Origin of the sequence: Streptomyces sp. NPDC001843 (assembly GCF_042891955.1) — a bacterium.
GTDB lineage: Bacteria > Actinomycetota > Actinomycetes > Streptomycetales > Streptomycetaceae > Streptomyces.
In genome coordinates, this window is the sequence record NZ_JBIATQ010000007.1 from 225,634 (window position 1) to 340,976 (window position 115,343).

Consider the following 115,343-nt stretch of genomic DNA (forward strand, 5'->3'; position numbering starts at 1 on the left):
CATCGACCGGCCCGTGGTGCTGCCCTGGCGGACCCTCGCCGCGGAGGCCCTGCTGCAGCTCGGCGAGGTCCGCCAGGCCTCCCGGCTGGTCGCCGACCAGCTCGCCTCGCGGGACATCGCCCATCCCTGGGTGAACGGCCTCACCCTGCGGCTCAAGGCGGCCCTCGCCGAGCCCGCCGAACGGCCCGCGCTGCTCTCCCGCGCCGTCGACGACCTGCGCCGGGCCGGCGACCGGCTCGAACTGGCCCGCACCATGGCCGACCTGGGCGAGGCGTTCAAGGAGTACGGCGACCCGGCCCGGGCCAACATGGTGAACCGCCGCGCCTGGCAACTGGCCAAGGAGTGCGGCGCCCAGTCCCTGCGCGAGCGGATCCTGCCCGGCCGGGCCGTGGCCGCGGACGTCCCCGACGCGGTCCGGCACGCCGAACTCGACGCCAAACTCAGCGAGTCGGAGAAACGGGTGGCCCTGCTGGCCGTGCACGGCCACACCAACCGCGAGATCGCGATGAAGCTGTACATCACCGTCAGCACGGTCGAGCAGCATCTCACCCGCGTCTACCGGAAGCTGAACATCACCCGCCGCCAGGACCTGCCCGCCGACCTGCCGTTCAGCGAGGCACTGGACCTGGCCTGAGACCCGCCCCGGCCGGGCCGGGGACGCGGCAGACAAGGAGAGACGACCATGAGCGGTACGCCGTTCGAGAACGCCGGCGCCGAGTACCTGGCGCTGGTCAACGACGAGGGCCAGTACTCGGTGTGGCCCGCGGCGGCCGAGGTGCCCGCGGGCTGGCGGATCGCCCTGCCCGCCGCGCCCCGGCAGGCCGTGCTCGACCACATCGACCGCCACTGGGGCGACCCGCGGCCGGCGTCACTGAGGGCCCTGGACGGGCAGCCGGGCCAGTGACGCACGCGCGTACACCGCCTGGGAGCCCGGGACGATGAACAGGGACTCGCGCAGTGCCGAGGCGGACTCGGTCGTCAACTCCTCGACCTTGTCCGCCTCGTCGTACATCAGGGCGCGTTCCAACTCGAAGTAGTACAGGTTGAAGGCGTCGACCTGCCGCTGGTACAGCCACCAGCGGTGGCCCTCCTCGGGTGTGCCGTGCTCCCTGAGGTAGGCAGCCGTCAACTGCTCCTCCAGGCGGTGTGCGAGGCGCTCGGAGGCCAGCCGGGCGCGGATCCCGGTGCCCGGGCGGACCCGCTCGTACAGGCAGTGGCCCAGTTCGTGGGCGACGCCCGCCAGCGCGCCGAGGGTCGGCCCGTCGGCGCCGAGGATGACGGCCGCGTGCGGGGGCCCGACCGTACGGAACGGGGTGCCGCGTTCGGCCAGGGAGGACTCGGCGAGGATCCGTAGCACCCGCGCCCGCCACGGCCGCAGATCGGGCAGCTCGGGGAGGATCTCGGCGGCCGGGGCGTGCGTGGGGTGGCTCAGGATCAGGTCGTCGGCCGGGAGCGGCAGGGGGAGCTCGGCCAGGTGCACCAGCATCTCGCGGCGCAGCGGCAGGACGGCCGCGTAGCGGGGGGCCGCGAGGGTCTGGCGCACCTGCCGGTGCGTGACGTCGAACAAGCGCCGAACCCAGGGCTGTTGCCGCAGTGCGGTCAGCCGGGCGCGGCGCTCGGTGAGCAGTCTCCCGATCAGGTCGCCGGTGCCGAGGACGGCCTCGCGCTGCAGGCGCCGGCGTTCGTCCCGGTAGGCGGCGACGGCCTGCGGGTCTCCGGTGAGGTCGTGCTGCGGGGCGGGCCGGTGCGCCCCGCCCCGCGGGGGTGCCACGTCAGTTGTTGATGCTGTCGTTCGAGTTGTCGTTGTTGCTGTTGTTGTTGCTGTTGTTGGCGTTGCTGTTGCCGTTGTTCTCGTTGGCGACGATCGACAGGTCCTCCGCGAGGGCGTTGATGTCCGTGGCGGTCACGCTCTGCAGACGCGGGGCGTCGGCGTTGTTGCTGTTGTTGTTGAAGTCGTTGTCGCTGTTGTTCGACATGGAGTTGTTCGCCGGGGAGTTGTTCATCATGAGCTCCTGAGGACGAGCGTGGGGCCGGGCCGGTGCCCGGTCTGCGTGTCGAGCAGCGACTCCATCTACCGCCATGGCGCTAAAGCGGCGGATGGCTGTGGCAAGCGCATGGCAAGGCCGCGTGCGGCGGCCTCCGGGCATGGCAGGAAGCAGTGGTGAGCCCCCGGGAACCGGCGGGAACGACACGGAACTTCCGCTTCCCGCATTGTGGTCGCGTCACCCGTGCGTCAGGGTCGGTCGCAGTCCGTAACCCCCCCCGCAGGAGGCCCCCCATGCTTACGGATCAGGACCACAGGACGCCGTCCCCGGCACGTCGGCGCGAGCAGATGCTGGAGCGTGTCGAGGTCAGACTGCGCTCCCTGCTGAACGACGAGTACCGCCGCCACACCGCGCACGCGCGTGCCGCGATCCTCGTCGAGTCGCTTGCCGAGCTGGTCGCGGCGGGCGGCGAACGGGTGCGTCCCGTCGTCCTGTTCACCGGGTACCTCGCCGCGGGCGGCGCCCCCGACGACCCGGGTGCCGTCGACGTGGCCGCAGCCCTGGAGCTCCTGGACACCGCGATGGTGCTGCGGACCGACGTGCACGAAAACGTGGCCGTGCGCCGCGGCATGCCCTCCCTGCACGTCGCCCACACCGCCGAGCACGAACGCGGCGGCTGGGGCGGCGACGCCGGCCGGCACGGCGCGTACGCCGCCACGCTCGCGGCCGACCTCGCCCTCGCCTGCGCCGACCGGCTCGCCGGTGAGCTGACCGGCAGCGCGCGGGCCCTGTGGGACGAACTGCGTGCCGACCGCTGCGTCGGCATGTACGCCCGCGAGTCGATGACCGCCGCCTACCTCGCCGACCCGTGGCCGGGCCGCTGCGTCTCCGGCTGCGACAGCGGCTGCCGCGCCGGCTGGTACGCCCTGCGCGCCCCCCTGCTCATCGGCGCCGCCCTGGCGGGCCGCGACGACCTCGCACCGGCCTACGAGGCCTACGCGGCCGCCCTGCACGCCGCCTGGCGCCTCCGCGGCTTCCTGGACGGCGGCCCCGAGTACGCCTGGGAGGCCGACCTCCTGCGCGACATCCTCCTCGACGGCGAGGAACGGGACGTTGCGGAGCGCATGATCCGCGACCTGGTGACCCGGGCATCCCGCACCGTCGGCAACGCGCCACTGCCGGGGGAGTGGCGAACCGAACTGGTGGCGTTCGGTGAGCGGGTGGCTTCGGTGTGAGACCGCCGAACACTGCGGCCGGACATGCGGTGCGTCAGCCGGTTTCCGGCATGGTGCAGTGGCGGCCTGCGAGGTGCTCGAAGTATCCCTCCAGCAGGGCGAAGAGCCTGTCGACAGCCTGACGGTGCTCGTCTTCCGACCACGGATGAGCCGGACGGCCCTCAGGAAAGACCACCTGGACCACCTGGGCCGACCATATGAGGTTCTCTCCGGCCTGGTATGTGTCCGCCAGCCACTGCTCGAGCCCCTTCAGCAGCACTCCGCCGCAGGCATGGTCGTAACCGTCGAGGTAGGCCGTCACACCTTCGTACGTGACGCGGCCGACGAACATGCCCGTCCGCTTGCTGAAGTTCTCCCAGAACCTCTGGTGCGACTCCGCCGGCCTGACCCTCCTCCGGCCCCAGGCAGCAGGCACCTGGGAGAGGTCGGTACCCATGCCCACGGTGGAATACAAGACTGCGTCCGGGCTCACGCCAAGTGCCGTGAGGAGAACGGTCATGCGCCCGGCGGGATGGTCAATCAGGTGTCAGCGGCCCGGTTGGGGGCGTGGTGTGCCCGGGCGGAGGCGGGTGAGCCAGGTGCGCAGGGCCTCCTTGCGGAGTTCGCCGTGCGGGTCCCTCGGCAGGGAGCCGACCAGTTCCAGGCGGGTCGGCAGGAACGCCTCCGTCAGGCCGGTGCGGGCCAGGTGCTCGCGGAGCTCCACCAGGCCCGGTGGCTCCTCCTGGAGCGCGGGGACGACCACCGCGCACGGCATCTCCCCGTAGGTCGCGTCCGTGTACTCCACGACGGCCGCCTCCCGTACCCGCGGATGCGCCCGCAGGCCCTCCTCCAGCGCGTCGACCGGTACGACGAACAGGCCGCCGGTCCGTTCGTCGGCGCGGCCCACCACCGTCACCTCGCCCGGCGGCCCCGGCAGCGCGGTGTCCCCGGTGTCCAGCCAGCCGTCCGTCCGGTCCCAGGCCGCCTCGACGGGTTCCCCGTGCCGCCAGGCGGCGAGGGCCACCGAGGGACCGCGCACCCGCAACGTGCCGTCCGCCAAGGTGAGTTCCAGACCCGGCAGGGGACGCTCCCCGGAGTCGTACGACAGCGCGCCGAGCCCCGCCTCGGGGGAGCCCCACACGCCGCGCACCCGGACGCCGAGTTCCTCCCGCAGTTCGCCGAGGAGCGGTTCCGGCGTGTCGACGCGGCCACCGGTCAGCGCGAGCCGCAGCCCGGACACGTCACGGTGCTCCTGCCGCTGCGCGGTCAGCAGTTCTGCCCAGAGCGCGGGCGTGGCGTACACCCGGTCGACCCGCGCGGACTCGACGAGTTCCAGCAGGACCCGCGGGTCCCACACGTCCTGGAAAACCCCGGTGCCACCGGACGCGAGCGGCCAGCACACCGTGTAGAGGAGGCCGGCGAGGGAGGTGAGGGGGAGCGGGGTCGAGAAGACCCCCGTCCCGCCGCCCTGCGCCGCGAGGCCCGCGTACAGCGTGTTACCCGTGTGCAGCACCGCCCCGTGGTCCTCGCCCATGCCCATGACCGTCAGCAGCATCGCCGGCCGGTCAGGGGCGGCCAGGGAGAGGGGCAACTCGCGGGCGAGCGGGCCGCGTTCGTGCGCGGTGCGCAGGAAGTGGGTGCCGAAGTCCACCGCCCCCGTCGCCGCCGCGTCCCCGACGACCACCCGGCGCCGCAGCCACGGCAGCCGGGGCGCGAGGTCCGCCAGGACCTCGGCGTTGCCGTACTCCTCCCAGCGGTCCGGTACGACGCACACCCGGGCCCGGGTGGTGGCCAGGACGCGCTCCAGGTCGGGCGCGCGCACACCCGGCAGCACCGGTACCACCACCGCGCCGATCCGCCAGCACGCCAGCACCAGCGCCGCGGTCTCCCACCAGTTGGGCAGCTGCAACGCCACCGGATCGCCCGCACCCACCCCGAGCGACCGCAAGGCCGCCGCGAACCGGTCGACGTACACCGCCAGTTGACCGTACGACACGGTCACCGAGCGCCGGCCGGGCGGACGGTGGGCGCGGTGACCGACGAACGCCGGTCGGTCGGGGTGCGCGGCGGCGGTGCGCAGCACGTCGTGCACAAAGCCCTCGGCACGCCACAGCCCGGCCGCCCGCCAGCGCCCGGCGACCTCCGGCGGGACCCCGGAACCGTCCGGCAGCGGGGTCACCGGGCCGGCCGTCACGTCCATCGGCCCACCGACCAGGCCACCTGGAGCCGGGACGTGGCGCCCAGCCTGCGCATGATCTGGCGTACGTGGTTCACGACCGTCCACTCCGATATGTCCAGACGGGAAGCTATCTGGCGGTTCGTCATCCCCTCCGCGACCAGCATCGCCACCTGCACCTGGCGCGGGGTGAGCGGCTGCGCCTCCGGGGTGGGGGCGGCCGGGCCCGCTTGCGGTTCGGGGGCCGCCAGTGCCTCCTCGACGGCCGTGGCGGGCGGCATCCGTGTGCCCTCGGCCCAGGCCGCCGCGTACCCGGTGGCGTGCAGCCGGGACCGCAGCGTGTCCAGGGCCGCGTCGACGGCGGTACGGCGATCCGGGGCCCGCGTACTGCCCAGCGCCCCGCGCACCGCCTCGGCGGCCGCCAGGACACGGATCGTGCGGGGGCCCGCCGCCGGGTCGGTGCGCAGCCACAGCAGGGCGAGCTCCTCCAGCGCGCCGGGCAGTTCCGTGCGCTCGCCGAGCGAGCGGTACAGCTCCAGGCTCTCGCGCAGCGCGCCGTCCGCGCTCCGGGTGTCGTCGCGTTCCACGGCGACGGCCGCGGCCTCGCGCAGCGCCGCCGCGAGGCCGCGCGCGTCCGCGATCCTGCGGTGCGCGTCGAGCCCCTTGTCCAGCGTGTCCCGCGCCTTGCGGTCGTCGCCCTGTGCGCGCAGCGCCGCCGCCAGCGCCACCGCCGCGTCCGCCGCCGGGGCGGCCGCACCCAGCGACTCCAGCGCGGTCAGGGCGGGGCCGAGCGCCGCGACCGCGCCCGCGGGGTCGCCGAGGCGCTGCAGCGCGAGCCCCATGTGGGCCGACACCAGTGCCGTCTGGCGCCGGTCACCGAGCCGCTTGCACAGGGCGAGGGCCCGCCGGTGGCGCCGTACGGCGAGGTCGGCGTCGCCGAGGGCCAGCGTGAACGTCGCCGACAGGTCGACGAGGCGGGCGCGCAACGGCTCGGGCAGCGCAGGCCGGGAACCGGTGGCGTCCGGACCCGGACCGGTCCCCCGGCCGGTCGACGGCACCGGACCCGCCCCCGGGCCGGTCGCCGTCCCCGCTCCCGGCTCCTCCTGGCCGAGCGCGTCGCACCACTCCACGCCCGTGCTCAGATGCCCCTGCACCAGCCAGGGCAGGCGCAGGGCGAGCACCAGGGAGGCGACGTCCTCGACGGCGCCGCACTGCCGCAAACGGTGCAGCGCGGCCACGACGTTGGGGTGTTCGGCGGCCAGCACGCGCAGCCAGTGGCCCTGCCGGGGACCGGTCAGCCGGGCCTCGGCACCGGTGACCAGCTGCCGGTACGCGGCGGCGTGCCGGTCGAGCGCCGCCTCCAGCAGGCCGTCGGCGGCGAGTTCCTCGCCCATGTGCGAGCGCACCGGCTCCGGCACCGCGAAGCGCGGCTCGCCCTGCTCCTGGTCGAGGACGACGACGAGGCTGCGGTCCAGGAGCGCGTCGAGGACGGCGTCGGTGCCGGCGCGGGGAAGCGGCGACATCCGTTCCAGCATCGACTGTCCGAACCCGGGCTCGCACACCGACAACTGGCCCAGCAGGGTGAGCTGGTCGCGGTTCAGGCCCGCCACCGCGGACTCCGCCAGCGCGGCCAGCGAACGGTGCCGGGCCGGGGCACCGGTGGGCCCGCCGGACAGCGCCGTCAGCGCTCCGCCGCGGTGCCGCAGCCGGGCCAGCAGCACCTGCGGCGTGAACAGCCGCAGCCGGCCGGCCGCCAGCTCCAGGGCCAGCGGCAGGCCTTCGAGCAGGTCGCACAGCGCGGCGACCGCGGACGCGTTCGCCTCGGTGAGCGCGAACCCGGGCACGGCGTCACGCGCGGCGCGCGTGAACAGGGCCGCCGACGCGTTGGAGGACAGCACGCCGGGCTCCTCGGCCTCCCGCGCGGGCACCGGCAGCCGGCGCACCGGGAGCAGCCGCTCGCCGACGATGCGCAGCGGCTCACGGGAGGTGGCCAGAACCCGCAGCCGGCCCGCGGGGGTGAGCAGCTCGGTGAGCATGGTGGTGAGCGGCTCGCCGTGGTGGTCGCAGCCGTCGAGCACCAGCAGGGCGTCCGCGTCCCCCGGGATCCGGCGCAGCTCGGCCGCCAGCCGCAGCACGGTGGCCGCCGCCTCGTCCGCCGAGGCGGCCGGCGACAGGTCAGCGCGGCGCGCACCCCGGAACTGCCCCGGCGCCGGAGCGAACGCCCTGGCCAGCGCGCTCTTTCCGACGCCGCCGGGCCCGGTGAGCGTCACCAGCCGGGCGTCCGGGTCGGTGAGCCTGCCGCCCAGTACGAGCAGCTCGGTGTCCCGGCCGACGAGAGGACGCCCGCTGTCCGCCGGCGCCGTACGTGTCCCAGCCGGGCTCGGAACCTGCTGTGTCACGGTCATGGCTTCCCCCTGAAGACGGCTGCCGACAGCGTGCCCCGGGCGGGCAAAGGGTGGCTTAAACAAGGCGGTCGGGACGGGGCCGGAGCGCACCGGCCGCGCTACGCGGCCTCCCGCAGCCGCCACACCCCCGGCCGTACCTCCACCGCCGGCCCCGCACCCTGGGCGGTGTCGGTGAGGCGGCGCAGGCAGCGCCGGGCATAGGCCTCCAGACGGCGGTCGCGCAGATCCGTGGCCAGGTCGCGGCAGGCCGTGAAACGGGCCGTCGCCGTCGCCGCGTCACCGAGGTCCAGGGCGAGCAGCGCGCCGGCGCGTAGCGCGTCGAAGCGGGCCGGTGACCGGTCCGGCAGGGAACCGAGCGCCGTGTCGAGGAGGGCGCCCGCCTCGTCGTACGCCCCCGCGTCCAGCCGTACGTCGACCAGCCCCACCAGCGCGCGCCCGTGCTCCTGGTCGTCCGCACAGCCGCGCGCGGCCCGCGCGGCGGCCTCGTACAGCTCCTCACATCGCGTCAACTCCCGCTGCTGCCAGGCGAGATCACCCAGCGAGCGCAGCATCCGCGCCTCGCCCACCCGGTCCCGGGCCCGGCGGGCCGCGTCCAGGCCGAGCGTGTGCGCGGTCCGCCACAGGGACCACGCGGCGTGCGACTCCAGGCCGCCGGACAGGGCGTCGGCCAGCCGCAGCGCCGCCGCCCAGGCGCCATGGGCGTGCGCGGTGCGCACCACCCCGACGAGGACCGCGAGGTCGGCTTGCCCGGTGGCGGAACCGCCGGCCCCCGCCGAGTCCGCGCAGGCCTCGGCGAGGCGGCCCGCGGCGTCCCGCGCCGAGTCCTCCGGTTCGTGCCGGGCGAGCAGTTCGGCGGCCAGCAGCCGCGGCAGCGGATGGAACCGGAAGCGGCCCGTGTCGTCGGCCTCCAGCAGACGCGCGTCGACGAGGCCCTCCACGCTGCGGCCGGCCGCGTCGGCCCCGAGACCGAGCACGGCGGCGGCCGGGCCGGTCTCGAACGGCGCGTCCGGCAGCAGGGCCAGCAGCCGGAACGACCGCTGCTGCTGGGCCGTGGCCGCCGCGTACGCCGTCAACAGCACCGTCCGCACGTCGAGTTCGCCGACGCGCAGGGCGTCGAGCCGGTCCCGCGGGTCCCGCAGCCGGGCGGCCAGGGTGTGCGGAGTCCAGTGCGGCCGGGCGGCGAGCTGGGCCGCCGCGCTGCGCAACGCCAGCGGCAGACCGCCGCAGAGCGCGGCCACCTCGGCCAGTGCCGCGGGGTCGGCCACGTGTCCGGGGTCCGTGCCGCCCGCGGGGCCGGACACCGTCGTGAGGACGGTACGCGCGCCGGAGTGCTGTGCGTGGCGCCGCGCGGCGCTCGCTCCGACCGCCGGCACGTGCCGGGACAGCGCGGCCGGGCGAAGGGTGCCCGGGCCGTCGGTGCGGGCCCGCGCGGAGGCGTGACCGTTCGCGGCCGGACGCCATGCCCCGTCCGTGTCGCCCGCCGGACCGCGGCCGGACGCCGTCGCCAGCAGGGCCCGGGCGGCTTCCGGGCGCAGCGGCGCCAGCGACACCGTGCGGACGGCGGCCAGGGACGCCGGGGTACGGCGGATGGTGACCAGGGCGCGGCAGCCCTCGGTGGCCGGCAGCAGCGGACGCAGTTGCGCCTCGGAGCCGGCGTGGTCGAGGACGAGCAGCAGGCGCCGCCCCGCCAGCAGGGTGTGCAGGGTGTCCCGCAGGTCCTCCACCGTCTCCGGCAGCGGGCCCGTCTCCCCTGCCCGCCGCAGCAGCCGGGTCAGCGCCTGGGCCGGGCCGAGCGGCCGGCCCGGCTCGGGTTCCAGATCGAGGAACAGCCGGCCGTCCGGGAACGCGTCCGCGCAGCGGTGCGCGGCCTCCACGGCCAGCGCCGTCTTGCCCACGCCCGGCATCCCGGCCACGGCGACGCACGTACCCGCCGGGGACGACGTCAACAGGTCGACCACCCGCGCCAGTTCGTCCTCCCGGCCGGTGAACGCCGGGTCGGCGGTGGGCAGTGCGACGGGCCGGCCGCGGGTCTGCGTCACCGTCACCGGGCCGGCCGGCGCGGCCTCGTCGACCAGCAGCCCGGCGTCACCCGCCAGGATCCGCCCGTGCAGCCGCTGCAACGCCGGGCCCGGCTCGATCGCCAGTTCCTCGACGAGCGTGTGGCGCAACTGCCCGAACGCCCGCAGCGCCTCCGCCTGCCGGCCCGCCCGGAACAGCGCCAGCATCAGATGACCGTGGAACTCCTCCCGCAGCGGGTACCGCGTCGTCACCGACTGCAGCTCGGCGATCAGATCCCGGTGCCGGCCCAGCTCCAGATCGGCGCGGATCCGCTGGTCCAGCGCCGCCACGCCCGCCTCCTCCAGCCGGACCGCCGCCGCGTCGAGGGCGGGTCCGTGCGGGGTGTCCGACAGCAGTGGGCCGCGCCACAGGTCGATCGCCTGCCGCTGCAACGCCGCCGCCTGCGCGAAGTCACCCGACTCCAGCGCCCGGCGGCCGCTCGCGTGCAGCGCCTCGAACCGGGTCAGGTCCAGCTCGTCCGGAGCCACCCGCAGCACATAACCGGGTTGCCGGGTCACCAGGAACTCCCGGCCGAACCCGGCCTCCGCGGAGCCCAGTTGCTTGCGCAGCTGCGAGATGTACACCTGCAGCGTGGTGGTCGCCGTACGCGGCGGATGGTCCTGCCACAGCTCGTCCGTCAGCGCCTGCACGGACACCACCTCGCCGCTGCGCACCAGCAGCGCGCCGAGGACGACGCGGAGCTTCGCGGCCCGGGGCGTGTACGACACGCCGGGACCGGCGCTGCCCTCGATCTCCATGGGCCCGAGGATGCGGAACTTCATGAGAGCACCCGGGTCACAGGTCCTGCACGACCCTGGTGCGGGCCTCGGCCACCGCGCGCCGGTGCTGGGTCACCGTGAGCGTCACCGGCACCGAGGGCCGTCCCTCGGCGTCCCGCTCCAGCGGGCCCGGCACCGCCACGCAGCGCAGCGGCAGGCCCGCCTGCGCGTAGCCGCGGAAGTGCACGTCCCAGCCGGCCACCACGGCCCGGTCGGCGTCGACACCGCTGGCCCGGCCCGCCGTCAGGATCGAGGTCTGGCGCAGCGCCTCCAGCAGCAGCAGACCGGACACCTGGCCGTCGTCGGACGGCGCCAGCGCCGGATTGTCGCCCCGGGTGAGCACCCACGTCGTCAGCCGGCCCTGCGCGGACCCGCTCGGCTCGCACACCACCACGTTCCCGGGGGCACGTCGGCCGATCTCGGCCGGGGCCACGGGCCAGCCCGCACCGTCCGGGGCGTCGTCCAGCTCCGGCGCCGCGCGCAGGGCGCGGCGGCTGTGCTCGACGTGGTTGCGGTGCAGCGCCGGCGTCAGGAAGACCAGGCCCGCGCTGCCCGTGCAGCACGGGACGTCGTCGATGCGGACCTCGATGCCGAACGTCAGACCGCGCGGCACCCCGCTGATCATGTGGTCGGGGCGGGCGGTCAGCCGCGTCGTCATCCGCGGCGGCTCCCCGTCACCGGCGCGCCAGGCCCGCAGGTCGGTCAGATCGAGCGCGAACCGGTAGAACAGGCCCGGCCGTTCGCGCGGCACACCGAAGTAGCGGTGACCCACGAACTCGCCGACCTCGCGAACCTCCTCGGTGACGGACTGCGCGTCGTGGAAGTGGCCGGGACCGTCGTTGAACAGCGGGTGCCCCAGGGGCACGGAGCCGGCCAGGACGAAGTTCTCCTCGCCGCTGCTGGGCGCGTCCAGGAGGTAGTGCTCCCAGGACGTCGGGCAGTGGATCAGATGCCGGGTGGCGTACTTGGGTCCCGCGACGGTGGTGCTGGACGTGTCGACAGTCATGGTCTCTCCTCGGCGCGATGGGAGCGCTCCCTGCTCGCAGAGCGTGGGGAGGGCCCGTCGTGCGGCGCGCACTGTCCCCGTGGCCGTCACAGGGACGGCCCGCGCCCACCAGGGTGCGAAAACGTCGGTACCGGGCGCCAGTTGGGGACGGTGGCAGCAAGTTGCACGGCAGCTAGTTGTGGTGTCCGCCCTGCTCGCACGCCAGGCCGGCTTTAGCCGCGCGCAGGTGCCCGGTGGCAGGATCGAGGCGACGGCACGGACACACCGATTCCCCCGTCACCGCTGCCCGTGCCGTTCGCCGGACCCGTCCGGGACGTCGTCCCTGCCGTCCCGGACGAGGCCCGCTCCCTGCCCGACCCAGTGCGCCACCTGGGCGCGCGAGGTGATGCCGAGCTTCTTGAAGATGCGGCTGAGATGGGTCTCCACGGTCTTCGGGCTGACCTGGAGCCGCGCCGCGATCTGCTGGTTCGTGCAACCCTCGCTGACCAGGACCGCCACCTGCGCCTCCCGTCTGCTCAAGCCCTCCGGCGACAGCCGCCCCACGTCCCGTGGAGCCGCCTCGGGCGGTGGCGGGGCGGGCAGTTCGTGCTCCCGGACCAGCCGTACCTCCCGCAGCCGGGCCCCCGCCCGGTCCCGCCACACCCCGCCGAGCGGCCGTGCCGCCCGCACCGCCCCGCGGGCCGCCTCCAGGGCGGCGGTGCTGTCGTCCGCCGCGAGCCGCACCCGCGCCAGCAACAGCGCCGCCTCCACGGCGAGCGGCACCCCGCCCGTGCGATGCGCCGACCCGGCGGCCCGCTCGGCCCACCGGCCGGCGGCCATGACGTCCTCGGCGGCGAGCCGGGCCCGGGCGAGCCCCAGCTCCAGCCGGCCCGCCACCTGTTCCTGACCCGCGTCGCGCGCCAGTACCAGTGCCTCCTCCAGCCGCCGCTCCGCCGCGTGCCGGCGCCCGGTGTGGAACAACGCGTCGGCCAGCAGCGGCACCGCGTCCAGACGCCGCAGCAGCGCGTCCTCCCCGAGCCCGTCGAGATCCCGCGCCGCGGCGTCGGCGGCGTCGAGCGCGGCCCCGAACAGCCCCGCGGCGGCGTGGGCGGCCGCCAGCAGACAGCGGGCGTGGGCGGCGGCGACGACGGACGCGGCGGTGCGCGACGCCTCCTGCGCCCAGCGCTGGGCCGTGCGGCGCAGCACCGGCTCGCCGCGGTCCAGGGCGAGGGCGGCGCATTCCGCGGCCCACTCGTGTACGGCCTCGGGGGCGGCCCGGGCCCGTACGGGCGGGGCGCACCTCTCCAGGCAGCGCTCGGCCCGCTCCCAGTTCCCTAGCAGCCGCAGGGCCGCCGCCCTGACCGGCGTGTCCCGCACCACCGTCGGCAGCGAGGCGTACGCCCGCAGCGCGGCCTCCGGACGGCCCGCCAGCACCAGCGCCCGCGCCCGCAGCAGCGTCGCCTCCACGTCGTCGGGAGGCAGCAGCCGCAGCAGCGACGCGGCCACGGCGGCCTCCCGGTGCAACCCGTCCCCGGCCACCCGCACCAACTCACCCCCGAACCGCACGGCGCCGTGCGCCGGGGTGCCGGCGGTGCCTTCGGACGCCGGGGACACCCCGGTCCGCTCGGGGCGGTCGGTGTTTCCGGGGGTGCCGGGCGCTGTGGTCCGTGCGGGCCGGCCGGTGTTTCCGGGTTCTCCGGACTCTTCCGTCCGGTGGGACTCACTGGTGCTTCCGGGGTCGTCGGTCTGCTGGGGCCGGTCGGTCGATTCGGGCTGTGCGGGACCTGCGGGCCGGTCGGGCCGGGTGGTCTTTCGTGGACGGCCCGTCGCTTCGGGACGTTCCGTCTCCCCGGGCTCCTCGGTCCGTTCGGCCCATGCCGTTCCGTCGGCCTGTGCGGTCAGCATCCGCCGTTCCCCCTCCGCCTCGGTCCAGCCGACCCTCTCCCACCCGGCACCCCGGCTCCAAGGGGCCCGCCCTGTCCGGTAGTTGCACGACAGGAAGTCACCCGGACGTGGGGTGAATCCCTGACTACTGCCGTGGTCGGGACGGGATCAGGCTCGAACCATGGCTGTCGACTCCACACCCGTCACCCGCCCGGGGGCGGCTCCCCCGGTGCCCGGCGTCCGCCGCGGGCTGCGGGCGGGCTACGCCTCCGGGGCCCTGGTCACCGGGGCGTTCAGCACCCTGCCCGGCCTCCTGCTGCTGCCGTACCTCACCGACACACTCGGCGCCGGAGCGGCACTGGCCGGGACGGTGGTGCTCGTGCCCAAGGTGTGGAACGCCCTGCTCGGTCCGCTCGTGGGCCACGCCGGGGACCGCGTGCCCCGTCGCCGTGCGCATCTGGCCGCCGGAGGCGTCGGCCTGGCGGCCGCGTTCGCCCTGATGTTCTCGGCGCCCGGCTCCCGCTCCGCCGGGATCTGGTGGGCCGCCGCCGGCTTCCTCCTCGCCGCCACGGCCTACGCCTTCTTCCAGGTGCCCTACTCCGCGCTCCCGGCCGAGCTGACCGACCGGGCCGCCGACCGGGTCGCCCTAGTGGCCGGACGCGTCGCCGTGATCGCCGTCTCCGCGCTGCTCATCGGAGCGGTGGGGCCGGCGCTGGCGGACGCGGGCGGCGGAGGAGTGCCGGGGCACCGCCTGGTGGGTCTGTTCGGTGCGCTGTGCGTGCTCGCCGGTACGGCGGGCGTGGTGCTCGGCGCCAGGGGCGCGCGCCGGGCCGGCGGGGGCGACACGACGCCCGGGGAACCCGCCGCCGAGCCGTCCGGTCTGCTGCCCCGGCTCCGTCTCGCCCGCCGGGTTCCCGGCTTCGCCGCGCTCCTCGCCGCCATCGCCGTGCAGTCCGTCGCCACCGGGGGACTGACCGCCGGAGCGCCCTACTTCAGCGAGCACATCCTGGGCGACAAGAACGCCACGGGGCTGCTCGTCGCCGCGTTCGTCGCCCCGAACCTCCTCACCGTGCGCGCCTGGACGCGGCTCGGAGCCCGTGTCGGTCACCGAGCCGGATACCGGTGGGCCTGCGCGGTCTTCGGCGTCGGCTGCCTGCTGCTGTGCGCCGCGCCCGTACTGCCGCTGCCCGTCGTGCTGCTCTTCATGGTCGTCGCCGGCGCCGGACATGCCGGTCAACTGCTGTTCCTGTACGCCTTGCTGCAGGATCGCATCGCGGGCGAGGGCCTGCGCGGGGCGGGCGTGTCGTCCGGGCTGTTCACCACCTGCGAGACCCTCGGCCTGGCGGTCGGACCCTTCCTCTACGGCCTGACGCTCGCCGTCTTCGGCTACGCATCGTCCGGCACCGGGCACGCCGTCGCCCAGTCGCACACGGCACGGGTGGGGATCCTCGTCGGCATCGGCCTGCTTCCCGCGCTGGCGGCACTCGCCGCGACGGCCGTACTGGGCACTGGGCGGCGCACGAAGCGGGGCTGAGACGACCAGCACGGGGGCGACCCGCCCCGAGCAGCACGGGGGCGACCCAGCCGGCCCTCACAGCAGGCGGGTAGGCCCGTCACCGTCCTCGGAGTCGTCCCGCAGCGGGGTCAGGGCGCCGTCCAGCGAGCTGACCTCGACCGCTGCGTCCGGTCCGTCCGTGACCCAGCCGACCGCCGTGGCCAGGCGGCCGCCGCGGTGCCCGCGCAGAGCGGCCAGGGCCTCGGCCTCCGCGTCCGCGGCGACCACCAGGCAGAGACAGCCTGCCCCGGCGGCGTACAACGGGTCCAGGCCGAGCACGTCGAAGGCCTCCCGGGCGCCGTACGGCACCGGCAGCGCGGCCTCGTCGACCCGCACCGTCCACCCCGAGAGCGCCGCGAACTCCCGCAGCACCGCCGCCAGTCCGCCGTCACCGACCACACCGGCCGCCCGTACCGCGTCCGCCGGCAGCGCCGCCCGGACCGTCTCGACCAGACCGCCCAGCGGGGCGGCGTCACTGGGCACGTGGTACTCGTAACCGAGCCCGGCGCGCAGGGACAGGACGTGCACCGCATGACTGCCCAGCGGTGCGGTGAGCAGGATCCGGTCACCGGGGCGCAGCGCGGCCGCGTCCAGGGGCGGGCGCGTGAACACCCCGAACCCGGTGACCGAGAGCGCGAGCCGGTCGATCTCGCCGGCCCGGACCACGGTCGCGTCGACCGCCGCGACCCGCACCCCGGCCTCCCGTACGGCCTCCCGTACGGAGTCGGCGGCGCGATGCAGCAGCGCGGTCGGCAACCCGGCCTCCACGACGGCGGCGACGGCCAGCCGGCGCGGCAGGGCACCGGCGACCGCAAGCGCGTTGACGGCCGCGCACACCGCGAGCCGCCCTATGTCGCCGTTGCCGTAGAACGGCGGGTCGACGACGGACGTGGTGGTGCGCACGGCCAACGGGCCCGGTTCCGGGGCCGGTTCGGCGTCGTAGAGGCCCCCCAGCGCAGCGACGAGGACACGCGCCGGGGACGCGGCGCCGGCGTTGTCGCGCAGCGCCACCTGCCCGACAGGCAGCGGCAGTTCGTCCCGCAGCAAGGAAATCCCCCCTTTCCGTCACCCGGGAACGCGGCGGCCCGTGGCCGCCCTGCGCGCCAGTCTGCTCCCGGCGGCCCCATAACCGTAGCCCGGGAAACCACGGACAACGGGCAGGCAGGGGTGGGAATTCAGGGGTGCACAGGGGTCCGACAAGGGGGACTGCGGAGGCGGTCGCCCTTCCTAGGGTCGAAGACCCGGAACACCCGGGCAGCCAACGGATCCAGGGGAGAGCGGCCATGGTGGACGTCAGCACGCGCGGGCAGCGGCGGCACGCCGCCGCCGACCGCATCGACGAGCGTCTCGGGGTGTTCGCGCACCGCTTCGAGGACGAAGGCGCGGAAACGGCCGGAAACGGTCCGCTGCACGGCGTCACCCTCGGCGTCAAGGACGTCTTCGCCACCCGCGAGGCGGTCCCCACCGCGCACAGCAAGGTGCACGACCCCGACTGGCACCGGGGCCGCGACGCCGTGGCCGTCCGGCGGCTGCGCGCCGCCGGGGCCGTACCGGTCGGCCTGACCACCGCGGGTGAGCACGCCCTCGGCCGCCCCGACCCCGCCCTGCCGTTCCCGGTGCCCCGCAACCCCTGGGACCTCGACCGCTACCCGGGCGGTTCCAGCAGCGGCAGCGCAGCCGGGCTCGTGCACGGCCTGTTCGACGTCGGACTCGGCACCGACACCGGCGGCAGCATCCGCATCCCCGCCGCGCTGTGCGGCGTCACCGGCGTCAAACCCACCCACGGGCTGGTCCCCACCGCCGGCAGCCGGCCCCTCGCGCCCAGCCTGGACACCGTCGGCACCCTCGCCCGGACCGTCCGCGAGGCGGCCCGCGCGCTCGGCGTCGCCGCCGGCCGGCCCACCCTCGAGCCCGAGTGGCGCACCGGCCTGGACGGCGTACGCATCGGGGTTCCCGACCGCGCGCTGGAGGAGGCAGGGCAGCTCTCCCCGGACTGCCGGGACGCCTTCGATACCGCCCTGGAACGGCTCCGCGACCAGGGCGCCAAGGTCGTCAGCGTCGAACTGCCCGAGCTGTACCCCCTGTTCGCCGCCCAGCTCATCACCCTGCTCGCCGAGGGCTTCCACACCCACGCCGCCGGGCTGCGCGGCCGCTGGGACCAGTACGGGCGGCCCTTCCGACGCACGCTCGTCCTCGGCGGCCTGATCCCCGCCTCCGCCTACGTCCACGCCCAGCGGGTACGCACCTGGGGCGCGGCGGAGCTGCGAAGCCGCCTCGACACGTGCGACGCGCTGGCCACCCCCACCTGGCCCGGTGTCGCCCCCCGCTACGACGACCCCGCGGGCCTCGCCGCCGTGTCGTGGCTGCCCAGCCTGTGGAGCGCCGTGGGCTTCCCCGCCGTCGCCCTGCCCATGGGCTTCGACCCGGCCGGCCTGCCGCTGTCCCTGCAACTGGCCGGCGCGCCCGGCACCGACGGCGCCCTGCTCGCCGTCGCCGACGCCTACCAGCGGCACACCGACTGGCATCTGCGCAGCCCCGGCCCGTTCCCGGCGACCCGCCCCGCCCCCGTCGTCCTGCCGCAGGCCGCGCCCTCCGAGAACGAGACCCAGCGGCAGCTCGGTGCGGCACTGCACCGGGCGGGGGTGCCCGTACCCGAGGCCGAACTCGCCGAGTTCGCCGGACAGTGGCAACTCACCGAAATGCTCTTCGGATTCCTGCCGGAACTCCCCGAAGCCGAGCCTGCATCCGACACCGAAGACGACAACTGAAGCGAATCCGAGGGGACTTTCATGACCACACGACAGGACTCCACGCGCACCACCACCGGCGACCTCCTGGAAAGCGACTGGATTCGCCGCTACCACCCCGCCGTCGCCGACGCACCACGCCTCATCTGCTTTCCGCACGCGGGCGGTTCGGCGAGCTTCTACTTTCCCGTAGCGAAGGAACTCACCCCGGCGATCGACGTCCTGGTCGTGCAATATCCGGGCCGCCAGGAACGCCGGCGCGAACCCCTGATCGACAACGTTCCCGAACTCGCCGACCGCGTCTTCGAAGAGGTACGGCACCACGCCGACCGGCCGCTGTACCTGTTCGGGCACAGCATGGGAGCCACCGTCGCCTTCGAGATCGCCCGCCGCTTCCAGGACGCCGGACTCCCCGCCCCGGCCCGGGTGTTCGCCTCCGCACGCCGGGCCCCCTCCCGGACCCGCCCCGACCGGGTCCACACCCGCGACGACGAGGGTGTCATCCGGGAACTGCGCAAACTCAGCGGCACCGACGACCGGGTGCTGGGCAACGAGGAGATCATGCGGCTGGCGCTGCCCGTACTGCGCAACGACTACAAGGCGGTGGAAACCTACCGCGCCGACCACGGGGCGCGCATCGACAGCCCGGTCACCGTGCTGACCGGGGACAGCGACCCCAACACCACCCTCGACGAGGCCCGCGCCTGGGCCGAACACACCACCGCCGACTGCGAGGTGCGGGTCTTTCCCGGCGGCCATTTCTATCTCGTCGACCGGCAGCGCGAGGTCCTCGACGCCATCACCGCCCGCATAAGCGCCCCGACCCGCAACCGAGGTTAGGGGGTCCCCGGCCCCCGGTAGGGGTCCGCACCGCGCCCACCCGCATCTAGCGTGAACTCCACCGCTGCCACGAATTCTCCATTTGTGGCCCGAGGACAGAAACAGGGAATCGCCGTGAGCCGAATAGCGTGGAAGACGCTGAGCAGCGGGGAGAACGACCATCTCCTGCTGGCGGTCGACTTCGCCGCGGGAAGCCGCGGGCCGGCCCAATTCGCCGACCTCGCCCCGCTCCTGGATCCGCCGCGCACACTGTGGACGAGCCGGCCCCCGGGCCCCGACGACCAGGTCCCGCCCACCGGCAACGCCTACCTCGACTGGTGGCTCGGCGAGCTCCGCGCCTCGGGCACCCCCGTGGAGGCCGTCCTCGGCTACTGCGCCGGCGGTGTCTTCGCCGCCGCCCTCGCCGACCGCATCGCCGACTGGCAGCCCGCCCCGCGGCTCATCCTCCTCGATCCCGAACTCCCCGCCACGAGCGGCCTGTACGAGGACTTCCACACGGCAGGCGACTCCCTCGCCGCCCTGCTCACCCCCGCCGAACTCGACGCTTTCCACGCCCGCGGCGAGGCCCTGAGAGCCCGGTATGGCGACGACCAGCTGCCGGTGGCCGGCCGCGAACTGGCCGACACCTTCACGGCCGCCGTGGCCGCCGCCGCCGACCGGCTCGACCTCGACGAGGACATCCGCGACGAACTCTCCGGCGCCTTCGTCTCCCTGGTCTCCTACCTCACCGCGGCCACCACTCTCAGCCCGCTGCCCGCCTGGTCCACCGCCACGGCCGTCACCACGACCACCCCCGAGCAGCCGGTCGGCCACGACCACCGTGTCCCGGTCGCCCACGACGACCTGCTGCGCTCACCGCAGACCGCCCGCGCACTCCAGCGGCTGCTGGCCGGCGACCGTGTCCCGGCGGCCGGGAAGGCCGGGTGAGCGCGATGACGGCGACGACGGGGGACACCGCCACCACCCTGACACCACCGGCGGGCGCACCGGCACCCGCCGGGAACGGCGCCCGCCCCACCCTCCTCCCGGCCCTCTTCGCCGAGCAGGCACACCGCACCCCCGACGCCACCGCCCTCGTCGACGGCGACGTCAGCCTCACCTACCGCGAACTCGCCGAGCGCTCCGCCAAGCTCGCCCACCACCTGATCTCCCTGGGCCTCGGCCCGGAGGACATCGTCGCCGTCGGCATGCGACGCGGCGCGGAACTCGTCACCGCCTTCCTCGCCGTCCTCACGGCCGGGGCCGCCTATCTGCCGCTCGACCTGCAGAACCCGGCGCAGCGCCTGGCACTGATGACCGAGGACGCCTGCCCGGCCGCCCTCCTCACCCACACCGGCAGCGCCGCCCCGGCCGGCGCCGCGGTCACCGTCCTCCTCGACGACGAGACCACCCGCGCGGCCATCGCCGCCGCCCCGGCCACCACCCCCCAGGACACCGACCGGGTACGGCCACTGCGCCCCGACCACGCCGCCTACGTCATCTACACCTCCGGCTCCACGGGCCGCCCCAAGGGCGTCGTCGTCACCCACCGCCCGCTCGCCGCCTACCTCGCCTACGCGCGCGGCACCTACCCGAGCGCCGCCCGCAGCACCCTGCTGCACTCCTCCGTCGCCTTCGACATGACGGTCACCACCCTGTACGCACCGCTCACCAGCGGCGGCACCATCCGCATCGGCGCGCTGGACGACCCGGGCCCCGGCCCCGCCCTGCTCAAGGTCACCCCGTCCCACATGGCGCTGCTCGCCACCCTGCCCCCGCAGGCCGCGCCGACCGAGCAGCTCGTCGTCGGCGGGGAACTCCTGCTCGCCGAGACCGTCGAGGCCTTCCGCGCCCGCCACCCCCGGGTCACCGTCCTCAACGAGTACGGTCCCACCGAGGCCACCGTCGGCTGCTGCGTGCACACCGTCCACCCCGGGGACACCCTGCCACCCGGCGCCGTGGCCATCGGCCGGCCCACCTGGACCAGCGACCTACGCGTCCTCGACGAGCAGTTGCGGCCCACCGACGACGGCGAGCTGTACATCGCCGGCGGTCAGCTGGCCCGCGGCTACCTGCGCCGCCCGGCACTCACCGCGGAACGCTTCGTCGCCGACCCCTACGGGCCGCCCGGCAGCCGTATGTACCGCACCGGGGACCGGGTGCGCCGCACCGCCGACGGCACCCTGTTCTTCCTCGGCCGCCTCGACGGACAGATCAAGATCCGCGGCTACCGCGTCGAACTCGGCGAGATCGAGTCGGCCCTGCTGCGCCACCCGACGGTCTCCCGCACCGCCGTCACCGTCCACCGCACCCCCATGGGCGACACCCACCTCGTCGCCTACGTCGTCCCCGAAGCCGGACACCGCGCGGACGCCGGCGAGCTGAAGACGCACCTGGTCGACACCCTGCCCGACTACATGGTCCCCAGCGCCTTCCTGACCCTCGACACCCTGCCCCTGAACGCCAACGGAAAGCTGGAGACGGACCGCCTCCCGGCGCCCGACTTCGCCGCCGTCACCCGCTACACGGCACCCGTCACCCCCGAACAGACGCTGCTGTGCGAACTGTTCGCCCGGTTCTCCGGCGCCCCCAAGGCCGGTCTCGACGACGACTTCTTCGCCCTGGGAGGCACCAGTCTGGGCGCCGCCCAGGTCGCCGGCAAGGCCCGCAGGCAGGGCCTGGGCCTCCGCCTCCAGGACATCACCGACCACCGCACGGTACGGCGCCTGTGCGAGGCGCTCACCACCGAGTAACAGGAATTGGAGACACGATGGAGCTGCTGCAGCTCGCAGGCATGGGCTGGATCTCCCGGTCCCTCAGCGTGGCCGCCCGGCTGGGCATCGCCGACCACCTCGCCGACGGCCCCAAGTCACCGTCCCAGCTCGCCGAGTTGACCGACGCCGACCCCGACGGCGTGCTCTACCTGCTGCGCGTCCTCGGCATCGTCGGCGTCTTCCGCGAACGCGAGGACGGCACCTTCGAACAGACCGACACCTCGGAGCGCATGCGCGACGACCACCCGCAGTCCATGCGCTACTGGTGCGTTCTCGGCGGCGAGATGTACTACGACGTGTGGCGCGACCTGCTGACCACCGTCAAGACCGGAAAGCCCGCCTCCCGCTCCGAGTACGGCGAGTCCATCTACGCCTACATGGACAAGGACACCGACGCCGGCGAGGTCTACGACAAGGCCATGGCCGACATCACCCGGCCCGCCGCCGCAGAACTCGCCCGCGACTTCGACTTCTCCCGCATCTCCACCGTGATCGACGTCGGCGGCGGCACCGGCCACCTCCTCAAGGGCATCCTCTCCGCCCACCGCGACATCCGCGGCACCGTCGCCGAGCGCGCCGACGTCGCCAAGCGCGGCGCCCAGCTCCTCGACGAGTCCGGCGACCAGGACCTGATCCGACGGCTCTCCTTCACCGAGGCCGACTTCTTCGAGAAGGTCCCGAGCGGCGCCGACGCCTACTTCCTCAAGAACGTCCTGCACAACTGGAGCCCCGAGAGCAGTGCCCGCATCCTCAGGACCGTCCAGCAGGCCATGACCCGCACCGTCGAGGAGTCCGACGGCCTCGCCGCCGAGCCCGTCCTCTTCGTCATCGAGCCGCTGCTCGGCCACGACAACGCCTCCGCGATCCGCTCGCTCTTCCAGATGGTCGTCTGCGAGGAGGGCACCCGCATCCGCTCCGTCGAGGACATGCGCGAGCAGGCCGAGGCCGCCGGCCTCCAGGTGCGGTCGATCCGCAATCTCTCCACGGAGCACAGCGTCGTCGAGTGCGTGCTCGCTCCCCGCGACTGACCAGCCATGACCGACCGGCTCCGGCCGACCGGCTTCGACCGACCACCTCCGACCGACGAGCTCCCTTCCCTCAGAGAGGACCAACCGCCCATGTGGGACGACCAGTTCGAGGGCATCGTCCGCCCTCACCTCGGCTTCCTCCCCGAGGAGGCCCCCTTCACCGAGAACCTCGACCTGCGCGACGCCGGCCTCGACTCCCTCGGCATCGTCGACCTCCTCATCGAGCTCGAGAACGCGTACGAGGTCAAGTTCACCGACGACGCCCTCGCCATGGAGACGTTCAGCACCCCCGGCGCGCTCTGGCGCACCCTCGCCGGTCTGCGCACCGCGGCCGTGAGCTGACGGCCCACTCACCCCCAGCCCTCCTCCCTCCCTCCCGCTCCTCTCCCACAGGTGGACGAACCGCATGTCGAATGAGTCGAACGAACAGAAGCTCCTCGACTACCTCAAGAGGGCGACGACCGAACTGCGCGACACCCGCAGGAGGTTGCGCGAGGAGGAGGAGAAGAGCCACGAGCCCATCGCCATCGTCGGCATGGCGTGCCGCTACCCCGGCGGAGTGACCTCCCCGGAGGACCTGTGGAGCCTGCTCGCCGCCGACGGCGACGCCATCACCCCCTTCCCCACGGACCGCGGCTGGGACGTCGCCGGTCTCTACGACCCGGACCCGGACGCCCCCGGCAAGACGTACTCCGTCGAGGGCGGCTTCCTCGACGGAGCCGCCGACTTCGACGCGGACTTCTTCGGCATCAGCCCCCGCGAGGCCCTCGCGACCGACCCGCAGCAGCGGCTGCTGCTTGAGACGTCCTGGGAGGCGTTCGAGCGGGCCGGCATCGACCCCGCATCCCTGCGAGGCAGCGCCACCGGCGTCTTCGCCGGCGTCATGTACCACGACTACGGCGCGCACCTCCAGCATGTCCCCCAGGACATCTCCGCCTTCCTCGGCAACGGCAGCGCCGCGAGCGTCGTCTCCGGGCGGGTGTCGTATGCGCTGGGTCTGGAGGGTCCGGCGGTGACGGTGGACACGGCGTGTTCGTCGTCGCTGGTGGCGGTGCATCTGGCGGCGCAGGCGCTGCGGGGTGGTGAGTGCTCGCTGGCGTTGGCGGGTGGTGTGACGGTGATGTCGACGCCGGACACGTTCGTGGACTTCAGCCGGCAGCGGGGTCTTGCGGCGGACGGGCGGTGCAAGCCGTTCGCCGAGGCTGCGGACGGTACCGGTTGGGGTGAGGGTGTCGGTGTGCTGGTGCTGGAGCGTCTGTCGGACGCGCGGCGCAACGGGCACCGGGTGCTGGCGGTCGTGCGGGGCTCGGCGGTCAACCAGGACGGCGCGAGCAGTCAGCTGACCGCGCCGAACGGCCCGTCCCAGCAAAGGGTCATCCGGCAGGCGCTCGCCTCGGCCCGCCTCACCGCCCAGCAGATCGACGTGGTGGAGGCCCACGGCACCGGGACCCGGCTCGGGGACCCGATCGAGGCGCAGGCGCTGCTCGCGACGTATGGGCAGGACCGGTCCTCGGACGCGCCGCTGTGGCTCGGTTCGATCAAGTCCAACCTGGGGCACACGCAGGCCGCCGCGGGCGTGGCCGGGATCATCAAGATGGTGCTGGCTCTGCGGAATGAGGAGCTTCCCCGGACCCTGCACGTCGATGCGCCGTCTTCCCACGTGGACTGGTCGGCGGGTGCGGTCGAGCTGCTGACCGAGGCCCGGCCTTGGAGGGGCGGGGAGCGGACCCGGCGTGCCGGTGTGTCCTCGTTCGGGATCAGCGGGACGAACGCGCACGTGATCGTGGAGGAGGCGCCGGCCGAGGAGCCCGCCGAGGCCTTGGAGGCTACAGGGCTGCCGGTGGTGCCCTGGATCGTCTCCGGCAAGTCCACCGAGGCGGTACGCGGACAGGCGGCGCGGCTGCTCGGGCACGCGGTGGCACACCCGGAACTCGACCTGGCGGACGTGGGCTCGTCTCTGGTGACCCGGCGGTCGTCGTTCGTGTACCGGGCAGGTGTGGTGGCCGGTGACCGTGAGGGGTTGCTGGCCGGGCTGGAGGCGGTGGCGAGCGGTTCCGTGGTGCCGTCGGTGGCCGGGGGTTCGCTGGCGTTCCTGTTCACGGGGCAGGGGAGTCAGCGGGCGGGGATGGGCCGGGAGTTGTATGAGGTCTTCCCGGTGTTCGCCGCGGCGCTGGACGAGGTGTGCGCGGCGCTGGATGTGCATCTGGAGCGTCCGCTGAAGGACGTGATGTTCGGCGGGGAAGGGCTGGACGAGACCGGGTACACGCAGCCTGCGCTGTTCGCCCTGGAGGTGGCGCTGTTCCGGCTTCTCGAAGCATGGGGTGTGCGGCCGGATGTGCTGGCCGGGCATTCGATCGGTGAGCTGGCCGCCGCGTATGTGGCGGGGCTGTGGTCGCTGGAGGACGCGGCGAGGCTGGTGGCCGCTCGTGGGCGGCTGATGCAGCGGCTTCCGGCGGGCGGTGCGATGGCTGCCGTACAGGCCACCGAGGCGGACGTACGTGCCGTGCTGCCGGAAGGTACGGGGATCGCGGCCGTGAACGGGCCGGTGTCCGTGGTCGTTTCCGGTCCGGAGGCGGGTGTGGACGAGGTCGTCGCGCACTTCTCGGCGGCCGGCCGCAAGACGAAGAAGCTGACCGTCAGCCATGCCTTCCACTCGCCGCTGATGGAGCCGATGCTCGCGGAGTTCGAGCAGATCGCCGCGCAACTGACCTACGTCCAGCTGGCGTTGCCGATCGTGTCGACGCTGACCGGCCAGGCGGTGTCGTACGACGAGCTCTCGCAGCCGTCCTACTGGGTCCGGCACGTCCGCGAGGCGGTCCGCTTCGCCGACGCGGTCACCACGCTGGACGGGCGGGGCGTCGGTACGTTCCTGGAGCTGGGTCCGGATGCCGTGCTGACCGCGATGGCGGCCGACACCGGCACGGAGGCCACGCTCGTCGCGGGGCTGCGTCGCGACCGCACCGAGCCCCAAGCCCTCGTCGAGGCACTCACCCGCCTGCCCTCCGTCGACTGGACCGCCTACTTCGGCCCCGGCCGGCGGGCCGTCGACCTGCCCACCTACGCCTTCCAGCACCAGCCGTACTGGCTGGACGCCTACGCGGGTGCGGCGCGCGGCGATGTCGTAGGCGCCGGGCAGACGGACGCCGAGCACGCGCTGCTGAGCGCGGCGGTGGAACTGCCGGACTCCGGCGGGGTGTTGTTCACCGGCCGGCTGTCCCCGGCCGTCCAGTCGTGGCTGCCCGAGCACACGGTGCACGGGACTGTCGTGCTGCCGGGCGCGGCCCTGGTGGAGATCGCCCTGCGGGCCGGTGACGAGGTCGGACGCGGGACCGTCCGTGATCTGACGCTGCACGCCCCGCTGGTCCTGCCCACCGACCGCGCCGTGTCTCTTCGTGTCCGTGTGGGCGAGGGCGAGGAGCCTGCGCTCACCGTGCACTCCCGCCCGGAGGGCGAGGAGGGCTGGACGCTGCACGCCGAGGGCGTTCTGGCGGCCGAGTCCGTCGAGCCGGCCGCCGATCTGGGTGATGTCTGGCCGCCGGCGGGCGCGGAGCCGGTGGACACCGCGAACCTGTACGAGGAACTGGCCGCGGCCGGACTGGAGTACGGCCCGCTGTTCCAGGGTGTCACCGCCGCCTGGCGAGCCGCGGACGGCGGCTCGGTGTACGCCGAGGTCGCCCTGCCCGAGGGCACCGACACCGAGGGCTTCGGCATCCACCCGGCGCTGCTCGACGCCTCCCTGCACGCCATCGGACTGGCGCAGCAGGAAGGTTCCGAGGCTCAACTGCCGTTCTCGTGGTCGGACGTCACCCTGCACGCCTCCGGCGCCTCGGTGCTGCGGGTGCGGATCGCGGGCGTGGGTTCGGGCCACCGGCTCGACCTCGCCGACGCGGCCGGCTCCCCGGTGGCGACCATCGGCACGCTGGCCCTGCGCGCAGCGGTGCCGGCCGTGGAGGAGACGGGCGCCGTCCGTGACCTCTACCGGGTCGACCGGGTCCCGGTCGTGTCGGAGGCGACCGAGTCCACGGCCTCGTACACCGTCCTCGAGGCGGCCACCGCCGCCGATCTGCTGCCGCGGCTCCAGGCCCACCTGGAGGGCGAGGACGACCTGCTGCTCGTGATCACCCGCGGCGCGGCCACCGAACCCGAGCAGTCCGCGATCCGTGGTCTCGTCCGGGCGGCGCAGGCCGAGTATCCGGACCGGATCGTCCTGCTCGACTCCGATCAGGAGATCCCCGAGCGGCTGCCTGTCGGGGAGCCGGAACTCGCTTACGCGGAAGGCATCTTCAGCGCTCCGCGGCTCGCCCGCGAGACGGCGTCCGTGGGCGGTTCCTGGTCCACGTCCGGCACGGTTCTGGTGACCGGTGGCACGGGCGGGCTCGGTGCGCTGACCGCGCGCCACCTCGTCGCCGCCCACGGTGTGCGCAGTCTGCTGCTCACCAGCCGACGCGGCGCCGACGCGCCGGGAGCCGCCGAACTCACCGCAGAACTAAGCGCGTCGGGCGCGGACGTGACGATCCAGGCATGCGACGTCTCCGACCGGGAAGCGCTGGCACGGCTGTTCGCGTCCCACGCGGACATCACGGCGGTCGTGCACACCGCGGGCGTGGTCGACGACGCGACCGTCGAGCACCTGAGCTCGGAGCGCCTGGAGTCGGTGTGGGCGCCGAAGGCGGCGGCCGCCCGGCATCTGCACGAGCTGACGGCCGGGCGGGACCTCGACGCGTTCGTGCTCTACTCCTCGACCGCGGCCACCTTCGACGGCACCGGCCAGGCCAACTACGCCGCCGCCAACGCCTACCTGGACGCCCTCGCCGCCCAGCGGCAGGCACAGGGCCTGCCCGGGGTCTCGCTGGCCTGGGGCCTGTGGGACCCGGAGGTCGGCGGCATGGGCGCCGGGCTCACCGCGGCCGACATCGACCGCATGGCCCGAGTGGGCGTCCTGCCGCTCGACGCGGAGCGGGGCCTGGCCCTTCTGGACGCGGCCCTCGCCGGCTCCTCGCACGCCCATCTGCTCCCCGTCGCCATGGACGGCCGAGCCCTTGAGCAGCGTGCCAGGCGCGGGGAACTGCCCCGGGTGCTGCACGGGCTCGTCCGCCCCTCCGCCGTGCGCAGGACCGTCGCGGCCGGCGGGTCGGCCCCGGCCGGAGACCTGGCCGCCCGCCTGGAGCGTCTTCCGGTCGCCGAACGCACCCGCGTCCTGCTCGATCTCGTACGCCGTCATGTCGCGGCCGTCCTCGGCTTCGGCGGGGCGGGCGAGGTCGCACCCGAGAAGCCGTTCAAGGAGTTCGGTTTCGACTCCCTCACGGCGGTCGAGTTCCGCAACCGGCTCGGCGCCGAGGCAGGCCTCCGGCTGCCCGCGACCCTCGTCTTCGACCATCCGACACCGAGCGCGGTCGCGGGCTTCCTCGCCGCCGAACTCCTCGGAGAGGAGGGCGAGTCCGACGCGGCGCCGGTGCCGGCCGGTGCGGTGTCGGCCTCCGCTGCCGACCCCGTCGTCATCGTGGGCATGGCGTGCCGGTACCCCGGCGGTGTGAGCTCGCCGGAGGAGCTGTGGGCACTGCTGGCGGCGGGCGGCGACGCGGTCTCCGAGTTCCCGTCCGACCGGGGGCCGCTGTGGCAGGAGTCGTACGACCCCGATCCGGAGGCCGTCGGCAAGACCTACACACGGTACGGAGGGTTCCTCGCCGAGGCCGCCGAGTTCGACCCAGGCTTCTTCGGGATCAGCCCGCGCGAGGCGCTTGCGATGGACCCGCAGCACCGATTGCTGCTGGAGACGTCCTGGGAGGCGTTCGAGCGGGCCGGGATCGATCCGGCCGCCGCGCGCGGCAGCGCCACCGGCGTCTTCACCGGCGTCATGTACCACGACTACGCCACCGTCCTGGAACGCTCCGCCCACCACGACACCGAGGGCTTCATGGGCGTCGGCGGCAGCATCGCCTCCGGGCGGGTGTCGTATGCGCTGGGTCTGGAGGGTCCGGCGGTGACGGTGGACACGGCGTGTTCGTCGTCGCTGGTGGCGGTGCATCTGGCGGCGCAGGCGCTGCGGGGTGGTGAGTGCTCGCTGGCGTTGGCGGGTGGTGTGACGGTGATGTCGACGCCGGACACGTTCGTGGACTTCAGCCGGCAGCGGGGTCTTGCGGCGGACGGGCGGTGCAAGCCCTTCGCGCAGGCCGCGGACGGTACGGGCTGGGGTGAGGGTGTCGGTGTGCTGGTGCTGGAGCGTCTGTCGGACGCGCGGCGCAACGGGCACCGGGTGCTGGCGGTCGTGCGGGGCTCGGCGGTCAACCAGGACGGCGCGAGCAACGGCCTCACCGCCCCCAACGGCCCCGCTCAGCAGCGCGTCATCAAGCAGGCCCTCGCGGCGGCCGGACTCTCCTCCACCGATGTGGACGCGGTGGAGGCCCACGGCACCGGCACCAAGCTGGGCGACCCGATCGAGGCGCAGGCGCTACTCGCCACCTACGGCCAGGACCGCTCCCCGGATGCGCCGCTGTGGCTGGGCTCGGTGAAGTCGAACCTGGGGCACACCCAGGCCGCCGCGGGTGTCGCCGGGATCATCAAGATGGTCCTGGCCCTGCGCAACGAGGAACTGCCGCGCACCCTGCACGTCGACACCCCGTCCTCGCACGTGGACTGGTCGGCAGGTGAGGTGGAGCTGCTGACCGAGGCCCGGCCCTGGCAGGCGGGGGAGCGGACCCGGCGCGCGGGCGTCTCCTCCTTCGGCATCAGCGGCACCAACGCCCACGTCATCGTGGAGGAGGCGCCGGCCGAGGAGCCCGCTGCGGAGACCTTGGAGCCGGCCGTGCTTCCGGTCGTGCCGTGGGTCGTCTCCGGCAGAACCGCCGCAGCCGCGCGCGAGCAGGCGATACGTCTCCTGCGCTTCCTCGGCGACGGAGCGGGGACCGACCCGGTCGGCATCGCCTACTCGTTGACGACTCAGCGGTCGTCGTTCGTGTACCGGGCGGGTGTGGTGGCCGGTGACCGTGAGGGGTTGCTGGCCGGGCTGGAGGCGGTGGCGAGCGGTTCCGTGGTGCCGTCGGTGGCCGGGGGTTCGCTGGCGTTCCTGTTCACGGGGCAGGGGAGTCAGCGGGCGGGGATGGGCCGGGAGTTGTATGAGGCCTTCCCGGTGTTCGCCGCGGCGCTGGACGAGGTGTGCGCGGCGCTGGATGTGCATCTGGAGCGTCCGCTGAAGGACGTGATGTTCGGTGGGGAGGGCCTGGACGAGACGGGCTACACCCAGCCCGCGCTGTTCGCGTTGGAAGTCGCCCTGTTCCGGCTGTTGGAAGCGTGGGGGGTTAGGCCGGATGTGCTGGCCGGGCATTCGATCGGTGAGCTGGCCGCCGCGCATGTGGCGGGGCTGTGGTCGCTGGAGGACGCGGCGAGGCTGGTGGCCGCTCGTGGCCGGCTGATGCAGCAGCTCCCGGCGGGCGGCGCGATGGCCGCCGTACAGGCCACCGAGGCGGACGTACGTGCCGTGCTGCCGGAAGGTACGGGGATCGCGGCCGTGAACGGGCCGGTGTCCGTGGTCGTGTCCGGTCCGGAGACGGGCGTGGACGAGGTCGTCGCGCACTTCTCGGCGGCCGGCCGCAAGACGAAGAAGCTGACCGTCAGCCACGCCTTCCACTCCCCGCTGATGGAGCCGATGCTCGCCGAGTTCGAGCAGATCGCCGCCCAACTCGCGTACGACGAGCCGACGCTGCCGATCGTGTCGACGCTCACCGGAGACCCGGTCTCCTTCGAGGAGCTGGCCGACCCGTCCTACTGGGTCCGGCACGTCCGCGAGGCCGTCCGCTTCGCCGACGCCGTCACCGCACTCGGCGCCCAGGGCGCCGGCACCTTCCTGGAGCTGGGCCCGGATGCCGTGCTGACCGCCATGGCGGCCGACACCGGCACGGAGGCCACGCTCGTCGCAACCCTCCGCCGCGACCGCACCGAGCCGCAGGCTCTCGTCGAGGCCCTCACCCGGGTGCCGTCCGTCGACTGGGCCGCGTACTTCGGCCCTGGCCGACAGGCCGTCGACCTGCCCACCTACGCCTTCCAGCACGAGAGCTACTGGCCCACGCCGTCCTCGGGCAACGTGGGTGACGTGGAGGGCGCCGGTGTCGCCGCGGCGGGGCACCCGCTGCTCGGCGCGATGGTCGAACTGCCGGACGCCGAAGGGATGTTGTTCACCGGCCGGTTGTCCCTGGCCACGCAGCCGTGGTTGGCCGAGCACGCGGTGAACGGCACGGTCGTCGTGCCCGGTGCCGCGCTCGTCGAGATCGCGGTGCGGGCCGGTGACGAGGTCGGACGCGGGACCGTCCGTGATCTGACGCTGCGCGCCCCCCTCGTCGTACCCGCCGACCGCGCCGTGTCTCTTCGTGTCCGTGTGGGCGAGGGCGAGGAGCCTGCGCTCACCGTGCACTCCCGCCCGGAGGGCGAGGAGAGCTGGACGCTGCACGCCGAGGGCGTTCTGGCGGCCGGGGCCGTCGAGCCGGCCGCCGATCTGGGTGATGTCTGGCCGCCGGCGGGCGCGGAGCCGGTGGACACCGCGAACCTGTACGACGAACTGGCCGCGGCCGGACTGGAGTACGGCCCGCTGTTCCAGGGTGTCACCGCCGCCTGGCGTGCCACGGACGGCGACTCGGTGTACGCCGAGGTCGCCCTGCCCGAGGGCACCGACACCGAGGGCTTCGGCATCCACCCGGCGCTGCTCGACGCCTCCCTGCACGCCATCGGACTGTGGCCGTCCGCCGACGCCTCACGGGCGGAGCTGCCGTTCTCGTGGTCGGACGTCACCCTGCACGCCTCCGGGGCCCCGGCCCTGCGCGTGCGCATCACCAGGGAAGGGGCCGGTCAGCGACTGGAACTTGCCGACCCCACCGGTACCCCGGTCGCCACCGTGGGCACGCTGGTGCTGCGCCCCCTGGCGGTCGCGGACGGCGGCGCGGTTCGTGACCTGTACCGGGTGGAGTGGACGCCGGTCGGTGGACAGGCGACCGAGGCCACTGACGCGTACACGGTCCTCCGGGCCGACACCGCGGCCGGTCTGCTCCCGCGGCTCCAGGCCGCCCTGGCGGGAGAGGAGCCCGTGCTGGTCGTCACCCGGGACGCACTCACCGATCCCGAGCAGGCCGCCGTACGCGGTCTGGCCCGGGCCGCGCAGGCCGAACACCCCGACCGGATCGTGCTCCTCGACACCACCGGAGAACTGCCGGCACACATCCCTCCGGACGAGCCCGAACTCGCCTACTCCGGCGGCCGGTTCCAGGCCCCTCGCCTGGCCCGGGAGGCGGCCTCGACCGGCGCCGCCTGGCCCACCACCGGCACCACCCTCATCACCGGCGGCACCGGCGGGCTCGGCGCCCTCACCGCACGCCACCTGGTCACCGGCCATGGTGTGCGCAGCCTGCTGCTCACCAGCCGACGCGGACCCGACGCACCCGGAGCCACGGAACTCGCCGCAGAACTGCGCGCGTCGGGCGCGGACGTGACGATCGAGACCTGCGACGTCTCCGACCGGGACGCCGTCGCGGAGCTGCTGGACGCGCACCCGGGCATCACCGCCGTCGTGCACACCGCGGGTGTCCTCGACGACACGACCGTCGAACACCTCACCCCGGAGCGACTGGACGCCGTCTGGGCACCGAAGGCCGGGGCCGCCCGGCACCTGCACGAACTGACCACCGGCCACGACATCGAAGCCTTCGTCCTGTTCTCCTCCGCCGCCGGCTGCTTCGACGGCATAGGCCAGGCCAACTACGCCGCCGCCAACGCCTATCTGGACGCCCTCGCCGCCCAGCGGCAGGCACAGGGCCTGCCCGGGGTCTCGCTCGGCTGGGGCCTGTGGGCACCCGGCGCCGGCGGCATGGGCGCCGGACTCACCGCCACCGACCTCGAGCGCATGGCGCGCGCCGGAGTCGGAGCCATCGGGGCCGAGGAGGGCACGGCCCTCTTCGACGCGGCGCTGGCAGCGGCACAGCGCAGCCCGCACCTCGTCCCCGTCAAGCTCGAACTGGCCTCGTGGGACACGGAGAACACCCCGGCCCTCCTGCGCGACCTGGTCCGGCCCCGGACCCGCCGTACCGCACGGGCGTCACTCGCGGCGGACGCCGGGCGGCCGTCCGGCAACACCCTCCAGGACCGGCTGACGGCCCTGCCCGACACCGCCGCCCGCCGTGAGCTGCTGCTCGACCTGGCCCGCAAGCACGCGGCAGCCGTGCTCGGCTTCTCCGGGGCGCACGCCGTGCCCACCGACGCGGCCTTCACCGAACTGGGCTTCGACTCGCTCACCGCGGTCGAGTTCCGCAACGCCCTCGCCGCCGACACCGGCGTACGGCTGCCCGCGACGCTCGTCTTCGACTACCCGAGCCCGGGCGCGGTCGCCGACTACCTGCTGACCGAACTGGTCGGCCCCGAGACGGGGACGGACCCGGCTCAGGGCACGGCCGTCGCCGTCACGGCCACCACCGACGAGCCGATCGCGATCGTCGGCATGGCCTGCCGCTACCCCGGAGGCGTCAACTCGCCCGAGGAACTGTGGCAGTTGCTCGCCGCGGGCGGAGACGCCATCAGCCCGTTGCCCACCGACCGCGGCTGGGACGTCGCTGGCCTGTACGACCCCGACCCCGAAGCCGTCGGCAAGACGTACGCCCGCCACGGCGGATTCCTCACCCAGGCCGCCGAGTTCGACCCCGCCTTCTTCGGGATCAGCCCGCGCGAGGCCCTCGCGACCGACCCGCAGCACCGGCTGCTGCTGGAGACGTCCTGGGAGGCGTTCGAGCGGGCCGGTATCGACCCCGCCACCGTGCGCGGCAGCGCCACCGGTGTGTTCGCCGGCGTCATGTACAACGACTACGGCATCAGGCTGAGCGGCTACCCGGCCGACCTGGAGGGTTACCTCGGCACAGGCAGCTCCGGCAGCGTCGCCTCGGGCCGCGTCGCCTACGTCCTCGGCCTTGAGGGCCCAGCGGTCACCGTCGACACGGCCTGCTCGTCCTCCCTGGTCACCGTGCACATGGCCGCGCAGGCGCTGCGCAGCGGCGAGTGCAGCCTGGCCCTGGCCGGCGGTGTCACCGTCATGGCCACCCCGGAGACGTTCGTCGGCTTCAGCCGGCAGCGGGGGCTGGCCCCCGACGGCCGCTGCAAGCCGTTCGCCGAGGCCGCGGACGGCACCGGCTGGGGCGAGGGCGTCGGCATGCTCGTCCTGGAAAAGCTCTCCGACGCCCGCCGCAACGGCCACCGGGTGCTCGCGGTGGTCCGGGGCTCGGCGGTCAACCAGGACGGCGCCAGCAACGGCCTGACCGCCCCCAACGGCCCCTCCCAGCAGCGCGTCATCCGCCAGGCCCTCGCCGCCGCCCGGCTCACCCCGCAGCAGGTGGACGCGGTGGAGGCCCACGGCACGGGCACCAAGCTGGGCGACCCGATCGAGGCACAGGCGCTGCTGGCGACGTATGGCCAGGACCGCTCCCTGGATGCGCCGCTGTGGCTGGGCTCGGTGAAGTCGAACCTGGGGCACACCCAGGCCGCCGCGGGTGTCGCCGGGATCATCAAGATGGTCCTCGCCCTGCGCAACGAGGAACTGCCGCAGACGCTGCACGTGGACACCCCTTCGTCCCACGTGGACTGGGCGGCGGGCGCGGTCGAGCTGCTGACCGAGGCCCGGCCGTGGCAGGCGGGGGAGCGGACCCGGCGCGCCGGCGTGTCCTCCTTCGGCATCAGCGGCACCAACGCCCACGTCATCATCGAGGAGGCGCCCGCGGAGGCCGACGCCGAGCCGGACTCATCGGCGCGGCGGCTGCCGGTCCTGCCATGGATCGTCTCCGGCAAGACGGCGGAGGCCGTCCGCGCCCAGGCCGCCCGCCTGCTCGACTTCGTCACGGAGCACCCCGAGCTGGACTCCACGAACATCGCGGCCTCGCTCACCTCCCGCCGGGCTTCGTTCGCCTACCGGGCGGGTGCGGTGGCCGGTGACCGGGCAGGCCTGCTGGACGGACTGGAGGCCATCGCCGGAGGCGCGGTGGCGCCGTTCGGTACGGCGGGTTCGCTGGCGTTCCTGTTCACGGGGCAGGGGAGTCAGCGGGCGGGGATGGGCCGGGAGTTGTATGAGGCCTTCCCGGTGTTCGCCGCGGCGCTGGATGAGGTGTGCGCCGCGCTGGATGTGTATCTGGAGCGTCCGCTGAAGGGCGTGATGTTCGGTGGGGAGGGGCTGGACGAGACGGGCTATACCCAGCCTGCGCTGTTCGCCCTGGAAGTCGCCCTGTTCCGGCTGTTGGAAGCGTGGGGGGTCAGGCCGGATGTGCTGGCCGGGCACTCGATCGGTGAGCTGGCCGTCGCGCATGTCGCGGGGCTGTGGTCGCTGGAGGACGCGGCGAGGCTGGTGGCCGCTCGTGGGCGGCTGATGCAGCAGCTCCCGGCGGGCGGTGCGATGGCCGCCGTACAGGCCACCGAGGCGGACGTACGTGCCGTGCTGCCGGAAGGTACGGGGATCGCGGCCGTGAACGGGCCGGTGTCCGTGGTCGTGTCCGGTCCGGAGGCGGGTGTGGACGAGGTCGTCGCGCACTTCTCGGCGGCCGGCCGCAAGACGAAGAAGCTGACCGTCAGCCACGCCTTCCACTCCCCGCTGATGGAACCGATGCTCGCCGAGTTCGAGCAGATCGCCGCCCAACTCACCTACAGCGAGCTCAAGTATCCGATCGTCTCCACGCTGACGGGCGAAGCCGCCTCCTCCGAGGAACTCTCCCAGCCGGCGTACTGGGTCCGGCACGTCCGCGAGGCGGTCCGCTTCGCCGACGCGGTCACCACCCTCGATGACCAGGGCGTCGGTACGTTCCTGGAGCTGGGCCCCGACGCCGTACTCACCGCCATGGTGGCCGACCCGCGTGCCGTCCCGGCCCTGCGCCGCGACCGCACCGAACCCCAGGCCCTCGTCGAAGCGCTCACCCGTGTGCCGGTCGTCGACTGGACCGCCTACTTCGCGGAGACCGGCAGCCTGGCCGTGGACCTGCCGACCTACGCCTTCCAGCACGGGACCTACTGGCTCGCGGACACGGGCGCGGGTACGGCGACCGGCTTCGGCCAGACGGACGCCGAGCACCCGCTGCTGAGCGCGACCGTCGAACTACCGGACTCCGACGGGGTGTTGTTCACCGGCCGCCTCTCGCTCGCCACGCACGCCTGGCTGGCCGAGCACGCCGTGAACGGCACCGTCATCGTGCCCGGCGCCGCCCTCGTCGAGATCGCCGTACGCGCCGGTGACCAGGTCGGCCGCGGCACCGTCCGCGACCTGACGCTGCACGCCCCCCTCGTCGTACCGGCCGAGGGCGCTGTGGCTCTCCGCGTCCGCGTCGGCGAAGGCGACGAACCGACGCTGACCGTCCACTCCCGCCCCGACGGCGAGGACACCTGGACCCTGAACGCCGAAGGCGTCCTCTCCGCCGAGACCGTCGAACCCGCCGCCGACCTCACCGTCTGGCCCCCGGCCGGCGCCGACCCCGTCGACACCAGCACTCTGTACGCCGATCTGTCGGCCATGGGGCTGGAGTACGGCCCTCTCTTCCAGGGCGCCACGGCGGTCTGGCGGAACGGGGACGACACCGTGTACGCCGAGGTCTCCCTCCCGGAGGGCACCGACACCCACGGGTACGGCATCCACCCGGCGCTCCTCGACGCCTCCCTGCACGCCATCAGCCTGCTGGAGGACCAGGACGACACCGCTCAACTGCCGTTCTCCTGGAGTGACTTCGCTCTGCACGCCACCGGCGCCTCGGCGGTGCGGGTCCGTATCGCCCGTACCGGCTCCGGGTTCCGGATCGACGCGGCCGACCTGGCCGGCTCCCCGGTGGCCGGGGTGGGGGCGCTGGCCCTGCGTCCGCTGGCGGCCCAGGCCGCGGGCGTCCGCGACCTGTACCGGGTCGACTGGGTCGCGGTGGCCGGGGAGGCGGGCGAGCCCACCGAGTCGTACACGGTGCTCCAGGCCCCGACGGCCGCCGGTCTGCTGCCCAAGCTCCAGGACCGCCTGGAGGGCGAGGACAGCCTGCTCGTGGTCACCCGCGAGGCGGCCACCGACCCCGAGCAGTCCGCCATCCGCGGCCTGATCCGGGCCGCGCAGGCCGAACACCCCGAGCGGATCACCCTCCTCGACACGGTCGAGGGCCTGCCCGGCCGCATCCCGGCAGGCGAGCCCGAACTCGCCTACTCCGGCGGCCGGTTCCAGGCGCCCCGCCTGGCCCGGGAGGCGGCCGCGACCGGCGCCGCCTGGCCCACCACCGGCACCACCCTCATCACCGGCGGCACCGGCGGGCTCGGCGCCCTCACCGCACGCCACCTGGTCACCGGCCATGGTGTGCGCAGCCTGCTGCTCACCAGCCGACGCGGACCCGACGCACCCGGAGCCACGGAACTCGCCGCCGAGCTCCAGGAGTTGGGTGCCCTGGTGGAGACCGTCGCCTGCGACGTCACCGACCGCGCCGCCCTCGCCGGGCTGCTGGCCGCGCACCCCGACGTCACCGCCGTCGTCCACACCGCGGGCGTGGTGCGGGACGCGACGATCGCTTCGCTCACCCCTGAGACGCTGGACGCTCTGCGGGCCCCCAAGGCCGACGCCGCCCGGCACCTGCACGAGCTGACGGCCGGGCACCGGCTGGAAGCCTTCGTGCTCTACTCCTCGGCCGCCGGTGTGCTCGGCGGCCCAGGCCAAGGCGCCTACGCGGCCGCCAACGCCGCCCTGGACGCTCTCGCCGCCGAGCGCCGCGCCCAGGGGCTGCCCGCCACCTCCCTCGCCTGGGGACTCTGGGCGCCGGAGGCCGGCGGAATGGGCGCCGACCTCAGCGACGGCGACGTCGACCGCATGGCACGGTCGGGTGTCCGCCCCCTCGAGGTCGCGGAAGGCCTGGCCCTCCTGGACGCGGCGGTCGCGGCGGACCACGCGACGCTGGTTCCGGCCGGACTCGACCTGCCCGTGCTCGCCCGCATGGTCGGAGACCAAGTCCCGCCGCTCTTCTCTCAGTTGGTACGACCGGTCACCGCACGCCGATCCACTGCCGCCGGCAGCGGGGCAGCGGGCGGGCCGGAGCTGGCGCAGCGGCTGGCGGGGCTCTCCGGCCCCGACCGGCAGCGGCTGGTCCTCGATGCGGTCAACCGGCACGTCGCCGCCGTCCTCGGTACGGCCGGCGGCGCCGGGGCCCCGGAGATCACGCCGGACAAGCCCTTCAAGGAGCTCGGGTTCGACTCGCTCACCGCGGTCGAACTGCGCAACGCCCTGGGCGCCGAGGCGGGGGTCCGGCTGCCGGCGACGCTCGTCTTCGACTACCCGACCCCGGCCGAACTCGCCGGATTCCTGCTCGGGCAACTGGTCCCCGAGGACGCCGCCGGGACCGGTGACACGACGTACGAGGAGAGCGTCCGGGCGACCCTGCGGTCCATACCGCTGGCCCGGCTCAGGGACGCGGGCCTGCTGGACGCGCTGCTCGAACTCGCGGGCCACCGCCCCGAGTCCACGGCGGCGCCCCTGTCGGTGGACGACCCGGCCGGCGCGGCCGGGGCGAGTGCCGGCGACATCGACGACATGGATGCCGAGAGCCTCATCTCGATGGCGCTCGAAGGATCGGACTTCTGATGACGCGGCTGACGACGCGCGACGCGGATTGGGTGAGGTAACAGGTGTCTGGACAGAAGGTGTCTGCACAGAACGAGAAGATCGTCGAGGCTCTCCGGGCGTCGCTGAAGGAGACCGAGCGGCTGCGCGAGCAGAACCGCCGCCTGACCGCCTCCGCCCACGAGCCGATCGCGATCGTCGGCATGGCCTGCCGCTACCCCGGAGGCGTCGACTCGCCCGAGGACCTGTGGAAGCTGCTGGCCTCCGGCGGTGACGCCGTCAGCCGGTTCCCCGAGGACCGAGGCTGGGACACGGAGAACCTCTACGACCCCGACCCCGACGCGGCGGGCCGCACCTACTCGGTCGAGGGAGGGTTCCTCACCCAGGCCGCCGAGTTCGACCCCGCCTTCTTCGGGATCAGCCCGCGCGAGGCCCTGGCCATGGACCCGCAGCACCGGCTGCTGCTGGAGACGTCCTGGGAGGCGTTCGAGCGGGCCGGGATCGACCCGGCCGCCGTGCGCGGCAGCGCCACCGGTGTGTTCGCCGGCGTCATGTACCACGACTACAGCGAGGTGCTGGAACGCGCCACCGACGACCTGGAGGGATTCCTCGGCGTCGGCGGCAGCATCGCCTCCGGCCGGGTGTCCTACGCGTTCGGCCTCGAAGGCCCCGCCGTCACCGTCGACACCGCCTGCTCCTCGTCCCTGGTGGCCGTCCACCTGGCCGCGCAGGCGCTGCGCAGCGGCGAGTGCAGCCTGGCCCTGGCCGGCGGTGTCACCGTCATGGCCACCCCGGACACCTTCGTCGACTTCAGCCGGCAGCGGGGGCTGGCCCCCGACGGCCGCTGCAAGCCGTTCGCCGAGGCCGCGGACGGCACCGGCTGGGGCGAGGGCGTCGGCATGCTCGTCCTGGAAAAGCTCTCCGACGCCCGCCGCAACGGCCACCGGGTGCTCGCGGTGGTCCGGGGCTCCGCCATCAACCAGGACGGCGCCAGCAACGGCCTGACCGCCCCCAACGGCCCCTCCCAGCAGCGCGTCATCCGCCAGGCCCTCGCCGCCGCCCGGCTCACCCCGCAGCAGGTGGACGCGGTGGAGGCCCACGGCACGGGCACCAAGCTGGGCGACCCGATCGAGGCACAGGCGCTACTCGCCACCTACGGCCAGGACCGCTCCCCGGACGCCCCCCTGTGGCTGGGCTCGGTGAAGTCGAACCTGGGGCACACCCAGGCCGCCGCGGGCGTGGCCGGGATCATCAAGATGGTCCTCGCCCTGCGCAACGAGGAACTGCCGCAGACGCTGCACGTGGACACCCCTTCGTCCCACGTGGACTGGGCGGCGGGCGCGGTCGAGCTGCTGACCGAGGCCCGGCCGTGGCAGGCGGGGGAGCGGACCCGGCGCGCCGGCGTCTCCTCCTTCGGCATCAGCGGCACCAACGCCCACGTCATCATCGAGGAGGCACCGGCCGAGGAGCCGACGGAGGCCGCCGAGACGGTCGCCCTGCCGGTCGTCCCCTGGATCGTGTCCGGCAGGACCGCCGAGGCGGTCCGCGCCCAGGCCGCCCGCCTGCTCGACTTCGCCACCGCCCACCCGGAACTGGTCCCCGCCGACATCGGCCGCGCCCTGGCCACCGGCCGCTCGGCGTTTCCGTGCCGCGCCGGCACCGTGGCCACCGACCGCGACGGCCTGCTGGCCGGCCTCGACGCACTCACCCACGAGGACCCGGCAACCGCCAAGGGCGGGACGACCGCGTTCCTGTTCACCGGGCAGGGCAGCCAGCGGGCCGGCATGGGCCGGGAGTTGTACGAGGCCTTCCCGGTGTTCGCCGCCGCGCTGGACGAGGTGTGCGCCGCACTGGACACGTATCTCGAACGTCCGCTGAAGGACGTGATGTTCGGCGGGGAGGGGCTGGACGAGACCGGGTACACGCAGCCTGCGCTGTTCGCGCTGGAAGTCGCCCTGTTCCGGCTTCTCGAAGCCTGGGGAGTTCGGCCGGGTGTGCTGGCCGGGCATTCCATCGGTGAGCTGGCCGCCGCGCACGTGGCGGGCCTGTGGTCGCTGGAGAACGCCGCCAAGCTGGTGGCCGCCCGTGGCCAGCTGATGCAGCAGCTCCCGGCGGGCGGTGCGATGGCCGCCGTACAGGCCACCGAGGACGAGGTCCTGCCCGTCTTGCCCGAGGGCACCGGGATCGCCGCCGTGAACGGACCGTCCGCGATCGTCGTCTCCGGCCTGGAGGCGGGCGTGGACGAGGTCGTCGCGCACTTCTCGGCGGCCGGCCGCAAGACGAAGAAGCTGACCGTCAGCCACGCCTTCCACTCCCCGCTGATGGAGCCGATGCTCGCCGAGTTCGAGCAGATCGCCGCGCAACTGACCTACGTAGAGCTGGCGTTGCCGATCGTGTCGACGCTGACAGGCGCGGCGGTGTCGTACGAGGAACTCTCCCAGCCGTCCTACTGGGTCCGGCACGTCCGTGAAGCCGTACGTTTCGCCGACGCGGTCACCACCCTCGATGACCAGGGCGTCGGTACGTTCCTGGAGCTGGGCCCCGACGCCGTACTCACCGCCATGGTGGCCGACCCGCGTGCCGTCCCGGCCCTGCGCCGCGACCGCACCGAACCCCAGGCCCTCGTCGAAGCGCTCACCAGGCTGCACTGCGTCGGAGGCGAGGTGAGCTGGCAGGCCTTCTACGCCGGCACCGCCGTACGGCACGTCGATCTGCCGACCTACGCCTTCGAGCACAAGAGGTACTGGCCGACGACCGGCCCGTACGCCGCGACGGACGCGGCCGGGATCGGGCTGACCGCGGCGGGGCACCGGATTCTCGCCGGTGCCATGGAACTGCCGGACTCCGACGGGGTGTTGTTCACGGGCCGGTTGTCCCTGGCCACGCACCCGTGGCTGGCCGAGCACGCCGTGAACGGCACCGTGATCGTGCCCGGTGCCGCCCTCGTCGAGATCGCCGTACGCGCCGGTGACCAGGTCGGCCGCGGCACCGTCCGGGACCTGACGCTGCACGCCCCGCTCGTGCTGGACGAGCGCGGCGGTGTCGCGCTGCGCGTCGGCGTCCGGTTCGGCGAGGGCGACGAGCCCGCCGTGACCGTCCACTCCCGCCCCGAGGGCGAGGAGGCCTGGACGCTGCACGCCGAGGGCGCCCTGGCCGCCCACACCGTCCGGCCCGGCGCCGACCTCACCTCCTGGCCCCCGGCCGGTGCCGAACCGGTCGACACCAGCAGCCTGTACGACGACCTGGCCGGCATCGGGCTGGAGTACGGCCCCCTCTTCCAGGGCGTGACGGCTGCCTGGCGGGCGGCCGACGGCACCGTCTACACCGAGGTCGCGCTGCCCGAGGGCACCGACACCCAGGGCTACGGCATCCACCCCGCGCTCCTGGACGCCTCCCTGCACGCCATCGGCCTGCTGGACGACGACACCGAGGGCGCGCGACTTCCCTTCTCCTGGGCGGACTTCGCGCTGCACGCGGCCGGTGCCTCCGCGCTGCGGGTGCGTGTCGCGGCCGAGGGCACGGGATACCGGATCGACCTCGCGGACCCGGCAGGGGCGCCCGTCGCCACCGTCGGCTCCCTGGCCCTGCGTGCCCTGCCCACCGCGCCCGCGGCAGCGCGGACGCACGACTCGCTGTTCCGGCTGGACTGGCAGAAGACCACCCCGGCCGGCACCGGAACCGGCACCGAGCCCGTCACCTGCCACGTCATCGGGCCGGACCCGCTCGGACTCGTCGACCTGGTCGGGCAGGCCGGGGGACGGCCGGCCGACGGCGGCGACGCCCAGCTGACCTTCGCCACCTTCGTCACCGGCGGTCTGGAGCCGCGCGACGCCGTCCACCGTGCCCTGGAGACCGTCCAGGAGTGGCTGGAGGGCGTCCGGCCCGACGGCGCCCGGCTCGTGGTCGTCACCTCCGGTGCCGTGGCCGCCGCGCCCGGCGACCGGGTGCCCGACCCGGCGGCCGCCGCCGTGGTGGGTCTCGCCCGGTCCGCCCAGTCCGAGCACCCCGGGCGGATCGTCCTGGTCGACCTCGACACCTCCGCCGAGTCCGCCGACGCCCTGCTGCCCGCCCTCACCGGCAGCGAGGAACCCCAACTCGCCCTAAGGGCCGGGCAGACGCTGGTGCCCCGGCTCGTCCGTGACGTCGGCGCCGAACTGAGCCTGCCCGAGGGCGACGCTCCCTGGCGGCTCGACTTCACCCCCACCGGCACCCTGGACAGCCTCTACGTAGCGGACTTCCCCGAGGCCGCCGCCCCGCTCGCCGAGGGGCAGATCCGGGTCGCGATCCGGGCCGCCGGCGTCAACTTCCGCGACGTCATGAACGTCCTCGGGATGTACCCCGGCGACGCCGGGCGGCTCGGCCTGGAAGCGGCCGGCGTCGTGGTGGAGGTCGGTCCGGGCGCGGACCGGTTCACCGTCGGGGACCGGGTGATGGGCCTGTTCTCCGGGGCGTTCGGGCCGCTCGCGGTCGTCGACCACCGGCTGGTCTCCGCGATGCCGTCCACGTGGACGTTCGCCGAGGCCGCCGCGGCGCCCGTGGTCTACCTGACCGCCTACTACGCGCTGGTCGACCTGGCCGGCCTCACCGCCGGCGAGTCCATCCTGGTGCATGCCGCCGCCGGCGGTGTCGGCACCGCCGCCGTCCAGCTCGCCCGGCACCTCGGCGCCGAGGTGTACGGCACGGCCAGCCCCGCCAAGTGGTCCGCCGTCCGCGCCCTCGGCGTCGACGAGGACCGCATCGCGAACTCCCGCACGCTGGAGTTCGAGCAGCACTTCCTCGAGGCCACCGGCGGACGCGGCATGGACGTCGTACTCGACTCCCTGGCACGGGAGTTCGTGGACGCGTCGCTGCGACTGCTGCCGCACGGCGGCCGGTTCGTCGAGATGGGCAAGACCGACATCCGCGAGGCCGACGCGGTCGCCGCCGCGCATCCGGGCGTCGTGTACCGGGCGTTCGACGTCATGGACGCCGGGCCCGACCGGATCCAGGAGATGTACGACGCACTGCTCGCGCTGTTCGAGAGCGGCGCGTTGCGTCCGCTGCCGGTCACCGCGTGGGACGTGCGCGAGGCCCCGGAGGCGCTGCGCGTCATGGGGCAGGCCCGGCACACCGGGAAACTGGTGCTGACCGTGCCCGCGCCGCTGAACCCGGACGGCACCGTCCTCGTCACGGGCGCGACCGGCGCGCTCGGCGGGCTGCTCGCCCGGCATCTGGTCGCCGGGCACGGCGTACGGCGGCTGCTGCTGGCCAGCCGGCGCGGCGACCGGGCCCCCGGCGCCGAGGAACTCGCCGAGGAGATCCGCGCATTGGGCGCGCAGGTGGACCTCGTCGCCTGCGACACCGCCGACCGGGATGCCGTGGCCGCCGCCCTGGCCGCCGTACCGGAGGCGCACCCGCTGACCGCGGTCGTGCACGTCGCCGGCGTCCTCGACGACGGTGTCCTCGGCTCGCTCACCCCCGAGCGGCTGGACAGGGTGCTCGCCCCGAAGGCGGACGCCGCCCGGAACCTGCACGAGCTGACCCGGCTCGCCGACCTCTCCGCGTTCGTGCTGTTCTCCTCCGCCGCCGGCACCTTCGGCAACCCGGGGCAGGCCAACTACGCAGGTGCCAACGCCTACCTGGACTCCCTCGCCGCCCACCGGCGCGCCCAGGGCCTGCCGGGTCTCTCCCTCGGCTGGGGACTGTGGGCCGCCGAGGGCGGCGGCATGGCGGAGAACCTGGACGAGGCCGAGCGCGCCCGCATGGCCCGCTCCGGCGCCGCCGCGCTCACCGGCGCCGAGGGCCTCGCCCTGTACGACACGGCGCTCACCCTGCCGCACGCCGCGCTCGTGCCCATGCACCTGGACCTGCCGGCGTCCGCGGCGCCCGAAGAGGTGCCCGAACTGCTGCGCGCCCTGGTGCGCACCCCGGCCCGGCGCACCGCCCGCGCCGCCCAGAAGGCCTCCGGCGGCGGCGAGTTGGCGGCGCGGCTCAGCGGGCTCGGCGCCGACGAGCAGCACGCGCTGCTGCTGGACGTCGTCCGCACCCACGCCGCGGCGGTCCTCGGCCACTCGGCACCCGAAGCCGTCGACGTCACCCAGGCCTTCAAGGACCTGGGCTTCGACTCGCTCACCGGTGTCGAGTTCCGCAACCGGCTCGCCGCGGCCTGCGGGCTGCGCCTGCCCGCCACCCTGGTCTTCGACTACCCGGCGCCCGAGGCCCTGGCCGGCTACCTGCGCGAGGAACTCGTCGGCTCGCTGCCCTCGGAGACCCGGACCACCGGCACGGCCCTCGGAACGGACGAGCCCATCGCCGTCGTCTCCATGGCCTGCCGCTTCCCCGGCGGGGTCCGCTCGCCCGAGGACCTGTGGCGGCTGCTCGCCGGACGCGCTGACGCCATGGGCGCCATGCCCGACGACCGCGGCTGGGACATCGAGGCCGTCGTCGACCCGACCGGTGAACGCCCCGGGACCAGCTACACCGACCAGGGCGGCTTCCTGCCCGACGCCCCGCTGTTCGACGCCTCCTTCTTCGGCATCAGCCCCCGCGAGGCCCTCGCCATGGACCCGCAGCAGCGGCTGCTCCTCGAGACGTCCTGGGAGGCCCTGGAGCGCGCCGGCTTCGACCCGCACACCCTGCGCGGCAGCAGCACCGGCGTCTTCGCCGGTCTGATCTACCACGACTACGGCAACGGCGCCGGTTACAGCCACCTGCCCGAGGGCGTCGAGGGCTTCCTCGGCACCGGCACCTCCGGCGGTGTCGCCTCCGGCCGTATCTCCTACGTCCTCGGCCTCGAAGGGCCCGCCGTCACCGTAGACACCGCCTGCTCCTCGTCCCTGGTCGCCCTGCACATGGCCGTCCAGGCCCTGCAGCGCGGCGAGTGCGACCTGGCGCTGGCCGGCGGCGTCACCGTGATGGCCACCCCGGACACCTTCGTCGACTTCAGCCGGCAGCGCGGCCTCGCCGCCGACGGCCGCTGCAAGGCCTTCGCCGAGTCCGCCGACGGCACCGGCTGGGCCGAGGGCGTCGGCATGGTCCTCGTGGAGCGGCTGTCCGACGCGCGGCGCCACGGCCATGACGTCCTCGCCGTCGTCCGCGCCAGCGCCCTCAACCAGGACGGCGCCAGCAACGGCCTCACCGCCCCCAACGGCCCCTCCCAGCAGCGCGTCATCCGGCAGGCCCTCGCCACCGCCGGCCTCGCGCCCGCCGACGTCGACGCCGTCGAGGCGCACGGCACCGGCACGAAACTTGGCGACCCCATCGAGGCCCAGGCCCTGCTCGCCACCTACGGGCAGGACCGCTCCCCGGACGCCCCGCTGTGGCTAGGGTCGGTCAAGTCCAACCTCGGCCACACCCAGGCCGCAGCGGGCATCGCCGGGGTCATCAAGATGGTCGAGGCCCTCGGCCACGAGGAACTGCCCGCGACCCTGCACGTCGACGAGCCCAGTTCGCACATCGACTGGGAGGCCGGTGCCGTACGCCTGCTCACCGACGCCCGGCCCTGGCCGCGCCGCGACGGGGCACCGCGCCGGGCCGGTGTGTCCGCGTTCGGCTTCAGCGGCACCAACGCCCACGTCATCCTCGAAGAGGCCCCCGCCCCCGCCGCCGTACCCGAACAGCACGAACAGCCGGAACAGGCGGAGCCCCAGGCCGGTCCCGTGCCGTGGCTGCTGACCGCCCGCACCCCCGAGGCGCTGCGCGAGCAGGCCCGCCGACTGCGCGAGCAGCTCGCCGGGCAGGACCTCGGCGCCGCGGAACTGGCCCGCGTCGGCCACTCCCTGGCCACCACCCGCACCCCGTTCGAGTACCGGGCCGTCCTCGTCGGCGACGACGGCACCCAGCTCCTGCAGGGTCTCGGCGACCTCGCCGACGGCACCCCCGCCGCCGGGATCGAGGAAGGACTCGCCGGGCCCGTCGGCAAGACCGTGTTCGTCTTCCCCGGCCAGGGCTCGCAGTGGGCCGGCATGGCCCGCGACCTCATGGCCACCTCCGAGGTGTTCCGGGCGCGGATCGAGGAGTGCGCCGCCGCCGTCGACGCCCACACCGACTGGTCGCTGCTCGACGTGCTGCGCGGAGCCGACGGCGCCGCCTCACTGGAACGCGTGGACGTCGTCCAGCCCGCCCTGTGGGCCGTGATGGTGTCCCTGGCCGCGCTGTGGGAGTCCCTCGGCGTCGTCCCGTCCGCCGTCGTCGGCCACTCCCAGGGCGAGATCGCCGCCGCCTGCGTGGCCGGCGCGCTCAGCGTCGAGGACGCCGCCCGTGTCGTCACCCTGCGCAGCCGCGCCCTGGTCAGGCTCGCCGGCACCGGCGGCATGGTGTCCGTGCCACTGCCCGCCGCCCGCGTCGAGGAACTCCTGGCGCAGTGGCCGGACCAGATCTCCGTCGCCGCCGTCAACGGGCCCGCCTCCACCGTCGTCTCCGGCGACCCGGACGCCCTCGACGCGCTGCTGGAGACCTGCGAGAACGGCGGCGTCCGCGCCCGCCGCATCCCCGTCGACTACGCCTCCCACTCCGCGCACGTCGAGTCCCTGCGCGAGGAACTGGAGGAGATCCTCGCCCCCGTACGCCCCCGCGCCGGACGCGTCCCGCTGCACTCCACCCTGGAGGACCGGCTCATCGACGGGCACGGGATGGACGCCACGTACTGGCACCGCAACCTGCGGCACACCGTCCGCTTCGAACCCGCCGTGCGCGCCCTCGCCGACAGCGGTCACACCGTGTTCGTCGAGTGCTCCCCGCACCCCGTGCTGACCGTCGGCCTCACCGACACCCTCGCCGACGCAGGCGCCGACACCGCGGTCGTCACCGGCACCCTGCGCCGCGACGACGGCGGCACCGCCCGCGTCCTCGCCTCCCTCGGCCGGCTCGTCGTGCACGGCGTGCGCCCCGACTGGGACGCCGTGTTCGCCGGCCGCGCCACCGGCCGGGTGCCGCTGCCGACCTACCCGTTCCAGGGCGAGCGGTACTGGCTGGAGCCGACCACCGCGGCCCCCGCCGACCCCGGCTCCGTCGGCCAGGCGGACGCCGGGCACCCGCTGCTCGGCGCGGCCGTCACCCTGCCCGGCGACGGCGGACTGGTCCTCACCGGGCGCCTGTCCCTCGCCGCGCAGCCCTGGCTCGCCGACCACGCCGTCGGCTCCACCGTCGTCGTCCCCGGCACAGCGCTGCTGGAGATGGCCGTCCGTGCCGGCGACGAGGCCGACCACCCCAACCTGGCCGACCTCACCCTGGAGGCACCGCTCGTCCTGCCCGACAAGGCCGACATCCAACTGCGGGTCGTCGTCACGGGCAGCGGCGAGGACGGCCGTACCGTGAACGTGTACTCGCGGCCCGCCGACGCCACCGCCGACGACCCCTGGACCCGGCACGCCACCGGCCTGCTCACCCGGCAGCCGGAAGCCACCGGAGAACACCTGGCCGCCTGGCCGCCCGCCGGCGCGGAGAGCGTCGACACCGCGCGGCTCTACGCCGACCTCGGCGCCCTCGGCCTGGACTACGGGCCCGCCTTCCGCGGCCTGCGCTCCGCCTGGCGCACCGCCGACGCCCTGTACGCCGAGGTCGCCCTGCCCCTCGAGACCGCCGCCCAGGCAGCCGAGTTCGGCCTTCACCCGGCCCTGCTCGACTCCGCCCTGCACGCCATCGCGCTCGGCGGGTTCCTGGACGCGGGCGCCGGCGGCCCCTGGCTGCCGTTCAACTGGTCCGGGGTGACCCTGCACAGCGCCGGCGCCGCGGCCCTGCGGGTGCGGATCGCCGCCGCCGGGGAGGGCGCGGTGTCCGTCACCGTCGCCGACACCGCCGGCGCGCCCGTCGCCACCGTCGCCGCGCTCGGCCTGCGCCAACTGCCCGCCGACGCACTGGCCCAGCTGTCCAGGGCGGGCGGCAACCCGTTCCGCGACACCCTCTTCCACGTCGAATGGACCGCCCTGCCCGCCCCCGAGGCGACCGAAGTAACGGACGACTGGGCGGTGTTCGGCGACGACCCGCTCTTCCCCGGCCTGCCGGAGATCTTCAGTACCGAGGAACTCGACGACGGTATCGGCACCGTCCTGGCCCCCGTGCACTGGCAGAGCACCGTCGACGACGCCGTGATGCAGACCCTCGGCGACCTCCAGGTGTGGCTGTCCGACCCGCGCACCGACACGGCCCGCCTGGTCGTCGTCACCCGCGGCGCCGTCTCCACCGCGCCCGGCGAGGACATCGCCGACCTCGCCCAGGCCGCCGTACACGGGCTGGTCCGCACCGCGCAGACCGAGAGCCCCGACCGGATCGTGCTCGCCGACATCGGCACCGAGGTGCCCTCCCGCACCCTGCTCGCCGCGGCCCTCGCCACCGGCGAACCCGAGTTCGCACTGCGCGACGGCGAGATCCGCGTGCCGCGCCTGACCCGCACCGAACCCGCCGCACCGGCCACCGAACCCGCCGCACCGGCCACCGAACCCGCCGCACCGGCCACCGGGTCCGACGAAGCGGCCACCGGGTCCGACGACGCGCCCACCTGGTCGCCCGACGGCACCGTCCTCATCACCGGCGGCACCGGCGGCCTCGGCGCCCTCGTCGCCCGCCACCTGGCCACCGAGCACGGCGTACGCAGCCTCGTCCTCGTCGGCCGCCGTGGCCCCGGCGCCCCCGGCGCCGCCGGACTCGCCGAGGAACTCGCCGCATTGGGCACGTCCGTCGCCCTGGAGGCCTGCGACATCACCGACCGCGACGCGCTCGCCGCCCTCCTGGACCGGCACACCCCGCGCGCCGTCGTCCACGCCGCCGGCGTCCTCGACGACGCCACCCTCGGCCGGCTCACCCCGGAGAAACTCGAGACCGTCCTCGCCCCGAAGGCCGTCGCCGCCCAGCACCTGCACGAGCTGACCGCCGACCGCGACCTGGACGCCTTCGTCCTGTTCTCCTCCTCCGCGGGCGTCCTCGGCAACGCCGGACAGGCCAACTACGCCGCCGCCAACGCCTACCTGGACGGCCTCGCCGCCCACCGGCGCGCGAACGGCCTGCCCGCCGTGTCGCTCGCCTGGGGCCTGTGGGCGCAGCCCAGCGGCATGACCGGCCACCTCGACACCGCCGACCTCGGCCGGCTCGCCCGCTCCGGCATCCGCCCGCTCGACCCGCAGCAGGGGCTCGCACTGCTGGACGCCGCGCTCGGCGCCCACGGCCACGCCCACCCGCAGCTCGTGCCGATCGGCCTCAGCACGGCCTCCCTGCGCGGCGCGGCCGACGGCGCACCCGTACCGCACCTGTACCGCGGCCTGGCCCGCGCCCAGGCCCGGCCCACCGCGCACGCCGCCCCCACCGCCACCGCGGCAGCGGAGGGCACGGGCGGCCCCGGCGAGGCACTGCGGGCCCGTCTCGCCACCCTGCCCGCCGACGGCTGGGAGACGGCCCTGCTCGACCTCGTCCAGTCGTACGCGGCGGCCGTGCTCGGCTTCGCCGGCCCCTCGGCCGTCGGCGCCACCCGCTCCTTCAAGGAACTCGGCTTCGACTCGCTGACCGCCGTCGAGTTCCGCAACCGGCTCACCGCCGCCACCGGCATACGGCTGTCCGCCACCGCCGTCTTCGACCACCCGACCCCGCTCGCCCTGGCCCGTCTGCTCCACGCCGAACTGGCCCCCGAGCAGACCGACCCGGCCGAAGGCGCCCTCGCCGAACTCGACCGGCTGGAGAGCCATCTGCCGGACGCGTCGCTCGACGACGAGGCACACCGGGCGGTCACGGCCAGGCTGGAGGACCTGCTCGCCCGCTTCAAGAGCATGCGGACCGCGACCACCGACGGCACGGACGACGTGGGCGCACGGCTGCAGGACGCCTCGTCCGACGAGGTCCTGGCCTTCATCACGGACGAACTCGGCATCTGACACGGGGTCCCGCCGCCGTCGCAGAGGGGATCAGAGGGGAAGTAGGGAAGAAAATGGCTGACGAGAAACAGCTGGTCGACACGCTCAAGCGGGTCGCAGCGGACCTGCACGACACCCGTCGGCGGCTGCGCGAGGCCGAGGAGAGGGAACACGAGCCGATCGCGATCGTCGGCATGGCCTGCCGCTTCCCCGGAGGCGTCGGCTCGCCCGAGGACCTGTGGGCCATGCTCGACGCCGGCCGCGACGGCATGTCCCCCTTCCCCCGCGACCGCGGCTGGACCCTGGACCAGCTCGCCGCCAGCGACGGCCACGACGACTCCGGGCGGCGCGCCGGGTTCCTCCAGGACGCCGCCGGCTTCGACGCCGAGTTCTTCGGCATCAGCCCCCGGGAGGCCCTCGCCATGGACCCGCAGCAGCGGGTCCTCCTCGAGACCTCCTGGGAGGCCCTGGAACGGGCCGGGATCGACCCGCACACCCTCGCCGGCACCCGCACCGCCGTGTACGCGGGTGTCAGCAGCAACGACTACCTGCGCGGCCTGACCCGCATGCCCGACTCCATCGCCGGCCACATGATGACCGGCGTCGCCGCGAGCGTCCTGTCGGGCCGCGTCTCCTACGCCCTCGGCCTGGAAGGTCCCTCAGTCACCATCGACACCGCCTGTTCCTCCTCACTGGTGGCGGTCCACCTCGCGGCCCAGGCGCTGCGCGGCGGGGAGTGCACCCTGGCCCTGGCCGGCGGAGTCACCGTCATGGGCTCCGCCGGCACGTTCCTCGAGTTCAGCCGCGCCGACGGACTCTCCCGCGACGGCCGCTGCAAGGCCTTCGCCGACGCGGCCGACGGCACGGGACTCTCCGAGGGCGTCGGTGTCCTGGTCCTGGAACGGCTGTCGGAGGCCCGGCGGGCCGGCCACCGGGTGCTGGCGGTCGTGCGCGGCTCGGCGGTCAACCAGGACGGCGCCAGCAACGGCCTCACCGCCCCCAACGGACCCTCGCAGCAGCGCGTGATCCGCCAGGCCCTCACCGCGGCCCGACTCACCCCGCAGCAGGTGGACGCGGTGGAGGCCCACGGCACGGGCACCAAGCTGGGCGACCCGATCGAGGCGCAGGCCCTGCTCGCCACCTACGGCCAGGACCGCCCCTCGGACGCCCCGCTGTGGCTCGGCTCGATCAAGTCCAACCTCGGTCACACCCAGGGTGCCGCCGGTATGGCGGGCATCATCAAGATGGTCCTCGCCCTCCGCCACGAGAAACTGCCGCCCACACTCGGCGTCGACCGACCGACCTCGCACGTGGACTGGTCGGCGGGCGCGGTGGAACTGCTGACCGAGGCCCGGCCTTGGCGGGTGGGGGAGCGGACCCGGCGTGCCGGTGTGTCCTCGTTCGGGATCAGCGGGACGAACGCGCACGTGATCGTGGAGGAGGCGCCGGCCGAGGAACCCGCGGAGGCCGTTCAGCCCGTGGGGTTGCCGGTGGTGCCGTGGATCGTCTCCGGGGCGACCGAGGACGCGGTACGTGCACAGGCCGGACGGCTGCGTGCATTCGCCGCCCGGCAACCGGAGGTGGACCTCGCTGATGTGGGCCACACGCTGCTGACCCGACGGTCGTCGTTCGCATATCGAGCGGGTGTGGTGGCCGGTGACCGGGAAGGGCTGCTGGCCGGGCTGGAGGCCGTTGCGGGCGGTGCCGCACTGCCGATCAGTGGGCGGGGGCCGTTGGCGTTCCTGTTCGCGGGGCAGGGGAGTCAGCGGGCGGGGATGGGCCAGGAGTTGTATGAGGCGTTCCCGGTTTTCGGTTCCGCGTTGGACGAGGTGTGCGCTGCACTGGACCCGCATCTTGAACGTCCGCTGAAGGATGTGATGTTCGGTGGGGAGGGGCTGGACGAGACGGGCTACACCCAGCCCGCGCTGTTCGCCCTGGAAGTCGCCCTGTTCCGGCTCCTCGAAGCATGGGGTGTGCGGCCGGACGTACTGGCCGGGCACTCGATCGGTGAGCTGGCCGCCGCGCATGTCGCGGGGCTGTGGTCGCTGGAGGACGCGGCGAGGCTGGTGGCCGCTCGTGGCCGGCTGATGCAGCAGCTCCCGGCGGGCGGCGCGATGGCCGCCGTACAGGCCACCGAGGCGGACGTACGTGCCGTGCTGCCGGAAGGTACGGGGATCGCGGCCGTGAACGGGCCGGTGTCCGTGGTCGTTTCCGGTCCGGAGGCGGGTGTGGACGAGGTCGTCGCGCACTTCTCGGCGGCCGGCCGCAAGACGAAGAAGCTGACCGTCAGCCACGCCTTCCACTCCCCGCTGATGGAACCGATGCTCGCCGAGTTCGAGCAGATCGCCGCCCAACTCACCTACAGCGAGCTCAAGTACCCGATCGTCTCCACGCTGACGGGCGAAGCCGCCTCCTCCGAGGAACTCTCCCAGCCGGCGTACTGGGCCCGGCACGTCCGCGAGGCGGTCCGCTTCGCCGACGCGGTCACCACCCTCGATGACCAAGGCGTCGGTACGTTCCTGGAGCTCGGCCCCGACGCCGTACTCACCGCCATGGTGGCCGACCCGCGTGCCGTCCCGGCCCTCCGCCGCGACCGCACCGAACCCCAGGCCCTCGTCGAAGCGCTCACCAGACTGCCCTCCGTCGACTGGACCGCCTACTTCGGCCCCGGGCGGCAGGCCGTCGACCTGCCCACCTACGCCTTCCAGCACCGGCCCTACTGGTTCCGCAGCAACTCCCTGGCCTCCGGTGAGCCCGCCGACTTCGGTCTGGCGTCGGGCAAGCACCCCCTGCTCGGTGCGGCCGTGGAACTCCCGGACACGGAAGGGGTGTTGTTCACCGGCCGCCTCTCGCTCGCCACGCACGCCTGGCTGGCCGAGCACGCCGTGAACGGCACCGTCATCGCGCCCGGCGCCGCCCTCGTCGAGATCGCCGTACGCGCCGGTGACCAGGTCGGCCGCGGCACCGTCCGCGACCTGACCCTGCACGCCCCCCTCGTCATACCCGAGACCGGCGCCGCCGCCCTCCGCGTCCGCGTCGGCGAAGGCGACGAACCGACCGTCACCGTCCACTCCCGCCCCGACCGCGAGGACACCTGGACCCTCCACGCCGAAGGCGTCCTTTCGGCGGACGGCCCCGAGCCGGACGTCCCCCGCAGTGCCGCCTGGCCCCCCGCCGGCGCCCAGCCGCTCGACACCGAGCACCTCTACGCCGGTCTCGCGGCACTGGGCCTGGAGTACGGCCCCCTCTTCCAGGGGCTGACGCGGGCCTGGCGTGACGCCGACGGTGTCGTGCACGCGGAGGTCGCCCTCCCGGAGGACGCCGAGACCGACGGGTACGGCATCCATCCCGCCCTGCTCGACGCGGCCCTGCACGCGGTCGCCGCCGGGGAACTGCTGCCCGAGCCCGAGCCGGGAACCGCCTGGCTGCCGTTCTCCTGGTCGGACGTCACCCTGCACGCCACCGGCGCCCGCGCCCTGCGCGTCCGGGTCTCCGCCGGCACGCCCGGTGCCGTGACCCTGGACGCCGACGACGCGGACGGGCGGCCCGTGCTGTCAGTGGGCACCCTCGCCCTGCGTCCCGTGCCCGTGGCCGCCGGGGGCGGTGCGGCGGGTGTGGGCGACGCGGCGTACGGCCTCGACTGGATCGCCGTCGAGGAGCCGGGCACCGCATCCGGTGAATCCCTGCCGCTGCCCGAGCCCGGCAGGGTCGAGGCACTGCCGGTGGCCGGCTGGTCCGCGCTGGTCGCCCCGGCCGGGGGCTCAGCCGCCGAGACCGCGACCGCCGTGCTCGAAGCCCTCCAGGAGTGGCTGGAGCACGCGGTGCCCGAGGAGCGGCTGCTGATCGTCACCCGGGGTGCCGTGGCCACGGTCGCCGGGGAGGACGTCACGGACCTCGGCCAGGCCGCCGTCACCGGACTCGTCCGGGCGGCCCGCACCGAGTACCCGGGACGCCTGCTCCTCGTCGACCTCGGCGTGGACGACGAGCTGCCTGCCCGTGCCCTCGACTCCGACGAGGACGAACTGGCCGTCCGGAACGGCCACTTGCTCGCCCCCCGGCTGGTCCGGGACAGTGCGGCGGCCGACGGCGAACCGGCCTGGCCGAGTACCGGCACCGTGCTGGTCACCGGCGGGACCGGCGGCCTCGGCGCACTGGTCGCCCGCCACCTGGTGGCCACCCACGGGGTACGCGGCCTCCTGCTCACCAGCAGGCGCGGCCCCGACGCCCCGGGCGCCACCGAACTCGCCGACACCCTGCGGGAGTCCGGTGCCGAGGTCACCCTGGCGGCGTGCGACGTCGCCGACCGGGACGCCCTCGCCGCCCTGCTCGACGCCCACCCCGGCATCACCGCCGTCGTCCACACCGCCGGTGTCGTCGACGACGCGACCCTCGGACGGCTCACCCCCGCCCAACTGCACCGCGTCCTCGCCCCCAAGGCCGACGCGGCCCGCCATCTCCACGAACTCACCTCCGGACTCGAGGCGTTCGTGCTGTTCTCGTCGGCCGCCGGTGTCCTCGGCGGCGCCGGGCAGGCCAACTACGCCGCCGCGAACGCCTCCCTGGACGCCCTCGCCGCGCACCGCCGTGCCCACGGGCTCCCCGCCGTGTCCCTCGCCTGGGGTCTGTGGGACCCGGCCACCGGCGGCATGGGCGCCGAGCTGACCGACACCGACCTGGAGCGCATGGCCCGCACCGGTCTGCGGCCCCTCGGCGCGCAACAGGGCCTGGCCCTGCTCGACGCGGCCGTCACCGGGCCCCGCGCGCTCACCGTGCCCGTCCGGCTCGACGTCCCCGCCCTCGCCCGGTCCCTCAGCGGAGCCGTGCCCGGCCTGCTGCGCTCCCTCGTCCGGGTCCCGGCCCGCCGCACGGCCGCCGCGGGCGGTACGGCGGCCGGCGGCACCGCGCTGCGCGACCGGCTCGCCGCGATCGGCGACCGGGAGAAGCGGGCCGCGCTTGTCCTCGACCTCGTACGCCGGCACGTGCGCACCGTCCTCGGGTTCCCGGACAGCCAGGCCGTCGAGGCCGACAAGCCCTTCAAGGACTTCGGCTTCGACTCGCTGACCGCCGTGGAGTTCCGCAACGCGCTCGCCGCCGAGACCGGCGTACGGCTGCCCGCCACCCTCGTCTTCGACTACCCGACCCCGGCCGAACTCGTCGCACACCTGCACAAGGAACTGGCGCCCGCCGACGACGACCCCGCCACCGCCCTGCTGCGTGGCCTCGACCACCTCGAACCCCTCATCGGCACACAGGAGCTGGACCAGCTGACCCGGTCCCGGATCACCGTGCGGCTGCAGGCCCTGCTCGCCCGCTGGCAGGACACCGACCCGCAACCGGAGCCGCAGGCGGCCGGCGACCTGGCAGAGGCCTCCGACGACGAACTCTTCGCCCTCCTCGACGGCGAGACCGGGAGCTGAACGACCATGGCAGCAACCACTGGACCCACCGGAGCCTCCGGCGACCGCGAGCAGAAGCTGCGCGAGTACCTGAAGAAGGCCACCGCCGACCTGATGCAGGCCCGGCGGCGCATCGAGGACCTGGAGTCCCGCACCCGCGAGCCCATCGCCATCGTCGGCATGGCCTGCCGCTACCCCGGCGGCATCACCTCCCCCGACGACCTGTGGCGGCTCGTCGCCGCCGGCGGCGACGGCATGCGCGGCTTCCCCGACGACCGCGGCTGGGACACCGACAACCTCTACGACCCCGACCCGAACGCCCTCGGCAAGAGCTACGCCAAGGAGGGCGGATTCCTCGACGCGGCAGGCGAGTTCGACGCCGCGTTCTTCGGGATCAGCCCCCGCGAGGCCCTGGCCATGGACCCGCAGCAGCGACTGCTGCTGGAAACCTCCTGGGAGGCGTTCGAACACGCCGGTATCGACCCGGCCGCCGCCCGCGGCGCCCGCACCGGCGTGTACGCGGGCGTCATGTACCACGACTACGGATCCGACCGCGCCGCCCTGCCCGACGGGGTCGAGGGCTTCCTCGGCACCGGCACCGCCGGCAGCGTCCTGTCCGGCCGGATCGCCTACGCCCTCGGCCTGACCGGCCCGGCCGTCACCGTCGACACCGCCTGCTCCTCCTCCCTGGTCACCCTGCACCTGGCCGCACAGGCCCTGCGGGCGGGGGAGTGCGCCCTCGCCCTGGCCGGCGGTGTCACCGTCATGGCCACCCCCGACACCTTCATCGACTTCAGCCGCCAGCGGGGACTGGCCCCCGACGGCCGCTGCAAGCCCTTCGCCGAGGCCGCCGACGGCACCGGCTGGTCGGAGGGCGTCGGCGTCCTGCTGCTGGAACGGCTCTCCGACGCCCGCCGCAACGGCCACCGGGTGCTGGCCGTCGTGCGCGGCTCGGCGATCAACCAGGACGGCGCGAGCAACGGCCTCACCGCCCCCAGCGGCCCCTCGCAGCAGCAGGTCGTCCTCGACGCACTCGCGGGCGCCGGCCTGTCCACCGGCGACATCGACGCCGTCGAGGCCCACGGCACCGGCACCGTCCTCGGCGACCCGATCGAGGCGCAGGCCCTGCTCGCCACCTACGGGCAGGACCGCTCCCCGGACACCCCGCTGTGGCTGGGGTCGGTCAAGTCCAACCTCGGCCACACCCAGGCGGCGGCGGGCGCGGCGGGCGTCATCAAGACGGTGCAGGCGCTGCGCGCAGGCGTACTGCCCCGTTCGCTGCACATCGACGCCCCGACCTCCCACGTGGACTGGTCGGCGGGCGCGGTCGAACTCCTCACCGAGAACCGCCCCTGGCCCGCGGGCGCCCGCCCGCGCCGCGCCGCCGTCTCGGCGTTCGGCATCAGCGGCACCAACGCCCACGTGATCGTGGAGGAGGCGCCGGCCGAGGAGCCCGCTGCGGAGGCCGTGGAGCCCGTGGGGCTCCCGGTGGTGCCGTGGATCGTGTCCGGCAGGACGGCGGCGGCGGTACGGGCGCAGGCGGCCCGTCTGCTGGAGCACGTCGCCGAACGCCCGGGCCTGGACCCGGCTGACGTGGGCTTCTCGCTGGTGACCCGGCGGTCGTCGTTCGCGTATCGGGCGGGTGTCGTAGCCGGTGAGCGGGAGGGGCTGCTGGCCGGGCTGGAGGCGGTCGCGGGCGGTTCGGTGGCGCCGTTCGGTACGGCGGGTTCGCTGGCGTTCCTGTTCACGGGGCAGGGGAGTCAGCGGGCGGGGATGGGCCGGGAGTTGTATGAGGCCTTCCCGGTGTTCGCCGCGGCGCTGGATGAGGTGTGCGGTGCGCTGGATGTGTATCTGGAGCGTCCGCTGAAGGACGTGATGTTCGGTGGGGAGGGCTTGGACGAGACGGGCTACACCCAACCGGCCTTGTTCGCGCTGGAAGTGGCCCTGTTCCGGCTTCTCGAAGCCTGGGGTGTGCGGCCCAACGTGCTGGCCGGGCATTCCATCGGTGAGCTGGCCGCCGCGCACGTGGCGGGGCTGTGGTCGCTGGAGGACGCCGCCAGGCTGGTGGCCGCTCGTGGGCGGCTGATGCAGCAGCTCCCGGCGGGCGGTGCGATGGCCGCCGTACAGGCCACCGAGGACGAGGTCCTGCCGGTCCTGCCCGAGGGCACCGGGATCGCCGCCGTGAACGGGCCGTCCGCGATCGTCGTCTCCGGTCCGGAGGCAGGTGTGGACGAGGTCGTCGCGCACTTCTCGGCGGCCGGCCGCAAGACGAAGAGGCTGACCGTCAGCCACGCCTTCCACTCCCCGCTGATGGAGCCGATGCTCGCCGAGTTCGAGCAGATCGCCGCGCAACTGACCTACGGAGAGCTGGCGTTGCCGATCGTGTCGACGCTGACAGGCGCGGCGGTGTCGTACGAGAAACTCTCCCAGCCGTCCTACTGGGTCCGGCACGTCCGTGAAGCCGTCCGCTTCGCCGACGCGGTCACCACCCTCGACGACCAGGGCGTCGGTACGTTCCTGGAGCTGGGCCCCGACGCCGTACTCACCGCCATGGTGGCCGACCCGCGTGCCGTCCCGGCCCTGCGCCGCGACCGCACCGAACCCCAGGCCCTCGTCGAAGCGCTCACCCGTATGCCGGTCGTCGACTGGACCGCGTACTTCGGCCCCGGCCGGCAGGCCGTCGACCTGCCCACCTACGCCTTCCAGCACCAGCACTACTGGCTGGCCTCGGCCGGGCGGGCCGGGGGCGGCGTGGGTGCCCCGGAGGCAGTTACGGTGCCCGAGCCGGAACCGGAGGACAGCGAGGCGCTGTTGGCGGCACTGCGGGCGGCCGACGACGTGGGGCGGGCCGCGTTGCTGGGCGCGCTGGTGCGGGACGCCGTAGCCGGGGTGCTCGGGCACAGCGGGGCGGATGACGTCATCGAGCCGGACAGCGATTTCATGGACCTCGGATTCACCTCGCTGCTCGCGGTGGAATTCCGTGACCGGCTCACCGCCGCCCTCGGCCTGAAGCTGCCCGCCGCGGTGATCTACGAATACGGAACCCCCGAAGAACTCGTCGAGTTCCTGGCGGAAGAACTCGAGGACGCGCCGACGGAGAAAACTCCGGAGTAACCCCGTGCGGTAGGGGGCGCTAGGGGTGGCCGTAGGGGCTCTCAGCTCCCTCGGCCACTTCTAGCATCGACTGCACCCGGCACAACCAGCGCGATGCGCAAGTCGAGAACTCGACAGACAAGTCAGGAAGGGGCAGCCGGTGAACAACAACGACGTGTGGCTGAAAATAGGCGGCAACAGCAGCCGAGACGCTCTGGTGCTCGCTGTCGACTTCACCGCCACCGGCCGTCCGGACGCCCGTTTCTCCGATCTCTTCTCGCTCACCACGGCGGGCCGCCACCATGTGTGGGAGACGATGCCGCAGGCCATCGCCACCGACGTGGGGCCCGGCGGTCAGGAGTACCTGGACCGCTGGTTCGACTCCGTACGTGAGACCGGCCGGCCGGTCAGTGCCGTGCTCGGCTTCTGCGCCGGCTCGGTGTACGCGGCCGCGCTCGCCGAACGTCTCACGCAGTGGCAGGAAAGCGCGCCGCAGCTCATTCTGTTCGACCCGGAACTCGCCAACCCCCTCGGGCTCTACTGGCAGTTCCATACGTCCCTCAACCTCTTCGAATCCATCGTGGGACCGGAACCGATCTCGGCGGCGAACACCGAGGGGCACCGCGTCCTGGAAAGCACCGACGACATCCGGGTGCTCGGCACCGAACTCGTCCGGCTTTTCCGGGGGGTGAGCGAAGCGGCGTTCGACGAGCTCGACCTCGACGAGGAGAGCCGTGCCGAATTCACCGAGTCGTTCACCGCTTTCGTCGCCTACGTCGTCGCCGCAGGCGATTTCGACTCCATGGAGAACTGGCACAGGGCGGTCGCCTTCAGCTCGGCGACCCCGCTCAGCGGACTCAACCGGCTTCGCTCCACCGATCCGGAGACCGCGGCCCGCGTCGTGGCCAGGGAGATCCGGTTCGGCAGTGAGCACATGAACCTGCTGCGCGACGAGGCCGCCGCGAAGGCGCTGGACGCGCTGCTGTCCCCGCAGGACCTCTCCCGACAGATCCGGATGTGACATGACGACGACCCCAGAGACCAGGACCGCACGGGACGAGGGAGGCACCACCGTCACGGCCCCGTCCCCGAACTCGTCCCGCACCGCCGGTGCCGCAACGGCGCCGGCGGGCGAGCAGAAGCCGGCCGCCGCGAAGAAGCCGGCGGCGAAGAAGGCGACGACCGGGAGGAAGACGACCGCGGCCCCGAGGAAGCGGACCGCCGCCAAGAAGACGACGGCCACGAAGAAGACCACGGCCACCAAGACGACGGCGGCCAAGACCACGACGGCCAGGAAGACGACGCCGGCCAAGACCACGGCGCCCGCGAAGACGACGCCGGCCAAGCCGAAGCCGGTGACTTCGACCGAGCCGACGGCCGAGACCGCGTCGGCCGCAGACACAGCGTCGGCCGCCGAGCCGAAACCGGTGGCCGAGACCAAGCCGCTGGCCGAGACCAAGCCGCTGGCCGAGAAGAAGCCCACGGCCGACACCGCCACCGAGCCCGCCCTGCGCATCACCGGTCTCCGCAAGGACTACGGCGACGTCAAGGCCGTACGCGGACTCGACCTGACCATCGCCCCCGGCGAGGTGGTCGCTCTGCTGGGTCCCAACGGCGCCGGCAAGTCCACCACCGTCGACATGATCCTCGGCCTGTCCAAGCCGACCGCGGGCCGTATCACCGTGTTCGGCAAGGTGCCCTACCTGGCCGTACGGGAGGGTCTGGCGAGCGCCGTGCTGCAGGAGGGCTCGCTCATCGACGACCTGAGCGTCCGCGAGACCCTCGGCATGATCTCCTCGCTGTACAAGAACCCGCTGCCGATGGACGAGGTGCTGCGCCGCGCCAACATCGAGGACATCGCCGACCGCCGCGGCACCAAGCTCTCCGGCGGTCAGCGCCAGCGGGCCCGGTTCGCCTGCGCGCTCGTCGGCAACCCGCAGCTGCTCATCCTCGACGAACCGACCTCCGCGATGGACGTCGGCAGCCGGCGCAAGTTCTGGGAGTCGATGCGCCAGTTCACCGACACCGGCCGCACCGTCGTCTTCGCCACCCACTACCTCGACGAGGCCGAGGAGTTCGCCGACCGCGTCGTCCTGATGCGCGCCGGGCAGATCGTCGCCGACGGGACCGTCGCCGAGATCCGCGCCCTCACCGCCGGCCGTATGCTGCGCGCGGCGGTGCCGGGGGCGGACGCCGACGAGCTGCGGAAGCTGCCCGGAGTCACCCAGGCCACCGTCCGCCTCGGCCAGGCGGAACTGCACTGCGACGACTCCGACTCCGCGGTGCGCGCGCTGCTGACGACGTACCCCGGCGCCTATGACATCGAAATCAGCGCCACCGGCCTGGAGGAGGCGTTCCTCACGCTGACCGCGGACGACGCCGCCCAGGACGGCTCCCAGACCACGGAGGACGAAGCCGCATGACCGGCTACCTCGCCATCGAGATCAAGCGGATGCTGCGCGGGCCGCGCTTCATCGTCTTCGCGTTCGTCGTGCCCGTCGTGATGTACCTGCTGGAGTGCATGCTCTACAAGAACCAGACCATCCCGCACTCGCACGGCATCACCTACAGCGCCTGGCTGATGTGCAGCCTGGCCGCGTACAGCGCGTTCACCTCCGCCATGCACACCACCGCCCGTGTCTCGCACGAGCGGCAGATCGGCTGGCACCGGCAGCTTCGGCTGACCCCGCTGCTGCCGCGCACCTACCTGCTGACGAAGGTGTTCGTGGCGATGGTCGTGGCACTGCCCGGCCCGGCGTTCGTGGCCCTGTTCGGCTGGCTGGTGCAGGACGTGCACCTGTCGGCGTCAGGCTGGCTGCAGATCACCCTCGGCATCTGGATCGCCGCCCTGCCGTGCGCCGTCCTGGGCCTGGTCATCGGACTGTACGTCGCCCCGGAGCAGCAGCAGATGTACCTGCAGGGCCTGATCATCCTCTTCGGCTTCCTCGGTGGTCTGCTCCTGCCGACCACCGGCTTCCCGGACTGGCTGGTCGCCATCGTCAAGGTCATGCCGAGCTACTGGCTCGCCGACATCGGCCACGGTGCCCTGCTGCACGACACCCGCGCGGTGGTCGGCGCGGCCGTGCTCGCCGCGTGGACGCTGGTGTTCTCCGGCGCGGTCGTCATGAGCTACCGGCGCGAAGCGGCCCGCGCCTGACCGGTCCCAAGGCCGTACGTACGAGGTGATGGGCGCCGGCCGTCGAGGCCGGCGCCCATCCGCATGTCCAGCCCCGACCCGAACGAGAGGGACCTCATGTTCCTGGCCCCGAGCCGCAAGGGAGTCGTTCCCTTCCGCGGCCACCACACCTGGTACCGCGTCACCGGAGACCTGCACAGCGGCCGCGCCCCCCTCGTCGTCGCCCACGGCGGCCCCGGCTCCGTCCACGACTACCTGCTCAGCCTCACCGCGCTCGCAGCCGACGGCCGCCCGGTCGTCCACTACGACCAGCTCGGCAACGGCCAGTCCACCCATCTGCCCGACGAGGGTGCCGACTTCTGGACCGTCGACCTCTTCCTCGCCGAACTCGACACGCTTCTCGCCCACCTGGGCATCGCCGACGACTACCTGCTGTTCGGCCAGTCCTGGGGCGGCATGCTCGGCGCGGAGCACGCCGTACGCCGGCCGGCCGGACTGCGCGGCCTGGTCATCGCCAACTCCCCGGCGTCCATGCCGCTGTGGCGCGCCGAGTGCGAACGCCTCAAGGACGAACTGCCGGCCGACGTCCGCGACACCCTGCGCCGGCACGAGGCCACCGGCGAGTACGCCCACCCCGACTACCAGCGGGCCGTCCTCGCCTTCTACGAGCGCCACCTGTGCCGGGCCCGTCCGCTGCCGCCCGAGGTCGCCACGACCCTCCTCGCCCTGCAGAGCGACCCGACCGTGTACGGCACCATGAACGGGCCGGCCGACTTCCACGTCGTCGGCACCCTGAAGGACTGGTCGGTCGTCGACCGGCTGCACGCCGTCGACGTCCCCACCCTGGTCATCACCGGCGCCCACGACGAGGCGACGGAGGCCACGATCCGCCCCTTCCTCGACCACATCCCCGGCGCCCGCTGGGAACTCTTCGAGCACTCCAGCCACATGCCGCACGTGGAGGAGCCGGAGCGCTTCGAGAAGGTCATGCGGGAGTGGCTGGCGGAGGTGGACTGAGCCGCACGGGAACAGATGTGGAAAGGGCCGGGCCCCGCTCAGCGAGCGGGGCCCGGCCCTTTCCACTCCCGTGGACGTCCTACTCCGACTTCTCCGCGATGAACCCCGCGAGGGCCCGCGGCGTCGGATGGGCGAACAGGTCGGCGAGGCGGATCCGCACCTTCACGTCCGTCGTCCGCTTGATGCGCTGCAGCAACTGCACGCCCAGCAGCGAGTGACCGCCGCTCGCGAAGAACCCGGAACCGGCCTTCATGTCCTCCCGCTTCAAGAACTCCCGCCACAGTGCGACGAGTTGCTCCGTCAGCTCCTCCGTGTCGACGGCCGGTTCCGCGGACGACGCGTCCTGCCGGTCCAGGGCCTCCGCACGCAGCCGCAGCCCCTCCAGGTCCGGCCGGCCGCCCACCGACGGCAGCGCGTCCACGACGACCACCCGGTCCGGCTCGGCCGCGCCCGGCAGGGACACCCGGATCTGCTTCAGCAGCCGCTCCGTCAGCCCCTGAGCCGGCGCACCGCCCGCGGGCGCCACGAACGACACCACACGCCCCCCGGCCGACACACTCGCCGCGCCGGCCACCTCGGCATGCGCCAGCAGCACCGCGTCGACCTCGTCGAGCCCGAACGTGACCCCCTGCACGGTCACCTGCCGGTCCAGCCGCCCCAGCAGCTCCAGCCGCCCGTCCGGCAGCCAGCGCGCCAGCTCCCCGGTGCGCCGTACGGTGCCGTCCGCCTCCGCGAGGCACAGCTCGCCGCGCACCCGCACCGGCAGCTCACCGCCGTCGGGCGCCGCCACCAGGGCCCGTACGGCCGACCACTCGCCCGGCGCGTACGACGAGAACCGGGCGACGGCGGGGGAGCAGGGCAGCGCCGACGGCAGCCCGTGCCGGTGCCCGCCCGCCACCGCGGCCCGGTCGGCGTCGCTCCACACCGACAACTCACCGACCGGAGCGGCCAGTTCCTCACCGAGCCGGACCAGCAGGGCGTCGTAGCGGGCGAGCAGCAGACCCACCTCGGTCGCCGAGAACACCTGGGTGCGGAACACGGCCCGGATCCGCAGCTCCTCCTCGCCCCCGGGCTCCGCCGCGGTGCCCGGCATGAAGAAGAACTCCAGGTCGAACTTGCTGAAGCCGTTCTCCACCTCCCGCATCCGCGCCGGGAACCCGCCGGCCTGGAAGTCGCCGGACGTGCCACCGGGCACGTAGTTGAACAGGTGCGTGCACAGTGAGTTCCGCCAGCTCGCGCCGGCGCCCGCGTCCCGCACCTCGTCGAGCACTCGCTCGGCCGGCACCCCGTTGTGCCCGATCCCCTCGAGGAACACCGACCGGACCCGGTTCACCAGGCGCTTGAACGGCTTCGCCGAGTCGATCCGCACCCGCAGCGGCAGCACGTTCACGTGGTAGCCGATAGCCGACTCGTGACCGGCCGGCCGCACACTCACCGGAGACCCGACGACCAGGTCCTGCCCCGCGCCGTGCCGCGCCAGCAGCAGGCAGTACGCGGCCAGCAGGATCACGGCCTCCGGCGCACGCAGCTCACGGCACAGCCGCCGGACGACGTCCCGGGCCGGCCGGGACAGCGTGTACCAGGTGCTCTCACCGGCGAGATCCGGTGTGTCGGACGGCGGGTTGCCGAACCACAGACCGCCCCCCTCGGCGCCACCGCGGAAACCACGCAGCTGCTCCCGCCAGAACTCCACGCTCTCGGCGGACGGTTCGGGCTCCACGGCCGCCGCGACCGGCGTCGTGTCGTAGCCGTCGGGGTCGGCCAGGGCGCTCAGCAGCTCCCCCAGGAAGGACACGGTCGACATGGCGTCGAACACCAGGTGGTGCAGTGCCACACTCACCGTGCACCCGCCGCCCTCGGGCAGGAACACCGCCCCCCGGACCAGCAACGACCCGTCCAGCGTGAACGGCGCCGCCACGAACTCCTGGACGGCGGCACCCACATCGCCCGCGGCCACCGGGACTCCGGGTACCGAAAGCTCCACCGCCTCCGGCGCGAGCACGCTCTTCGCCAGCTCGCTCTCCGTCGCCCGGAACACGGTGCGCAGGATCTCCTGCTTGCGCACCACGAGCGTCAACGCCCTTGACAGCGCGACCGGTTCGATGGCCCCGTCGACATCGAACGTGACGGACAGATTGTTGACCCCGGCCCCTGGTACGAGCCGCTCCAGCAGCCACAGGTCGGTCTCCTTGCGTGTGGCCATGACGGTGCTCCTCATCGCGGTAACAGCCCGGACGGGCTGGTCATGTCTCTCGGACGGGCTGGTCGTGTCGCTCAGTCGATGTCCATGCCCTCGAACTCGCTGTCGAGAATGTCGAAGATCCGCTCGGCGTCGGCGTCCGCCAGCGACTCGGCGGCAGCGGCCTCGGCGGCACCGGCCGCATGCAGCTCGGACCAGCGCGACGCGAGTGTGCGCAGCGTCTGGGCCACCCGGGCGTGATCGCCGGCGTCCAGCCCGTCCGGACCCACCACCCCGAACAACCTGGCCTCCAGCACGGCCAGTTCGCTCTCCACCGCCCGCAGCGCCGCGGGCCCGTTCTCGTCCGGAACGAGCTGCTCGCGCACGTACTCGGCGAGCGCCAGCGAGGTCGGGTAGTCGAACGTCAGCGTGGCGGGCAGCCGCAGCCCGGTCAGCGGCGCCAGCTGGTTGCGCAGCTCCACCGCCGCCAGCGAGTCGAACCCCAGCCCGCCGAAGCCGCGTTCCGGATCCACCGCGTCACCCGACGCGTGCCCGAGCACCGACGCCACCTTCGCCCGCACCAACTGCAGCACGTACGGCGTCCGCTCGGCCGCCGGAAGCCGCAGCAGCGTCTCCTTCAGCGCCTCGGGACCCTGTGCCGCCTCGGCCGCAGTACCGCGCCGCCGGGCCCCCGGGACCCGGACGAGCCCCCGCAGTACCGCCGGCAGCGCCTCCTCCCGGGCCCTGCGCTCCAGCGCGCCCGTGTCGAACGGCACCGGCAGCAGATGCGCCCGACCGCTCACCAGGGCCGCGTCCAGCAGGGCGAGCCCCGCCTCGCGTCCCAGCGCCCGCGGCCCGGTTCGCGCGACCCGCTCCACGTCGGCCGCGGTGAGCCCGGCGCCCATGCCGCCGACCTCCGGGTCCCACAGGCCCCAGGCCAGCGAGATACCGGGCAGGCCCTGTGCCTGCCGCTGGGCGGCGAGGGCGTCCAGGTAGGCGTTGGCGGCGGCGTAGTTGGCCTGGCCGGTGCCGTCGAAGGTGGCCGCGGTCGAGGAGTAGAGCACGAACGCGTCGAGGTCCCGCCCGGCCGTCAGCTCGTGCAGGTGCCGGGCGGCCGCCGCCTTCGGCGCCCACACCCTGTCCAGGCTCTGCGGGGTGACACGGTCGACGGTCGAGTCGTCGAGGACGCCCGCCGTGTGGATGACGGCGCTGACCTCCGGGTGGTCGCCCAGCAGCACCGCCACCGCCTCCCGGTCGGAGACGTCGCAGGCGACGATCTCCACCCCGGCGCCGGCCTCCTCCAGCTCGGCGGCGAGTTCGGTGGCTCCGGGTGCGTCGGCGCCGCGTCGGCTGGTGAGCAGCAGACTGCGCACACCGTGGGCGGCGACGAGGTGGCGCGCGGTCAGCGCACCGAGCCCGCCCGTGCCACCGGTCACCAGAACCGTGCCGGACGTGGACCAGGAACCGCCCACGGACGCCGTCTCGCGGGCGAGCCGCGGAGCGCTGAAGATGCCTTTCGTGTAAGAGAGTTCCGGCTCCCCGGCAGGCAGCCGCTCGGGGATCTCCTGATCGGAGTCGAGCAGGACGATCCGGTCCGGATACTCGGCCTGCGCCGCCCGGACGAGACCACGGATCGCGGACTGCTCAGGGTCGGTGCCGGCCCCGCGCGTGACGACGAGCAGCGGCTGGTCACCGTCCAGGTGGGCCTGGAGCAGCGGCAGCAGATCGGCCGCCGTCTCGGCCCGCAGCACGGTGTACGACGCCGTGGGCTCGGCCGCCTCCGACACGACCGGGGCCCAGTCGACCCGGTACAGGTCACGGACGGCACCCGTGTCCGTGGCCAGTGGCCGCAACGCCAGTCCGGTGACCGTGGCGACGGGCATGCCCGAGGGATCGGCGAGGTCGAGCCGGTACCCCGACCCCTCGGCCGTGACCCGCACCCGAAGCGCCCTGGCCCCCGCGGTGTGCACGGCCACATCACTCCAGGAGAAGGGCAGTTCAGCGCGCTCGGCCGCACCCGCGTAGGTGAGCGCGTGCAGCGCGGCGTCCAGGAGCGCAGGGTGCAGCGCGAACCTGGCCACATCCGCGTCTTCGGGCAGCGACACCTCGGCGTGCACCGTGTTGTCGGCGGACCGCCAGGCGGAGGTGAGGCCTGCGAACAAGGGGCCGTAGTGCAGGCCCATCGCGGACAGAGCGGAGTAGAGGGTGGTGGTGTCGACGGGCTCGGCGCCGGCCGGCGGCCAGGCGGTGAGGTCGGCAGCGGGTTCCACGGCCGCCGCCGACAGGACGCCTTCGGCGTGGAGGGTCCAGGTGTCCTCGCGGTCGGGGCGGGAGTGGACGGTGACGGTCGGTTCGTCGCCTTCGCCGACGCGGACGCGGAGGGCGACGGCGCCGGTCTCGGGTATGACGAGGGGGGCGTGCAGGGTCAGGTCGCGGACGGTGCCGCGGCCGACGTGGTCACCGGCGCGTACGGCGATCTCGACGAGGGCGGCGCCGGGCACGATGACGGTGCCGTTCACGGCGTGCTCGGCCAGCCAGGCATGGGTGGCGAGCGAGAGGCGGCCGGTGAACAACACCCCTTCCGTGTCCGGGAGTTCCACGGCCGCGCCCAACAGCGGGTGCTCGGCGTCCGACTGCCCGAACTCGGAGGCGTCGCCGGCCCGCGCGGCCGTGGCGGGGAGCCAGTAGTGCTGGTGCTGGAAGGCGTAGGTGGGCAGGTCGACGGCCTGCCGGCCGGGGTTGAAGTAGGCGGTCCAGTCGACGGACGGCACACGGGTGAGCGCTTCGACGAGGGCCTGGGGTTCGCTGCGGTCGCGGCGCAGGGCCGGGATGGCACGGGGGTCGGCCACCATGGCGGTGAGTACGGCGTCGGGGCCGAGCTCCAGGAAGGTACCGACGCCCTGGTCATCGAGGGTGGTGACGGCGTCGGTGAAGCGGACCGCCTCGCGGACGTGCCGGACCCAGTAGGACGGCTGGGAGAGTTCCTCGTACGACACCGCCGCGCCTGTCAGCGTCGACACGATCGGCAACGCCAGCTCTCCGTAGGTCAGTTGCGCGGCGATCTGCTCGAACTCGGCGAGCATCGGCTCCATCAGCGGGGAGTGGAAGGCGTGGCTGACGGTCAGCCTCTTCGTCTTGCGGCCGGCCCCCGAGAAGTGCGCGACGACCTCGTCCACCCCCGCCTCCAGGCCGGAGACGACGATCGCGGACGGCCCGTTCACGGCGGCGATCCCAGTGCCCTCGGACAGGACCGGCAGGACCTCATCCTCGGTCGCCTGTACGGCGGCCATCGCACCGCCCGCCGGAAGCCGCTGCATCAGCCGCCCACGAGCCGCCACCAGCCTCGCCGCGTCCTCCAGCGACCACAGCCCCGCCACATGCGCGGCGGCCAGCTCACCGATGGAATGCCCGGCCAGCACATCCGGCTGCACACCCCATGCTTCGAGGAGCCGGAACAGCGCCACCTCCAGGGCGAACAGAGCGGGCTGGGTGTACCCGGTCTCGTCCAGCCCTTCCCCGCCGAACATCACGTCCTTCAGCGGACGCTCCAGGTACCCGTCCAGCGCGGCGCACACCTCGTCCAGCGCGGCGGCGAACACCGGGAACACCTCGTACAACTCCCGCCCCATGCCGGCCCGCTGGCTGCCCTGCCCCGTGAACAGGAACGCCACCTCGCCGCTCCCGGTCGCCGGAGGCTCCAGCTGAGCGACGGCCTCCAGCCCGGCCAGCAGCCCTTCCCGGTCACCGGCCACCACACCCGCCCGGTGAGCGAACGCCGACCGCCCGGTCACCAGCGAGTAGCCCACGTCAGCCGGGTCCAGCCCCGGGCGTTCGGCGACGTACTCCAGCAGACGGGCCGCCTGGGCCCGTACTGCCGCCGCCGTCCTGCCGGAGACGATCCACGGCACCACCGGCAGGGCGGCCGGGATCACCGCGTCGGCGGGCTCCTCGGCCGGCGCCTCCTCCACGATCACGTGCGCGTTCGTCCCGCTGATCCCGAACGACGACACACCGGCACGCCGGGTCCGCTCCCCGCCCCTCCAAGGCCGGGCCTCGGTCAGCAGCTCGACCGCACCCGCCGACCAGTCCACATGCGAGGAAGGCGCATCGACGTGCAGGGTCCGGGGAAGCTCCTCGTAGCGCAGGGCGAGGACCATCTTGATGATCCCGGCGACACCCGCGGCGGCCTGCGTGTGCCCCAGGTTGGACTTGATCGAGCCGAGCCACAGCGGCGAACCCTCTGAGCGGTCCTGCCCATACGTGGCCAGCAGCGCCTGCGCCTCGATCGGGTCCCCGAGCCGGGTCCCGGTGCCGTGGCCCTCGACCGCGTCGACGTCGGACGGACCCAGGTGCGCGGAGGCGAGGGCCTGCCGGATGACCCTTTGCTGGGACGGGCCGTTCGGCGCGGTCAGCTGACTGCTCGCGCCGTCCTGGTTGACCGCCGAGCCCCGCACGACCGCCAGCACCCGGTGCCCGTTGCGCCGCGCGTCCGACAGACGCTCCAGCACCAGCACACCGACACCCTCACCCCAGCCCGTACCGTCCGCAGCCTCGGCGAACGGCTTGCACCGCCCGTCCGCCGCAAGACCCCGCTGCCGGCTGAAGTCCACGAACGTGTCCGGCGTCGACATCACCGTCACACCACCCGCCAACGCCAGCGAGCACTCACCACCCCGCAGCGCCTGCGCCGCCAGATGCACCGCCACCAGCGACGACGAACACGCCGTGTCCACCGTCACCGCCGGACCCTCCAGACCCAGCGCATACGACACCCGCCCGGACACCACACTGCCGAGACCGCCGTTGCCGAGGTACCCGGCAAGCTCCTCCGGGACGTCGTGGAGGCGTGGGGCGAAGTCGTGGTACATCACGCCGGCGAAGACCCCGGTGGCGCTGCCGCGCAGGGCGGCGGGGTCGATGCCGGCCCGCTCGAACGCCTCCCAGGACGTCTCAAGGAGCAGCCGCTGCTGCGGGTCCGTGGCCAGGGCCTCGCGGGGGCTGATGCCGAAGAAGTCCGCGTCGAACTCCGCCGCCCGCTCCAGGAAGGCACCCTGGTTGACGTACGTCCTGCCGACGGCCTCCGGGTCGGGGTCGTACGACTCCTGCCACAGCGGACCACGGTCGGCGGGGAACTCGGAGACGGCGTCGCCGCCCGCCGCCAGCAGTGCCCACAGCTCCTCCGGGGAGCTCACACCGCCGGGGTACCGGCAGGCCATGCCCACGATGACGACCGGATCGTCGTCCCCGGCCGACGGACCGCCCGACGCCCCACTCGTCGCCGCCGACTCGGCATCGGCACCCACGAGTTGCTCGTTCAGATACCGTGCCACGGCCGCCGCGTTCGGGTAGTCGAAGGTCAGCGTCGCGGGCAGGCGCAGGCCGGTCGCGGCGCCGAGCTTGTTGCGCAGCTCGACCGCCGCCAGCGAGTCGAAGCCGAGGGTGCCGAAGCCGCGCTCCGGGTCGACGGCCCGGGGGCCGTCGTGGCCGAGGGCCGTCGCGACATGCGTGCGGACCAGGGTGAGCAGCCGGCGTTCGCGGTCGGCCGGGTCCAGCCGTGCCAGCTCGTCGGCCAGGGTGCCGCTGTCCGCCGTGGCGGTGCCCGCCGTGCGGCGGTTCGGGGTGCGGACCAGGCCGCGCAGCACCGCGGGGAGTTCCTCCGAGCGGGCGCGGCGGGTCAGGGCCTGCTGGTCGAGGCGGAGGGCAAGGACGTGGGCGGTGTCCGGCAGGGTGGTCGCCGCCTCCAGCATCGCCAGGCCCGCCGCCACGCCGTGCGCGGGAGTGCCGGCCCGGGCTGCCCGGGAGACGTCGGCCGGGGCGAGCCCCGCCGCCATCCCACCGGCCTCCGGGTCCCACAGTCCCCAGGCCAGGGAGAGCGCCGGAAGGCCCTGTGCCTGCCGCTGGGCGGCGAGGGCGTCCAGGTAGGCGTTGGCGGCGGCATAGTTGGCCTGGCCGAGGGCGTCGAAGGTGGCTGCGGCCGAGGAGTAGAGGACGAACGCGTCGAGACGCCGGTCGGCCGTCAGCTCGTGCAGATGGCGGGCCGCGCGCGCCTTCGGCGCCCACACCGACTCCAGACGCTCGGGCGTGAGTGCGGCGAAGGTGGCGTCGTCGAGCACACCCGCCGCGTGGACGACCGCCGTGATGTCCGGGTGGGCCTCGAACAGCCCCGCCAGCGCCGCCCGGTCGGAGACGTCGCACGCCTCGACGGCCACCTCGGCGCCCGACGCGCGCAGCGACTCGGTGAGCGCACCGGCACCCGGGGCGTCCGCCCCGCGCCGCCCCACCAGCAGCACCCTGCGCACCCCGTGCTCGGCCACCAGGTGCCGTGCCGTCAGCGCGCCGAGCCCGCCGGTGCCGCCGGTCACCAGCACGGTGCCCGACGTCGACCACGAGCCACCGCCCACCGGCACGGTCTCCCGCACCAGGCGCGGCACGGACCACCGACCGCCGCGCACCGCCAACTCCGGTTCACCGTCCGGCAGTGCGGAGGGAAGCGCACCGTCCGCGTCGATGAGCACGATCCGCCCCGGGTGCTCCGCCTGCGCGGCGCGCACCAGTCCCCACACCGCCGCCTGCTCGGGATCGACGACTTCGACGACCTCACCGACGTCGCCGGCGTCGCCGTCACCGGAGACCCGCACCGCACCCCGGGTCAGCACCAGCAGCCGCGCCTCGCCCGCGAGCGAGGTCTGCAACGCGGTGAGCACCTCGGACACGGTCTCGCCCGACACCACCTCGAACCCGGCGGCGTCCACCGACGCGTCCTGCGCCGGCGACCAGGCGACCCGGTACAGCGGCACCGTCCGGCCCGTGTCCCCGGCCGGCCGCAGCACCAGGGAGCCGACGGACGCCACCGTGGCCCCGGCCGGGTCCATCAGGTGCAGGGAGACGCCGGAGGCGGCCGGTACGACGTGGACGCGCAGCGCGGTCGCACCGGCGGCCCGTACGGTCACGCCGGTCCACGCGAAGGGCAGTTCGGCGCCCTCGGTGTCCTCGTCGAGGCCGATGACGTGCAGTGCCGCGTCCAGCAGGGCGGGGTGCACGGTGTAGCCCGTGGCGTCCACCCCGTCCGGCAGAGCGACCTCGGCGTACAGTTCCCCGCCCCGCCGCCAGGCCGCGCGCAGCCCCTGGAACGCGGGGCCGTAGCCGTAGCCCTGGGCCGCCATGCGGGCGTAGGCGTCGCTCACGTCGATCGGGTCGGCGTCCCGCGGCGGCCAGATTCCGCGGCCGGGGACGGCGGCGGGCGCGGCCGGAGCCAGCAGGCCCTGGGCGTGCACGGTCCAGTCCGTGTCGGCCGTACGGGAGTGCACGGTCAGCGGGCGGCAGCCGTCCGGTCCCGGCTCGTCGACCACCAGCTGGATGTCGACGCCCGCCTCCGGGTCGTCCAGGGTGAGCGGGGCCTGGAGGGTCAGTTCCTCCACCGTCGCGCAGCCCGCCAGGTCGGCGGCGCGCACGGCGAGTTCCACGAAGCCGGTGCCGGGCAGCAGCACCGTGCCGCCCACGGCGTGGTCGGCCAGCCACGGGTGGCTGCGCACGGACAGCCGGCCGGTGAGCACCAGCCGCTCGGCGCCCGCCACGGTCAACGCTGCGCCGAGAAGCGGGTGTTCGGGGTCGAGGACGCCGAGGGCGGCGGGGTCGGCCGGGCCGTCGGCCAGGGCGTCGAGCCAGTACCGCTTGCGCTGGAAGGCGTAGGTGGGCAGTTCGACGGGCTCGTGGCCCGCGCCCAGGAGCGCCGTCCAGTCGACCTCCGCTCCGCGCAGGTGCAGTGCGGTGACCGCGCCGAGGAGCGCGCCGGGCTCGTCGTGACCCCGGCGCAGGGCGGGCAGCAGCACCCCGTCGGTCACGGACTCCGCGCCCATCGCGGTCAGTACCGCGTCCGGGCCCAGCTCCAGGAAGGTGCGGACCCCCTGATCCTCCAGGGTTTGGACTGCGTCGGCGAACCGCACCGCGTCGCGGACGTGCCGCACCCAGTACTCGGGGTCGGCCAGCTCCTCGTACGGCACCTCGCGGCCGGTCAGCGTGGAGACGATCGGCAGGCTCGGCCGCCTAGGGTCGAGCACCTGCGCGAACTGCCGGAACTCGGCGAGCATCGGCTCCATCAGCGGGGAGTGGAAGGCGTGGCTGACGGTCAGCTTCTTCGTCTTGCGGCCGGCCGCCGAGAAGTGCGCGACGACCTCGTCCACGCCCGCCTCCGGACCGGAAACGACCACGGACACCGGCCCGTTCACGGCCGCGACCCCCGTGCCTTCCGGCAGGACCGCACGGACCTCGTCCTCGGTGGCCTGCACGGCGGCCATCGCACCGCCCGACGGGAGCCGCTGCATCAGCCGGCCGCGCGCCGACACGATCAGCGCCGCGTCCTCCAGCGACCACAGCCCGGCGACGTGCGCGGCGGCCAGCTCACCGATGGAGTGCCCGGCCAGCACGTCCGTCCGCACACCCCATGCCTCCAGCAGCCGGAACAGGGCCACTTCCAGGGCGAACAACCCAGGCTGCGTGTACCCGGTCTCGTCCAGGCACTCCCCGCCGAACATCACGTCCTTCAGCGGACGCTCCAGGTACCCGTCCAGCGCGGCGCACACCTCGTCCAACGCGGCGGCGAACACCGGGAACGCCTCGTACAACTCCCGGCCCATCCCCGCCCGTTGACTCCCCTGTCCCGTGAACAGGAACGCCAGCGGGCCGCCGGCCGGTTCGCCGTGCAACGGCGCCTCGCCCCGGGCGATGGCCTCGACCCCGGCCAGCAGTGCCTCCGGATCGCCCGCGACCACGGCGGCCCGGTGCGTGAACGCGGTACGGTCCGCGAGCGCCGACGCCACCGCACCGGGGGTGGGACCGGGACGGGCGCGCAGGTGCTCGGCGAGCCGGGCGGCCTGGGCGCGCAGCGCCTCCTCGGTCGTACCGGAAACCAGCCACGGCACCACCGGCGGCACCGCAGGCTCCAGGGCCTGCTCAACGGGCTCCTCGGTCGGCGCCTCCTCCACGATGACGTGCGCGTTGGTGCCGCTGATGCCGAACGAGGACACGCCCGCACGGCGGGTCCGCTCCCCGGCCGGCCACGGCCGGGCCTCGGTCAGCAGCTCGACCGCGCCGGCCGACCAGTCCACCCGGGACGACGGCGTGTCCACGTGCAGGGTGCGCGGCAGCAGCTCGTGACGCAGCGCCAGCACCATCTTGATGACCCCGGCGACACCCGCGGCGGCCTGGGTGTGCCCCAGGTTCGACTTCACCGAGCCCAGCCACAGCGGCGCGTCCGGGGAACGGCCCTGGCCGTAGGTCGCCAGCAGCGCGCCCGCCTCGATGGGGTCGCCGAGCCGGGTGCCGGTGCCGTGTGCCTCGACGGCGTCGACGTCGGCGCCGGTCAGGCCCGCCGAGGCCAGCGCCCGCTGGACGAGGCGGCGCTGCGCGCTGCCGTTGGGGGCGGTCAGGCCGTTGCTCGCGCCGTCCTGGTTGACGGCCGACCCCCGGACGACCGCGAGCACACGGTGCCCGTTGCGGCGGGCGTCGGACAGCCGCTCCAGGACCAGGAAGCCGGCGCCCTCGGCCCATCCGGTGCCGTCGGCGGCCTCGGCGAACGGCTTGCAGCGGCCGTCCGGGGCCAGTCCGCGCTGCCGGCTGAACGCGGTGAACGTGCCCGGGCCGGACATCACCGCGACCCCGCCCGCGAGCGCCAGCGAGCACTCGCCCGAGCGCAGCGCGTGCGCCGCCAGATGCACCGCGACCAGCGACGACGAGCAGGCCGTGTCGACCGTCAGCGTGGGGCCCTCGAGGCCCAGCGTGTAGGCGATCCGGCCGGAGATCACACTGGTGGCCGCGCCGGTCAGCAGATGTCCCTCGTAGCCGTCGGGTGCCTGGTGCAGCCGCGGTCCGTACTCCTGCGGCTCCGCGCCCACGAACACGCCGGTGCCGCTGCCGCGCAGCGCCACCGGGTCGACGCCCGCGTGCTCCAGCGCCTCCCACGACGTCTCCAGCGCCAGCCGCTGCTGCGGCTCCATCGCGGCGGCCTCGCGCGGGCTGATCCCGAAGAAGTCGGCGTCGAACTCGGCCGCGCCGTACAGGAATCCGCCCTCGCGCGCGTACGTCTTGCCGGGCGCGTCCGGGTCCGGGTCGTACAGTCCGGCCACGTCCCAGCCGCGGTCGTCGGGCAGTGGACCGATCGCGTCGCCGCCCGTCGCGACCAGGTCCCACAGCTGCCCGGGGGAGGCGATGCCTCCCGGGTAGCGGCAGGCCATGCCGACGATCGCCACCGGTTCGCCCGGGTCCGCGACGACGGATGCGGCTTCCCCCGCGTCGTCCGGGGACTCGCCCAGCACCTCCCGCAGCAGCTGCCCGGCGAGCGCCCGAGGGGTCGGGTGGTCGAAGGCGATCGACACCGGCAGTTCGGCGCCGATCGCCGCGGACAGCCGCCGCTGCAGATCGACGATGGCCAGCGAGTCGAGGCCCGACTGCCTGAAGGGCTGACCCGGATCGAGTGCGCCGCCCGGCTCCCGGCCCGCCGCGCGCAGTGCGGCCGAGGCCTGCTCGACGACGAGCCGGAGCAGCCGCCGCTCCTGAGCGGACCTGGTCAGCCCGGTCAACTCGGCTGCGGACAGGATCTGTTCGGATGTGTCGTGGGCGGGCTGGGCGGCGGACTCGGTCATGGTCACTGAACTCCAGGCTGGGTTATGCGACGTCGGTACGGGAGGAGACGAGGCGTGAGGCCGAGACCACCTCGCCGCCACTGAGCAGCAGCTCCACCGGGGCCGGCCGGCCCAGGAACAGCAGCAGGCTCGCGGTGGGCCCGTAGGCGCCCACGTTCGGCACCGCGAGCACGTCACCCGGCTGCGGCCGCGGCATCCGCACCGAGCGGGACAGCAGGTCGCCGGGCGTGCACAGCGGGCCCGCCAGGCTCACGGGCACCGGCTCGCCCGTGCGGTGGCAGGACGGATCCACCGACAGCGGCAGCAGCCGGCCCAGACCGGCCATGCCGCCGAGGGTGTTGATGCCCGCGTCGAGGATCGCGAAGGTACGGCCCCGACTCTCCTTGACGTTGGTCACGGACGTCAGCAGCCGCCCGCTGTCGCCGACCAGATGCCGGCCCGACTCGCAGGCGATCTCGATACCGCCCCCGCGCCAGCGCGGCAGCCGGGTGTCCAGGGCCTTCTCCAGGGCCGCCCGCAGGTTCGGGTACACCGGCCGCTCACCGGCCACCGAGTACGGCGCCGCGAAACCGCCGCCGATGTCCAGCATCCCGAGCGGCAGGCCCAGTTCGCTCTCCAGCTTCGCCGCCTGCTCGATCGTCGCCGTGAACTCGGCGATCAGGCTCTCCTCGTCCTTGGAGTTGGACAGCGGGAAGAAGTGCGCGCCGACCACCTCGGTGCCGGGCACGTCGAGCAGGGCGGGCAGTAGCTGCGGCAGGGTCTCGGCGTCGATGCCGAACTGCGACGGCGTACCGGTCATCCGGATGCTGGTGGTCGCCGCGGCCGCCGCGCTGTTGACGCGCAGCAGCACCTGCGCCGTCACCCCGTGCCGCTCAGCCTGCTCGCCGAGCCGGCTCAGGTCGCCCGCCGACTCCACGGAGAACGTGCGCACCCCCTCGGCGAGCGCCACGGCCAGCTCCCCGGCCGTCTTGCCCGGCCCCGAGTACAGGACGGACTCCGCCGGGTGCCCGGCCTCGAGCGCCGAGGCCAGTTCCCCGGTGGAGCACACCTCGGCCCGGCAGCCGCCGGGGCCCTCCCTGAGTGCCCGCACCAGACCCGGGTGCGGGTTGGCCTTCAGCGAGTAGTACAGGGTGATCCCGTCGGGCAGGGCCGCGCGCAGGTCGGCCCGGGCGCGGGCCACCCGGTCCAGGTCGTACACGTACAGCGGTGAGCCGTACTCGGCGACCAGTGCGCGGTCCAGTTCCGCCTGCCGCTCGATCGCCGTGGTCACTTCGCGGCCTCGGCGTCCAGCATCGCCGCCAGCTGCTGCTTGGCGTTCTTGCCGTTGGAGGTCAGCGGGAAGGCGCCGAGCACCTTGCACAGCGCCGGCACCTTCACGGCCTCCAGCCGGACGGCCAGCTCGCGCAGCACCGCCTGCGGGGTCAGCTCGTCCGCCTCCACGAAGATCATCAGGTCGCGGTCGGCGGTCGGCTTCAGGGCGGCCGCGTTGCGCACGCCCGGGATGTCCATCGCGGCGCCCTCGATCTCGATGGTGGACACCCGCATGCCCTTGCGTTTGAACATGTCGTCGCGGCGGCCCTCGAAGTACAGGTAGCCGTCCTCGTCGACGCGCCCGTAGTCGCCGGTGAACAGACGGGTCCGGCCGGTCGCCGGGTCGGGCCGGTAGGTGCGGGCGGTGATCTCCGGCAGGTTCCAGTACCCGGCCATGACGTGCGGCCCGGTCACCGTGATCTCGCCGCTCTCCCCGGCCGGCACCTCGTTGCCGTCCGGGTCCAGGATCGCCACCTCGGTGCCCGGGATCGGCAGCCCGGACGACCCGGGACGCTCGTGGTCCTGGTCCGGCGGCATGATCGTGATGCGCTTGCACTCGGAGATGCCGTACATGCGCACCACCCGGGCGCCGGGGAAGCACTTCCACAGGCCGTCGATGATCCGCTGCTCCAGCGCGGCCCCGGTGCTGGTGAACATCCGCAGCCGGGTCGGCCGCGGGTCGCGCTGGGCGAGCCGGATCAGCGGCCCGCCGAGCGAGGGCACCAGCGGCAGCACGGTGGCGCCGCTCTCCCGGACCAGGATGTGCAGCTTGGAGTCGGCCTCGGAGTCGGCGAGGACCAGCGTCGCGCCCGCCACCGCGCACAGCAGCACCTGGAACAGGCCGTAGTCGAAGGAGAGCGGCACCCGGACGAAGACGGTGTCGTCGGCGCGGTAGCCGAGCACCTCGTTGATGGAGTGCGCCGCGAACACCATCTGCGCGTGCGGGCAGATGATGCCCTTCGGCGTGGAGGTCGAACCGGAGGTGTAGATGAGCACGGCCGGCGCGTCCGGCCCCTGCCCGGCCTCGGCGTCGTCCCCGTCGGCCGCCAACTCGGCCCACAGTGCGCCCACTTCGTGCACCGGCCGGTCGGTCAGCCCCGCCACCCACTCGCCCGCGCCGTCGGTGACGACCACGAGCCGCGGCGCGCAGTCGGCGATGACCGCGCGCAGGTGGAACTCCTTCATCTCGGCGCTGATCGGCACCAGCGCGGCACCGACCCGGGAGGCCGCGTACAGCAGCGCCGTCGTCTCGCGCACGTTCGGCAGGCGTACGACGATCCGGTCGCCCGGCGTCACCCCGGCCCGGCGCAGCCAGTCGGCGGCGGCCCGGGTCTGCGCCTGGAGCTGCTGCCACGTCCAGGAGTCCCGGGCGTCGCGCACCGCGATGTCCTGGGGGCGGGCGGCGGCCTGCGCGTCGAGGAGGTGGTGCAGCAGGCGGGCGTCCTTGGGGAACTTCTCGTCCACGGGGGGTCTCCTTGTCGTCCGTGGCTTCTCGGCGTCCGGTCAGCTCCGCGCCCGGCCGCTGTCCAGAAGCGTCAGCGCGCGGGCCCGGAGGGCGGAGCGGTCGATCTTGCGGTTGGCGTTCATCGGGAACTCGGCCAGGTGGACCAGCAGCCGCGGCACCATCGCCTTCGGCAGGCCGGCGGTCAGCTCCTTGGCGAGCAGGGCGCTCGTCGTGGGGCGGCCGGTGTAGAAGGCGACCAGCTCGTGGCTGCGGGCAGCGGGTACGGCGACCGTCACGGCGTCCTCCACCCCGTCCAGGGCCCGCACGGCGTGGCTGACCTCGGACAGCTCCACGCGCCAGCCCTGCACCTGCACCTGGTCGTCGGCGCGGCCCAGATAGCCGATCTCACCGTCCGGCCAGCGGCGCACCCGGTCGCCGGTGCGGTACCAGCGCTGGCCGGCGTGCTCGTGGAACCGGCCCTCGTTCTCGGCCGGGTCCAGGTAGCCGTCGAACATCTGCGGCCCGGTGACGCACAGTTCACCCTCGTCGCCGCCGGTGGAGCCGTCCGGGCCGAGCAGCAGGTGGTCGAGGGAGGCGTGCACGGGCCCGATGGGGACGACCCCGTTGACGTACCGCTCCTCGGGCGTGGCCGGCGACAGGCGGTGCGCGGTGACGGTGATGGTCAGCTCGGTCGGGCCGTACAGGTTCTCCACGGTGCTGTGCGGCGCCGCCGCCTGCCAGTCCTCGGCGTCGTGCCGGTGCAGCGGCTCGCCCGCGAACAGCGACCAGCGCAGGCCCTCCAGCGCGCCCGGCGCCAGCGCCCCCGAGCGCCGGGCGAGCGCGATGGCGCCAGGTGTGGAGAACCACACCGTGATCCGCTCCTCGGCGAGGAAGTCCGGCAGCGCCCGGTACGCCCGCATCGGCAGCGGCACCACCCGGGCGCCCGCGCCCCAGGCGCAGAACAGGTCGAACATCGCGCAGTCGAAGGTGAGGTCGAAGGTCTGGGTGAAGGCGTCACCGGGCTGGAAGTCGTAACGGCCGCGCAGCGTACGGAAATAGCTGTCGGCGGCGCGGTGCGTGGTCGGCACGCCCTTGGGGCGGCCCGTCGAGCCGGACGTGAACAGGATGTACGCGGTGTCCTCCGGGTCGACCGCCCGGGGTTCGTCCAACGGCAGGCCGGGGAGCGGCAGTTGCCCGGCCGCGACCAGTGGGATGTCCGACGTGCCGATGGCCCCGTACGCCGCCGCGCCCCGGGCGTCGGCGATCACGGCGTCCACCTCGGCGGCCTCCAGCACGGCACGGTTGCGGGCCGCCGGGAAGTCGGGGTGCAGCGGCACGGCCCGCGCCCCGAGGTACAGCGCGGCCAGCAGGCCCGTGTAGGCCTCCCCGCTCTTGCTGCCGAGCACCGCGACCGTCCGCGGGATCCCGCCGCAGACCTCCGTGACCGCCCCGGCGAGCGCGAGCGCGGCCCGGTGCGCCTCGGCGTACGTGGTGCCGCGCCCGTCGACCCGGAAGCACTCCCGGTCGGCCGACAGGGCGAGGCCGCGCAGGAACAGCCCGTGCAGGCTGCCCACCAGCGGGGCGGGCACGGCGGCGGTGCTCTGAGAAACCTGCACTGTCATGTCACGCCCCCGCCGCGGCCGTCGCGGGCCGGGCCGCCCGGTCCGGGGAGAGGGGGACCACCTCGAAGCGGGAGGTCGCCGACCGCACGCGGCCGAACAGGGCGTCCGGGCCGGCGACCAGCAGGCGTTCGACCCCACGGGCGCGCAGCGCGTCCAGGGTCGCGGGCCAGTCGACCGGCCGTACGAAGTGGTCCAGCAGCATGTGCCGTAGCCCGTCCGCGGTGGTCAGTTCGGTGCCGTCCTGGTCGGCGAGCACCGGCAGGTCCGGGTCGCGCAGCGGGAGCGCGTCGACGACCTCCCGGGCGGCCAGCTCCCGCAGCCCGGTGAACAGCGAGGAGTGCATCGGCGGCCGCATCACGTACAGCGGCATCGCGCCGATGGACCGCAAGTCCTGCTGGAATCTCTCCAGTTCGCCCTCGTGCACGGACACCATCAGGAAACCCTCGTCGAGCCGGCAAGCCACCTCGTGCCAGGCGCCCCGGGCGTCCATGTCCGCGAACAGCTCGGCGAGCGGCCCCTGGGGTGCCCGGACGAAGGACTGCGTCACCACGTCCCGGTGCTCCCGCGCGAAGTACTCGGCGGTGCAGCGGGCCAGCCCGGCCGTCATCCGCACCGCGTCCGCGAAGTCCAGCGCCCCGCTGAAACCGACCGCGGGCTTCTCGCCGAAGCTGGCTCCGGTGCACACCACCGGCTCGGCGCCCAGCTCCTCACGGGCCCGCTCCGCGAGCGCCGTGCACACCACCATGAAGGCGACCTGCGCCGCCGGGGCGTACTCGTCCTCGCTCTGCCGGAACGCGTCGAAAAGGGAATGGCCGAGGACCTCGTCCGCGACCGCGAGCAGCTTCTTCGCCCGGGAATCGAGAAGCAGGAAGCGCCCGAGTTCCCGGAAGCGGGTGGGCCCCATTCCCGGGAATACCATCGCCGTTGTCATCGCAGCACCCGTCTTTTCGCGAACTGGCCTCGTTCGGACAGTTCTAGATGCCGCGGAAGGCCCCACCAACCCCTATCGGACCCCGCCCGCCACCCTTAGTAGGGGGCGGCCCGCCGACCATAGGGGGTGATCGCTGTGGCCCCTTCGCGCACAACGTGGCTTGAATGAACGGTCCGTATAATTCTTCAGCCACATGGACGGGTGACCCATGACCGTGACCGAGGACACCACCTCGCTCGCCCCCATGACCCAGCCGCCACCGCGACCCGACCCGCGCTCCCGGGTGGCCCTGCTGGACCTGGTGAAGCAGACGGTGCGGGAGGGACCCGGCCCGCGCGCCACCGAGGCGCAGTGGGCGAAGGGCAAGCTGACCGTCCACGAGCGTCTCGAACTCCTCTTCGACAAGGGGAGCTTCCAGGAGATCGAGCCGCTGCGCCGGCACCGGGCCACCGGCTTCGGCCTGGAGAACAAGCGCCCGTACACCGACGGCGTGATCACCGGCTGGGGCACGGTGGAGGGCCGTACGGTCTTCGTCTACGCCCATGACTTCCGCATCTTCGGCGGCTCCCTCGGCGAGGCCCACGCCTCGAAGATCCACAAGGTGATGGACCTGGCGCTGGCCGCCGGCGCCCCGCTGGTCGCGCTCAGCGACGGCGCCGGGGCCCGCATCCAGGAGGGCGTCACCGCGCTCGCCGGGTACGGCGGCATCTTCCGCCGCAACGTGGCCGCCTCCGGAGTGATCCCGCAGATCAGCGTGATGCTCGGCCCGTGCGCCGGCGGCGCCGCCTACAGCCCCGCCCTGACCGACTACGTGTTCATGGTGCGCGGCACCTCGCAGATGTACATCACCGGCCCGGACGTCGTACAGGCCGTCACCGGCGAGCGGATCAGCCATGATGGGCTCGGCGGCGCCGACGTGCACGCCACCGTCTCGGGCGCCGCGCACTTCGCCTACGAGGACGAGGCCGAGTGCCTCGCCGAGGTGCGCTACCTGCTGTCGATGCTGCCGCAGAACAACCGCGAACTGCCGCCCGCCGTCCGCCCCGACGACTCGGCGGAGCGGCGCTGCGAGGCCCTGCTCGACCTGGTGCCGGGCGACCCCGGACGCTCGTACGACATGCGTCCCGTCATCGAGGAGATCGTCGACGACGGCGAGATCTTCGAGGTGCACGCCGGCTGGGCCACCAACATCATCTGCGCACTGGCCCGGCTCGACGGCCACGTCGTCGGCATCGTGGCGAACCAGCCGGCCTCCTTCGCCGGCGTCCTGGACATCCATGCCAGTGAGAAAGCGGCCCGGTTCGTGCAGTCCTGCGACGCGTTCAGCATCCCGCTGGTCACGCTCGTCGACGTACCCGGCTTCCTGCCGGGCCGGGAGCAGGAGCACGGCGGCATCATCCGGCACGGCGCCAAGCTGCTGTACTCGTACTGCAACGCCAGCGTGCCCCGTATCTCGGTGATCCTGCGCAAGGCGTACGGCGGCGCGTACATCGTCATGGACTCCCAGTCCATCGGCGCCGACCTCACCTTCGCCTGGCCCACCAACGAGATCGCGGTGATGGGCGCGGAGGGCGCGGCGAACGTCGTCTTCCGCCGTGAGATCGCCGCCGCCGACGACCCCGAGCGGGCCCGCGCCGAGCGCATCCGGCAGTACCAGGAGGAGCTGATGCACCCCTACTACGCGGCCGAGCGCGGTCTCGTCGACGACGTCATCGATCCCGCGGAGACCCGCTCCGTCCTCATCCGCTCACTTGCGATGCTGCGCGCCAAGCACGCCGCGATGCCGGCCCGCAAGCACGGGAACCAGCCGGTATGAGCGGCGCCGAGAGCATGGAGGACACGGAGATCCGGGTGGTGCGCGGCGCCCCCGACCCGGAGCAGCTGGCCGCGGTGACCGTCGTCCTGCTGGCGGTCCTGCGCGGCGCCGAACCGCCCGAGCCCCCGGCCCCGCCGGCCGCGGGCTGGATCCCCGGCGCCCACCGGCTGCCGGGGGCGTGGGCGACGGCGTAGCCCCGGCAGCCGAAAGCGCCGCTGCCGTACCACCGGGCAGCGGCGCTTCACAGTGCCGGGGCGGCCCCGCACGCCGACGGGCGCCGCACCCCGGGTCAACGGGTGCGGCGCCGGCCGGTGCGCGCGACATGTCAGGGCATGGCGGTCTGGCGCGCTCGCTGCGCGGCGATCGCCGGATACCGCATGGTGAACAGGACGGGGACGACGAAGGTGACGACCTTGATGGCGATCGCCGCGGTCGTGGCATGCGGATCGGCCTTGATCAGCAGCGCCAGCGCACCGGCCGCCACGACGAAGGACACCCCCCACACCGAGGTGATCGTCGCGTTGGTGCGGAAGAACGCCTTCGTCTTCCACACGTGCTCGGGCGCGATCTTGCGAGCCAGGCCCAGGGTGAACGGCCGCCCGATGAGCAGCGAACCGAACGCCGTGAGCGCGAGCCACGCGTCGACCAGGGCAGGGCCGTAGGGGATGAGGCCGGAGTCGGGCTGCTTGTACGAGAGCCAGGTGATGCCCGCGAAGAACACGAGGGCACTCACCTCGATCACCATCTCGTCCAAGTGCTTGCCCGACCGGCGTCCCTGGAAGATCACGAACGCGGCGATCCCCAGTCCCCACTCCGCGCCGCTGCGCCACTCGTCACTCGTAGCGATCGCCGCGTAGGCGATCCAAGGTAGGAAGCTGATGAGGTAGCGGGTCATGGAAAGCTCCTTTCTACCCGCCATTGAGTCAGCCGCTCCTTGCAGCGCGCTAAAGCGGAAAACACCGTTGCAGAACGGACTACTTTAGCCGTTCCCAAGCATTTCGTCGGACGCTCTTGCGACAACAATTCCCGGACCGAGGCCAGTTCCGGCTTCAGGAACGGCTGGAGGAAAGCGTGTCCCGTCGACTGTTCACCTCGGAGTCGGTGACCGAGGGCCATCCCGACAAAATCGCCGACCAAATCAGCGACACCATTCTCGACGCACTGCTCGCCCAGGACCCGGCGGCCCGCGTCGCGGTGGAGACCCTGATCACGACCGGCCAGGTGCATATCGCGGGTGAGGTCACCACCTCCGCCTACGTCGATATTCCGACGCTGGTGCGCGAGACGATTCTCGGCATCGGTTACGACTCCTCGGCGAAGGGATTCGACGGCGCCTCCTGCGGTGTCTCCGTCTCCATCGGCGCCCAGTCGCCCGACATCGCCCAGGGCGTCGACGACGCCTACGAGACGCGGGTCGAGGGCGCCGGCGAGGGGGACGCGCTCGACCGGCAGGGCGCCGGCGACCAGGGCCTGATGTTCGGCTACGCCTGCGACGACACCCCCGAGCTGATGCCGCTGCCGATCGCCCTCGCGCACCGCCTCGCCCGCCGACTGGCCGAGGTCCGCAAGGAGGGACCGGTGCCGTATCTGCGCCCGGACGGCAAGACGCAGGTCACCATCGAGTACGACGGCGACCGCCCGGTCCGTCTGGACACGGTCGTCGTCTCCTCGCAGCACGCCCCCGACATCAGCCTCGACACGCTGCTCGAACCCGATCTGCGCGACCACGTCGTCGCCCCCGCGCTGGCCGGCCTCGACCTCGACACCGCCGGGCACCGGCTGCTGGTCAACCCCACCGGACGGTTCGAGATCGGCGGCCCGATGGGCGACGCCGGCCTGACCGGACGGAAGATCATCGTCGACACCTACGGCGGCATGGCCCGCCACGGCGGCGGCGCGTTCTCCGGCAAGGACCCCTCCAAGGTGGACCGCAGCGGCGCGTACGCGATGCGCTGGGTCGCCAAGAACGTCGTCGCCGCCGGACTCGCCCGGCGCTGCGAGGCCCAGGTCGCCTACGCCATCGGCAAGGCCGCCCCGGTCGGCCTGTTCATCGAGACCTTCGGCACCGAGACCGTCCCCGTGGCCCGGATCCAGCAGGCCGTCACCGACGTCTTCGACCTGCGCCCGGCCGCCATCGTCCGTGACCTGGACCTGCTGCGGCCCCGGTACGCGCAGACCGCCGCCTACGGCCACTTCGGGCGCAGCGGCGCCGACTTCACCTGGGAGGCCACCGACCGGGCGGACAAGCTCCGCCAGGCCGCGGCGGGTTGAGCGGGGCCGGGCCATGCGGATTGCCGTCACCGGTTCCATCGCCACCGACCATCTGATGACGTTCCCCGGGCGCTTCACCGACCACCTGGTGCCCGGTGAGCTGTCCCACGTCTCCCTGTCCTTCCTCGCCGACGGCCTGGAGGTGCGGCGCGGCGGCGCCGCCGCCAACATCGCCTACGGGCTCGGCCAGTTGGGGCTGTCCCCGGTACTGGTGGGCGCCGTGGGCCCGGACTTCGCCGACTACCAGCTCCATCTGAAGGAGCACGGCGTCGACACCGACTCCGTGCACGTCTCGCCCACGGCGCAGACCGCGCGCTTCGTGTGCACGACCGACCGGGCGCAGAACCAGATCGCCACCTTCTACCCCGGCGCCATGGCCGAGGCCCGCACCCTGAGCCTCGCCCCGGTCGCCGACCGGGTCGGCGGCCTCGACCTCGTCCTGATCTCGCCGGACGACCCCGAGGCGATGGTCCGGCACACCGAGGAGTGCCGGGCGCTCGGCATCCCGTTCGCCGCCGACCCCTCCCAGCAGCTCGCCCGGCTCTCCCCGGACCAGGTGCGCTCCCTCGTCGACGGCGCCCGCCGCCTGTTCACCAACGCCTATGAGGCCGCCCTCGTCAAGGAGCGCACCGGCTGGTCCGCGCGGCAGATCCTCGACCGGGTCGGCAGTTGGGTCACCACGCTCGGCGCGGACGGCGTCCGCATCGAACGCGCCGGAGAACCGGCCGTGGTCGTGCCGGCCGCCCCGGTCCGCCGGGCCGTCGACCCCACCGGCGTCGGCGACGCCTTCCGCGCGGGCTTCCTCGCCGCGCTCGCCGCCGGCCTGCCCGAGCCGGCCGCGGCCCGCCTCGGCTGCGTCCTCGCCGGCCTCGCCCTCGAAGCGCCGGGTCCGCAGGAGTACGTGCTGGACCGTACGACCGTGACGGCGCGGCTCACCGAGGGCTACGGCGACGAGGCCGCCTCCCTCGCACCATTCCTGGAGGCCGCCCTGTGAGCAGTCAACGAGCGGCCACCCCGCAGCAGTTGCGGCACGCCCTGGCCACCCGGGTGGTGGTCGCCGACGGAGCCATGGGCACCATGCTGCAGGACCGCGAGCCCACCCTCGACGACTTCCAGGGACACGAGGGCTGCAACGAGATCCTCAACGTCTCCCGGCCCGACCTCGTGGCCTCGGTCCACGACGCGTACTTCCGCGCGGGCGTCGACTGCGTGGAGACCAACACCTTCGGCGCGAACCTCGCCAATCTCGGCGAGTACGGCATCGCCTCCCGCATCCGCGAACTCGCCGAGGCCGGCGCACGTATCGCCCGTGAGGTCGCCGACGGCCACAGCACCGCCGACCACCCCCGCTGGGTCCTCGGCTCCGTCGGCCCCGGCACCAAACTGCCGACCCTCGGGCACGCCCCGTACGCCGACCTCCGTGACGCCTACCAGGAGCAGACCGAAGGGCTCGTCGCGGGCGGGGCGCACGCCGTGCTCGTGGAGACCACCCAGGACCTGCTGCAGACCAAGGCCGCCCTGGTCGGAGCCCGCCGCGCCCTGCGCAAGACCGGCGCCGACCTGCCGCTGTTCGTGCAGATCACCGTCGAGACCACCGGCACCATGCTGCTCGGCTCCGAGACCGGCGCCGCCCTCACCGCCCTGGAACCCCTCGGCATCGACCTGATCGGCCTGAACTGCGCGACCGGCCCCGCCGAGATGAACGAGCACCTGCGCCATCTGTCCCGGCACGCCCGCACCGGGCTGTCCGCGATGCCCAACGCCGGGCTGCCCGTCCTCACCGCCGACGGCGCCCACTACCCGCTCGGCCCGGCCGAACTGGCCGCCGCCCACCGCGGGTTCGTCACCGAGCACGGCCTCAGCCTGGTCGGCGGCTGCTGCGGTACGACCCCCGAGCACCTGCGGCAGGTCGCCGAGGCCGTACGCGACCTCGAACCCACCCGCCGTGAACCGCGCCCCGAACCGGCCGCCGCCTCCCTCTACACCTCCGTGCCGTTCCGGCAGGACACCTCCTACCTGGCCATCGGCGAGCGCACCAACGCCAACGGCTCCAAGAGGTTCCGCGAGGCCCTGGTCCGCGAGGACTGGGAGACCTGCGTGGAGATCGCCCGCGACCAGATCCGCGACGGCGCCCATCTGCTCGACCTGTGCGTCGACTACGTGGGCCGCGACGGCGTCGCCGACATGCGCGAGCTGGCCGGCCGCCTCGCCACCGCCTCCACCCTGCCGGTCGTCCTGGACTCCACCGAGCCGGCCGTGCTGGAGGCCGGTCTGGAGCGCCTCGGCGGCCGCGCGGTCGTCAACTCCGTCAACTACGAGGACGGGGACGGGCCCGCCTCCCGGTTCGCCCGGATCATGCCGCTGGTCACCGAGCACGGTGCCGCCGTCATCGCGCTCACCATCGACGAGGAGGGCCAGGCCCGCACCGCCGAGTGGAAGCTGCGCGTCGCCGAACGCCTCATCGCCGACCTCACCGGCCGCTGGGGGATGGCCGAGGGCGACATCCTCGTCGACTGCCTGACCTTCCCCATCGCCACCGGGCAGGAGGAGACCCGCCGCGACGGCATCGAGACCATCGAGGCCATCCGGGAGCTGAAGCGCCGCCACCCGGACGTGCAGACCACGCTCGGCCTGTCCAACATCAGCTTCGGCCTCAACCCGGCCGCCCGCACCGTCCTCAACTCCGTCTTCCTGCACGAGTGCGTCACCGCCGGCCTGGACTCGGCCATCGTGCACGCCTCCAAGATCCTCCCCATCTCCCGTATCCCGCAGGAGCAGTTGGAGTGCGCCCTGGACCTGGTGCACGACCGGCGCCGCGAGGGCTACGACCCACTGCAGCGCTACCTGGAGCTCTTCGACGGCGTCGACACCCGCTCCGTGAAGGCCTCCCGCGCCGCCGAACTCGCAGCACTGCCCCTGGCCGAACGCCTCCGCCGCCGCATCGTCGACGGTGAACGCCAGGGCCTGGCCGCCGACCTGGACGAGGCGCTGACCGAGCACTCCGCGCTGCAGATCGTCAACGACATCCTCCTCGACGGCATGAAGACCGTCGGTGAGCTGTTCGGCTCCGGGCAGATGCAGCTGCCGTTCGTGCTGCAGTCCGCGGAAGTGATGAAACGGGCCGTCGGCCATCTCGAACCGCACATGGAGCGCACCGACTCCTCCGGCAAGGGCACCCTCGTCCTGGCCACCGTCAAGGGCGACGTCCACGACATCGGCAAGAACCTCGTCGACATCATCCTCACCAACAACGGCTACAACGTGGTCAACCTCGGCATCAAACAGCCGGTGTCCGCGATCCTCGAGGCGGCCGAGCGGCACGGCGCCGACGCCATCGGCATGTCCGGCCTGCTGGTGAAGTCGACCCTGGTCATGAAGGAGAATCTGCAGGAACTCAACACCCGTGGTCTCGCCGCGAGTTACCCCGTCATCCTCGGCGGAGCCGCGCTGACCAGGGCGTATGTCGAACAGGACCTGCACGAGCTGTACGACGGCGAGGTGCGCTATGCCCGCGACGCCTTCGAGGGCCTGCGCCTCATGGACGCGCTCACCGCCCTCAAGCGCGGCGAACCGGGCGCCGCACTGCCCGAGCTCAAGCGCCGCAGGGTCCGCGCGACGGTCACCGCCCGCCCCGACCGGGACTCCCGGGAGCTGCCCGCCCGCTCCGACGTGGCCACCGGCAACCCCGTCCCCGTCCCGCCGTTCTGGGGCACCCGCGTCACCAAGGGCATCCCGCTCGCCGACTACGCCTCCTGGCTCGACGAACGCGCCACCTTCATGGGGCAGTGGGGCCTGAAGTCCGCCCGCGCCGGCAGCGGGCCGACGTACGAGGAACTGGTCGAGGCGGAGGGCCGGCCCCGGTTGCGCGCCTGGCTGGACCGCCTGCACACCGAGAACCTCCTCGAAGCGGCCGTCGTGCACGGCTACTTCCGCTGCGTCTCCAAGGGCGACGACCTGATCGTCCTCGACGAGAACGGCGCCGAACGCACCCGCTTCACCTTCCCGCGCCAGCACCGCGACCGCCACCTGTGCCTCGCCGACTTCTTCCGCGCGGAGGAGTCCGGCGAGACCGACGTGGTGGCCTTCACGACCGTCACCATGGGCAACCGGGTCTCGACGGCGGCGAACGAGCTCTTCGCCGCCGACGCCTACCGCGACTACCTGGAACTGCACGGCCTGTCCGTGCAGTTGACCGAGGCGCTCGCCGAGTTCTGGCACGCCCGCGTCCGCGCCGAACTCGGTCTCGCGGACCGCGACCCCGCCGACCTGTCCGGCATGCTGCGCACCGAGTACCAGGGCTGCCGCTACTCCCTCGGCTACCCGGCCTGCCCCGACCTGGAGGACCGCGCCAAGATCGCCGGCCTGCTCCGCCCCGAACGCATCGGCGTCACCCTCTCCGAGGAGTTCCAGCTCCACCCGGAGCAGTCCACGGACGCCCTGATCCTGCACCACCCGGAGGCCGTCTACTTCAAGACGACCGGCGGCCCGGCCGAGGAGGCCACACCATGACGACCGCCGCCACCTCGACCGCCGCCACCTCGGCCGCGGGCTCCCTGCGGGCCCTGCTCGCCGCGGGCGTGACGACGTACTCCTTCGAGTTCTTCCCGCCGAAGACGGCTGCCGGGGAACGCACCCTGTGGGACGCCGTCCGCCGCATCGAGTCCGTCGCGCCCACGTTCGTGTCGGTGACGTACGGCGCGGGCGGTTCCTCCCGGGACCGCACCGTCGCCGTCACCCGGCGCATCGCCGCCGAGACCACGCTGCGCCCCGTCGCCCACCTCACCGCCGTCGGCCACTCGGTGGCCGAGCTGCGGCACATCATCGGCCAGTACGCCGACGCCGGGATCCGCGACGTCCTGGCCCTGCGCGGCGACCCGCCCGGTGATCCGCGCGGCCCCTGGGCACCCCACCCGGACGGCCTGCGCCACGCCAGTCAGCTCGTCGAACTCGTCCGCGCCGCCGGTGACTTCAGCATCGGTGTCGCCGCGTTCCCGGAACGCCACCCGCGTTCCCCGGACTGGGGCAGCGACATCCGGCACTTCGTCGCCAAGTGCCGGGCCGGCGCCGACTACGCCATCACCCAGATGTTCTTCGACGCCGAGGACTACCTGCGGCTGCGCGACCGGGTGGCCGCCGCGGGCTGCGACACCCCGATCATCCCGGAGATCATGCCGGCCACCGACGTGACGCAGATCGCCCGGTTCGCCGAACTCAGCGACGCCCGCTTCCCCCGGGACCTCGCCGAGCGCCTCGAAGCCGCCCGCGGCGACCGCGCGGCCGCACACCGCATCGGCGTCGACCACGCCACGGCGCTCGCCGCGCGGCTCCTCGCCGAGGGCGCGCCCGGCCTGCACTACATCACCCTGAACCGCTCCACAGCGACCCTCGACATCCACCGCAATCTCACCGAGAGGCCCGCGCATGCCCGCCACGACCGCTGACTTCAAGGTCGCCGACCTGTCCCTGGCCGAGTTCGGCCGCAAGGAGATCACCCTCGCCGAGCACGAGATGCCCGGCCTGATGGCGATCCGCGGGGAGTACGCCGCGACCCAGCCGCTGAAGGGCGCCCGGATCACCGGTTCCCTGCACATGACCGTGCAGACGGCGGTGCTGATCGAGACGCTGGTCGCGCTCGGCGCGCGGGTCCGCTGGGCCTCCTGCAACATCTACTCCACGCAGGACCACGCGGCCGCCGCGATCGCCGCCGCCGGGATCCCGGTCTTCGCCTGGAAGGGCGAGACCCTCCAGGAGTACTGGTGGTGCACGGAGCAGGCGCTGACCTGGCCGGACAGCCCCACCGGCGGCCCGAACATGATCCTGGACGACGGAGGCGACGCCACCCTCCTCGTCCACCAGGGCGTCGAGTACGCCAAGACGGGCCGGCTCCCGGCCCCCGACAACGACGAACTGGCGGTGATCCGCGCCCTGTTGGAGCGGGGCTCCCTCGACTGGACGGCCGTCGCCTCGGAGATCCGGGGCGTGACGGAGGAGACCACGACGGGCGTGCACCGGCTGTACGAGATGCAGCGCGATGGTGTCCTGCTGTTCCCGGCGATCAACGTGAACGACGCCGTCACCAAGTCGAAGTTCGACAACAAGTACGGCTGCCGGCATTCGCTGGTGGACGGCATCAACCGGGCCACGGACGTCCTGATCGGCGGCAAGACGGCGGTCGTGTGCGGCTACGGCGACGTCGGCAAGGGCTGCGCGGAGTCGCTGCGCGGGCAGGGCGCCCGGGTGATCGTCACCGAGATCGACCCGATCTGCGCGCTGCAGGCGGCGATGGACGGCTACCAGGTCACGACCCTGGACGAGGTCGTCGACAAGGCCGACATCTTCATCACCACCACCGGCAACAAGGACATCATCATGGCCGACGACATGGCCAGGATGAAGCACCAGGCGATCGTGGGGAACATCGGCCACTTCGACAACGAGATCGACATGGCCGGCCTCGCGAAGATCCCCGGCATCGTCAAGGACGAGGTCAAGCCGCAGGTCCACACCTGGACGTTCCCCGACGGCAAGGTGATCATCGTGCTGTCCGAGGGCCGCCTGTTGAACCTGGGCAACGCCACCGGTCACCCGTCGTTCGTGATGTCCAACTCCTTCGCGGACCAGACCCTGGCCCAGATCGAGCTGTTCACCAAGCAGGCCGAGTACCCCATCGGCGTCTACACGCTGCCCAAGCACCTCGACGAGAAGGTCGCCCGCCTCCACCTGGACGCCCTCGGCGTCAAGCTCACCGAGCTGCGCCCGGAGCAGGCCGCGTACATCGGCGTGGACGTCGAGGGTCCCTACAAACCGGATCACTACCGCTACTGATCCCTCACCCGAGGAGGAAGCCATGAAGCGCGACTACCAGGAAGAAGCCCACTGGCCCGTGCTGCACCTGCCCGGGGTGGACGAGGACCCGGCCGAGTCCCACATCGTCCGGGGCATCGACTAGGAGGTGTCTTGTGGATCAGGCCGGGCGTACCGCGGCGTCTAGGAGCGGGCCGAGCTCCCGGGCCACCGTCGTCAGGGCGCGGACGTCCTGCTCGGCCCGGGCCAGCAGGATCGCCCCCTCCAGGGAGCTGATCATGAGGGTGGCGAGCGCCCCGGCCCGGTTCTCGGGCACGCCCATGTCCGTCAGTGCGCGGGCCACCGGGCGGGTCCAGGTGGCGAACGCGGCGGCCGCGGCCTGACGGGTGGACTCGGTGGACTCCGCGCAGTCCACCGTCGCGGCGGCGACCGGGCAGCCGCCCGAGAAGCCGGCGGTCCGGTACTCGTCGGTCCACTGCCGCACCATCTCGGCGAACAGGCCGCTGGGCGTCGGCTCGGGGAGCGCGGCGAGGAAACGGGCGACACGGTTGCCCGCGTACCGGCCCGCCCAGCCCACCGCCTCGTTGACCAGTTGCTCCTTGCCCCCGGGGAAGTAGTGCTGCAGTGAACCGCGCGGCGCCTCGGCGTGGGCGGCGACCTCGCGCATCCCCGTGGCGGCGACCCCCTCGCGCCGGATGAGCTGGGCCGCGCTGAAGACCATCCGCTCCCGCGGTCCCCGTTCGGACACCGTCATCCCCGATCCGTCCCATTTCCCCGAGCCGTGTGCCGGGTGGCCGGCACCACCCTATGACCGTCGTCATAGATGCGGCTACTATGACCGCTGTCATAACCGGAATCGTCGGCTGGCGGTGCAGCGTGGACGCAGGTTTCGTGGACGCGGGATTCATCGGGCTCGGAGTCATGGGACAGCCCATGGCACTCAACCTCGTTCGCGCCGGGACGCCGGTCGTCGTCTTCAACCGCACCCCGGCCCGGTGCGAGCCCCTGCGGGCCGCCGGGGCCCAGGTGGCGGCGAGCCCGGCAGAGGTCTTCGAACGGGCGGAGACGGTGTTCCTCATGCTGGCCGACGACAGAGCCGTGGACGCCGTCTGCGGGCGGGGCACACCGGCCTTCGCCGCGCGTCTCGCCGGCCGCACCGTCGTCCACATGGGCACGACCTCGCCCGAGTACTCGGCCGGCCTGCGGGACGCCGTCCTGGCCGCGGGCGGACGCTACGTCGAGGCCCCGGTCTCCGGCTCCCGGGTCCCGGCGGAACAGGGGGAGCTGGTGGCGATGCTGGCCGGGGACGACGAGGCCGTGCGGGCCGTACGGCCCCTGCTCGCGCCCATGTGCCGCGAGACGTTCGACTGCGGCGCCGTCCCGGGCGCGCTGCTGATGAAGCTCTCGGTGAACCTGTTTCTGATCAGCCTGGTCACCGGCCTGACCGAGGCCTTCCACTTCGCCGGCCGGCACGGGCTCGACCAGCGCCTGCTCCGGGACGTCCTGGACGCCGGCCCGATGGCCAGCGCCGTCTCCCGGGTGAAGGCGGCCAAGCTGCTGGCCCGTGACTTCGCCGTCCAGGCGGCGGCCGCGGACGTGCTGAAGAACAACCGGCTGATCGCCGAGTCCGCCCGCAAGGCCGGCCTGGCCTCCCCCCTCCTCGACGTCTGCCACGCCCTGTACGAGGAGACCGTGGCGCACGGACACGGCGACGAGGACATGGTGGCCGTCCTGCACGCCCTGGAGGCACGCACGGCGGGGGACCCGGACCGACAGGTCACGACCGGCCTTCGGTGATCTTCCGGGCGTTGCGCAGAGCGGTGCGGTTCCGGCGTGTGACGCCGTCCAGCAGGGTGCGGTTCTTCGCGATGAGCCGCTTCTCGATGCGTACGTCCACCTCGTGCACGGCCTTGATGTAACCGGTGCTCCGCTTGCAGTTCGCGTCGCCCTCGGCCGTGCGCCGCTCCTTCCGCGACGCCTCCTCGCCGGCGAACCAGTCCGCCTGGTACTGGGCGTCATCCGGGTCCTTGAAGGAGAACCCCTCCTTCTTCATGCATGATGACCACGCCTTGTCCGCCCGCCGGTGCGCCGGATCCTTGGCCGCCTCGCCGTTCGCCTGGCGCATCAGGCGTATGAAGGTCAGCTCGTAGCCCTTGAAGCGGATCCCGGCGAGCGTGGCCTTCTCCGGGCGGGAGCCGTAGATGCGCCGGTCGGCCTGGCCGAGGCAGCCGCCCTCGGGGATCCGGTGACCGTGAGCCTGCTTGGCATCGCCGTGCCGGAAGTCCCCGGTGAGGGCCAGGTACTGGTCCATCGGCCACTTCCGGTTCTCCACCGCGGGGGAGGGGCTGTGGTAGCCGGTCTTCGCCCCCTGGCCGGGGTCGTCGATCCCGTACGGCTTGTCGCCGAGGTCCAGGTCGGCGGAGGGGAGGCGGACCGTGCCCGGCTCATCGGGCCTGGCCGGGTCGGTGCTGGGCGGGTCGAGCGCGGTGAAGCCGGAGAAGCCGAGACCGACCATGCACTTCTTGCCCAGGGTCCACCGCGCCTCGTTGAGGAGTTTGTGCTCGGCGCGGTCGAAGCCGTAGCGGTTCAGGGGCAGCGCGGTGAGGGTGTTGAGGTCCTTGTCGGAGGCCGCCGCGTGGTGGGTGCCGGGGAGGTCGCAGGCGGTCAGTGCGCCGAAGGCGGCGAGAAGAAGCACGAGGGGGGTGGATCTTCGCATCGGGCCAGTTGATCAGGCCGGGGTCACGGGTGCAGTGGTGGAGCCCACAGTTCCGCCGGCGGGATCCCCGTGCTCAGGCCGGTCGCCTGGTCGGCCCGCTGTGTTCTTCCCTTCCGCCGCCGTGGTCGAGCGCCGGCCCGCGGCCCCCGGTGGCCATCCTGGTCACCATCTCGGCGAGCTGCCCGCAGGCCCGCGCGATCTCCCTCTGCGTCCTGTTCCGCTCGCTGACGGCTGCTCCGAGTATGAGTGCCGTCAGTGCGGCGGACCCGTTGAACGCCTGCAGCGTGGTCATCCGGCTCAGCAGGTCGTGACCGGCGAACGGTCCGGCCCCCTTGGTGGCGGCGAGGATCGCGAAGGTCGACACGACCAGGGCGCAGGGCGCGGCCCCGGCCGACTGGAAGCGGAAGGCCGCCCAGATCAGCAGCGGGAAGCAGAGGAACAGCAGCGGCGTGGGGCCGGTCTGGACGACACCGACGCCGACGGTGGCCACCGCCAGCAGCATCCCCTCCGCCCAGCGGGCCGGCGGCACGCCCCTCGGCCGGTGTGCCGAGCGCAGGACGAGCAGGACCGGCGTCACCAGCAGTACGCCCATCGCGTCACCGGTCCACCAGACCGACCATGCCGGCCAGAACCCTCTGTCGCTCAGCACCCCGGAGAGGAGCAGGGTCCCGCTGCCTACGGTCGCGCTGACCAGCGTCCCGGTGAACGCACCGAGGAAGATCAGTGCGAGCGCGTCCCGCAGCCGGTCCAGTTCGCAGCGGAACCCCGCACGGCGCAGCATCAGGTACGCGCAGACCGGTGCGAGGGTGTTCCCCGCCGCGATCGCGAGCACGGCCCAGACCGACGGCCCGAGCGTGACGTTGGCGAGCAGCGCGCCGAGCGCGATCCCGGGCCAGACCCGCAGGCTGAGGACGAGCAGGCCGGCCACGGCGATACCGGTGGGCGGCCACAGCGGGGTGATCTGGCCGCGCACCAGTTGCTGCAGCAGACCCAGCTCGGCCGAACCGTAGTACAGCACGGCCACGGCGCAGATCTCGAGGACGATCACGCCGTCGCGCCGGAGCCGCTCGTTCCGCGCGACAGTCATCGGGCGACCTCCGCATCGACGCCCCACAGCCCATCTTCCGCCGGATCTCCCGGATCCTCCACGGCACGGTCGAGCGGGGTCAGGGTCGAGCGGGGGCACGGTCGAGCCGGGTCAGGACCGCGGGGTGCGCAGGGCCAGGATGGCCATGTCGTCGTGACCGTCGCTGGGATGGTGGTCGGCCAGTGCCCGGACGAAGTCCTGCAGGGGCAGGCCGGTGTACCGGGTGGCGAGGTCGGTGAGCTCGTCCAGGCTCTCGTCCATGGCGTGCCCGGGATGTTCGATCAGTCCGTCCGTGTAGAAGAGCACGGTGGCGCCGGCGGGCAGCGGCCGGGAGTGGTTGGGGCGGGGCTGCTCGGGGTCGACGCCGAGCGGCAGCCCGGGGTCGGCGAACAGGTATTCCGCCCGGCGCCCGGGGACGAGCAGGAGCGGCGGAACGTGCCCGGCGGTGCTCCAGTGGAGCCGCCAGGCCGCACCCTCCGGTTCGATGCGCGCCAGCGTGGTGGTCGTGACCGGATTGTCGGTGATGGCCTGCAGGGCGTGGTCGAGCTGGGCGAGGACCGTGCCGGGCGGACTGCTCCCGTCGAACAGCAGGGCGCGCAGCATGTTGCGGGTGGAGGCCATGGCCGCCGCCGCCATCAGGTCGTGGCCGACCACGTCCCCGATGACGACCGCCACGACGTCGTCGGGCAACGGGATGGCGTCGTACCAGTCCCCGCCGAGCTGGCTGGGCTCGGTGGCCGGCCGGTAGATGGCGGCGGCGGTGAAGGGCCGAAGGTCGGGCAGCGCCGGCAGCAGCAGCCGCTGGAACTGCTCGGCGCCCACGCGCACCTGCTCGAACAGGCGGACGTTCTCGATGGCGATGCCGGCGGCGGTGGCCAGGGCGACGACGACGTTCTCGTCGTTGACGTCGAAGGGCTGACCGTCGCGCCGCTCGGACAGGTACAGGTCGCCGTAGATCTCGCCGCGCACATTGATGGCGACCCCGAGCAGGGTGCCCAGGTAGGGGTGGCCGGGCGGGAACCCGGCGGACGACGGATGGGTGCGGATGTGCTCGACCCGCAGGGGCTCGGGGTGGCGGATCAGATGCCCGAGGACGCCCAGACCACGCGGCATGCCGGTCTCGGCCAGAGCGGCGTGCTCCTCCTCCGACAGACCGGCGGGGATGAACTGTTCCAGGTGCTCGCCGGACGCGTCGAGGACGCCGAGCGCCCCGTAACGCGCCCCGACCAGGTCCATGGCGGTGGACACGATGCGGTGCAGCACCGCGGGCAGCTCCACCTCCCGGCTGATGGTCACCACCGCGTCCAGCAGACCCTGCAGCCGGTCCATGGCGGCCAGCATGGCCTGCAACTGCGCGTCGATCCGGCCCACCTCCGCACGCAGGCGCAGGTGCAGCTCGGGAAGGTCCGGCTCCTTCGACGCCGGCCAGGCCTCCCTCCCCGCCATCACGATCGCCCGCTGCCGGGATGTCGGCTCTCGGTCACCTTCAGCCGGCAGCATCCGGTGCCGGTCGCGGTGAAGTGCATTCGGGCCTCCTGACACGATCCTGATCCGATCGCTCGAGACCACAGGGGATACGACGAAACAGGCAAAACGGTCATCGTGTGGAATTCAGCATGCCACACCCGGATGACGCCGGACACCGGCGGCGATCTTCCCCCCGGGACCGTCCCCTCAGGAGGAGCCGGTCGTCCCCCGGAACGAGCGCAGAATCCGTTCCGCCGCCGATGTCGCTGTCAGTGAGCCGTCCCGTACCGCCTGTTCCAGCACCGGTGCGACCTCCCTCACCGCCGGATCGGCGTGCAGACGGCCCAGCAGTTCGTCGCGGACCATCGACCACGTCCAGTCGACCTGCTGGTCCCGCCGCTTGGCGGTGAGCCGCCCGGTGGAGTCCAGCAGGGTGCGGTGCTGTTCCAGCCGCTCCCACACCACGTCCAGGCCGGTCGACTCACGGGCGCTGCAACTGAGCACCGGCGGCGTCCAGAACGCGTCCTTGCCGTGCATCAGCCGCAGCGCGCCCGCCAGTTCACGGGCCGCGGCCCGGGCGTCGCGCTCGTGCGGGCCGTCCGCCTTGTTGACGGCGATCACGTCGGCCAGTTCCAGGACGCCCTTCTTGATGCCCTGCAGCTGGTCGCCGGTGCGGGCCAGGGTGAGCAGCAGGAAGGAGTCGACCATGTTGGCGACCGCGGTCTCGGACTGGCCGACGCCGACGGTCTCCACCAGGATCACGTCGTAGCCGGCGGCCTCCATCACCACCATGGACTCGCGGGTCGCCTTCGCCACGCCGCCCAGCGTGCCCGCGCTGGGGGAGGGGCGCACGAACGCGTTCGGGTCCACGGCGAGGCGTTCCATCCGGGTCTTGTCACCCAGGATCGAGCCGCCGGTGCGGGTCGAGGACGGGTCCACGGCGAGCACCGCCACCCGGTGCCCCAGCGAGGTCAGCAGCGTGCCGAAGGCGTCGATGAACGTCGACTTGCCCACGCCCGGCACCCCGCTCACGCCGATCCGCCGCGCCCGGCCGCTGTGCGGGAGCAGCTCGGTGAGCAACTCCTGCGCCAGCGCCCGGTGCTGCGGCCGGGTGGACTCGACGAGCGTGATCGCGCGGGCCACGATCGCCCGCTTCCCGTCGAGCACACCCTTCACATACGTGTCGAGATCGATCGCTGCCATGGGCCTACAGCTCGTGGCCGAGGTCGGCCGCCAGCCGCTTCACCAGGTCGTGGGCCGCGTCCGGGATCACCGTCCCGGGCAGGAACACGGCCGCCGCGCCCATCTCCAGCAGCACCGGCACGTCCTGCGGCGGGATCACCCCGCCGACCACGATCGTGATGTCCTCCCGGCCCTCCTCGGCGAGCTTCTCGCGCAGCGCCGGTACGAGGGTGAGGTGACCGGCGGCCAGCGAGGACACCCCGACCACGTGCACGTCCGCCTCGACCGCCTGGCGGGCGACCTCCTCCGGGGTCTGGAACAGCGGGCCGACGTCGACGTCGAAGCCGAGGTCGGCGAAGGCGGTCGCGATCACCTTCTGGCCGCGGTCGTGGCCGTCCTGGCCCATCTTGGCGACCAGGATGCGCGGCCGGCGCCCCTCGGCCTCCTCGAAGGCGTCCACCAGGGCACGGGTGCGGTCCACGTTCGGGGACTGGCCTGCTTCGTTGCGGTACACCCCGGAGATCGTACGGATCTGGCTCGCGTGCCGGCCGTACACCTTCTCCAGGGCGTCCGAGATCTCACCGACGGTCGCCTTGGCGCGGGCCGCGTGCACCGCGAGCTCCAGCAGGTTGCCGTCGCCGTCGGCGGCCCGGGTGAGCGCGTCGAGCGCGTCCCGGCAGGCGGTCTCGTCCCGCTCCGCGCGCAGCCGCCGCAGCTTCTCGATCTGCTGGGCGCGTACGGAGGAGTTGTCGACCTTGAGGACCTCGATCGCCTCGTCGTTCTCGACGCGGTACTTGTTCACGCCGATCACCGGCTGCCGCCCGGAGTCGATCCGGGCCTGCGTACGGGCCGCCGCCTCCTCCACGCGCAGCTTCGGGATGCCCGCGTCGATCGCCTGAGCCATGCCGCCCGCCTGCTCGACCTCCTGAATGTGCTGCCAGGCCTTGCGGGCGAGGTCGTACGTCAGCTTCTCCACGTACGCGCTGCCGCCCCACGGGTCGATCACCCGGGTCGTGCCCGACTCCTGCTGGATGAGCAGCTGGGTGTTGCGGGCGATGCGCGCCGAGAAGTCGGTGGGCAGCGCGAGGGCCTCGTCGAGGGCGTTGGTGTGCAGCGACTGGGTGTGGCCCTGCGTCGCCGCCATCGCCTCCACACACGTGCGCGTCACGTTGTTGAACACGTCCTGCGCGGTCAGCGACCAGCCCGAGGTCTGCGAATGGGTGCGCAGGGAGAGGGACTTGGAGTTCTTCGGCTCGAACTGCGAGACCAGCTTGGCCCAGAGCAGCCGGGCCGCCCTCAACTTCGCGATCTCCATGAAGAAGTTCATGCCGATCGCCCAGAAGAACGACAGCCGCGGCGCGAACGCGTCCACGTCCAGGCCCGCCTCCCGGCCCGCCCGGATGTACTCCACCCCGTCGGCGAGGGTGTACGCCAGCTCCAGGTCGGCCGTCGCACCGGCCTCCTGGATGTGGTAGCCGGAGATGGAGATGGAGTTGTAGCGCGGCATCCGCTGCGAGGTGTACGCGAAGATGTCGGAGATGATCCGCATCGACGGCTTCGGCGGATAGATGTAGGTGTTGCGGACCATGAACTCCTTGAGGATGTCGTTCTGGATGGTCCCGGCCAACTTCTCGGGCGGTACGCCCTGTTCCTCGGCCGCCACGATGTACAGCGCCAGGATCGGCAGCACGGCGCCGTTCATCGTCATCGACACGGTCATCCGGTCCAGCGGGATCCCGTCGAAGAGCTGCCGCATGTCGTAGATCGAGTCGATCGCCACACCCGCCATGCCGACGTCGCCGGTCACCCGCGGGTGGTCGCTGTCGTAACCCCGGTGCGTGGGCAGGTCGAACGCGACCGACAGACCCTTCTGACCGGCCGCCAGGTTCCGCCGGTAGAACGCGTTGGACTCCTCGGCGGTGGAGAAGCCCGCGTACTGGCGGATCGTCCAGGGCTGGTTGACGTACATCGTCGGGTACGGGCCGCGCAGGTACGGCGCGATGCCCGGGTACGTCCCCAGGAAGTCCAGGCCCTCCAGGTCACGCCCGGTGTACAGCGGCTTGACCCCGATGCCCTCCGGGGTCTCCCACAGCGGCTCCTCGGTCCCGGTCGCCCGCTTGACGGCCGTACGCCACTCCTCGGCACTGCCGTCGGCGACGGGCGTCCCCAGCTCGATGCCGGCGAAGTCGGGGATTCCCATCAGGACACTCCCATGCGGTCGAGGGTCGCGGACAGCACGGCGACGGCGTCGCAGCCCGCGAACACGTAACTGTCGACGCCTGCGTACTCGGCGGGCCGGCCCGCCAGGAACACGTGCCGGGCGCCCGAGGTCTTCAGGAACTCGGCGGCCTGCTCGGCCTGCTCCTCGTACAGCGCGTCACTGGAGCACAGCACGGCCTCGGTGGCGCCGCTGTCCTCGAACCGGCCCTCGGTGACCGGCTCGATGCCGCCCGCCTGGAAGAGGTTGGCGGCGAAGGTCGAGCGCGCGGTGTACGCGGCGGCCGAGCCGATCGTCGCCAGGAAGACCCGGGGACGGGAGCCGGTCGCCGCGAGGTGGGCGTCGGAGCGGGCGCGCAGTTCCTCGTACGCCTCGTCGCGGCGCACCCGCGGCAGCCCGCCGGACGGTGGCTCGGGCGCGGGTGCGCGCTCCACCGGCTTCTCCGCCAGCAGCGGGAACTCACTGACGCCGGTGACGGGTTCGCGTCGCTTGGCGAGCTTCTTGGAGCGCTCCGCCCAGGTCGTGGCCAGGTCCGTGCGGATCCGGCCGGAGCGCAGGGCGGCCGCCGGGCCGCCGTCGCCCTCGATCCGCCGGAAGTACGCCCAACTGGCCTCGGCGAGTTCGTCGGTCAGCCGTTCCACGTACCAGGAGCCGCCCGCCGGGTCGATCACCCGGGCCAGGTGGGACTCCTCGACCAGGATCGTGGAGGTGTTGCGGGCGATACGGCGGGAGAACGCGTCCGGCAGGCCGAGGGCGTGGTCGAACGGCAGCACGGTGACGGCGTCGGCGCCACCGACCCCGGCGGCCAGCGTGGCCACCGTCGTGCGCAGCATGTTCACCCACGGGTCGCGGCGGGTCATCATCACCGGCGAGGTCACGGCGTGCTGCGTCTGCGCGCCCGCGCCCGGCGCCCCGCACACCTCGGCCACCCGCGCCCACAGCCGGCGGGCCGCGCGCAGCTTGGCGACGGTCAGGAACTGGTCGGCGGTGGCCGCGTACCGGAACTCCAGCTGCCCCAGCGCCTGTTCGACGGTGAGACCCGCCCCGGTCAGCTCCCGCAGATAGGCCACACCGGTCGCCAGGGAGAGGCCCAGCTCCTGCGCGGCCGAGCCGCCCGCCTCGTGGTAGGGCAGCGCGTCCACGGTCAGCGCGCGCAGCCCGGGGTGGGACTCGGCACAGCGGACGGCGAGCGCGGCGACCGGCGCGAAGTCCAGGGGGGAGCCGGTGCGGGCCTCGTACCCGAGCGGGTCGGCGCCCAGGCCGCCGCGCACCGCCTTGGGGTCCACGCCCCGCTCCTCGTGCAGCCGCAGCAGGGCCCCGGCCGCGGCCTCGACGTCCCGGCCGGCGTCGAGCACGACCGGCGCCAGGTCGAGGAGGACACCGTCGAGCACCTTGCCGAGCGAGGACACGGGAATGCCGCCCTCGCCGAGCACGAGCCAGAGCGAGGTGACGCCGTTCTCCAGGTCGGTCAGGACCGCGCCGTCCTCGGTCGCCGCGTGCCGCTGGCGTACGTCCCAGCCGCCCGCGGTGCTGCCCTCGGGGCGGCCGCCGCGCACGAACGGGGCGAAGCCGGGCAGGCCGGGGTCGGGCGCGCCGTCGCGCGCGGTGTACAGGGGACGGGTGCGCAGCCCGTCCTCCAGCGTCGTGGACAGGGCGTCCTCAGCTGCCGCGCCCGAGACTTCCTTGCCCGACTTGCGCAGCACGCCCTCGACCAGGGCTTGCCACTGCTCGTGTGTCGCGTCAGGGAACTCGGCGGCCAGTGAGAGCCCGTCGTCAGGCAGGACCGTCATGGCTCGGATGCTAGGGCAGAGGGCTTAAGCGACAGCAGAGCAGGGGTTGTGACGTTGCCCTCGCGTCGACTGTGACCTGTGCCTCGTCAGCGCCGGACGGCCGGTTTCCGCAGGTCAGGGGGCGTCGTCCGCGAGGTCCGGAACCAGTGCGCTCAGGGCCGCGCGCTGGGCAGGGCCGATGGTCTCGGTGAGGGCCCGGCTGACGGTCTCGGAGAGCCGGGCGGAGGCCTCCCGCAGCCGCCCCCGGCCCTTCTCGGTGAGGGCGACCTCGACGCCCCGCTTGTCGCCGCACACGGACTTGCGGGTGACGAGACCGGAGTGCTGCAGGCAGGCGATCTGGTAGGTGAGCCGGGTCTTGGGGCGGCCGAGGAGATCGGCGACGCGGGTCATGCGCAGACCCTCCGGCTGCTCGGCGAGCAGGCACAGGATCAGGAACTCGTCGTGCGAGACGTCGAGGGTCTCCTTCACCACCGAGCGCAGCCGCTGCTCCACCGCGCCCGTCGCCGCGAGCAGGACCATCCAGGTGCGCAGCTCGTCGGGAAGCAGCCCGCCGCCCTGCGAAAAGGGGCACTCGGGCTGGTCGGCGGGGTCGTCGAGAGGCTCGGCCATACCGTCGAGTCTAACCGTTGTCCAATTTTGAATTATCGGCTAGCGTGGGCTCATCCAAATTTGGACCACCTTTCGGACATTGCGCGACCGCTGTGATGACAGGAGTACGACCATGACCGTCGCCGTCGAAACAGGCCTCTGGCAGCTAGATCCGACCGCCTCCACCGTCGCCGTACGGCACAAGACCTTCTGGGGCCTGGTCACCGTCAAGGGCGCCCTCGCCGCGACCGGAGGCCGGGGCGAGGTCCGGCCCGACGGCTCCGCCACCGGCACGGTGACCCTGGACGCCGCCTCCGTGGACACCGGCCACGCCAAGCGCGACACCCACCTGCGATCCGCCGACTTCTTCGACGCCGACAACCACCCGGAGATCACCTTCGCGGTCCGCGGCGCCGACCGCCTCGACGGCGACACCGTGCGGGTCACCGGTCAGCTGACCGTGCGGGGCATCAGCAGGCCGGTCTCCTTCACCGCGCGCCTGACCGCCGCCGACGCCGAAGCGCTCACCGTGGAGGCGGAGTTCACCGTGGACCGCGACAAGTTCGGCATGGGCTGGAACCAGCTGGGCATGATGCGCGGCCTGACCACGGTGACCGCCGCGCTCCGGTTCACCAGGGCCGAGGCCTGAGCGCGGGTGCTCAGCCGTCCCTGCCGGTCCCGGCCAGCCGCACATCCTGACTGGACAGCGTCTGCGGGGTCGCCGTGAAGGCGCGCAGCCGGATGCGGGTGGCCCGGCGGGGAACCGTGAACCGCCCGTGGGGCGCCCGGAGTTCGACCGTCGCCGTGGCGTGCGCGGGGATCGTGGCCGGACCCCGCGCCAGTGTCCAGTACTGGCTCATCCCCTGGCCCGTGGTGAACATGAAGTGCGGGGTGAGGGCGTCGTCCGCCCTGTTGGTCACCCGCACGGTCACCGCCGAGACCGTGTGCGCCGACACCGTGTGCGCCGACGTGACCGCCATCCGCAGCGGCGGGGTGCCCGTCACCGCCACGGCCGCACAGGCCAGGGCCGGGGCGAGCAGCAGCCCGCCCGCCGCGATCCGGGCCGTCCGCCGGTGCGATCCGGAAAGCTGCTGGGGCCACGGTTGCCAGGCCCCCGCGAAGTCCGACAAGGGCGTGGTGATCGCCGCCGCCAGCCACAGCGGGGTCATCATCAGGTAGTAGCCGTCCTGCGAGCGGGTCGCCAGGTAGAAGGCGCACCAGGGCAGGACCGTCGCCGCCGGGCCCAGCCGCCGTACGAACAGCATGAACAGCGCGAGCAGGGCCGCCGCCAGCAGCATGCTCGCGTGGCTGTACCAGTCCAGTCGGTCGCTGCCGTCGGTCAGGTACAGCGACACGCCCACCAGGCCCTGCCCGTGCAGCACCGCGCCCTGCGTCAGCGGCAGCGCGATCCCGGCCAGCCAGGTACCCGGCTCGTGCACGATGAAGTACGTGTTGATCAGCAGCCAGACGGTGGCCGCGATCCCGGCGACCCGCAGCACCACCAGCGCCGCCGCCCGGCCGCCCAGCTCGCCGCGGCGCACCGCGTAGATCCCGGCCAGCAGGAAGGGCGTGAGGAACCAGGGCAGTTGCTGCGCGGCGCAGGCGGCCCCCAGGCACGCGGCCCGCGCGATCCCCGCCGCGCCGAGCCGCCCGCCCACTCCGATCCGAGGCCAGCGCACCACGACCGGAATCAGCAGGACCAGCGCGATGATCGCCGGATAGCCGAGCCGCGCGTACGTCGGCAGGAAGCCGAAGCCCAGACAGGCCATCGTCGCCGCCGACCGCCACGGCACCGGCAGCATGCGCCACAGCGCGACCGCGCCGACGATCAGCGCGCCGGTGCTCGCCGCGGTCGCGGCGGCGGCGCCGTGCCCCAGCCACAGCAGGGGCGCGGTCAGCAGCGGGGCCAGCGGGGGATAGCCGTACGTGAAGTCGTAGCCGCCGTCCACGGTCGGGGTGAGGGCCACGTTGTGGTTGCCGGTGAAGAGCCAGGGCCAGGGCTGTCCGTAGATCGCGTGCCCGTCGACCAGTTCCCTGGCGGCCTGGGTGGTCAGGACCGCCTCGTCGCCGCCGCCGTGGTTCAGCGCCCAGGTGCACAGGGCGAGCGTCACCGCCGTCACCAGCACCAGCAGGTCCAGCCGCGCCAGCGAGCGGGACCGGCGGACCGTCAGCGCCAGCACGCCGGTCGCCAGGATCGACGCGTAGCAGACGGAGATGACGGCCGCGAGCACCGGGCGGTGCGTGGCCGCCTGCGTCCACACCGTCCGGGTGCCGATGAACAGACTCACATCGGCGAGGACGGTCAGGACGCGGTGCCACTGCGCGGGTGAGTCCGGGTCGATGGACACCGCCGACTGGATCCGCCGGCCGGGCGTCACTCGTTGCGTTTCTGCCAAGTGCACGAGAGCGGACGGTAATCGGAGGCGGTGAGCGGGGTGCGGGCGGAGGTGAAGAGTCCGGTGTGAGGGCAGTAAGAAGCCTCGACCCGGCAGGAACCGGGGGAGGTGCCACCGCTCGACGATTTCGGGTATATCCGGCAATACGGTACGGCGGAACGCGAGAGGCGGTCGCGCTTCGTGTCGCTGTTGGGCCGAACGGGTGACTTGGCGTAAGAATTGACCGGTGCAGGCAATGAGTGCGAGTCAGGTCGGGGGCAGCCGGTGAACCATTACGACGTCACCGATGAACAGTGGGAGGGGCTCGCCCAGGTCGTGCCGCTGCGGGGCCGTGACGCCTGGCCGTCCGCGGTGAACCACCGCTCCCTGCCGGAGGCGGAGACCGAGACCCGCCGCCGGTTCGTGGTGCTGCGGGTCAACGTGTTCGCGGACGCCCGCGACGTGGCCGAGACGGTGATGGCGGGCGCGCCCGTCCTGCTCGACCTGTCCGGTGCCGAGACGGACGTCGCCAAGCGCGTCCTCGACTTCAGCACCGGCGTGGTCTTCGGCCTGGGCAGCGGCATGCACCGCGTCGACCGGAACGTGTTCCTCCTCACCCCGCCCGGAACCGAGGTCAGCGGGCTGATGGAGGGTGTGGGGGTGTCGGGCTGAGGGGTTCACCCCGCCCGGTCCCCCGATCGTAGGAAGGTCCACGAGAGGTAACGGTTCGCCGCACCGGCACGGCCCTACGGTCCGGACGTGTCCGCATCTTCCACGCCTTCCGTGTCCTCCGTACCGTCCGTGCGCTCCGTGCCGTCCGTGTCCGCCGAGTCGCCCGGGCCTACCGAGTCGGCCGGGTCTGCCGGGCCTGTGTCGTCCGCAGGGCTTGCCGGGTCTGCCGAGTCCGCCGCCGGGTCTGCCGAGCCCGCGGCGTCCTCCGGGCCTGCCGAGCCCGTCGCGTCCACCCGGCCCCCCGGGCCCGTCGCGTCCGCCCGGCCCTCCGGGTCCGTCGCGTCCACCCGGCCCTCCGGGGCCGCCGGGTCCGCTCGGCCTGCTCAGCCCGCTGGGCCCCCCGGGCCCAGCCCCGTCGTGCGGCCGCACCTCACCGAGCTGCGGCTGTCCGCGTTCGCGGGGCACCGGCGGGCCGGGTTCCCGCTCGGGCCGCTCACCCTGTTCACCGGGTCCAGCGGCAGCGGCAAGTCGACGGCGCTGCGGGCCTACGAGGCGCTGGCCCGGCTCGGGAACGGCGCCCCGCTCGCGGAGGCGTTCCCGGACCCGGCCGCCTGTGTGCCGGAGCGGGCCCGTCCCGACGCCCAGCGGCGCCGCGGCTTCCGCATCGGCTGCACGGCCGACGGCGCCGAGGGCCCGGTCCGGCTCGACGTCGCGGTGCAGGCGGAACCCGAACTGCGCATCGTGGGGGAGCGGCTGACGGCCGGCGGGCTGGTCCTGCTCGAGACGGCGCTGCGCGATCCGGGACGCAGGACGGTGCAGGCCGCCTGGCACACGGCGGGCTCCGCGCCGGTGACCCGCGCCCCGCTCCCCGACGACCGGCTCGGCACCCCGCTCCTGCCACTGCGGGTGGCCGGCAAGACGGACGGACAGCGCCGGGTGCTCGCCGCCGCCGAGCAGATGGTCGTCGCCCTGCGCTCCGTCTTCGCCTGCGACCCCCGGCCCGACCGGATGCGCACCGCGGTCCCGATGGGCCACGGACGGCTCCTGCCCGGCTGCGACAACCTCGCCGACGTCCTGTGGCGCACCCGCGCGGAGTGCGGCCGGCGGCACGCCCGGCTGGTCGCGGCGGTGCGCGCCGGATGCGCCGGCCCCGTCCGCGACCTGCTCGCCGAACCGCTGGGCGACGGGACCGTCCGCGCGGTGCTCGACCGGGGTGACGGCATCGTCACCGAACTCGGCCGGCTCGGCGACGGCGAGCTCAGGTTCCTGGCGCTGGCCCTGGTCCTGCTCACCGGCCCCGGCGTCCTGGACGTCGACCCGCCCGGCGAGGTGCCCGCGGCCCTGCGCACGCTCACCGTCCTCGCCGACGGACTGGACCGGGCACTGGACGCCGGACAGCGTGCGGAACTGCTGCGGCTCGCGGCGTGGACGAGCGGGGCCGGGCACATCCGCCTCCTCGGGACGGTCGGGGACGCGTCATGGGCCACCGGGGCGGAGGGCGTGACGGTGGTACACCTGAACCCGTGACGGAACCCCTGGACGTGGCGAAACTGCAGCGCCGGCTGGCCGAGTTCGCGGCCGCCCGGAACTGGCAGCCGTACCACACCCCCAAGAACCTCGTGGCCGCCCTCAGCGTGGAGGCCTCCGAACTGGTCGAGATCTTCCAGTGGCTGACACCCGAGGAGTCGGCCCGCGTCATGGATGACCCCGGCACCGCGCACCGCGTCACCGACGAGGTCGCCGACGTGCTCGCCTATCTGCTCCAGCTCTGCGAGGTGCTCGGCATCGACCCGCTGACCGCCCTGGATGCCAAGATCGACCGGAACGAGCAGAGGTTCCCGGCACCGGGCGACGGGGGCGCGTAGGCCCCAGCTCACCCGGCCCGAGCGCATCGGGCATCACGCACCGATGTCCGGCGCGTCGGACGGGTGGGCCGCGCGGGCGGCGCCGGCGTAGCGGGTGGCGAGGCGCGTGAACGCGGCGGTCAGTTCGGGCGGGCCGACGACCTCGATGTCGGTGTCGAAGCGGCCGATGGCGGCGGCCAGGCCGGTCCATGACCAGGAGCCCAGGGTGAGCCGGCAGCGGTCGTGGCCGAGTTCCTCGACGATCGCGTCCCGGGCGAAGGGAGCCACGGCGGTGGCGGGGAGGCCGAGGACGACCTCACCTCGGCAGGGCCAGTCGGTCGTGGTGCCGTCGGAACCCCGGAACCGGCTGATGACGAAGGCGGACACGTCGCCCCCGGGAAGTTCGCGCGGGGTGAACCGGGGGCCGACGGGAGTGCGAGGGACTATGCGGTCCACGCGGAACGTCCGCCAGTCCCCGCGGTCGAGGTCCCAGGCCAGCAGGTACCAGCGGCCGCGCCAGGTGACCAGGTGGTGGGGCTGCGTCCGGCGGGGTCGCTCGTCGACGGCGATGTGGTCCCGCTCGTAGTCGAAGCGAAGCTCGACCTGGGCACGGACGGCGTTGCCCAGTTCCAGCAGCACCTTGGAGTCGGCCGGTGCGGTGTCGGCGCCCTCGGGTGACCGGAGGGCCGTGAGGCGGAGCATGTCGATGCGGTGGCGCAGGCGGGGCGGCATGACCTGGCGCACGGTCGCCAGGGCGCGGGCGGCGTCCGCACCGATCGTGGTGTCGGCCGCGGCGGTCTGCAGGGCCACGGCCAGCGCGACGGCCTGGTCGTCGTCGAACAGCAGCGGGGGCAGCTGGGACCCGGCGTCCAGGCGGTAACCGCCGGCAGGCCCTTTGAAGGCCAGGATCGGGTAACCGAGCTCCCGCAGACGGTCCATGTCACGGCGCACCGTGCGCGGGGTGACCTCCAGTCTCTCGGCAAGATCCTCTCCGGACCAGTCACGGTGGGTCTGGAGGAGTGAGAGCAGTGCCAGCAGTCGCGAGGACGTCTTCTGCATGCGTGCCATTCTGCCCGGAGTACAGGACACGTCCTGTCCGCTACCCCTGCCAAGGTGGTCCCACAGCCGCCAAGGGGCCACCACGAGGCCGTCACCCCAGGTCACGGCCGCCGCGCCCTGCGCCCGGCGATCCCGGCGGCGCACATTCGACACACCGAACGCGAGGAGCTGGCCATGTCCGTCACGACCACCACACACCTGAACTTCCGGGGCTCCGCGTCCGCGGCGCTGGACTTCTACCAGTCGGTCTTCGGCGGGCGCACCGTCGCCGTCACGTACAAGGACGCGGGCAACGTACAGAACGAGAACGAGGCGGACTGGGTGATGTGGGGCGAGGTGGTCGCGGACAACGGCTTCCACGTCATGGCCTACGACGTGCCGTCCCAACTCCCTTGGAACCAGGGCGAGAAGCCGTTCTTCGTCTCCGTACGCGGCACCGACACCGACGAGATCCACGCCCTGTGGCAGAAGCTCGCGGAGGGCTCGACGGTGGTGCGTCCCCTGGAACCCGCGCCGTGGGCGCCGCTCTACGGCATGCTCACCGACCGCTTCGGAGTGACCTGGGTCCTGGACGTCACCGCCCCTTACAACGGCTGAGCCGGGACGCGCACCCGCGGCAGCACCGAGCACATAGCGCCATCCGACGGAATATCACATTCCGCTATTACTTTCCGGAGTCGAAGAGCGCACCGAATCCGAATTGTTGTCCGCAGATTTCCGTCTTCCACTGGCTTTTCGTCTCAAGCCACTTCACTCTGGGTAGTGAACAAGGTGAGTACGGGCGGACGGACGTGTGAGAGCACGTCGGACGGACGGGGGCAGCGCATGGACGCGGTGCGACTCATCGTGACGAGCAGGCGTGCCTTGGCGGTCGGCGGCGAGGCGGCGCAGATCCTGACGGAGGTGTGGCAGGCACAGGCCCTGGCCCAGGCGATCGGCAGCCGTCTCGCGGTCTCCGGCCCGCCCGAACTGCGTGGCGAAGCCCTGGGGTTGACCGAGCTGGCGGGCCGGGGCTGCGGTGTCCTGGACACCTATGCGCTGGACCCCGCCGACCTGCGTGCCGCCCGGCTCACCGAGCTGGACGACGCCCGCGAGGCGCTGCTCTGCCTCGGCGGCCTGCTCGGCGAGGTCGGGATCGCACTCGTCGGCATCGCCAGCGCCGCGGCCGACGAGGCGACGTACTGGCAGTGCATGGAGGCCATCGACGCGGCGGACGAGTCCCGGGACCGCGTCCTGGAGATGCTCAGAAAGCTGGCCGCGAGGGAGGCGGCGCTGCCGGAGCGGGAGCCGGGCTGAAGCCATGACCCGGCATCCGCACGGCACGGCCCCCGGGCAGGACTGAAGCGGCCGCCGCCGTGCAGGATGGAACCATGGACCTTCGAATCTTCACCGAGCCCCAGCAGGGGGCCACCTACGACACCTTGCTCACCGTGGCCAAGGCCACGGAGGAGCTCGGCTTCGACGCGTTTTTCCGCTCGGACCACTACCTCCACATGGGCGAGGTGGACGGCCTGCCCGGCCCCACCGACGCCTGGATCACCCTGGCCGGCCTCGCCCGTGAGACCAAGCGCATCCGCCTCGGCACCCTGATGACGGCCGGCACCTTCCGGCTGCCCGGCGTCCTCGCCATCCAGGTCGCCCAGGTCGACCAGATGTCCGGCGGCCGGATCGAATTCGGCCTCGGCGCGGGCTGGTACGAGGACGAGCACAAGGCGTACGGCATCCCCTTCCCGAAGGAGAAGATCGGCCGCCTCGAGGAGCAGCTGGCGATCGTCACCGGGCTGTGGCAGACCAAGCTCGGCGACACCTTCGACTTCCACGGCACGTACTACGACCTCACCGACTCGCCCGCGCTGCCCAAGCCCGCCCAGCAGCGGATCCCGGTGCTGATCGGCGGCCAGGGCGCGACCCGCACCCCGAAGCTGGCCGCCCGGTACGCGGACGAGTTCAACATGCCGTTCGGATCGGTCGAGGACAGCGAGCAGCAGTTCGGCCGGGTCCGAGCCGCCGCCGAGGCAGCCGGCCGCGCCGACGAGCTGACGTACTCCAACGCCCTCGTCGTCTGCGTCGGCAAGGACGACCAGGAGGTCGCCCGCCGGGCCGCCGCGATCGGCCGCGAGGTCGACGAACTCAAGGCCAACGGCCTCGCCGGCAGCCCCGCCGAGGTCGTCGACAAGATCGGCCGCTACGCCGAGATCGGCTCCCGGCGCATCTACCTCCAGATCCTCGACCTCGCCGACCTCGACCACCTCGAGCTGATCTCCAGCGAGGTCCAGTCCCAGCTGTCATAGCGGCCCGGCCCACCGGTCCCGGAACCCGACTCGCGAGTCCCGGGGCCGGCCTGCCGCTGCCGTTCAGCCGCGCTGTGCGAAACCGTAGTCGAGGATCTTGGCCGCGTCCTTGAACCGCTGGTCCGCGCTGGTGTCGGCGAGGATGGTGCCCACGACCGTCTTGGAGCCGCGGGTGGCGGCGAACACCAGGCAGAACTGCGCCTCCGGCCCGGAGCCGGTCTTCACGCCGAACGCGCCCCGGTACGTGTCGAGGAGCTTGTTGGAGTTCTTCCACGGGGCCATGGCGTGCGTCCCGCCGCCGGGTCGGTACGACTGCATGTCGTCGTAGACCTTGGTGCCGACGACCTTCTTGAAGGCCTTGTTCTTCAGCGCGACCCCGGCCAGTTTGGCCAGATCCCGCGGCGAGGAGTAGTTGTTCCCGTTGGACACCCCGTCGAAGGAGTCGAAGTGGGTGTTCGCCAGGCCCAGTTCGCTCGCCTTGCTGTTCATCTTGGCGATGAACGACTTGGTCCGCTGGGCCGTCGTCGAGCCCGTACCGTAGGTGTCCGCCAGCGCGTAGGCCGCGTCACAGCCCGACGGGAGCAGCAGGCCGTACAGCAGGTCGCCCACCTTCATCGAATCGCCGAGGATCAGCTTCGCGCTGGAGTAGCGCTGAGCATGTGTCACCGGGTCGATGACGTAGTCGGTGTACTCCTTCTTGATCTTGACCTTCTTGTCGAGGTTCACATTCCGCTGCGACAGCACCACGAGCGCCGTCATGATCTTCGTGGTGGAGCCGGTCCGCAGGCGTCCGTTCGGCGCCTTGCCGAAGAGCTGCCTGCCGGTGGCCGTGTTCATGGCGTAGGCGCCCTGGGCCGACACCTGCGGCGCCGCCGCGGCGGCCCGTGCCACGGTAGCAGCGGACGGCGCCGTGGCCGCCTGGGCGGGAGCGGTCGCGAGGACCCCCGCACCCAGGACGGCCCCGGCCGCCACCGCGACGGCGGCTCTCCGACGCACCCGGGCACTCTGGTCGATGAACATCGTTCCCCCTTCTGTCAGTGGTCAGTTGACGGAGCATCAAACTTCATCAGGTCCAAGGCCCGGCGGCCATAACGGAGATCACACGACCGCGCTGTGCACGACTTGTGCAGGAACTGCGCTATCCATCACCGGCCCGTGGGACCAGCGTTGCCGACGTAGCCGATCGCTCTCGGTCGCGGCTCAGTATGCGACGGCCTTGTGGCTGAAACTCGTTACGTTTCGCATGTGATGAATGGTCAGAAAGCCTCGCACGTAAGGCGAAACGCGCCTTGGGCCACCTGTGCGTGAGCTGTGACACACCCGGTTGACCATGACGGTTGGGTGAGCCTTTACTGTTTACGACCGCTTTACAAATTCCATATATGGGGGAAACTCCGTGAAATCGGAGTGGGGTTCCGTGGCGCCCGTGAAAAGGCCACGAGGGTGCGGGCGCAGAATCCTCGGGGGCGTAGCCGCTGCGCTGGTGCTCTCCGTACTGCCCGTGTTGCCCACAGCGGCGGGGAACGCAGCATCCGGGGCCGAGGCCTCATCCGCCCCGCCGGATGCATCGACCGCATCGGCACAGGCACAGGCGTCCGGGGAGCCAGTGGAGGTGACGGCGGATCGTACCGAGTACTCCACGACGACGGCGAATCCGGACGGTTCCTTTACGCTGACGCAGTCCACGACTCCGCAGCGGGTGAGGGAGAAGGACGGAAACTGGGGAGCGGTCGATCCGGTCCTGGTACGTCGTGCGGACGGACGCATCGCACCCAGGGGCGCGGTGGTGGACCTGTCGTTCTCCGGCGGTGGTCCGGGTTCGGACATGATCCGTCTTGGCAAGGACGGCCGGTCGGTCACCCTGGGCTGGAGCGATACGCTGCCCGAGCCGAAGCTGGACGGTGCAACCGCCACGTACCCCGATGTGTTCGACGGTGTGGATCTGCAGCTGACGGCGACTGCCGAGGGCTACCGTGAAGTCCTGGTCGTCAAGACGGCTCAGGCGGCCGAGAACCCAGCGCTGGAGCAGGTGAAGCTCGCGGCATCGGGTGACGGTCTTGCTGTGGTGCCGGGCGCCGGCGGGGGACTGCGGGCCGTCGACGAGGACGGCAACGCCGTCTTCAGGGGACCCGCGGGCCAGATGTGGGACTCCGCCGGGGATACAGGCTCTGGTTCTCAGACCCAGCTGGTGCGCAGCACCGGCACCGCGACTGCGAACACCGGCGGTGCATCTGCCGACCCGTCACAGCCGGGGGAGGGTGATGCCACCGCGACGCTGCCGGTAAAGGTCGATGACGACGCGGTCGCCGTGCACCCGGACCTTGGCTTGTTGCGTGGCAAGGACACCGTCTATCCCGTGTACATCGACCCGCCGGTGGGCCTGGGGACCACGAAGCGCACGAAGATCTCCTCGGACGGTGACAAGTTCTGGATGTTCGACGGTGCCAAGGGGGTCGGCAGGTGCGGGAACGCTGACGGCTACTACTGCGGTGGCGGTTACGTGGACCGCATGTATTTCGAGTTCGCACCGACCCACATGGCGGGGAAGCACATCCTGGACGCCACCTTCCGGGCGAAAGAGACCTGGTCGTTCAACTGTGACGCGCACACGGTGGACCTGGTGCGTACCGACAACATCTCGGAAGGTACCCGCTGGCCCGGTCCGAAGCAGCTGGATCTGATGGGGGACCAGAAGGTGGCGGCGGGCCGCGGCAATCTGTGTCACCCGGACCAGCCTGCCAAGTGGGTCGAGTTCAACGACAGCGCCGGGGAGAAGGACGAGAACCTCACCAGTACGGTCCGTTCCTTCGCGGCCGGCAAATTCAGCCGGCTTACTCTGATGCTGCGCGCTCACGACGAGGGAGACACGCGCGCCTGGAAGCGTTTCGACGACAGCGCCGAGCTGCAGGTGGTTTACGGCTACAAGCCGGGCGTGCCCGGCGACGTCGGTGTCATCCCGGGGACGGGCAAGACGGCGTACTGCAACAAGTCCGCGTCCAAGCCGCTGACCGCGACCGTGACCATCCCCAAGGTCCACGCCGTTGTGAAGACGCAGGTGAAGCCGCGTACAGGAGAGAACGCGGCATCGCTTCAGGCCGAGTACGTGGTGGAGCGCGGAGATGATGCCGCGTGGCACGAGGTGTGGTCGGGGCATGCGCCCGACAAGGGCTGGGACGGGTACGGGGAGCCGGAGAACCTGACGATGAGCCCGCGCGCCGAGGGCGGTCTGTACCGGTACAGGGCCCGTACGCAGTCGCATTGGTCCTATGACGGCAAGAGCGGCGATCTGTGGTCGCCGTACAGTTCCTGGTGCTACTTCAAGATCGATTCGCAGGCTCCGAAGGCGCCCCGCATCACGGTCGGCAGCCCCTACACCGCGTGCGATGCGGTGTGTGAGGGCAAGGGCGGTCCGGGCGTCCCTGGTTCGTTCAGGTTCCAGCCCAACGCCACTGACGTCGACTCGAAGGGCCACACCGACATCACGGCCTACCGGTACAGGCTGCTGACGACCAAGGCAAGGGAAGTCAAGGGCGACACCAAGGACGGGGTCAAGGTCAGCGATGTGACACCGCCGCTCGGCGGGACGCAGGTGTTGTCGGTGGTGGCCAAGGACGTCCACGACCGGTGGGGCACTCCGGCGGAGTTCGCTTTCAAGGTGGCTCCCGCGCAGGGCGAGGTCGGGCGCTGGCACTTCGACGACGCCGCTCCGGGTTCCGGCAAGACGCTGGCGAAGGACACGGCGACGGAGGGCACCCGCCACGACGCCACCCTGCACACCGCGGGAGCCGGGTGGTCCGGACTGGCCCGGCGCGGCAACGCCGACTACTCGCTGTGGCTGAACGACGGATCCGACGACAACCAGCGCGCCGGGTACGCGGCCACGGAAACGGCTGCGGTGAACACCAAGGATTCCTTCACCGTCTCGGCCTGGGTCTTCCAGACGGATGCATCGCAGAACCAGGTGGTGCTCTCCGCTCCGGGCACATCGGGGTCGGCGTTCGCGCTCTACTACTCCGCCTCTTTGAAGCAGTGGGTGTTCAACCGTACGGCTGGGGACGTCAAGGACAAGGCGGTGTATGTGCGGTCGGTCGCGGACGCCGGACCTCCACCGTTGCGTGTGTGGACGCACCTCGCCGCTGTATTCGACACCCAGGGCGATGCCGACAAGACGAATGACACCATTCAGCTGTTCGTCAACGGCCGCCCGCAGGGCAAGCCGGTTGTGCTGAACGAGGTGTCGGCCGCCTATCAGCCGTGGACGTCGACGCAGGGGCTGCAGTTCGGCCGCTCCCTGGTGGGTGGGGACTTCGGGGAGTATTTCCGGGGCCGCATCGACGAGGCCGCCGTCTGGCAATACGCCCTCCAACCCGAGCAGATCGCCCAGGAGGCTACCCTGAAGGAGAACGGCACAGCGGCCAGTGAGCTGGTTGCCGACTGGGACGCCACCTCCTCGACGGGCAGTCAGGTCAAGGAGATGTCCCCCTACGGCATTCCGGCACTGACCGTATCGCCGAAGGGCGCAACCCTCGGCGCTGATGAGGAGCACGACACTGCCCTCGTCCTGGACGGGAGCTCGGGTTACGCCTCGGCGGCCGGAC

61 protein-coding genes (2 of these 61 only partly in view) are annotated in these 115,343 nt (G+C 73.2%); 34 read left to right on the forward strand and 27 right to left on the reverse strand.

Annotated elements, in window-relative coordinates; all coding sequences use genetic code 11:
- On the forward strand, nt 1-634 hold the 3' end of the coding sequence (locus ACFYZQ_RS19720; protein ID WP_389149008.1) for an AAA family ATPase. Its footprint begins 2,081 nt before the window's first position; only the last 634 of its 2,715 coding nucleotides appear in the window; its start codon lies off the left edge, out of view; its stop codon occupies nt 632-634.
- A 48-nt stretch (nt 635-682) separates the two neighbouring features.
- Nucleotides 683-904, forward strand: a complete 222-nt coding sequence (locus tag ACFYZQ_RS19725; RefSeq protein WP_389149010.1) for an MbtH family protein — start codon at nt 683-685, stop codon at nt 902-904.
- On the opposite strand, the gene ACFYZQ_RS19730 is transcribed toward ACFYZQ_RS19725, so the two are convergent.
- Together ACFYZQ_RS19730 and ACFYZQ_RS19735 are read right to left on the reverse strand one after the other, a co-directional pair.
- Entirely contained in the window at nt 869-1,771 is a 903-nt protein-coding gene (locus tag ACFYZQ_RS19730; RefSeq protein ID WP_389149013.1) for a hypothetical protein, read from the reverse strand. The two genes, ACFYZQ_RS19725 and ACFYZQ_RS19730, sit on opposite strands and share 36 nt — an antisense overlap.
- A 1-nt stretch (nt 1,772) precedes the next feature.
- Nucleotides 1,773-2,006, reverse strand: a complete 234-nt coding sequence (locus tag ACFYZQ_RS19735; RefSeq protein WP_389149016.1) for a hypothetical protein — start codon at nt 2,004-2,006, stop codon at nt 1,773-1,775.
- 272 nt (nt 2,007-2,278) lie between these two features.
- On the opposite strand from ACFYZQ_RS19735, the gene ACFYZQ_RS19740 reads away from it, so the two are divergent.
- Nucleotides 2,279-3,220 carry a polyprenyl synthetase family protein gene (locus tag ACFYZQ_RS19740; RefSeq protein ID WP_389149018.1) on the forward strand — a complete coding sequence of 314 codons (942 nt, stop codon included), beginning with the start codon at nt 2,279-2,281 and terminating at the stop codon, nt 3,218-3,220.
- Between the two features lie 34 nt (nt 3,221-3,254).
- On the opposite strand, the gene ACFYZQ_RS19745 is transcribed toward ACFYZQ_RS19740, so the two are convergent.
- From ACFYZQ_RS19745 to ACFYZQ_RS19770, 6 genes are all read right to left on the reverse strand, one after another.
- A complete protein-coding gene (locus ACFYZQ_RS19745; protein WP_389149021.1) occupies nt 3,255-3,719 on the reverse strand; it encodes a hypothetical protein in 465 nt (154 codons plus the stop codon).
- 27 nt (nt 3,720-3,746) lie between these two features.
- Nucleotides 3,747-5,399 carry an AMP-binding protein gene (locus ACFYZQ_RS19750; RefSeq protein ID WP_389149024.1) on the reverse strand — a complete coding sequence of 551 codons (1,653 nt, stop codon included), beginning with the start codon at nt 5,397-5,399 and terminating at the stop codon, nt 3,747-3,749.
- Entirely contained in the window at nt 5,390-7,780 is a 2,391-nt protein-coding gene (locus ACFYZQ_RS19755; RefSeq protein WP_389149027.1) for a LuxR C-terminal-related transcriptional regulator, read from the reverse strand. Before ACFYZQ_RS19755 ends, ACFYZQ_RS19750 begins: the two co-directional genes overlap by 10 nt.
- 98 nt (nt 7,781-7,878) lie before the next feature.
- On the reverse strand, nt 7,879-10,620 hold the full coding sequence (locus ACFYZQ_RS19760; RefSeq protein ID WP_389149030.1) for a BTAD domain-containing putative transcriptional regulator: 2,742 nt from the start codon (nt 10,618-10,620) through the stop codon (nt 7,879-7,881).
- 13 nt (nt 10,621-10,633) lie between these two features.
- Nucleotides 10,634-11,623: an AfsA-related hotdog domain-containing protein gene (locus ACFYZQ_RS19765; RefSeq protein WP_389149033.1), complete on the reverse strand. Its 990-nt coding sequence runs from the start codon at nt 11,621-11,623 to the stop codon at nt 10,634-10,636.
- A 276-nt stretch (nt 11,624-11,899) separates the two neighbouring features.
- Nucleotides 11,900-13,507 carry a LuxR C-terminal-related transcriptional regulator gene (locus ACFYZQ_RS19770; RefSeq protein ID WP_389149036.1) on the reverse strand — a complete coding sequence of 536 codons (1,608 nt, stop codon included), beginning with the start codon at nt 13,505-13,507 and terminating at the stop codon, nt 11,900-11,902.
- A gap of 160 nt (nt 13,508-13,667) precedes the next feature.
- On the opposite strand from ACFYZQ_RS19770, the gene ACFYZQ_RS19775 reads away from it, so the two are divergent.
- Nucleotides 13,668-15,020, forward strand: coding sequence for an MFS transporter (locus ACFYZQ_RS19775; protein WP_389149039.1), 1,353 nt, complete (start codon nt 13,668-13,670; stop codon nt 15,018-15,020).
- 57 nt (nt 15,021-15,077) lie between these two features.
- Here the strand turns inward: ACFYZQ_RS19775 and ACFYZQ_RS19780 are convergent, their stop codons facing one another.
- A complete protein-coding gene (locus tag ACFYZQ_RS19780; RefSeq protein WP_389149042.1) occupies nt 15,078-16,088 on the reverse strand; it encodes an AIR synthase-related protein in 1,011 nt (336 codons plus the stop codon).
- A gap of 236 nt (nt 16,089-16,324) precedes the next feature.
- On the opposite strand from ACFYZQ_RS19780, the gene ACFYZQ_RS19785 reads away from it, so the two are divergent.
- From ACFYZQ_RS19785 to ACFYZQ_RS19850, 14 genes are all read left to right on the forward strand, one after another.
- Entirely contained in the window at nt 16,325-17,809 is a 1,485-nt protein-coding gene (locus tag ACFYZQ_RS19785; protein ID WP_389149045.1) for an amidase, read from the forward strand.
- Between the two features lie 21 nt (nt 17,810-17,830).
- Nucleotides 17,831-18,628 (forward strand): thioesterase II family protein, encoded by a 798-nt coding sequence (locus tag ACFYZQ_RS19790; protein ID WP_389149049.1) that lies wholly within the window; start codon nt 17,831-17,833, stop codon nt 18,626-18,628.
- Between the two features lie 114 nt (nt 18,629-18,742).
- Nucleotides 18,743-19,555: a hypothetical protein gene (locus ACFYZQ_RS19795; protein ID WP_389149051.1), complete on the forward strand. Its 813-nt coding sequence runs from the start codon at nt 18,743-18,745 to the stop codon at nt 19,553-19,555.
- Nucleotides 19,556-19,560: 5 nt separating this feature from the next.
- Nucleotides 19,561-21,360 (forward strand): non-ribosomal peptide synthetase, encoded by a 1,800-nt coding sequence (locus ACFYZQ_RS19800; RefSeq protein ID WP_389149054.1) that lies wholly within the window; start codon nt 19,561-19,563, stop codon nt 21,358-21,360.
- A gap of 17 nt (nt 21,361-21,377) precedes the next feature.
- Nucleotides 21,378-22,409, forward strand: a complete 1,032-nt coding sequence (locus tag ACFYZQ_RS19805) for a methyltransferase (protein WP_389149057.1) — start codon at nt 21,378-21,380, stop codon at nt 22,407-22,409.
- Between the two features lie 90 nt (nt 22,410-22,499).
- Complete coding sequence (locus ACFYZQ_RS19810; RefSeq protein ID WP_389149060.1) at nt 22,500-22,751, forward strand: phosphopantetheine-binding protein; 252 nt, start codon at nt 22,500-22,502, stop codon at nt 22,749-22,751.
- Nucleotides 22,752-22,815: 64 nt separating this feature from the next.
- Nucleotides 22,816-38,004: an SDR family NAD(P)-dependent oxidoreductase gene (locus tag ACFYZQ_RS19815; RefSeq protein ID WP_389149063.1), complete on the forward strand. Its 15,189-nt coding sequence runs from the start codon at nt 22,816-22,818 to the stop codon at nt 38,002-38,004.
- 59 nt (nt 38,005-38,063) lie between these two features.
- The gene (locus ACFYZQ_RS19820; RefSeq protein WP_389149066.1) at nt 38,064-49,820 is read left to right on the forward strand and encodes an SDR family NAD(P)-dependent oxidoreductase; all 11,757 of its coding nucleotides are present in this window, start codon (nt 38,064-38,066) and stop codon (nt 49,818-49,820) included.
- Nucleotides 49,821-49,873: 53 nt separating this feature from the next.
- Complete coding sequence (locus ACFYZQ_RS19825; RefSeq protein ID WP_389149069.1) at nt 49,874-55,216, forward strand: SDR family NAD(P)-dependent oxidoreductase; 5,343 nt, start codon at nt 49,874-49,876, stop codon at nt 55,214-55,216.
- 6 nt (nt 55,217-55,222) lie between these two features.
- The gene (locus ACFYZQ_RS19830; RefSeq protein WP_389149072.1) at nt 55,223-58,309 is read left to right on the forward strand and encodes a type I polyketide synthase; all 3,087 of its coding nucleotides are present in this window, start codon (nt 55,223-55,225) and stop codon (nt 58,307-58,309) included.
- A gap of 139 nt (nt 58,310-58,448) precedes the next feature.
- Nucleotides 58,449-59,309 (forward strand): hypothetical protein, encoded by an 861-nt coding sequence (locus ACFYZQ_RS19835; protein WP_389149075.1) that lies wholly within the window; start codon nt 58,449-58,451, stop codon nt 59,307-59,309.
- Nucleotide 59,310: 1 nt separating this feature from the next.
- Nucleotides 59,311-60,711 (forward strand): ABC transporter ATP-binding protein, encoded by a 1,401-nt coding sequence (locus tag ACFYZQ_RS19840; protein WP_389149077.1) that lies wholly within the window; start codon nt 59,311-59,313, stop codon nt 60,709-60,711.
- Nucleotides 60,708-61,445 (forward strand): ABC transporter permease, encoded by a 738-nt coding sequence (locus ACFYZQ_RS19845; RefSeq protein ID WP_389149080.1) that lies wholly within the window; start codon nt 60,708-60,710, stop codon nt 61,443-61,445. Before ACFYZQ_RS19840 ends, ACFYZQ_RS19845 begins: the two co-directional genes overlap by 4 nt.
- 96 nt (nt 61,446-61,541) lie before the next feature.
- Nucleotides 61,542-62,441, forward strand: coding sequence for a proline iminopeptidase-family hydrolase (locus ACFYZQ_RS19850; RefSeq protein WP_389149462.1), 900 nt, complete (start codon nt 61,542-61,544; stop codon nt 62,439-62,441).
- Between the two features lie 79 nt (nt 62,442-62,520).
- Here the strand turns inward: ACFYZQ_RS19850 and ACFYZQ_RS19855 are convergent, their stop codons facing one another.
- The 6 genes from ACFYZQ_RS19855 to ACFYZQ_RS19880 form a co-directional block, all read right to left on the reverse strand.
- Complete coding sequence (locus ACFYZQ_RS19855) at nt 62,521-64,644, reverse strand: condensation domain-containing protein (protein ID WP_389149083.1); 2,124 nt, start codon at nt 64,642-64,644, stop codon at nt 62,521-62,523.
- 71 nt (nt 64,645-64,715) lie between these two features.
- A complete protein-coding gene (locus ACFYZQ_RS19860) occupies nt 64,716-75,257 on the reverse strand; it encodes an SDR family NAD(P)-dependent oxidoreductase (protein WP_389149086.1) in 10,542 nt (3,513 codons plus the stop codon).
- A 22-nt stretch (nt 75,258-75,279) separates the two neighbouring features.
- Complete coding sequence (locus ACFYZQ_RS19865; RefSeq protein ID WP_389149089.1) at nt 75,280-76,527, reverse strand: type III PLP-dependent enzyme; 1,248 nt, start codon at nt 76,525-76,527, stop codon at nt 75,280-75,282.
- Nucleotides 76,524-78,032 (reverse strand): AMP-binding protein, encoded by a 1,509-nt coding sequence (locus ACFYZQ_RS19870; RefSeq protein WP_389149091.1) that lies wholly within the window; start codon nt 78,030-78,032, stop codon nt 76,524-76,526. The genes ACFYZQ_RS19865 and ACFYZQ_RS19870 overlap by 4 nt, the downstream gene beginning before the upstream one ends.
- A gap of 39 nt (nt 78,033-78,071) precedes the next feature.
- A complete protein-coding gene (locus ACFYZQ_RS19875) occupies nt 78,072-79,634 on the reverse strand; it encodes an AMP-binding protein (protein ID WP_389149093.1) in 1,563 nt (520 codons plus the stop codon).
- Between the two features lies 1 nt (nt 79,635).
- Nucleotides 79,636-80,538, reverse strand: a complete 903-nt coding sequence (locus ACFYZQ_RS19880; RefSeq protein WP_389149096.1) for an ACP S-malonyltransferase — start codon at nt 80,536-80,538, stop codon at nt 79,636-79,638.
- Between the two features lie 235 nt (nt 80,539-80,773).
- On the opposite strand from ACFYZQ_RS19880, the gene ACFYZQ_RS19885 reads away from it, so the two are divergent.
- Together ACFYZQ_RS19885 and ACFYZQ_RS19890 are read left to right on the forward strand one after the other, a co-directional pair.
- Complete coding sequence (locus ACFYZQ_RS19885; RefSeq protein WP_389149098.1) at nt 80,774-82,381, forward strand: acyl-CoA carboxylase subunit beta; 1,608 nt, start codon at nt 80,774-80,776, stop codon at nt 82,379-82,381.
- The gene (locus ACFYZQ_RS19890) at nt 82,378-82,575 is read left to right on the forward strand and encodes an acyl-CoA carboxylase subunit epsilon (RefSeq protein ID WP_389149101.1); all 198 of its coding nucleotides are present in this window, start codon (nt 82,378-82,380) and stop codon (nt 82,573-82,575) included. Before ACFYZQ_RS19885 ends, ACFYZQ_RS19890 begins: the two co-directional genes overlap by 4 nt.
- A 131-nt stretch (nt 82,576-82,706) precedes the next feature.
- On the opposite strand, the gene ACFYZQ_RS19895 is transcribed toward ACFYZQ_RS19890, so the two are convergent.
- On the reverse strand, nt 82,707-83,276 hold the full coding sequence (locus tag ACFYZQ_RS19895; RefSeq protein ID WP_389149104.1) for a hypothetical protein: 570 nt from the start codon (nt 83,274-83,276) through the stop codon (nt 82,707-82,709).
- A gap of 176 nt (nt 83,277-83,452) precedes the next feature.
- Between ACFYZQ_RS19895 and metK the strand changes: the two genes are divergently transcribed.
- From metK to ahcY, 5 genes are read left to right on the forward strand one after another with little or no spacing between them, the layout of a single operon-like run.
- Nucleotides 83,453-84,652 carry a methionine adenosyltransferase gene (gene metK / locus ACFYZQ_RS19900; RefSeq protein WP_389149107.1) on the forward strand — a complete coding sequence of 400 codons (1,200 nt, stop codon included), beginning with the start codon at nt 83,453-83,455 and terminating at the stop codon, nt 84,650-84,652.
- 13 nt (nt 84,653-84,665) lie between these two features.
- A complete protein-coding gene (locus ACFYZQ_RS19905; RefSeq protein WP_389149110.1) occupies nt 84,666-85,646 on the forward strand; it encodes a carbohydrate kinase family protein in 981 nt (326 codons plus the stop codon).
- Nucleotides 85,643-89,161 carry a methionine synthase gene (gene metH / locus ACFYZQ_RS19910; RefSeq protein WP_389149113.1) on the forward strand — a complete coding sequence of 1,173 codons (3,519 nt, stop codon included), beginning with the start codon at nt 85,643-85,645 and terminating at the stop codon, nt 89,159-89,161. Before ACFYZQ_RS19905 ends, metH begins: the two co-directional genes overlap by 4 nt.
- Nucleotides 89,158-90,093 (forward strand): methylenetetrahydrofolate reductase [NAD(P)H], encoded by a 936-nt coding sequence (gene metF, locus ACFYZQ_RS19915; protein ID WP_389149115.1) that lies wholly within the window; start codon nt 89,158-89,160, stop codon nt 90,091-90,093. Before metH ends, metF begins: the two co-directional genes overlap by 4 nt.
- Nucleotides 90,074-91,477, forward strand: coding sequence for an adenosylhomocysteinase (ahcY, locus tag ACFYZQ_RS19920; RefSeq protein ID WP_389149118.1), 1,404 nt, complete (start codon nt 90,074-90,076; stop codon nt 91,475-91,477). The genes metF and ahcY overlap by 20 nt, the downstream gene beginning before the upstream one ends.
- Nucleotides 91,478-91,616: 139 nt before the next feature.
- On the opposite strand, the gene ACFYZQ_RS19925 is transcribed toward ahcY, so the two are convergent.
- Entirely contained in the window at nt 91,617-92,210 is a 594-nt protein-coding gene (locus ACFYZQ_RS19925) for a TetR/AcrR family transcriptional regulator (RefSeq protein ID WP_389149121.1), read from the reverse strand.
- A gap of 137 nt (nt 92,211-92,347) precedes the next feature.
- Between ACFYZQ_RS19925 and ACFYZQ_RS19930 the strand changes: the two genes are divergently transcribed.
- Entirely contained in the window at nt 92,348-93,253 is a 906-nt protein-coding gene (locus ACFYZQ_RS19930) for an NAD(P)-dependent oxidoreductase (RefSeq protein WP_389149465.1), read from the forward strand.
- Here ACFYZQ_RS19930 and ACFYZQ_RS19935 read toward each other — a convergent pair.
- From ACFYZQ_RS19935 to ACFYZQ_RS19965, 7 genes are all read right to left on the reverse strand, one after another.
- Nucleotides 93,234-94,172, reverse strand: coding sequence for a hypothetical protein (locus ACFYZQ_RS19935; protein WP_389149123.1), 939 nt, complete (start codon nt 94,170-94,172; stop codon nt 93,234-93,236). The genes ACFYZQ_RS19930 and ACFYZQ_RS19935 overlap by 20 nt on opposite strands.
- Before the next feature lie 73 nt (nt 94,173-94,245).
- On the reverse strand, nt 94,246-95,259 hold the full coding sequence (locus ACFYZQ_RS19940; protein ID WP_389149126.1) for an MASE1 domain-containing protein: 1,014 nt from the start codon (nt 95,257-95,259) through the stop codon (nt 94,246-94,248).
- A 111-nt stretch (nt 95,260-95,370) separates the two neighbouring features.
- Complete coding sequence (locus tag ACFYZQ_RS19945; RefSeq protein WP_389149129.1) at nt 95,371-96,705, reverse strand: PP2C family protein-serine/threonine phosphatase; 1,335 nt, start codon at nt 96,703-96,705, stop codon at nt 95,371-95,373.
- A 228-nt stretch (nt 96,706-96,933) separates the two neighbouring features.
- Nucleotides 96,934-97,929 carry a methylmalonyl Co-A mutase-associated GTPase MeaB gene (gene meaB / locus ACFYZQ_RS19950; protein ID WP_389149132.1) on the reverse strand — a complete coding sequence of 332 codons (996 nt, stop codon included), beginning with the start codon at nt 97,927-97,929 and terminating at the stop codon, nt 96,934-96,936.
- A gap of 4 nt (nt 97,930-97,933) precedes the next feature.
- Entirely contained in the window at nt 97,934-100,108 is a 2,175-nt protein-coding gene (scpA, locus tag ACFYZQ_RS19955) for a methylmalonyl-CoA mutase (protein WP_389149136.1), read from the reverse strand.
- Nucleotides 100,108-101,916 carry a methylmalonyl-CoA mutase family protein gene (locus ACFYZQ_RS19960; RefSeq protein WP_389149139.1) on the reverse strand — a complete coding sequence of 603 codons (1,809 nt, stop codon included), beginning with the start codon at nt 101,914-101,916 and terminating at the stop codon, nt 100,108-100,110. Before ACFYZQ_RS19960 ends, scpA begins: the two co-directional genes overlap by 1 nt.
- Before the next feature lie 114 nt (nt 101,917-102,030).
- The gene (locus ACFYZQ_RS19965; RefSeq protein ID WP_389149142.1) at nt 102,031-102,525 is read right to left on the reverse strand and encodes a MarR family winged helix-turn-helix transcriptional regulator; all 495 of its coding nucleotides are present in this window, start codon (nt 102,523-102,525) and stop codon (nt 102,031-102,033) included.
- A 112-nt stretch (nt 102,526-102,637) separates the two neighbouring features.
- Here ACFYZQ_RS19965 and ACFYZQ_RS19970 point away from each other — a divergent pair, with 112 nt between their 5' ends.
- Nucleotides 102,638-103,153 (forward strand): YceI family protein, encoded by a 516-nt coding sequence (locus tag ACFYZQ_RS19970; RefSeq protein WP_389149144.1) that lies wholly within the window; start codon nt 102,638-102,640, stop codon nt 103,151-103,153.
- Between the two features lie 10 nt (nt 103,154-103,163).
- Here ACFYZQ_RS19970 and ACFYZQ_RS19975 read toward each other — a convergent pair whose 3' ends face one another.
- Entirely contained in the window at nt 103,164-104,900 is a 1,737-nt protein-coding gene (locus tag ACFYZQ_RS19975; protein WP_389149468.1) for a hypothetical protein, read from the reverse strand.
- 264 nt (nt 104,901-105,164) lie between these two features.
- Between ACFYZQ_RS19975 and ACFYZQ_RS19980 the strand changes: the two genes are divergently transcribed.
- From ACFYZQ_RS19980 to ACFYZQ_RS19990, 3 genes are all read left to right on the forward strand, one after another.
- Nucleotides 105,165-105,551, forward strand: a complete 387-nt coding sequence (locus ACFYZQ_RS19980) for a cell division protein SepF (protein ID WP_389149147.1) — start codon at nt 105,165-105,167, stop codon at nt 105,549-105,551.
- A gap of 417 nt (nt 105,552-105,968) precedes the next feature.
- Complete coding sequence (locus ACFYZQ_RS19985; protein WP_389149150.1) at nt 105,969-107,078, forward strand: AAA family ATPase; 1,110 nt, start codon at nt 105,969-105,971, stop codon at nt 107,076-107,078.
- On the forward strand, nt 107,075-107,416 hold the full coding sequence (locus ACFYZQ_RS19990; RefSeq protein ID WP_389149153.1) for a nucleotide pyrophosphohydrolase: 342 nt from the start codon (nt 107,075-107,077) through the stop codon (nt 107,414-107,416). The genes ACFYZQ_RS19985 and ACFYZQ_RS19990 overlap by 4 nt, the downstream gene beginning before the upstream one ends.
- Before the next feature lie 33 nt (nt 107,417-107,449).
- Here ACFYZQ_RS19990 and ACFYZQ_RS19995 read toward each other — a convergent pair whose 3' ends face one another.
- Nucleotides 107,450-108,454, reverse strand: a complete 1,005-nt coding sequence (locus tag ACFYZQ_RS19995; protein ID WP_389149156.1) for a helix-turn-helix transcriptional regulator — start codon at nt 108,452-108,454, stop codon at nt 107,450-107,452.
- Between the two features lie 174 nt (nt 108,455-108,628).
- Between ACFYZQ_RS19995 and ACFYZQ_RS20000 the strand changes: the two genes are divergently transcribed.
- The 3 genes from ACFYZQ_RS20000 to ACFYZQ_RS20010 all read left to right on the forward strand — a co-directional run bounded on the left by ACFYZQ_RS20000 (nt 108,629) and on the right by ACFYZQ_RS20010 (nt 110,745).
- On the forward strand, nt 108,629-109,051 hold the full coding sequence (locus tag ACFYZQ_RS20000; RefSeq protein ID WP_389149159.1) for a VOC family protein: 423 nt from the start codon (nt 108,629-108,631) through the stop codon (nt 109,049-109,051).
- A 228-nt stretch (nt 109,052-109,279) separates the two neighbouring features.
- On the forward strand, nt 109,280-109,750 hold the full coding sequence (locus tag ACFYZQ_RS20005) for a DUF6099 family protein (RefSeq protein WP_389149162.1): 471 nt from the start codon (nt 109,280-109,282) through the stop codon (nt 109,748-109,750).
- 74 nt (nt 109,751-109,824) lie between these two features.
- Complete coding sequence (locus tag ACFYZQ_RS20010; RefSeq protein WP_389149165.1) at nt 109,825-110,745, forward strand: LLM class F420-dependent oxidoreductase; 921 nt, start codon at nt 109,825-109,827, stop codon at nt 110,743-110,745.
- A gap of 63 nt (nt 110,746-110,808) precedes the next feature.
- Here the strand turns inward: ACFYZQ_RS20010 and ACFYZQ_RS20015 are convergent, their stop codons facing one another.
- Nucleotides 110,809-111,765: a D-alanyl-D-alanine carboxypeptidase family protein gene (locus ACFYZQ_RS20015; RefSeq protein ID WP_389149168.1), complete on the reverse strand. Its 957-nt coding sequence runs from the start codon at nt 111,763-111,765 to the stop codon at nt 110,809-110,811.
- A 586-nt stretch (nt 111,766-112,351) separates the two neighbouring features.
- Between ACFYZQ_RS20015 and ACFYZQ_RS20020 the strand changes: the two genes are divergently transcribed.
- On the forward strand, nt 112,352-115,343 hold the 5' portion of the coding sequence (locus ACFYZQ_RS20020; protein ID WP_389149170.1) for a LamG domain-containing protein. The gene runs 569 nt beyond the window's last position; only the first 2,992 of its 3,561 coding nucleotides appear in the window; it begins with the start codon at nt 112,352-112,354; its stop codon lies beyond the right edge, outside the window.

Coding starts and splice junctions, on each gene's coding strand:
- ACFYZQ_RS20000 (WP_389149159.1), top strand. CDS start 108,629: ATGTCCGTCACGACCACCACACACCTGAACTTCCGGGGCTCCGCGTCC.
- scpA (WP_389149136.1), bottom strand. CDS start 100,108: ATGGGAATCCCCGACTTCGCCGGCATCGAGCTGGGGACGCCCGTCGCC.
- ACFYZQ_RS19725 (WP_389149010.1), top strand. CDS start 683: ATGAGCGGTACGCCGTTCGAGAACGCCGGCGCCGAGTACCTGGCGCTG.
- ACFYZQ_RS19925 (WP_389149121.1), bottom strand. CDS start 92,210: ATGACGGTGTCCGAACGGGGACCGCGGGAGCGGATGGTCTTCAGCGCG.
- ACFYZQ_RS19735 (WP_389149016.1), bottom strand. CDS start 2,006: ATGATGAACAACTCCCCGGCGAACAACTCCATGTCGAACAACAGCGAC.
- ACFYZQ_RS19875 (WP_389149093.1), bottom strand. CDS start 79,634: ATGACAGTGCAGGTTTCTCAGAGCACCGCCGCCGTGCCCGCCCCGCTG.
- ACFYZQ_RS20015 (WP_389149168.1), bottom strand. CDS start 111,765: ATGTTCATCGACCAGAGTGCCCGGGTGCGTCGGAGAGCCGCCGTCGCG.
- ACFYZQ_RS19815 (WP_389149063.1), top strand. CDS start 22,816: ATGTCGAATGAGTCGAACGAACAGAAGCTCCTCGACTACCTCAAGAGG.
- ACFYZQ_RS19745 (WP_389149021.1), bottom strand. CDS start 3,719: ATGACCGTTCTCCTCACGGCACTTGGCGTGAGCCCGGACGCAGTCTTG.
- ACFYZQ_RS19770 (WP_389149036.1), bottom strand. CDS start 13,507: ATGCTGACCGCACAGGCCGACGGAACGGCATGGGCCGAACGGACCGAG.
- ACFYZQ_RS19775 (WP_389149039.1), top strand. CDS start 13,668: ATGGCTGTCGACTCCACACCCGTCACCCGCCCGGGGGCGGCTCCCCCG.
- ACFYZQ_RS19890 (WP_389149101.1), top strand. CDS start 82,378: ATGAGCGGCGCCGAGAGCATGGAGGACACGGAGATCCGGGTGGTGCGC.
- ACFYZQ_RS19895 (WP_389149104.1), bottom strand. CDS start 83,276: ATGACCCGCTACCTCATCAGCTTCCTACCTTGGATCGCCTACGCGGCG.
- meaB (WP_389149132.1), bottom strand. CDS start 97,929: ATGGCAGCGATCGATCTCGACACGTATGTGAAGGGTGTGCTCGACGGG.
- ACFYZQ_RS19810 (WP_389149060.1), top strand. CDS start 22,500: ATGTGGGACGACCAGTTCGAGGGCATCGTCCGCCCTCACCTCGGCTTC.
- metF (WP_389149115.1), top strand. CDS start 89,158: ATGACGACCGCCGCCACCTCGACCGCCGCCACCTCGGCCGCGGGCTCC.
- ACFYZQ_RS19940 (WP_389149126.1), bottom strand. CDS start 95,259: ATGACTGTCGCGCGGAACGAGCGGCTCCGGCGCGACGGCGTGATCGTC.
- ACFYZQ_RS19995 (WP_389149156.1), bottom strand. CDS start 108,454: ATGCAGAAGACGTCCTCGCGACTGCTGGCACTGCTCTCACTCCTCCAG.
- ACFYZQ_RS19740 (WP_389149018.1), top strand. CDS start 2,279: ATGCTTACGGATCAGGACCACAGGACGCCGTCCCCGGCACGTCGGCGC.
- ACFYZQ_RS20010 (WP_389149165.1), top strand. CDS start 109,825: ATGGACCTTCGAATCTTCACCGAGCCCCAGCAGGGGGCCACCTACGAC.
- ACFYZQ_RS19790 (WP_389149049.1), top strand. CDS start 17,831: ATGACCACACGACAGGACTCCACGCGCACCACCACCGGCGACCTCCTG.
- ahcY (WP_389149118.1), top strand. CDS start 90,074: ATGCCCGCCACGACCGCTGACTTCAAGGTCGCCGACCTGTCCCTGGCC.
- ACFYZQ_RS19965 (WP_389149142.1), bottom strand. CDS start 102,525: ATGGCCGAGCCTCTCGACGACCCCGCCGACCAGCCCGAGTGCCCCTTT.
- ACFYZQ_RS19785 (WP_389149045.1), top strand. CDS start 16,325: ATGGTGGACGTCAGCACGCGCGGGCAGCGGCGGCACGCCGCCGCCGAC.
- ACFYZQ_RS20005 (WP_389149162.1), top strand. CDS start 109,280: ATGGACGCGGTGCGACTCATCGTGACGAGCAGGCGTGCCTTGGCGGTC.
- ACFYZQ_RS19750 (WP_389149024.1), bottom strand. CDS start 5,399: ATGGACGTGACGGCCGGCCCGGTGACCCCGCTGCCGGACGGTTCCGGG.
- ACFYZQ_RS19850 (WP_389149462.1), top strand. CDS start 61,542: ATGTTCCTGGCCCCGAGCCGCAAGGGAGTCGTTCCCTTCCGCGGCCAC.
- ACFYZQ_RS19935 (WP_389149123.1), bottom strand. CDS start 94,172: ATGCGAAGATCCACCCCCCTCGTGCTTCTTCTCGCCGCCTTCGGCGCA.
- ACFYZQ_RS19830 (WP_389149072.1), top strand. CDS start 55,223: ATGGCAGCAACCACTGGACCCACCGGAGCCTCCGGCGACCGCGAGCAG.
- ACFYZQ_RS19805 (WP_389149057.1), top strand. CDS start 21,378: ATGGAGCTGCTGCAGCTCGCAGGCATGGGCTGGATCTCCCGGTCCCTC.
- ACFYZQ_RS19970 (WP_389149144.1), top strand. CDS start 102,638: ATGACCGTCGCCGTCGAAACAGGCCTCTGGCAGCTAGATCCGACCGCC.
- ACFYZQ_RS19845 (WP_389149080.1), top strand. CDS start 60,708: ATGACCGGCTACCTCGCCATCGAGATCAAGCGGATGCTGCGCGGGCCG.
- ACFYZQ_RS19800 (WP_389149054.1), top strand. CDS start 19,561: ATGACGGCGACGACGGGGGACACCGCCACCACCCTGACACCACCGGCG.
- ACFYZQ_RS19855 (WP_389149083.1), bottom strand. CDS start 64,644: ATGGCCACACGCAAGGAGACCGACCTGTGGCTGCTGGAGCGGCTCGTA.
- ACFYZQ_RS19860 (WP_389149086.1), bottom strand. CDS start 75,257: ATGACCGAGTCCGCCGCCCAGCCCGCCCACGACACATCCGAACAGATC.
- ACFYZQ_RS19905 (WP_389149110.1), top strand. CDS start 84,666: ATGCGGATTGCCGTCACCGGTTCCATCGCCACCGACCATCTGATGACG.
- ACFYZQ_RS19840 (WP_389149077.1), top strand. CDS start 59,311: ATGACGACGACCCCAGAGACCAGGACCGCACGGGACGAGGGAGGCACC.
- ACFYZQ_RS19760 (WP_389149030.1), bottom strand. CDS start 10,620: ATGAAGTTCCGCATCCTCGGGCCCATGGAGATCGAGGGCAGCGCCGGT.
- ACFYZQ_RS19765 (WP_389149033.1), bottom strand. CDS start 11,623: ATGACTGTCGACACGTCCAGCACCACCGTCGCGGGACCCAAGTACGCC.
- ACFYZQ_RS19960 (WP_389149139.1), bottom strand. CDS start 101,916: ATGACGGTCCTGCCTGACGACGGGCTCTCACTGGCCGCCGAGTTCCCT.
- ACFYZQ_RS19885 (WP_389149098.1), top strand. CDS start 80,774: ATGACCGTGACCGAGGACACCACCTCGCTCGCCCCCATGACCCAGCCG.
- ACFYZQ_RS19825 (WP_389149069.1), top strand. CDS start 49,874: ATGGCTGACGAGAAACAGCTGGTCGACACGCTCAAGCGGGTCGCAGCG.
- ACFYZQ_RS19945 (WP_389149129.1), bottom strand. CDS start 96,705: ATGGCGGGGAGGGAGGCCTGGCCGGCGTCGAAGGAGCCGGACCTTCCC.
- ACFYZQ_RS19755 (WP_389149027.1), bottom strand. CDS start 7,780: ATGACCGTGACACAGCAGGTTCCGAGCCCGGCTGGGACACGTACGGCG.
- ACFYZQ_RS19880 (WP_389149096.1), bottom strand. CDS start 80,538: ATGGGGCCCACCCGCTTCCGGGAACTCGGGCGCTTCCTGCTTCTCGAT.